We start from the raw sequence: 115343 nt of genomic DNA on the forward strand, positions 1-115343 counted from the left end.
CGCCGCAAATCTACAGAATGTCAGTTCAAGGCGAAGCCACTGCCGGCGCTGCCCAGCGCATTACTTTCAAAGGTAGTGAAAACACCAGCCCGCGCCTGAGTCCAGATGGCAAGCTACTCGCGTATATTTCGCGCGTAAACGGTGCCCTCAAGCTTCATGTACAAGAAATCAGCACGGGTGAGGCGATTGCGCTAACCGACACCGACTTCGATGAATCCCCTAGCTTCTCGGCTAACGGTAAATATATTCTATATGCAACTCGCGTAGAGCAGCGTGGCGTACTCGCCGCAGTCTCTACCGATGGCCGTACACGTCAAATCCTGTCGATTAAAGATGGAAATATACGCGAGCCCTCTTGGGGACCTTTTACGGAATAAAGGACACTACACCCATCCAGGCCAACTAAAACATAGCACGAAATATTTTTTGCTAGACCTTCAGGAGTTGAAAAAATGACGTCAAAGTTTCGCTTAGTTTTTGCCACCCTTCTCATCGGTACACTCGCTGCCTGCCAATCAGGCATAAAGCTCGCCCCCAATACGGGGAGTGAGAATAGCGCCAACGCACTTGGCACACCAGCAAATCCGGCGGACACTACGCTGACTGCGGTTGATCCGCTTAATGATCCAAACAACCCGCTTACAAAGCGTAGTGTTTATTTTGAATTTAATAGCTACATCGTGAATGGCGAATACCAATCATTCCTGCAGCAACAGGCACACTATCTTAAAAGCCACCCACAGCAATGTATTTTGATCCAAGGCAATACCGACGAACGCGGCACCAGCGAATATAACCTTGCCCTTGGCCAAAAACGCGCAGAAGCCGTACGTCGTACCTTATCTTTGATGGGCGTGGCAGAGACTCAAATGGAAGCCGTCAGCCTAGGCAAAGAAAAACCCCAAGCCACTGAACATAATGAAAGCTCCTGGGCACAAAATCGTCGCGCAGATCTCGTCTACCAACCCTAAATGTCAATCATGACCCGCCTATCTTCTTACTTTAATTGCACTAGGCTACGCAGCGTACTCATTACTATAGGAGTGAGTACGTTACTCCTAAGCGCAGTCGCACCCGCCCAGGCTGGTCTATTTGACGACGACGAAGCGCGCCGGGCTGTGCTCGATTTACGTACGCGCGCAGATAACCTGACTGACCAGTTAGCTGCCGCACAACGTACCCTCTTCAACCAAGCAAACCAACTCGAACAGCTGCAACAAGAAGTCGCCGCTCTGCGCGGCCAGAACGAAACGCTAGCCAACCAGTTGATTGATATACAAAGATCCAACAAAGACTTTTACACTGATCTCGACGGGCGTTTAAAAAAACTTGAGCCGCAGCAACAGCGACAAACTGCCAATAGCATGCCAGGCACCGTGCAACTCAGCGAGGCGGACGCCTTCAAAGCAGCGTTGGCGCAATTCCAAAAAGGTGACTTCGCTCGTGCTGCCAACGCCTTCAAAGGGTTCATCTGGAAATATCCAAAAAGCGCCTATCAACCTACTGCCCGCTACTGGCTCGGCAATACCTTTTATGCACTCCGTGATTACAAACGCTCAACTGAGATGCTGCAAAGCGTAGTGAAAGAGTATCCAACCCATCCGCGGGCGCCCGATGCTTTATTTTCAATTGCACAAAATCAACTCGAACAGGGACAAAAAAACATATCGCGCAAAACTCTAAGGCAAGTGATCGCACAATACGGCAGGAGCGAGGCCGCTAAGAATGCGCAAACCAAACTAGCGCAAATACATTAAATTAAATTTTGATTGACAGACTTTAGCATTCATCAATATAATCACGTCCTTCTTTGGGTCGTTAGCTCAGCTGGTAGAGCAGCGGACTTTTAATCCGTTGGTCGCAGGTTCGAACCCCGCACGGCCTACCAAGTACCATAAGGCTTACAGCAATGTAAGCCTTATCTATTTTGTTCCGCAATTTGGGGGTTGTTCCGCAATTCCTAATTATTTGGTCGGAGTAACCAACTTACTTCTGCGGTGCCGAACATACCGTTGAGTCATCTTTTCGTCGGCATGTCCGAGTTGATCTTTAGCCGCCGCCATACCCTCTTTTTCCTCTTTATCTGTCCCTGCTTTGGCTCGTAAATCGCGGAATTGGAAAGCCTCAATAGTAGAAACTAAATCATGCTGCCCTCGTTCTCGTGCAGCTTGCGCAGCTTTTTCACGTGCTTTGTCAAACCGAGAGCGCAACGCTAGAGCAGTCAATGCTTCCCCCTTTTCGTTGCATATCAGTGCCAGTGACCGTACTTTGCCCGGCTTTGCCGTTCTCTTAGTCAGCAGCCGACCAATCAATTGAGCCAATTGGCCTTCAATTGCAATACGCAGCCGCTTATTCGTTTTGTTTTGTTGTAACCTAATCGCTCCATCGCAAATATCAGTCCGTGCCAGTTTGAGCACATCTGCCCTTATTTCATGAGGCCGAAGGCCGACTTGTCTAGGCTCAAATTCCTTGATTTTGCTAGCCCTATCACCTAGCATAAATTTATGACCATCTTGGAAAGGAAAGTAATTATCTTATGTTGTTTATATTTTATTTTTTAGCGTTATAAATAATTAATGGTAATTAGCTAATAGCCATTCGTTAAAAACTCAGATTTTGGATTTGTTTTTCTAGTCTTTTAGTTTAAGGAGACAGTGATGGGTGCAGTGGAAAGCGTTCTTCGTGAAGTAGAGAAAGCGACGATAAGACCTCTAGGAGAAGTTGCACGTGGCGTTGAGAAAGTGACGATAAGGCCCTTAGGTGAAGTTGCACGTGGCGTAGAGAAGGTGACGATAAGGCCCTTAGGCGAGATCGCACGTGAATTAGAGAAATTGACAATAAGACCTCTGGGCGAGGTTGCGCGTAGCTTAGAGAAAGCAACGATAAGACCCCTAGGCGAGATTGCCCGTGATTTGGAGAGGCTGTTAATAAGGCCCGTAGGAGGTTTCGCAAGTAGAACCTTATTACTAATGGGGCGCTTGATAGATGTCGTTGATCAAGAATCGTCGGTAGTGTCCATCAAAGATATACAGGCTAAGAAAGAAAAGCTAGACAAAATGTCAGAAGACGCTTTGGAATTAGAAAGAGATATAAATGAAACAATAGCAGAAACGCCAGTAACTAAAGAAGATGATTTAAGGTGTTTAGGTGAGATGCACAAGGTAGTTATCGAGCTTCGACGCGGCATAACAGAGGCGCAAGATAATACAGAGCTTATGATGCAAAATGCTGAGCTTATGGGAGATAACTCAGAGCTTATTCAATATAACACCGAACTTGTCCAAAATAATGAAGAGCTTATCCAAGGCATGGAGGAAATGGAAGGACTTAGGCGTGAAAATCAAGAGCTAAGAGATCGCCTAAATTCTTTAGAGGCTGGATTTCGGAGTGCTATAGAAAATAATGGTAATGAATCAGATTATGTTCGTATTGATAGCAGTAGTGATGACGGCAGAAGTATTCCAAGAGGCTTTGCCTAAAAATATTTACCATTTTCTTTTAAAATAGCGATGCGACCAATTTCTGTTTTAATGTTATTATTTATTTCCACTTTCATTGGATGCGGTGGAGATAATCATGATAACAATATCACCACCATAAAACATCCCCTCAAACAAGAAACGAATAAAAGGGCTATAAAATCCATAAAAGAAATTATAAGAGATTTGGAAAAAGTTAATATGGATTCTTGGGGAGCTGCGAACGGTGGGAAAGACCATTTAGAAGAAATTGCGCTTGATGTAGAAAGATCATTTCCCCAACCTATTGGGGGGCTCATGAGTAGAACCATACTACTGGAAAGAAGTCTAATGATTATAGTTAAGTATGGTTTGGATATGGATGGCGGGCAAAATATTCTAAATAAAATTTCAAGCGATATATTTGAATTAAAATTGGAAGCAAATGATTTGTTGTTGGCAACTACGGAAACCGAGGAAGATAGGTTATTGGCTGTATACAAACTGAATGAAATAATCGATCTTCTTAAAGAGAGCGCGGAAGAAATTGATAGAAATAAAACAATATTTACTAGAAAAGAATCTGGCATTATTGAAAATAATACAGAGCTTTTCAAAAGAAAAGCGGAGCTTGCTATAAAAAATAGGGAGTTAAATTCTATTAATATATCACTTTGCAATAGCAATGCGGCACTTAAACAAGAACAAATAGAATTAAAAAGAAGAATTAAATATAAAGAGGAGTTATTAAGGGCGAAAAGATTATTGCATGAACTTATAACAAAATTTAGTTAATTATTTTTTGATGGGGTAACAGCAAGCCGAGCCATACACAGCTATATGCCCGCAATACGCGAGAAAAATTAAAAAGCCCTTCATGAGTTCCCCGAGAAGTTTGAATGCTATTCAACCTGCAGGGGTACTCCAAAGGGCTTTTTTAGCTTGAACCGAAAAGATGGATTTAGCTTGTTTTTTGCTGTTGCGCAGCTAAAAGCATCCTAAGCAAATCATTTACAAACTCCGCACGCTCCAAGCTACGTGTGCACAGTACTACCAGAAACTGCTGGTTATCAGTGAGCATGATCAAGCGTCATCACTTGGGACAAATGAGGGAAAATTCAGCTCGCCTATCGAGAGGCAGCAGTTTGCGATGTCGCCAGACAACGTGACGATACCCGGTGACATTTCACCCATCCACAAAGTGAGACTAACATGCTATGACCAAAACATGACCAAAGTACACGCGAAATGTTCAAAATAGATAAGAAAGTGCAGCGGTTTAAAGGAGGGCTATTGCTGCAAGTCATTGAATTTACTACACTTTCTTTTTCATCCATCTACAGAAAACAGGACTTTTAATCCGTTGGTCGCTGGTTCGAACCCAGCACGGCCTACCAAGTATCGTAAGGCTTACAGCAATGTAAGCCTTATCTATTTTGTTCTACAAAAGGTGGTTTGTTCTACAAAAATTTATTTTGTAGGCTTAACGAGCCCTCCTCGTTTTCGCACATAGTGCTCTGTCATCGCTACGCCACTATGCCCTAAGACAAGGGCAAACTAACCTCAAATACACGCCCTAGCCGACATTCCGCCACCTCCCCTTCAAAAAAACTTGAATTTCACTTTACATCATGTTGAGATAGCCATTTGATTTTTCAGAGGGCGGAATATGGGTCAAAGTGCACCAGCAATCATCACACATGTACTAGATCATCATGGCTTGGTTGCATCGAAATGCCAGGACTTGCAACTTGCTCAGCGGATAGATAAGCATTTGACTAGCCACCCTGGGCGAATTGTCAGCTATGGCACAGCCTGCGTTGCGATGATTCTGAATGGACTGGGATTTACGAACCGTCGACTGTATCTGACGCCACAGTTTTTTGAAAGCAAACCATTAGAAGCTTTATTAGGGTCTGGGATTGAGGCCAGGCATTTGAATGATGATGCGTTGGGAGACGCATTGGACGCGATAGCGCAGTATGGGCCGAGCAAGCTATTCGGGGAAGTGGCCTTTGAGATTGCACTGGAACATGACCTTCTTGATGAGTTGGTGCATGTGGATACGACGAGTTTTTCTGTGCATGGCAAATATGCAAGCGATGAGGGAGTTAGCGAACAAAGAGAGGACGCAGGCGAGGCGGTTGAAATTACTGTGACTCATGGGTACTCCAAAGACCATCGCCCTGATTTGAAACAAGTCGTGCTGTCATTGGCGGTGGCAGGCGGTTCAGGCATTCCGTTATGGATGATGCCTTGCGATGGCAACGCCTCAGACAAGACGGTGTTGCCAGAAACAATAGAACGCATCAATGCATTTCGCCAAGAAATTGATTGCACCCGTACGCTGCGTTGGGTGGCCGATTCGGCGCTTTACACAGCTGAAAACCTCAAAAAGATGGAGCACACCATTTGGGTATCACGTGTACCAGAAACAATCCTGGAAGCTCGGGAGTTAGTGAGCAAATCAACGCAAGAAATAGCTTGGAGTGAACAGGAAGACGGCTATCGACATGCATCATTCGATATGGATTATGCCGGCATCCAACAACGCTGGTTACTCGTCTTCTCAGAACAGGCATACCAACGCGAAGCACAGTCTCTCCAAAAGCGCCTGACCAAACAAGAACAAGCGCTGCAAAAACAAATGAAACAATTCAGCACCGAGCTGTTTGCGTGTGAAGCCGACGCGCATAAAACATTCAGGCGAGAACAGAAGTCGCACCCGCTATTCATCTTGGCCCCGACTGTTGCGCCAGTAGAAAAGTATGAGAAAGCAGGTCGTCCCAAGAAGGGAGAAACAAAACAATGTATGGGGTATCAAATCCAGGTTCAGATCCAGCGCAATGACGAAGCGATCCAGAAGCTACTGCAAACTAAAGGGCGTTTCATCCTGGCCACCAACGAGGGTGACAAGCAGGGTTACCCCGACAAGCGCATTCTCGCCGACTACAAAGCTCAGCAAACGGTTGAGAATGGCTTTCGGTTTTTGAAAAATCCTGACTTCCTAGCGGATACGCTCTTTTTAAAATCGCCACAGCGTATCGCTGCATTGATGATGGTGATGACCTTATGCCTCATGGTCTACAACCTCGCACAATTTCAAGTGCGTGCAAAGCTCGAGGCCTATGCTGACACCTTACCCAATCAACTGGGCAAACCCACCAGTACACCTACCTTGCGATGGATATTCCAGTTAATGGAAGGCGTTGCGTTGGTGCGTATCTTCGATCATCAACGCGCGTTAATCCATGAAGCCGTTTCCAACCTTAATGACGTCAGAATCAAGATTATCCGGTTGTTTGGCGATACCGCTTGTAAAATCTATCAGATTGAGGAAAGGGAGTAGCGGAATGTCGGCCCTAGCAATTGCGTTTAGAAAAATCAAGTTGATCGTAGGGAGTGAGTTGTGCGGCTTCTGCAAGTTGCTTTGTCGCGGCAACGTTAGAACCTTTGATAATGATGGCACAGTAGGAGTCAGAATCCGTTTCAAAATGCAGAAGTGCAAGTTCTCTTGCTGTCAGCCACTCCGACAATGCCAGAAATGCAGCAGGAACTGATTCGAATTCCATGCCTCATCCAACAGGCCATTTAACTTAGCTGATGCTTGTGCTAAATGGCCTGTAGCCCAGTACCTAGCCTTGAGTCAGTCCAGCCAGCGAAGAGCCTGAAGCTCTTCGTGCCCTCACTCTATATCTAAAATCTCTTCTTTATTTTGAGGCAACTGACTTTTCTGTAGTTGATTGAGTTTATCAGCCAAAGGACGACTAATTTCAGCAATGGCTTTAGGCTCACCCATTTCAGAGTGGTTACAGTTGATATTGTGAACTTTTATTTCTCCGCAAATGTAAGGTTTCCACATATCGGGGTGTAACGGAGCATACAAGCTATCCTTTATGGTTGCGTGGAAAAAGAGCATATCGCCGCTATAAATGCGCGGGGAAAAATTCTTGACAATTTTATTAGCGTTCACCGTGCAACGTTGAATTTTCTCCCATAAATACTCACTGGCGTTTGGTATCTTTTTATCGTCGTAGATCTCAAAAGTCTCCATATATGCCGCGCGCGAAGCTGTTAAATCTTGAGGCTTCTCCCATTCCTCACCAGAGAGTGATGGATAAGCATCCCATATAGCAAGCAATGCTACTCTTTCACCTTGTTGCTCAAGTTGAGTCGCCATAGAATGCGCCACCATTCCACCTAAAGACCATCCTAATAGAGAGTAAGGCCCACTCGGCTGAATCTGGCGAATTTGCTTAATATAGTCTGCCGCCATCTCATCTATTGTTTCCGCGAACCGTGACATGCCATCAAGACCGCGAGCTTGCAAACCGTAAATAGGTTGCTCCTCACCCAAATATTGGGATAAGCCGATATATTCCCAGCTTACTCCTACGCCAGAGTGGATGCAGAAAAGAGGAGAACGGCTACCCTTAGGTTGAAGAGGGAGCAAAACATCAAATGAGTTATTCAAGATTCCATCTTTATTATCCAAGACTCCGTCTGATCCAAGTAAACGTTGCGCTAGCCCTGCGATGGTAGGTGCCTCAAACGTAGTACGCAGAGTAATTTCAACGCCCAGCTTAGAGCGAATACGACCGGCCATCTGCATCGCAAGTAGCGAATGGCCGCCGAGCGCGAAGAAATTGTCGTGACGGCCGATGCGCTCGACGCCAAGCAGCTCAGACCAAATGGTGGCAAGCGTATATTCAAATTCACCTTGCGGCACCTCATACACTTGACGAGCTAAGGCCTCGGCATCTGGAGCAGGTAATGCTTTACGGTCGAGCTTGCCATTAGATGTAAGCGGGAATGCATCAAGACGCACGAAGGCAGCAGGCACCATATACTCAGGTAAGTTCGCCGCAAGGTGTGCGCGTAAAGACTGCACAGATTGTTCGTCCGGCTCCGCCACAACATAGGCAACAAGACGTTTGTCGTTCCCTTCACCCATTGCAAGCACCACCGCTTCCTGCACCAACGGATGTTCGGCCAAACACGCTTCGATCTCGCCTGGTTCAATCCGAAAGCCACGAATCTTAATTTGATGATCATTGCGGCCCAGGAACACTAAATTGCCATCAGGTAGGTAACGAACCAAATCGCCTGTTTTATACATCCTGGCATCCTCATACTCGCTGAACGGATCACGCAGAAAGCGCTCAGCAGTCAACTCAAGCTGATCCAGATAGCCACGCGCAACCCCCACGCCACCAATATAGAGCTCACCCACTGCCCCTAAAGGCACCGGCTGGCCGCGCGCATCCAGTACATAGAGCCGGGTATTCGCAATCGGCCGGCCAATTGACAGCACACCGTGGTCGAGAGCACTCGATGCGGCTGGCCAAACAGTGACCGCATGAGTCTCTGTGGGACCATAGGCATTAAAGACGGTACCTTGTCGGCTCAAGTTCTGAAGCAAAGTTGCGCTGGGCGCTTCCCCTGTCAGAACCATTGTCAGAGGCGTACTCAAGCTAGGCAAGATTTCCCCCCCCTGAAGTAGCGCAGGCGGTAAGATAACGTGAGTAATCGCCTGTCCCGCCAAATAATCCCACAACTTATCCCGGTCATGACGGATAGTCTCTGGTGGCAAATATAAGCTTGCGCCACAACTTAAAGCTACCAACATTTCCCAGATACTCACATCGAAACTAATCGAAGCAAACTGCAAAACCCGACTGGATGGATGAACACCAAAACTGGCAACCGACGCTTGAGCAAGATTCACGATGCTCCGATGCTCCATCGTCACACCTTTAGGCTTGCCAGTAGAACCAGAAGTGTAAAGTACATAGATCAAATGACGTGAGGTCAGTTCTGGAATATGAGGATTCGCCGTACTCAGCTTTGGCAACTCATTCGGATCGAGTACGATCAAGGGGGCAAGCGCTTCTTCACCTAGTGCAGTCCGACCAACCCTATCGGCGAGTAATATCTTCGGCGCAGCATGAGCAAGAATATGCGCGAGGCGTTCGCTCGGATACACCGGATCGAGTGGCACATAGACGCCACCGGCTTTGAGGGTTGCTAGCAAGCCAACCACGATCGCCGGTGAGCGTTCCGCACAGAGTGCGACGCGTGTATCAGGTTGCACTCCGCATTCGATGAGTTGATAAGCAAGACGATTAGCCTGCGCGTTGAGTTCGGCATAACTAAATTGCTGATCTCCGTACACGAGCGCTACGGATTCTGGTGTGCGCTCAACCTGCTCCTCAAATAATTGGTGAATGCACTGGTGTGCTGGATAAGACGTTTCTGTTGCATTCCATGTTTGCAGTAAAAGCTTTCGCTCTTCGACAGGAAGCACTTCCAGCTGGTGAACGGGTATCTTGGGCGTATACTCCAGCGCATTAACTAAACTCAACAGCGCCTCTTGCATGTAGCCGCATACCTGAGCTGGATCAAACGGCTGAGCCACCTGAGCAGTCAAACCAAGCTTCGTACTGAAATCTTCTATCGATAGCAAAAATGGATAGTTGGTGCGCTCTTCCCCATATAACCGTTCAACACCGGACATGGTCTGGTTCTCGTCCACCGACATCATATTGTGCCGATAGTTCAGCATTGCACTAAAAAGCGGCGTACCCGCTGGCACATTACTGCAGCGTTGCGCTAAAGCCAGTGACGCATGCTCATGCTCAAGCAAAGCAGCTAGCCGGGCGTGGACATGGCGCACACTTTCCTCAACACCTGTCTCATCCAAATCAATGCGCAACGGCAGTGTGTTGATGAACAGTCCCATTGCTTGATCCGCACCTTCCCCTCCCCGCATGCGGCCAAATAATACCGTACTGAACACGACCCGCTGCTGTCCGCTAGTCCGCGCCAACACTTGCGCCCACGCCAAATGACATAAACTCGCCAAGCTTACGTTTAGCCGCTTGGCTTGCATACGCAGGCGATTATTCAACTCTTGCGGCAACATGCGATGCGATTCTGTGACTTGGGAGCCATCGCGATGAACCTCGGTTAAGCCAAAGGGTAACGTCGGTTCATCCACCTCACCCAGCATTTCCCTAAAAAAGCGCTCATGCGCTTCCTGACTCACCCCTAAGCGCGCTTGCGCGACCAAATTACGGAATGGCTGAGCGGCAGGCAATGCATCGCTTTGATTTTCAACAAAAGCCCGCACTTCAGCATCCATCACGTCGCCAGTTGAATGATCGCTAATCAGATGGTGCGACGATTCGACCAGCAACCAGCGTCCATCGTCATCCTGGGCAATCGCAAAACGCAATAATGGCGCTTGCGTCAAATCCATCCGATATCGACGAGGATCAAAATGCTGCAGCAACTGCTGTGCAATGGGTCCATTCGCTGAATCCAAAGAAAGTGTTTCAATTGACAGCGGGGCATCACGCCAGACAACCTGAGCTGGTGTAGACAGCTGCTCCCAAACAAAAGCTGTGCGCAAAATATCATGGCGCTTCACTACCTGTTGCACCGCATCCAGGTAACGATCAAGCAAGGCTCGACTGGCAAACGCCAGCTGATCGAGGAGCAAGTAAGGGTCCCCTTCTGTTGCCATTAAATGGTGGAATAAAATCCCATCCTGCAAGGGAGACAGCGCATAAATATCTTGAATGTTGGACACGCCCCCTGGGGTTTGTTCAACAATACCGTCAATATCCGTTTGCGTCAGTTGAATCAATGGCAGTAGCTCTGGTTTAAGCGCTATCGTATCGCGAGTAATAAGATTAGGCGGGACGACAATTTCCTGATGCTGCCCTAAAGATTGAGCCAGTATACTTAGCGTAGGCTTATCAAATAAAGTGCGTACCGAAAGCGTTAAGCCGGCACGCCGCAAGCGCTCAATCATCTGCACCGCCAACAGCGAATGGCCACCGAGCGCGAAGAAGTTATCGTGGCGACTAATACGCTCGACATCGAGCAATTTAGTCCAGATTGCAGCAAGCATTTGCTCGACTTCTCCTTGCGGCACTTCGTACGTCTGGCGGGCTAGGGCCTCTACATCCGGGGCAGGCAATGCCTTGCGATCGAGTTTACCGTTGGGCATAAGCGGGAACGTCTCCAAGCGCACAAAAGCAGCCGGTACCATATACTCAGGTAAGGCAACTGCAATGTGTGTACGCAAAGACTGCACAAGGTGCTCATCCGGTTTGGCTACAACATAAGCCACGAGACGTTTGTTGCTTCCTTCGCCCAGCGCGGCTACTACCGCTTCACGCACCTGCGGATGCTCAGTTAGACGCGCTTCAATTTCGCCTAACTCAATACGAAACCCTCGAATCTTCACTTGATAGTCATTGCGACCCAAGAATTCCAAGTTGCCGTCCGGTAAATAACGAACCAAATCGCCTGTCCTATACATCCAGGCATCCGTTTGATCACTAAATGGATCAGATAAAAAACGTTCAGCCGTCAAATCAGGTCGGTTCAAGTAGCCGCGCGCGACCCCAGCACCACCGATATATAACTCTCCAGCGACACCTAATGGCGTAGGCTGCATCGATGAATCCAACACATACACGCGCGTATTCGTAATAGGTCGACCAATCGCGCGCCAGTCATTCCCATCCGCACTGACTTCACGGATCGTCGCGTTCACCGTTGTCTCAGTCGGGCCGTAGGTATTTAATAAGCGCGGTCGATGACCTGTATTGACAAACCACGCCTGATGCGCTGATGCGCTCAACGCGTCCCCACCAATCATCATTAAACGTATTTTCTGCGGGACAGGCGCCTTTTCCTGAGCCAGTTGCGCCCAGAATTGGGTAGGTAGCTCCATCACGCTAATCTGGTTGGCTTCGCACAGCCGCCAGAATTCTTGGGTATCCGCCAACCAGGCATCCGTGCGCAATACCAGCGTTGCGCCGCAAGTCAACGTAGCAAAGATATCTGAGACTGAAGTATCAAAGGAAAGCGAAGAGAATTGCAGTACTCGGTCTTGCGGGCTTAGGTCAGTTTGCTGAATCATCGTTATCGCTAAACTCACCACGCCCTGGTGTTGAATCATCACCCCTTTAGGTTTACCGGTAGACCCCGACGTATACATCACATAGGCTAAATGCTCCGCATTCAAACCCAATTTATGCGGGCTAGGATTATGGCTGCTCTTGTCTTTCCAGTGCGCCATATCCGCTCTTAAGTCCAGCACTGGAGCTTTCTCACCTAGACCTTGCGCAACTACAGTGTGCGGCGCACCAATGCTTAGCAAAGCCACTGGTACACTATCGTTCACCATATCTGCTAAACGTTCAGCAGGATACTTTGTGTCCAACGGTACATAAGCCCCGCCCGCTTTAAGGACAGCCAGCAGACCCATCACCATGTCTATGCTGGGCTGGATATACAGCGCTACGCGACTATCAGGTCGGACGCCAATATCTATTAAATGGTGAGCGAGGCGATTCGCTTGCGCATTCAACTCTGCATAGCTGATGGTCAAATTTTCATGAGCTAATGCAATAGCGTTGGGTGTACGCTCCACTTGCGCTTCAAACAACTGATGCAAACACTGATCTTTCGGATACGGTGCAGCCGTCGCATTCCACGTTTGAAGCAGTAATGCCTGCTCAGCATTAGGCACAATCTCCAATTGCCGTACCGGCATTTTCGGCGCGCGTTCCAATGTCTCGGCCAGGCTTTCCAACGCTTTTTGCATATAGCCACATAGCCGCTCAGGATTGAATGGCTGCGCAATCTGCGCCGTGAGTCCCAACGACTGACCATAGTCATCCACCGACAGCGACAACGAATAGCTGTCCCAGTCTTCTGCATGTAGTTCCTCAATACCAGGCATTAATTGCGTCGTGTCTGAGGGTACCGCGTTATACCGGTAATTGAGTAACGCGCTAAAGAGTGGCGTACCTGCTGGCACGCTACTGCAGCGTTGCGCTAAGGCGAGCGACGCATGCTCATGTTCGAGCAACGCAGCTAGCCGAGCATGGACATGGCGTACGCTCTCCTCTACTTCCGTCTCATCCAGGTCAATACGCATTGGCAGCGTATTGATGAACAGCCCCATTGCTTGGTCAACTCCCATTCCGCCTTGCATGCGACCAAAGAGTACCGTACCAAATACCACCTGCTGTTGCCCACTGGTTCGCGCCAGCACCTGCGCCCATGCCAAATGACATAAGCTCGCCAAGCTCACGTTCAGCCGCTTCGCTTGCATACGCAGACGATCATTCAGCTCCTGCGGCAACATGCGATACGACTCCGTAACCTGGGAGCCTTCGCGATGAACCTCGGCTAAGCCAAAGGGTAACGTCGGTTCATCCACCTCGCCCAGCATTTCCCTAAAAAAGCGCTCATGCGCTTCCTGGCTCACCCCTAAACGCACCTGCGCGATCAAATTGCGGAATGACTGAGCAGGAGGCAATGTGCTACCTTGACCTTTGAGCAAAGCCTGCACTTCAGCATTCAATATCCTCATAGATGAGTTATCATCGATCAGATGGTGGAGCAACTGGACAAGCAGCCAGCGCCCATCGTCATCTTGGGCAATCGCAAAACGTAGTAATGGCGCTTGCGTCAAATCCATCCGATACCGACGAGGATCAAAATACTGCAGTTGCTGCTGCGGAATAGGTCCATTCGCTGAATCCAAAGAAAGTTCTTCAATTGACAGCGGAGCATCGCGCCAAACAACCTGAGCGGGTGTAGATAACTGTTCCCAGATAAAAGCGGTGCGCAAAATATCATGGCGCTTCACTACCTGTTGAACTGCATCCAGATAACGATCAAGCAAGGCTCGACTGTCAAACGCCATTTGGGTAATAAGCAAGTAAGGGTCGCCTTCTGTTGCCATTAAATGGTGGAGTAAAATCCCATCCTGTAAGGGAGACAGCGCATAAATATCTTGGATGTTTGCAACTCCGCCTGGCGTCTGCTCAACAATATGATCAATGTCAGTTTGAGTTAGTTGAATCAATGCTAGCAGGTCTGGTGTGAGCTCCGTGGTATCAGGTGTAATCAAATTAGGCGGTACTGCGACTTCCTGATGTTGTCTCAAAGATCGTGCCAGAAAACTCAGCGTAGGTGTATCAAACAAAGCACGTACTGAGAGCGTTAAACCAACACGCCGCAAACGCTCAATCATTTGCACCGCCAACAGCGAATGGCCACCAAGCGCGAAGAAGTTGTCGTGGCGACTAATACGCTCGACACCGAGCAATTCAGTCCAGATTGCAGCAAGCATTTGCTCGATTTCTCCTTGCGGCACTTCGTACGTCTGGCGGGCTAGGGCTTCTACATCCGGTGCAGGCAATGCTTTGCGATCGAGTTTACCGTTGGGTGTAAGCGGGAACGCCTCCAGACGCACAAAAGCAGCCGGTACCATATACTCAGGTAATCTCGCTGCGAGATGGGTGCGCAACGCTTGCGCGAGATGCTCATCCGGCTTGGCCACCACATACGCGACAAGACGCTTATCGTTCCCTTCTTCCAGTGCAAGCACTGCTGCTTCGCGCACCTGCGGATGGTCAGCCAGGCGTGCTTCGATCTCACCAAGCTCAATACGAAAACCGCGGATTTTGACTTGGAAGTCGTTACGACCAAGAAATTCCAGATTGCCATCAGGCAAGTAGCGAGCTAAGTCACCCGTTCTATACAGACGTGCATTTTTATCTTTGCTAAATGGATCAGCAACAAAACGTTGAGCCGTAAGCTCAGGTCGATTCAGATATCCCCGCGCCACCCCCGCGCCACCAATATACAACTCCCCTACTGCGCCCAATGGCGCCAGCTGACGATTGGCATCGAGCAAATAAATTTTAAGATCTGGAATCCGCTTCCCAACCGGACTACCCACTTGATCACTATCTTTTTGCTGTAAGGGTCGGTAGGTTACATGCACGGTCGTTTCTGTAATGCCATACATATTCACCAACTGCGGGGAATGTTCAGCACGCGTGGCGTACCACATTTGCAAAACAGTAGGCTCAAGCGCCTCGCCTCCAAATATGACGTAACGTAAGCTGTCACTTAATTTACTTTGTGCTTGACAATCAATCAATGGTTTAAATGCACTAGGGGTCTGATTCAAGACCGTTACACCTTGTTCACATAGCAAGTGATAAAAATCCTGCGGTGAACGAGCGATGTGATGCGGCACGATAACGAGCTTGCCGCCATGACGCAAAGCGCCCCAAAGCTCCCAGACAGAAAAATCGAAAGCAAACGAATGGAATAAGCACCAGACATCGTGCTGGTTAAATTGATACCAGTCTGCAGTAGCATCGAATAGACGCGTAATTTGCGCGTGCTCCACCATCACCCCTTTAGGCAAACCTGTGGAGCCGGAGGTGTAAATAATATACGCAAGATGATGTGGGCTCAGCGTAGAGATCTTTGGATTCGTACTTGGCAATGGCGGTAAGCTATTGGGGTCAAGCACGGTAAGCGAAGCCAACTCTGATTCGCCTAAGGCAGCACGTCCTACCGTATCGGCTAGTAAAATAGCGGGGGCAGCATCTGTCAGAATATGTGTCAGGCGCTCGCTCGAATACGCCGGATCGAGCGGCACATAAGCACCACCGGCCTTCAAAATCGCCAACAGTCCCACCACCAATGCCGGTGAGCGGTCCATACAGATGGCTACACGTGTATCAGGCTGCACGCCCAATTTGATGAGCTGATGGGCAACGCGATTCGCCTGTGCGTTGAGTTCTGCGTAACTGAATTCTTGCTCTTCGTACACCAGCGCTATAGCCTCTGGCGTACGCTCAACTTGCGCTTCAAACAATTGGTGCATGCATTGATGTGCGGGATAAGGCGTTACTACCGAATTCCATGTCTGCAACAGAAGCTCCCGTTCGTCAACAGGGAGCACTTCTAGTTGGTGAACTGGCACCTTAGGCATACGTTCTAGCGCTTCAACTAGGCTTTGCAACGTCTGCTGCATATAGCCGCATATCTGAACCGGATCAAAGGGGTGCACCACTTGAGCAGTTAAACCAAGGTCGGCGATGGAATCATCCACCGACAGCACAAATGGATAGTTGGTGCGCTCTTCTTCATGCAGCCATTCAATGCCTGGAAAAATTTGATTCTTGTCCCTCTCTGCCGCATTGTGTCGATAGTTTAATAACGCACTAAAAAGGGGCGTACCTGCTGGCACACTACTGCAGCGTTGCGCTAAGGCAAGCGACGCATGTTCATGCTCGAGCAATGCAGCCAGCCGAGCGTGGACATGGCCTACGCTCTCCTCTACTTCCGTCTCATCCAAGTCAATACGCAGTGGCAGCGTATTGATGAACAGCCCCATTGCTTGGTCAGCCCCCATTCCACCTTGCATGCGACCAAAGAGTACCGTACCAAATACCACCTGCTGTTGCCCACTGGTTCGCGCCAGCACCTGCGCCCATGCCAAATGACATAAGCTCGCCAAGCTCACGTTCAGCCGCTTCGCTTGCGTACGCAGACGATCATTCAGATCCTGCGGCAACATGCGATACGATTCTGTGATTTGAGAGCCATCGCGATGAACCTCGGTTAAGCCAAAGGGTAACGTCGGTTCATCCACCTCGCTCAGCATTTCCCTAAAAAAGCGCTCATGCGCTTCCTGGCTCACCCCTAAACGCACCTGCGCAATCAGATTGCGGAATGACTGAGCAGGAGACAATGTGCTGCCTTGACCTTTGAGCCAAGCCTGCACTTCAGAACCCATTACTTCGAGAGTTGAATGATCGCCAATCAGATGGTGCATTAGTTGGACGAGTAACCAGCGCCCATCGTCATCCTGGGCAATCGCAAAACGCAATAATGGCGCTTGCGTCAAATCCATCCGATATCGACGAGGATCAAAATGCTGCAGCAACTGCTGTGCAATCGGTCCATTCGCTGAATCCAAAGAAAGTGTTTCAATTGACAGCGGGGCATCACGCCAGACAACCTGAGCTGGTGTAGACAGCTGCTCCCAAACAAAAGCTGTGCGCAAAATATCATGGCGCTTCACTACCTGTTGCACCGCATCCAGGTAACGATCAAGCAAGGCTCGACTGGCAAACGCCAGCTGATCGAGGAGTAAGTAAGGGTCCCCTTCTGTTGCCATTAAATGGTGGAATAAAATCCCATCTTGTAAGGGAGACAGCGCATAAATATCTTGAATGTTGGACACGCCCCCCGGGGTTTGTTCAACAATACCGTCAATATCCGTTTGCGTCAGTTGAATCAATGGCAGTAGCTCTGGTTTAAGCGCTATCGTATCGCGAGTAATAAGATTAGGCGGTACGACAATTTCCTGGTGCTGCCCTAAAGATTGAGCCAGTATACTTAGCGTAGGCTTATCAAATAAAGTGCGTACCGAAAGCGTTAAGCCGGCACGCCGCAAGCGCTCAATCATCTGCACCGCCAACAGCGAATGGCCACCGAGCGCGAAGAAGTTGTCGTGGCGACTAATACGCTCGACACCGAGCAATTCAGTCCAGATTGCAGCAAGTATTTGCTCGATTTCTCCTTGCGGCACTTCGTACGTCTGGCGGGCTAGGGCTTCTACATCCGGTGCAGGCAATGCTTTGCGATCGAGTTTACCGTTGGGCGTAAGCGGGAATGCCTCCAAACGCACAAAAGCAGCCGGTACCATATACTCAGGTAATCTCGCTGCGAGATGGGTGCGCAACGCTTGCGCGAGATGCTCATTCGGCTTGGCCACCACATATGCGACAAGACGCTTATCACTCCCTTCCCCCAGTGCAAGCACCGCTGCTTCGCGCACCTGCGGATGGTCAGCCAGGCGTGCTTCGATCTCACCAAGCTCAATACGAAAACCGCGGATTTTGACTTGGAAGTCGTTGCGACCAAGAAATTCCAGCTCGCCATCGGGCAAGTAGCGAGCTAAGTCGCCCGTTCTATACAGACGTGCATTTTTATCTTTGCTGAATGGATCAGCAACAAAACGTTCGGCCGAAAGCTTAGGTCGATTCAAATAACCTCGCGCCACACCCGCGCCACCAATGTATATCTCCCCTATTGCGCCCAATGGCACCGGCTGACGATTGGCATCGAGCAAATAAATTTTAAGATCTGGAATCCGCTTCCCAACTGGGCTACCTATTTGGTGGCTATCTTTTTGCTGCATCAGCCGGTAAGTCGCATGCACGGTCGTTTCTGTGGTGCCATACATATTCACCAATTGAGGAGAATGTTCAGCATGCACGGCATACCATGTTTGTAAAACAGCAGGCTCAAGCGCCTCCCCAGCAAATATGACATACCGTAAACGGTCACTTAATTTACTTTGTGCGTGACAATCAATCAATGGTTTAAATGCACTAGGGGTCTGATTCAAGACCGTTACACCTTGTTTACACAGCAAGTGATAAAAATCCTGCGGTGAACGAGCAATGTGATGCGGCACAATAACGAGCTTGCCGCCATGGCGCAACGCGCCCCAAAGCTCCCAGACAGAAACATCAAAAGCGAACGAATGGAATAAGCACCAGACATCGTGCTGGTTAAATTGATACCAGTCTGCAGTAGCATCGAATAGACGCGTAATTTGCGCGTGCTCCACCATCACCCCTTTAGGCAAACCTGTGGAGCCGGAGGTGTAAATAATGTACGCAAGATGATGTGGGCTCAGCGTAGAAATCTTTGGATTCGTGCTTGGCAATGGCGGCAAGCTATTGGGGTCAAGCACGGTAAGCGAAGTCAACTCCGATTCGCCTAAGGCAGCACGTCCTGCCGTATCGGCTAGTAAAATAGCGGGTGCAGCATCTGTCAGAATATGTGTCAGGCGCTCGCTCGAATACGCCGGATCGAGCGGCACATAAGCACCACCTGCCTTCAAGATCGCCAACAGTCCCACCACCAATGCCGGTGAGCGATCCATACAGATGGCTACACGTGTATCAGGCTGCACGCCCAATTTGATGAGCTGATGGGCAACGCGATTTGCCTGTGCGTTGAGTTCTGCGTAACTGAATTCTTGCTCTTCGTACACCAGCGCTATAGCCTCTGGCGTACGCTCAACTTGCTCTTCAAACAATTGGTGCATGCATTGATGTGCTGGATAAGGCGTTACTACCGAATTCCATGTCTGCAACAGAAGCTCCCGTTCGTCAACAGGGAGCACTTCCAGTTGGTGAACTGGCATCTTAGGCATACGTTCTAGCGCTTCAACTAGGCTTTGCAATGTCTGCTGCATATAGCCGCATATCTGCACCGGATCAAATGGGTGCACCACTTGAGCAGTTAAACCAAGGTCTGCGATGGAATCATCCACCGACAGCACAAATGGATAGTTGGTGCGCTCTTCTTCATGCAGCCATTCAATGCCTGGGAAAATTCGATTCTTGTCCCTCTCTGCCGTATTGTGTCGATAGTTTAATAACGCACTAAAAAGGGGCGTACCTGCTGGCACACTACTGCAGCGTTGTGCTAAGGCGAGCGACGCATGTTCATGTTCGAGTAAAGCGGCAAGCTGTGCGTGGGTATCACGTACACTGCTCTCAACATCCATTTGATCCAGGTCAATGCGCAACGGCAGCGTATTCATAAATAGCCCCAGTGCCCGATCCGCGCCACCTTGCATGCGGCCTAATAACACCGTACCGAATACCACCCGCTGTTGCCCACTGGTTCGCGCAAGCACCTGCGCCCAGGCTAAATGACATAAACTTGCCAAACCCACACTCAGTCGTTTAGCTTGGACACGCAGTCGATTATTCAGCTCCTGCGGCAGCATACGGCGGGATTCGGTAACTTGAGAACCATCACGATGAACGCCGCTCAGGCCAAAAGGCAATGTAGGCTCATCCACCTCAGCCAGCATCTCTGTAAAAAAGTGCTCATGCGCCTCTTGGCTCGCTCCTAAGCGCGCCTGCGCCACCAAGTCGCGGAATGGCTGGGGAGGAGACAAGGCATCTTTTTGCTCCTTCATCAAAGTCCGCACTTCAGCATTCATTATCTCGGTGGCAGTATGATCTCCAATCAGATGGTGCATTAGCTGAACCAGCAACCAGCGCCCGTCATCATTTTGGGCAATCGCAAAGCGCAATAATGGCGCTTGCGTCAAATCCATCCGATACCGACGAGGATCAAAATGCTGCAGCAACTGCTGCGCAATGGGCCCATTCGCTGAATCCAAAGAAAGTGTTTCAATTGATAGCGGTGCATCACGCCGGACAATCTGAGCGGGTGTAGACAGCTGCTCCCAAACAAAAGCTGTGCGCAAAACATCATGGCGCTCCACTACCTGTCGCACCGCATCCAGATAGCCATCAAGCAAGGTTCGACTATCAAACGCCAGTTGGTCAATGAGCAAATAAGGGTCGCCTTCTGTCACCGCTAAATGATGGAATAAAATCCCCTCCTGTAAGGGAGACAGTGCATAAATATCTTGGATGTTGGACACGCCACCTGGTGTCTTTTCAACAATCCGATCAATATCAGTCTGACTGAGATCAATCAGTGGCAGCATCTCTGGCGTGATTTTGATGGCATCAGCTGTAATTAGGTTCGGCGGCACCATGACTTCCTGGTGTTGCCCTAAAGATCGAGCTAGCGTGCTCAATGTATGAGTACCAAATAAAGCATGTGCTGAGAGCGTTGAGCCAAGATGCCGCAAGCGTTCGATCATTTGCACCGCCAACAGCGAATGGCCACCGAGTGCGAAGAAGTTGTCGTGGCGGCCGATACGTTCGACTCTAAGCAACTCACTCCAAATTGCAGCGAGTGTATGCTCGGTTTCACCTTGTGGCGCTTCGTACGCCTGATGAGCAAAGGCTTTTTCATCTGGAGCAGGCAACGCTTTGCGATTGAGCTTACCGTTGGGCGTAAGCGGGAACGCCTCCAAATGCACAAAAGCAGCCGGTACCATATACTCAGGTAATCTCGCTGCGAGATGGGTGCGCAACGCTTGCGCTAGATGCTCATCTGGCTCGGCCACCACATACGCGACAAGACGCTTATCGTTCCCTTCCCCCAGTGCAAGCACCGCTGCTTCGCGTACCTGCGGATGTTCAACCAGGCGCACTTCGATTTCACCAAGCTCAATACGAAAACCGCGGATTTTGACTTGGAAGTCGTTACGACCCAGAAATTCCAGATTGCCATCGGGCAAGTAGCGAGCTAAGTCGCCCGTTTTATACAAACGGGCATTTTTATCTTTGCTGAATGGATCTGCAATAAAACGTCTATCCGTAAGCTCAGGCTGATTTAAGTAACCCCGCGTAACACCCGCGCCACCAATGCATATTTCCCCTACTGCGCCCAATGGCACAGGCTGGCCGTACTTATTCAGCAGATAAAACTGGATGTTCGCAAGTGGCCGACCAATCGAGACAGCTTCGCCATTGAAATCACGTGGACAATGCCAAACGGTAGACCAGACCGTAGTCTCGGTTGGGCCATACACATTAAAAAGCATGCATTGGGGCGTAAGATTTTGCAATAACCTTGGGCTGGGCGCTTCGCCACCTAAAAGCAATTTCAGCGGTAAGCTTAAGTGAGGCAGACCATGTCCATCCTGCAACAAGGCAGGTGGCAAGCTGGCATGTGTGATCGCATTTTTTTCCAAATATTCCCATAATTTGTAGCGATCAAGCCTCACGTTATCAGGTGGTAGATATAGACTTGCGCCATAAGCTAAAGTCATAATTTCTGAAACGCTGACATCAAAACTAATCGAGACAAACTGTAATACTCGACTGGTTGGCTGAATGTCTAAATAAGCCTGCTGTGCCTGCATAAAATGGCTTACGCTCCGATGTTCGACCATCACTCCTTTAGGCGCACCAGTGGAACCGGAGGTATAGATCACATAGGCCAGATGACACGAGGTTAAGCCAGCAACGTAGGGGTTAGTGGCCGGGAACAGTGGTTCTTGACTTGGATCAAGTACAGTCTGCCCAGCCAGTGCAGCTTCCCCCAAGGCGGCGCGTCCAGTCGCATCGGCAAGAAACAGCGTAGGCGCCACATCGGCCAAGATATACGTGAGGCGTTCACTCGGATATGTCGGGTCCAGTGGTACATAGACACCGCCTGCCTTGAGGATAGCGAGTAAACCAATCAGTAATGCCGGTGAACGCTTCACACAGAGAGCAACCCGCACATCTGGTTGAACACCTAATTCGATGAGTTGATGGGCAAGGCGATTGGCCCGTGCATTCAGTTCTGCATAGCTAAATTTTTGATCTTCGTAAACAAGCACTATGGCTTCTGGCGTACGCGCAACTTGCGCTTCAAACAATTGGTGCATGCATTGGTGTGCTGGATAAGGCGTTGCTACCGAATTCCATGTCTGCAACAGAAGCTCTCGTTCGTCAACGGGGAGCACTTCCAGTTGGTGAACTGGCAGCTTAGGCTTATGCTCTAACGCTTCAACCAAACTTTGCAGCGCCTCTTGCATATAGCCACATACCCGAACCGACTCGATTGGTAGCGCCACCTGAGTAGTCAGACCAAGCCTCGTGCCAGAATCCTCTACTGATAGTGCAAATGGATAGTTGGTGCGCTCTTCTTTATGCAGCCATTCAATGCCTGGGAAAATTTGATTCTGGTCACTCTCTACCGCCTTGTGTCGATAGTTTAATAACGCACTAAAAAGGGGCGTACCTGCTGGCACACTGCTGCAGCGTTGCGCTAAGGCAAGCGGCGCATGTTCATGTTCGAGTAAAGCGGCAAGCTGTGCGTGGGTATCACGTACACTGCTCTCAACATCCATTTGATCCAGGTCAATGCGCAACGGCAGCGTATTCATAAACAGCCCCAGCGCCCGATCTGCGCCACCTTGCATGCGGCCTAATAACACCGTACCGAATACCACCTGCTGTTGCCCACTGGTTCGCGCAAGCACCTGCGCCCAGGCTAAATGACATAAACTTGCCAAACTCACACTCAGTCGTTTAGCTTGGACACGCAGTCGATTATTCAGCTCCTGCGGCAGCATACGGCGGGATTCGGTAACTTGAGAACCATCACGATGAACGCCGCTCAGGCCAAAAGGCAATGTAGGCTCATCCACCTCAGCCAGCATCTCTGTAAAAAAGCGCTCATGCGCCTCTTGGCTCGCTCCTAAGCGCGCCTGCGCCACCAAGTCGCGGAATGGCTGGGGAGGAGACAAGGCATCTTTTTGTTCCTTCATCAAAGTCCGCACTTCAGCATTCATTATCTCGATGGCAGTATGATCTCCAATCAGATGGTGCATTAGCTGAACCAGCAACCAGCGCCCGTCATCATTTTGGGCAATCGCAAAGCGCAATAATGGCGCTTGCGTCAAATCTATCCGATACTGACGAGGATCAAAATGCTGCAGCAACTGCTGTGCAATCGGTCCATTCGCTGAATTCAAAGAAAGGGTTTCAATTGACAGCGGTGCATCACGCCAGACAACCTGAGCGGGTGTAGACAGCTGCTCCCAAACAAAAGCTGTGCGCAAAATATCATGTCGCTTCACTACCTGTTGCACCGCATCCAGATAACCATCAAGCAAGGCTCGACTGTCAAACGCCAGTTGGTCAATGAGCAAATAAGGGTCGCCTTCTGTCACCGCTAAATGATGGAATAAAATCCCCTCCTGTAATGGAGACAGCGCATAAATATCTTGGATGTTGGACACGCCACTTGGTGTCTTTTCAATAATCCGATCAATATCAGTCTGACTGAGATCAATCAGTGGCAGCATCTCTGGCGTCAAAGTCGTGGTATCGGCCGTAATTAGATTTGGTGGAGTAGCGACTTCTCGATGCTGGCTTAGTGAGTGCGCTAAAGCTTTGAGCGTAGGGCTATCGGATTGGTAGGCTAGCAGCCGGTTTCGCCAGAACGTTTCGTGCAACGCCACCATCTCAAGTATTTCTCTGCTTTTAGGAGCTTGGCTGGTCATCTGCTCGGGTAGACATTTTCCGGGCTGAAGCTTAGCTTGAGAAGCTGGCGCCTTAGGATCTACTAAAGAGTTATCAAGAATCTCCAGTTCTTTGCATGAAGCTTCATTCGCATCATCCTGCTGCGCTTGAGTTTTATCCAGAGTTTGCTGATTTATAGGCAACTGACCAGTTACATTTCTAATGAACATTCTGACCTCCTTTTAAATAAGTTATTCTTCTAAAGCTCTTAACCCCTTACGCAGAGACTTTCGTTTCTTAAATATTCCTCCTGGGTAACGTCAATGCGATTGAGGATGCTGAGTAATCAGCGATCCTATTTAAAAAATTGAGCATAATGACGTCCCCGAACCTGTGCAGGATTCTGCGATTTATGATAGGGCAGAAAATAATCCCGTACAAGCATGTGTGTGAAGAATTGTGGGGAGCAAATGAATTGTAAGCATTTATCCACGCCACCGTTGACAAGTTATAAAAGAGGTTGTAGCGAGAGCAATTCGTCAATTCGACGGTGAGGCCAAGCGGGTAATTTTTCCAAAATGTCTTTGAGCTACACAGCGGGGTCAAGCCCATTGAGTTTTGCCATGGCAAACAAACTTTGAATCGTAGCAGCGCGCCGGCCAGCCCATTCAGAGCCTGTAAAAGGCCAATTCTTTCGGTTATGCTGATGTCAAGGGTTGGCCTGCATGGGTCCGCGAGGGGACGTGTGTATTACGACGGTTACCCCGGCAAATTCGCCGGATCATCGCACAAATAGGGTGGAAACTTTTGAACGCTGTTTCCTCTCCTAAACTGGAAAGTTTTGCACGCTGTTTAACAACCAAGGGCTAGTAACTGAAAATCAATCTCTTAGAGTTCAGTTGGATCATATGGAAGCTAGATTTATGGCTGCTTTGTTACGTGAAAATAATAATGACTGTTAGATTTAATTAATAATTGCAGCCATGTTTTTATAGAGATTTTTTATAATTTAATTTTTATATAAGTAGCGATGCGATCTATTATTCTTTCCACACCATTATGTATTTTTCCTTTTATGGGCTGTGGCGGAGATAATCCTATCCACGAAGAACAGGCGCTCATATCTTGAAAAAATAAAAATGCAACAAAGTCCTTAGCGGAGCTTGCAGATGAATTAAGCAAAGTGAAAGTAGAAGATTATGGCCGTGCTGTGCATGATAGAGCAGTAGAATTAAGAGAGATCGCATGTAATTTAGAAAAAATTATGCCAAAACCTACTGGGGAGCTAGCAAGTAGAACCTTATTGCTGATGGAACGTTTAACAAAAGTAATCCATTCTGAGTCAAGTGTAAAAAATAAGAGTTATATTTTAAATGATATTTCAAAAGAGACGAAGGAATTGAAAGAAGAAATGAGTGAGGATATAGAAGAAATTATAGAAAATTAGAAAGCAGCGAGGGGAAATTCAATTCGCCAACCGAGAGGCAGCAGTTTGCGATGTCGCCAGACAACTACGGTCACAGCCTTTTTATTCTTAACTAGTTTACCGTCCAACTTTCGGGGGTCAGTTCAAAAATGAGTCAACTTCAGGGTACCTTATCGAAGCAAGGTCAAACTAACCTCAAATACACGCCCTAGCAATTGCGTTTAGAAAAATCAAGTTGATCGTAGGGAGTGAGCTGTGCGGCTTCTGCAAGTTGCTTTGTCGCGGCAACGTCAGAACCTTTGATAATGATGGCACAATAGGAGTCAGAATCCGTTTCAAAATGCAGAAGTGCAAGTTCTCTTGCGGCCAGCCACTCCGACAATGCCTGAAATGCAGCAGGAACTGATTCGAATTCCATTTCGCAATCATGATCCCACTGCTCTTGGGCATTGAGGGTTGCCAGAATCTCAGAAACCTGCCATCCAATTTCTTCACTTGCCTTCCAGTCTAGTTGAATGATCAGCCACTGACCTCGTCGTTGGCCGTCGTCCCCTGACATAACTTCCTGTAGCGCCTCAAACGAGCTTTCTGTTTCGTATAGGGCGGTGCGGGCTACTTGCCATAGACGCCGAGCTTCCGTCTGGGATAAGGAAGCGGTCAAGAACTGGATGAACTTCTGAAGATTTTTTTCCAATTGTTCCAAATCAGGCCCACTTTCATTATCCAATAGTTCGGCAACATTTTCTTCAGGCACATCTGTATCAACAGGATCTGCATCCTTAGATTGGCTACCACTAAATATTTTTTTCAGAAATTTCAACATTTTGATCATTCTCCAGAATTTCCTAGTATTATTTTTATAAACATGCAAGGTGTCCCTATAATGCTAAAGAAATTTTCTATTTGTTCTTACACTAAAAATTGTCAGTGCATTTTTGCGCATCTGACCAAACCCTGATCGGCTTTAATCCATTCTGGCTATTTTCATCAAACGTTTCATTATGCTACCGCAGGAGCATTCTAATGAATAACACGATCAATCAAATCGACGAGCCGACATTACCTATCCAATACCCTTTCCCTTTGGGTAAAAATGGAACACCACCACTGGTTATCCATTGGGCACGCGAACATCGCCCTGTTTGTCCAATTCGTTTACCCAGCGGCAGGGACGCATGGATGCTCACCCGCAAAGATGATATAGAAAGAGTATTAAGTGATTCCAGCTTTTCACGAGACCTTACTTTTGCGGGAGCGCCACGCATGGCCGGTGAAGATATCACCAAAATCCCTGGCGGGCTTTTTAACCTTGATCCCCCTGATCATAGCCGAGTTCGCCAGGTACTCAAACGCTTTTATACACCAGCTGGTACTGAGCGGCATCGCCCTTTAGTGGAGCAACACGCCAAACGATTGCTCGATGCGATGGAGCAGGGACCCAAGCCGACTGATTTAGTGGAAGCTTATTTGGGGGCGCTACCATTGCAGGCAAGTGTGGACATCCTTCACATACCCGTTGAACACCAAAAAACTTACTTGCAATACTTCCAAGCTCAGACAGGTTTATCCACTGATCTTATGGCGACTCCAGAAGATATCAGCATTGCTACTGACAAAATTAAAGAATTTGCTGAGGCCATCATCGAAACTAGGCGCTTAACCGACAATTCTAACGTTGATGATTCGACTGGCGCTCTCATTAGTGCTCGAAAAGAGGGCGTGATTAGTGAAGCAGAATTAGTCGGCACCATCTGCTATCTGCTTATTACGGGCTCTGACTCACTGGTTGCTCCAATGAGCACCGGCACTTTGACTTTAATGCTAAACCGCGAGCAAGTACTTGAATGCCTCAAGAACCCTGCGCTGTGGCCCAAGGCAGTGGAAGAGGTGATACGCTATCACCACAATAGTGTGCTGGGTCTGCCTAGAGTTGCTTTAGAAGACATCACTATGCACGATGTAGTTATTCGTAAAAACGATGCTGTTTGTCTACCAATGCTCGGAGCCACATGGGACCCCAAACATTATCCGGAACCCCATAAATTTGACATTCACCGCACCACAAATGCTTCGATTACCTTCGGTCACGGCGTCCATTTCTGTTTAGGTGCTTCGTTAGCGCGGATGTTCTTGCAGGTTGCTTTTTCTGCGTTGTTTACGCGTTTTCCAGATTTGTCTCTTGCTATTCCAGAGCGAGAGATCCCGTGGGACGATGCGACGATGTTTATCAAGCCACGTAGTCTACCGGTCTCCTGGTAAATCAATGAAGAGCTAACAGGCAGCATTCCGCGAACAAGTGGGATGCAAATAATTTTGTTCAAGCCTGTAAAACAATAAAGAGAATCAAGATTTAGAGCAAACTTGGTTCCTGTTCGATTAACAGCTTTTCCCCGGTCGTTATCTAAACTAGCAAGCGACCTGCGTGCAAGGCTATCCTAAATAGGTTTTTTTATGTTGGTGACGTCTATGTTTACAGCTGATTATTTGCGCGCTCCGCTGCGACATCTGCTAGATATATTTTCACCAGATACGCCTTTAGAAATCAGCTATGGCGATGTTATACCTAAACTGGCCGCTTTAAAAACGGGTTTGCAAGCACTGCCAGATACCTTGATCGTCCTCGTTAGAATCAAAGATTTGGTTGCATCTATAGAAGAAGGGGCCGTATTACAAGTTAACCTTGATGCGTTTGCCAATATTCTCTATGAGGTTAAAAGCAATACTTTGCCCATCATCGTTGCGCTATGTCCTAGCTACTATGAAAGTCCTCTGCAACAAAGCAAAGCACTGCAAGCCGAGCAGAAGCTCGCCGATCAACTTAAAGAGCACTGTAGCGCATTCATCACTTTGGAGGATATTCAGCAGCATTACTTTACGCTAACAGATATCCAAGATCCCATTAACGAAATCCCTTATCACATACCGTATCAGCCACAATTTTATGTAGGACTGGCTTGCCTGCTGGCGAGACGCTATCATTTCATTAAAACCAAACCTCATAAAGTCATCGCGGTGGATTGCGACGATACCCTATGGACGGGTACGGCTGCTTCTGTCGGGATAGAGGGTATACGCTTTGAGTCTCATAACTTAGCCTTACAATCCCACCTAGTTGAACAATACAAGGCCGGTGTGCTCATCTGCTTGGTTAGTCAAAATGACCCTGAAATCATCTTTCAGGTGTTTGAAAATCGCCAAAAAGAAATGGTGCTCAACCGCTCCCACATTGCAGCGTACAAAATTAACTATGGGCTTAAATCCGATAATTTAGAGATGCTTGCTCAGGAATTTGAGAACATGGAGCTGGGCCGGTTTATCTTTATTGATGATTCTGCCCAAGAATGTGCGCAAATCAAATATGCACTGCCCATGGTTTCAGTTATCCAAATGCCGCAGCAGTTACCGGAATTCGAAAAATTATTCCAACATGTTTGGGCGCTGGACCGTGGCAAGGCGACTGAAGCAGATCAACAACGTACTCAGTTTTATCAAAATAATGCTATCAGAGATCAGTTACTGACTCAATCTAAGAGCCACCATCAAAGCTATTCGCAATTTATTCAAACACTTAACTTAAGCAGCGTCATTGAACCTGCAACGACGTCCAAACACTATGACAGAATTGCCCAATTAACGGAGAACTGCACCCAATTCAACTTGACGGGGCACGTCAAGATATCCGCAAGCAGCATTAAAACCTATTTGTCAAAACCTCTGGCTCGAGGTTGGATGATGGAGGTTGAAGATAAATTTGGCAAATATGGCCTCGTTTGCGCAGCGATAGGCCAGTTCGCCCAAAATATATTTATCTGTGAAGAATTTTTTGTAAGCTGTCGTGGTTTTAAGAAGGAGCTTGAATATAAATTTATCCAACATATTGCTCATGAGGTTTCATCTCGAGCGAATATTTTTCAGTTACCTTTCCAAGCCACAGAAAGGAATATTCCTGCAAAAAAATTTCTGGATATATTATTTGAAGCAGCAGGTATAGAGACAGATGAACAGAATTTCATTTTCAATGTACTCGCATTAACCAAAATTAATCCTGCCGCATTAACAGAGCAGGCGATTGCACAAACACACTCTGCTAAGGTAAATCATTCTATCAATGGATATAAGAAAGCAGACTATGCACAGCTGGCTGATTGGACATCTACGCTTGAACCTCTCTTAGACCAATATTTTATTGGCAAAGAAGTGCTGTCTGATATTTCAAAAATAGACCTCGAAGAAGGTATTCATTACCTCTGTAAAAAATTATTGTCATTGGATCAGATGAAACCTGAGGCGGCTTTGATTTTTCAGGGATTAAACTCCCTGAAAGCAACACAACTCGCTTACTTTTTATATCAGCAATACAAAATAAAGCTTGCTATATCCTTTTTGTTGAGCGAGCAGCTGACTGTGCAATCACTGGTTCAGACACTTAGGCGGCAAGCTAACATTAACTTATCAGATGTGGCTACAGTACCTGAAATAAGCGGGGCTATTATTCCTGCTTCTTTTCAGCAAAGAAGACTGTGGCTGAATGAGCAAAATCATGCAGAGCGCTCCTTTGATAACCACATGGTGATTCCTTTTGTAAGTTCACCTTTTAACATTGAACCTTTACAACAAGCCTGTCAAATTTTGCTCAATCGGCATGAAGTGTTTAGAACGGGGTTGAGTGCCTCTAGCCAACATATTGTATCGCAACATATCTTCCCCTCCGACCAGGTTAAATTGGATTTTGAGATATTGACTTTGGAAAAATCTGCTGATCTTGGCACGATTATTCGCAAAGTTGCACGCGAACCTTTCGCTCTTGAAATACCGCCTTTGATTCGTTTTAAAGTGCTTAAAACAGATTCGCATTATTACTTTGCAATCTGTGCTCACCATATTATTTTTGATGCGCTGTCCTTAAATATCATCGTTAATGAATTATCTGAATTTTTGCGTCCGTTTGCATGCCAGTCATCAGCAGCACTCGATCCCTCCCCTACCCAATACAGTCATTTGGTTGCTGAGCAGCAGCAAAAATATGGTGAAAGGTACCAAACAGAAGCATTAGACTACTGGCTCAAACAATTAGAGAACACAGAAGTTGCTCAATTTCCCCCTGATAACGCGCTGGAAACATCTCTCACCTCTTTAAGCGCGCGTCATGAATTTACTATACCGAAAGATCTGCATATCAAATTAGTTCATGCAGCCTGTACTATGGGAGTGACGGTCAACAGTTTGATGTTTTCTGCCTATAGCTTCTTAGTAGGAACGTACGCCAATCAAAATCATTTTGTTATTCTGACAGCCGCATCTGGCAGAGAAGAAGACCCTTCTTTTCAAAATACGGTAGGATTTTTTATTAATTTAATGCCTTTAGCCGTGCATCTGAAAGAAGACATGAGTTTCATTGAGTATGTTAAAACCAACCAAACTGCTCTTTTGAGAAGCTTGAAATATCAACAAATTCTCTTTGAGAAATTGCAGCAGCAGCTTCAGCAAAACGGCATCTCGTCTCCTCTGAAAAATCCTGCATTTATTTATCAAAACTACCCCATGGCCACTCTGACGCTGGGTGACGAGGTAGCAAGTTTAGTCCCGCCAATATCTTCTACTCTATATGACTTACGAGAAACCACTCGCTTTGGAGACTTCACCTTGTTTGTTCGGGAGACCCCCGACAGCCTTTTAGGCATGATTGAATATGCAAAGGCGAGTTACTCCACAAAACTGATTTCTCAAATTACACGGAATTTTCTCTATCTCTTGGAAGGGATTTGCCAAGAGCCCATGAAAAAAATCCACCATATGACTTGTATTTGCGAAAAACAAAAAAAATATTTATTTAACTTAAGGCAAATACCAAGTTCCAGTGACGATAATCGAGGCTTGATCGCCCTTTTTCGGGAACGGGTTATCAAACAAGGTGATCAGCCAGCAGTTTGTCATGGTGAACGTACATTGAGCTACTACGAGCTTAACCAACAATCTGACTCCTTGGCGCTCACTCTGCTAGAGCCATGTCCTTACACACAACTATAAACAGCCAAGTACAATAAACCTTTAAAAGAAAGAGATGACAGGCAGAGATGAGCTGGGCAGCGAAAGAATTTAAGACAGTAGATTTAGGTGACAAGCGGTTAAACAAGAGGCTGATGTTGCTTGCAGAGCGTCTTGGGGAAAAGCCGACGGCGAGTCTGCCTGGGGCATGTAAAGGGTGGGCGGAAACCCAGGGGGCGTATCGATTTTTATCTCAAGAGGATATAGGTTGGGAGTCTATTTTAGAGCCGCACTGGTCCTGTTCGCGTGCGCGCTTACAAGAGCAGCGTACCGTTTTGTGCATCCAAGACACCACGGAACTGAACTTCAACGGACAATCGATAGAAGGCTTGGGTCCCCTGTGTTACGAAGCGCAACGAGGTATGTACCTGCACCCGACGTATGCGGTATCGTTGGAGCGTGAACCGTTAGGCGTATTAGATGCGTGGATGTGGGCACGTGCATCCAAAGAAGACGTAGAGAATCGGTCTGGGATCAAGGAAAGTATACGCTGGATCGAAGGGTATAGCCGACTGGCAGAACTCTCAGCCGAGTTACCCGAGACACGTTTGGTGTATATGGCAGACCGTGAATCCGACATGCTAGAACTGATATGCAAAGCCTCCGAACTGGGGAATCCGGTGGATTGGTTAATTCGCTCGTGTCACAACCGGGTGCTACCAGATGGTGCTCGCCTGTGGGAGGCAGTCGGTGCGCAGGCAGCGGTAGGCGAATTGCATTTTATGATGCCCTCACGGCATGGCCAAAAGGCTCGAGCGGTACGTCAGCAAGTCAGAATGAAACGCGTTGTCCTTGATGATAGAAAGGGCTCCCCGTTAGAAGTGACCTGCGTAATAGCCCAAGAAGTGGAGGTACCGTCTGGCTGTAAGCCTGTGGAGTGGCGCTTGCTCACTAATCGCGTGGTACTTGATTTCGACGCAGCAGTGGAGTTGATTGACTGGTATCGGGCTCGCTGGGAGATTGAGATGTTCTTCCACGTTCTCAAAAACGGCTGTCGCGTCGAGGCGCTGCAACTAGGGGCTATCGAAAAGTTAGAGAGGGCGCTGGCGGTCTATATGGTGGTGGCTTGGCGAATCGCTCGCTTGATGAGACTAGGCCGTACTTGCCCTGATCTGGAAGCAGAACTGCTGTTTGAGCCAGAGGAATGGCAAGCCGCGTATCTTCTCATGAAAAAACCTGTGCCAAAAAAGACGCCTCGACTCAATGAAGTAGTGCGGCTTATTGCGATGTTGGGTGGATTCTTAGGCCGAAAAGGGGATGGCGAGCCCGGCGTAAAAACCATCTGGCAAGGATTACAGCAGGTTACTGCCTTTGCTCAGGGTCTACGCTGGGCGCGCCAAAACCAGATATTTTGAGTTGTGTATAAGGATATGTGCTAGAGCAAGGGATTCAAGAAAATGATTTGGTCGGCATCTATGCCGGCAGAAGTCTGGAATTTGTGGTTGCAATTCTGGCTATTCTTAAAGCGGGCGCAGCCTATGTGCCCATTCCATCGGATTATCCAACTGAACGTCAAAAATATATTATTGAGGATGCTAGGCTGCGCGTTTTACTCCACGACAAACCTGACCTAATCGCACCTGATTCTTTTAGAGTTACTTTGCTCAATATCCAGAAGGCTATTCACTTCCCTTCTTTGGACTGCACTTTTCCTGAAACAACAGCCAGTCACCTAGCCTACCTGATGTATACCTCTGGTTCGACTGGAGCGCCCAAAGGGATAGAAATTAGACAGCAAGGGATTATGCGTTTAGTTGTGGCGCCCAATTACATTGAATTTGGTCCTAAAGATAGCATCGCTTTTGCCTCCAACCCGGCGTTTGATGCAGCCACCTTTGAGATTTTTGGCGCACTTTTAAACGGGGCGCGTTTAGTCGTTTTCGACAAAAACGAAATATCGGATATGGATCGGTTGGAACAGAAGCTTATTGAGGAACGTATCACCATTCTATGGTTAACGGCTGGTTTATTTCACCATTACGCCAACAATCGACCTTCATTGTTTAGACAACTAAACTACTTATTAGCAGGCGGTGATGTACTCAATCCGAGAGCGATTGAAAGAATCTTTGATTGTTCGCAAGGCCGTCCAAAACATATCCTCAACGGCTATGGACCTACAGAAAATACGACCTTTACTACCGTGTACGAGATTACCGATAAACAAGCTCTTCAGAATAAATCATGGGTGCCGATAGGCAAACCCATTAACAATACAAGCTGCTATATCCTAGGTAAGTGGGGGCAACAGGTTCCTTTAGGGGCGAAAGGAGAATTGTATATCGGCGGTAAAGGTTTAGGCTGTTATCGTCATCCGGCGTTGCAAGTACAACGTTTTGTCACGGTCTCATCAGTGACCCCCGATCTGCTTTATAAAACGGAAGATATAGTCAGATATGATTTGGACGGTAATATAGTTTATTTAGGTCGTGCAGATGACCAAATCAAGATCTCGGGCAATCTTGTTGTTTTAAGCGAAATTGAACACCATCTTATCTCTCATGAAATGGTAAAAGAGGCCGTCGTATTGGCCAAACCTCAAGCAGATAATAATAAACAACTGATTGTTTTTTATCAGGCTAAAAAATCTGGAAAGCTACCTACTGCGGAGAGTTTGCGCTTTTATTTAAGTCAACGGCTACCTGCTTTTATGGTGCCAGCGTTTTACATTCTGCTTGATGCATTTCCTCTTAACCATAATGGAAAAGTAGACAAAAAGGCATTGCTGAAAAAAGAAATTTCCTCCCCAGCTGAAAATAAAGAAGTGGAAGTTCCTCTTACTTCTATGCAGAATCAAATTATTGCTGCCTGCCGTAGCGTTCATTCTAACATTCACTCTATTGAACTAAATCGTACTCTCGATTTTCAAGGCTTTCACTCTCTCGACCGTATGTCTCTACGAGCTATCATTCAGCAACAATTTCCGCAGTTTAATTTTCCGCCAGCTGCATTTAACGCCAGCGTAACACCACAAGATATAGTTGATTTGATATCCGAGAGCGCGCTTGGCTGTCCCCCACCCTACTCCCCACTCCGCAAACTAAAATCAGGGGATGAGGCTCATCCTCCGTTTGTGTTTATCCACCCAGCTAGTGGTTTTTTATTTCCTTATGAAAAATTAATCCAAGCATTGATCTCAAATCGTACCTGCTTTGGCATTGAAGACCCAGCCCTTTCAAATCATGGGAAAATTCAAAATAGCATTCAAAATATAGCGCGCACATATCTTGAATATATTCAAAAACAGATTAAAGATCCGATTATTTTAATAGGTTATTCATTTGGCGGTATGTTATCGCTGGAGATAGCATATCAAGCAGAAATGCAAGACACTAACAACATACGAGGCGTTTTGCTGCTAGATACTTGGATTGTTTCAAATCTAAAAAATGATGGTGTGCGAGAACAGATCAAGCAAGGTGTATTTGAACTTTATAAAGAGATTGAGCAAGAATTCCTGAAGCAGGAGCAGGTGAGTACAGACATATTGAAGCGCCTTGCACCTCGCTATAAGCAGTTACAAGAACTTGGCTTTGCCTTTAAGCCCAAGCCTTTGTCTAGAACCCCTGTGGTTTTATTCAAAGCTAGCGAATCAAAGAAGCTGTTTTCTGGCATGCACGATGAAAATAATTATTTATCCACGGTTGTACCCAAAACCTTATTAACCAAATACAGCGTACCCGGCGAGCATATGACATTGCTGGAGAATGAAGAAAGCATAGCCGCTATTGTGCGACTTATAGAAACATTAGAGATTTGAAGCTGACTGCTTTTCGCGGACACTTTTAAACTACCGAAAAGGAGTTCGTAATGCGTCAATCCAAAGCGCCGTATCCAGCGGCATTTCGTCAACAAATCAAGGATAAAGACAAACTCTATGCTCTGCATGCCCCGGAAGTGGAATGCAGAGCCAAGGGCAAGGCACGTAAGCCCTACGAATTCGGTGTAAAAGTGTCGATCACGACGACTCACCAGGAAGGGCTAGTGGTTGGTGCGCGCTCGATGCCAGGCAATCCTTACGACAGTCATACGCTGGCCGAAGCGCTAGAACAGGCAGCGATCCTGAGTGATGTGACTCCAGAGGTTGCCATCGTTGATCGCGGTTACAAAGGGATCGCAATCGAGGGTGTAAAATCTATCACTCTGGCATACGTCGGGGTATTACCCGTACGCTAAGCGCGATAATCAAGCGACGCAGTGCCATTGAGCCCACTATTGGTCATATGAAAGCGGATGGGAAACTTGATCGAAATTGGCTCAAAGGGGCGTTAGGTCATGTTATACACGCCTTAGATCAAATAGTACGCAAAACGATTTATTCAGGACCGACTTTTAAAATTCGGAAATTTTATTTTTAATGAAACAAGATTTATGTTTAGCCCAATTTCAAGTTCGATCAATGCGCATTATCCGGCAGCACAAAAATCCACCGAATCTGGTTTTCTCTCGCTTCCGCTGGAGGTTCGAGAACAAATAGAAAACCATCTGGTTTTTTCGAACCGGCAGAATTTGTTTAAAGCCTTAACGACAGTGACTCGTGATGGTGAACTGATAGATTCCCCCGCACTGAAATTACACTTAATCAAAGAGAGGATTCAAACTGAATATCAACGCTCTTTAATCCGCCCAGACGAAGAATTAAAACAATTTGCATTAGTTCAATTGCAAAAGCTTTCTGACTCAGCGCAACTCGATAAGGTAGTAGAGAAATTTAGACTTTTTGAGCTGGTATGCGTTGTTAACAACCCAAAAATATTTGCGCTTTTACGAGACAGCGTTCAGCAAGATGTCCAGCTAAAAGAAAAGTTATTGCACTGGGTAGAGCGATCTAAAGCAGAAGAGGTGCAGGCGATAGCGGCTAATGCACTGACGTTGCTGGTTAAAGCAGGCGTGCAATTCAATCATAAAGACCTCAAAGGAATCCGCGTGCCTGGCGCAGATTTAAGTTATGGGGTATTCGATTCAGCCCAATTACAGGAATCGGATTTGAGCGGAGTCAATTTTAGTGGAAGCTGGCTGCGTCAGGCGAATTTAAGCGCAGCCAAAATGGCAGGGGTACGGTTTGGCGAATGGCCTTATCTCCAAGAAAAGAGTTCAGTCAATTCCTGCGTGTATTCGCCGGATGGGAAGGCATGTGCAGTAGGCCTCGGAGACGGCACGATCAGCATCTACGACACTTCGAGCTGGGAGAAAATTTGCACCTTACACGGGCATACCGGCGACGTTAAGAGCGTGACGTATTCGCCTAGAGGTCATCAGATTGCCTCTGCCAGTGCCGACCGGACGGTGCGTCTGTGGGACACGCAAAGCTGGCAGCTCAGTCATACCTTAGCGGGACATACCGGTTGTGTTAATAGCGTGGCGTATTCGCCCAGCGGTGATCAGATTGCCGCGGGCAGTCATGACAAGACGGTGCGTCTGTGGGACGCGCACAGTGGAGAGGCCGGCCATATCTTAGAAGGGCATACCGAGCGTGTTAGTGGCGTGGCGTATTCGCCCAATGGAAATCAAATCGCCTCCTCGGGTAGCGTGGACAAGACGGTGCGTCTATGGGACGCGCACAGTGGGCAGCTCAGCTATACCTTAGGACATACCGGTTGGACTTCGAGCGTGGCGTATTCGCCCGACGGTGATCAGATTGCCTCGAGCGCTTCGGATAAGACGATACGTCTGTGGAACGCGCACAGCGGAGAGGCTGATCAGACCATACAAGAACATATCTCTTCTGCTATGAGCGTAGCGTATTCGCCGAGTGGTAAACAGATTGTTTCGGGCGGTTATGGCAACACGGTGCGGTTGTGGGACGCGCACAGCGGGGAGGCCGGTCGCACCTTACAAGGGCATACCAGCGTGGTTCGTAGCGTGGCGTATTCGCCGAGCGGTGAGCAGATTGCTTCGGGCGGTGCTGACAAAACGGTGCGGCTGTGGGACGCGTTTAGCTGGGAGGCTGCCCACACCATACAAGGGCATATCGACGCTGTTAGTAGCGTGGTGTATTCGCCAAGCGGTGATCAGATCGCTTCTGCTAGTCGCGACAAGACGGTGCGTCTGTGGGACGTGCACAGCGGCAAGGCTGGCCACACCTTACAAGGGCATACCGATACGGTTAGTAGCGTGGTGTATTCGCCCAGTGGCCAGCAGATTGCCTCGGGCAGTTTTGACCAAACGGTGTGTCTGTGGGACGCGCACAGCGGGCAGTTCAGTCACACCTTAGTGGGACATTTCGGTTGGGTTTCGAGCGTAGCGTATTCGCCGAGTGGTGATCAGATTGCTTCGGGCAGTTGGGACAAGACGGTGCGTCTGTGGGACGTGCACAGCGGGAAGCTCCGCCACACGTTACAAGGGCATATCGACGCTGTTAGTAGCGTGGTGTATTCGCCGAGCGGTGATCAGATCGTTTCTGCTAGTCGCGACAAGACGGTATGTCTGTGGGACGCCCACAGCGGGGAGGCTGGCCACATCTTAAAAGGACATACCGACTCGGTTATGAGCGTGGTGTATGCGCCAAGCGGTGATCAGATTGCCTCGGGCAGTTTGGACAAGACGGTGCGGCTTTGGGGTACGCACAGCGGTGAGGCTGGCCATATCTTAAAAGGGCATACCGATGGGGTTAGAAGCGTGATGTATTCACCGAGCGGTCTGCAGATCGCCTCGAGTGGCTGGGACGAGACGGTACGGCTGTGGGACGCGAGCTCGGGTCAGTGTTTAGCGGTGGTGCGAGGTTTTCAAGGAAGCATTAATAGCTTTGCCTGGAAAGAGATATTAAATAGCACCTATTTGGTTACCGGCTCTGACGATAAATCGGTTCGTGTCTGGCAGGTCATCGAAAACGAGGGGCGCTATCAAGTACGACTCTCTTGGAGTTCTACGCATGATAGACTGGTTTTGGCAGACACCACTGTTCAAGATGCGCAAGGCTTAAGTCAGTTGAATAAGAAACTGTTACAGCAGCGCGGAGCCGTGGGTGTACCGGGGCACTTCGCTTAGGTAAGCTCAGTCAACGTTAAGCGATCCACTATCCCCACCTGCCCCAATGCATAGCGAATGGCTTTGCCGATCAGCGATTTGGGCAAGACTTCCGCTTCATTTTTAACGAGCCATAGATAGAAGGCGTCCAATACCGGACGTCCTCTACCGGAGGTAAAGCTTACGCTCATTGAAGCATGTAGACGGTCCCAGTTGATCAAACCTGCTAACCGCACGAGTGGATGCTACATATTGATCAACTCACTCAGAAGTTGGCGGAATAAACCGCATTCCCTTATAGGTGCCTTCGGACCCATTTGTGCCTCGTTTAATTTTCAGGATTATTCAGGACCAACTCATTAATTCCTCCAGCTTGCGCGCCAGAATGCGACCGATTTCCGCGGTCGGTTCTGGCTGATTCATGTCTCCGTGTTTGCAGGGAATATCATAGACTGCGATACTCCCAAGCACATATGGATTCCACGCGTCGGTGGAGACGAGCGTATGGGATTCATCCTCCGCTATGGTTGCACGAAAGAAGAGCGCATTCCCGCTATAAGTGGATGGGGAAAATATCCTCCGAATACGCCTATGGTTTTGCATAACCTTAAAGGCGTTTTCCCATCGCCGCTCATCCATGGCCGAAAACATTTCATCCCCATAGCGAGAAGCAGCCTGAGCATCTATCGCATCTCGGTCGAGCTCCCGTTTATCGCTCAAGCGGCCAGGGTCCGGATCGCTATCCAACAAAGCCAGCAGCGCCACGCTTTCGCCCTGCTGTTCGAGTTGAGTGGCCATGCTGTGCGCCACATAGCCACCGAAGGACCATCCTAGCAAATGGTAAGGCCCATTAGGCTGGATACGGCGAATGTGCTCGATGTAGTCCGACGCCATCGCGTCGATTGTTTCCGCCAGTGGCGCGGTGCCATCGAACCCACGGTCTTGCAAACCATAGACGGGTTGATCGGCGCCTAAGTGCCTTGACAGACCGATATAACTCCAGCTCAAGCCGCCGCCGGGATGAATACAGAAAAGCGGTGGGCGAGTGCCCTTTGGTTGGAGAGGAAGCAGGACGGCAAAGGCATTTTCTTGTATGCCGTCCGGCATGAGCAAGCGCTGCGCCAACTCAGCGACGCTCGGCGCCTCGAACAAGGTCCGGATCGTGATGTCGATGTTCAGGCTCGCATAGATACGACTAATGAGCCGCATCGCAAGCAGTGAATGCCCGCCCAGGTCAAAGAAGTTGTCATGGCTATGCACCTTCTCCAATCCGAAGATCTCCGCCCACAATTCAGCCAGCGCCTTTTCCATCGGTGTTTGGGATGACGTCGAATCCCATGCTGACAATGCCTTGTGGTCAAGCTTGCCGTTGCGCATCAGCGGTAAGTTGTCTAGCAATGTCACGGCGGCTGGGACCATCGGCGCGGGTAATTGTGTTGCCACATACTGGCGCAGATCCATCGGCTCGATGCGTGCGCCATCTTCTGCATCAGGCTGATGAAGGACCGCATAGCCAATCAGTTGTTTGTGGCCCACGCTATCCTTGCGGGCGATGACCGCGGCCTGCGCCACGGCCGAATGGCGTTGCAGAGCGGCTTCCACTTCGCCAGGCTCAATGCGCCAACCATCGATTGTGACCTGCCGATCGGTGCGACCGATGAAGTCCAGCGTCCCTTCCGGCCGCCAACGCACAAGATCGCCCGTGCGGTACATACGCGCGCCCACCGGACCGAACGGATGAGCCACAAAGCGCTCGGCCGTCCATCCCGGGCGGTGGACATAGCCTCGGGTCACGCCGTCGCCCGAGAGATACAACTCACCGGGCACTCCGATGGGAACAGGCCTCAGCCCCGCGTCTAGAACGTAAGCCTGGACGTTGTCCAGCGGGGTGCTGATCGGTTTAGCGGCTGGTTTTGAGTTTGCTGTTTGCATTGCATAACAGGTCACGAAGGCGGTGGTCTCCGTCGACCCATTACCATGGATGAGATCCATCTCGGGACACGCGCCGAGCACCTGCTGCACGGCATCGGCGCAGAGGGCTTCGCCTGCCACCAACACTTGGCGCACCCTCCCGAGACAGCTCGGATCGCCTTCGGTCATCCGATGAAACAGTTCTGCGGTAAGCCAAAGCGCGCTGACCTGGTGGCGCTGGATTACGTCTTGTAAGGCCGATACGTCAAGCGCCTCCGGAGGGGCAATCATCACCTGCCCACCGGTGAGCAGCGGCTGCCACAGCTCATACATTGACGCATCGGAGGCCGGCGGCGAATGCAACAGTACGCACTCCCGTGTTCCCGCCAGGGGCCCGTGCAACGCTAAATTGAGCACATTGCGATGGGTGATGCCAACCCCCTTGGGCTGTCCGGTGGAGCCAGAGGCATACATCAGACAGGCCAACTGCTCAGGGGCGCAGGCCGTAGCCGGATTATGGCTCGGCTCGCGGGCCAACAAGGAGTCGGCATCGACGACAATGATCCGGGCATTATGCATTTTGCCGCGTGTTTGCAAGGTACAGTCTGTCAGCAAGAGCCGCGCGCGCGTCTCCCACAGTACGGCTTGTAAGCGGCTGTCCGGATCTGTGTCATTAAGCGGCACATAAGCGCCGCCGGCCTTGATCACGGCCAGGGTGGCCACGATCCGCTCGGGCGTGCGCGGCATGAGGATCGCAACCGGCGTCTCCGGTACGATACCTTGTCGAATCAGGCAATGCGCGAGTCGGTTGGCTTGCGCATTAAGTTCAGCATAGCTGAACGATTGATCCTCAAAGACCAGAGCGATGGCGTCGGGTGCTTGGGTCACTTGCGCTTCGAATAACGCGGACAATGTTGTCTCGGGTAGCGGACGCGCAGTAGTGTTCCAGTCGACCAATAACTGCTGCCGTTCTGTGGCATCGAGCCATTCGATGCGTCCGACGGGCTGGGCGGGATCTTGCGCCATGGCCTCGAAGAGGCGAATCAGGCACTGCGTCAGCCGCTCAACCGTCTCACGATCGAACAGGTCGGGGCGATAACCCAATTGGAATGACAACTGTGCGCCCGGGACGGCGGTCAGACTGAGCGGATAATGCGTCGCGACGCTGCCGCTGATGCCCATGATCCGTAGTTTACCCGCCACCTGCCGTGCACTGTGATCGACCGGGTAGTTTTCAAACACGACCAGCGTGTCGAACAGCTGACCGAGTCCAGTCACACGCTCGATATCGGCTAGATCGAGGTGCTGATGTTCAAGTAGGCAAATTTGCTGATCTTGGAGGCGCGCCAACACATCGGCGATAGGCTGCGCCGGGCTGCATTGGAAGCGTAACGGCGGGGTGTGAATCAACAGCCCCACCATGTGCTCGATACCCGGCAATTCGGGCGGACGCCCGGCCACGGTCACACCGAAGACCACATCGCCGCGCCCCGTTAGATGGCTCAGTAAGAGGCCCCAAGCGCCTTGCACCAAGATATTCAGGGTGAGGCGCTGCTTGCGAGCCTGCTGGTTTAGCGCGCGGGTAAGCGTTTCGGATAGCGTCCAAGCCAAGGTTTCTTGGGGCGTCGACGTGGTCAGCCGTGCGGATGCGAGACGGGTCGGTTCTTGAAGCCCTGCGAGCACCTCGCGCCAAGCGCGCTCAGCGGCCGCGTGATCGCTCGCCTTGAGCCAAGCCAGGTAGTCCCGGTATGGCGTCACGCGCGGCAGCGCGCGCCCATCACCGCCATTGGCATATAAGGCGAACAACTCTCGGATCAGCACCGGCATCGACCAGCCGTCTAGCAAGATATGATGACATATAAAAACCAATCGAGATTGGTTCGACGTCAGACGGACTAAGCTGAAACGCAACAACGGTGGCTGGGTAGGATTGAAGCGGCGTGAGCAGTCTTCCTGTAAAAAGCGCTGATAGGCTACTTCACGCGTGGCATTATCCAGTCCGCTGAGGTCGATCTCCTGCCAAGGCAGCGGGACGGTGCGTGGGATCACCTGGACTGGCTCGTTCAGCCCTTGGTGCACAAAGCTGGCGCGCAGATTGGCGTGGCGTTGCAGCAGCGCCTGTATCGCAGCTCGCAGGGCTTGACTGTCCAGCGTGCCCTCCAGATTAAAAATCACCGGCATCGCATAGGCAGCTGATCCCTGGTCAGCCTGGAGGGCATAAAAGAGTTGGCCCTTTTGCAGCGGAGAGAGCGGCAAAATTTCCTCGAGTTCGGGTTGCCTCGCTTCCAATTGCTCGATTTGGTCCTGGCTAAGGCTCACAAGCGGCACGTCCGAGGGCGTCAAGCCGCCCGCATAGGGCTGCTCAGCATAGGCGACCAAGGCTTCCAAGACCTGGAACCAGGTCTGTGCCAGATCTTGCATCTGCTCGACGGTAAAAAGCGCGCCTGCCCAAGACCAGTTGGCAATGAGCTCGGGCCCGTCGGGGCGATCCAGAGTGAGTACGTTCAATGAAATCGCGTGGGACAGCGGCATGGCCGGATCGTTGCCCCCACCCAACGTGCTGCTCTCAGGCGCCGGTCCCCAATCTTGCGCTTCGGGAGCGGCAAAGCGGCTCAGATAATTAAAGCTGATCTGTGGCGTCGGCAAATGCTTGAGGATCAGCGCGGTCTCGGCGTTCAAATGTCGCAATAGGCCATAGCCTAAGCCATGGTCCGGCAACGCGCGGAGTTGCTCCTTGGCGCGCTTCACCAACCGGCCCAGCGTGGGGCCGCCCTCCAAGGCCGCATCGAGATTTAATTTACCCAATTCGAACCGTATCGGGAAGAGACTCGTGAACCAGCCCACCGTACGCGACAGATCCAGGCTCGCGTCAAGAGGCTCGCGGCCATGCCCTTCCAGATCGATCAGGACATCGGGGTGATGATGCCCTTGGCGCTGCCGCCAGCAGGCCACCGCCAGCGCGAACGCGCTCAGCAGCACATCATTGACACGCCCGTGAAAGCGCGCCGGCACTGCGCCGAGTAACGGCGCGGTAAGCGTGGCTGGTAACGTCAAGCTCAGATGCTGCGCCGTCGCCATGGTGTCATGCGCGGGATCCAGTGGGCGCGCGGACAAAAGCGCATCGGCGCCATCCAGCATTCGCTCCCAAAATGGCAATTCGGCATACCGGGTTTCGCTCAGCGCCTCATGCGAGAGCCATTGCGCCCAACGGCGCAAGGAGGTGCCGGTGGGCTCGAGCGCGATAGGCTGTCCGGCCTGCGCGGCTTGCCAGGCACTGGCCAGATCGGACAATAGGATGCGCCAGGATACCCCATCGACTGCCAGGTGATGAATCGTCAGCAGCAATCGGCCAGGCGCGTCGCCCGCCTCGAACCAGACCGCTTGCAGCATCACGCCGGCTTGTGGGTCGAGCCGGGTCTCAGCAGTTTGCGCTTCCTGACTGATCCGTGCCTGGCGGACGGACTCACCCAACGCCGCGATCTCGACGCGGCGCAGGCAGGCGCTAGCGGATACCGCTCCGGCAGGCGGAATCTGCAGCCCCCAGCCGGCGTCTTGTGCGGACAATGGCAATAGCTGTAAGCGCAGCGCGTCGTGGTGATCGAGCAGCGCTTGCAAGGCGGTGCTCAGGTGATCGGCCTGAAGCGCGGCCGGCACTTGCAGTAGCATCGTTTGATTAAAGCGGCCGATGGGCCCGTTACGCTCAAGGAACCAACGAATGATCGGCGTGAGCGGCACCTCGCCGGTAGCGATATCGGCCACGGCAGGCCGTGTATCGTCCAACGGTTTGGCCACGATGGCGAGCGCGGCAACGCTTTGATGCTGGAAAACCTCGCGCGGGGTGATCGCCCATCCTGCCTTGCGAGCGCGGCTAACTAATTGGATCGAGAGAACGCTATCACCGCCCAGATCAAAGAAGCTGTCATCGACGCCCACGCGCGGCACGCCCAACACATCGGTAAACAACTCGGCAAGTGTCCGCTCCTGCGGCGTGCGCGGGGAGCGATAGCAGTGGTCTGAGATAAACTCGGGTGTGGGCAGTGCTCGGCGGTCGAGCTTGCCGTTGGGGGTTAACGGGAACGCATCCAGGCGCATGAACGCAGCCGGTACCATATACTCGGGCAAACGAGTGGCCACATGCGCACGCAGCGTGCTCGCCAGCGACTCGTCCGGTTTGGCCACGACATAGGCAATGAGGCGCTTGTCGCTGGCCTCGCCCAGCGCAAGCACCGCAGCGTCGCGTACCTGAGGGTGTCCAGCAAGACACGCTTCGATTTCGCCCAGCTCGATGCGAAAGCCCCTCAGCTTGACCTGATGGTCGTTACGGCCGATGAACTCCAAATTGCCATCGGGCCAATAACGCGCCAGATCGCCAGTCTTGTACATCCGTGCGCCATCCTTGTCCGAGAACGGATCGCGCACAAAGCGCTCGGCGGTAAGCTCGGGCCGGTTCAGGTAGCCGCGCGCGACGCCTGCGCCACCGATATACAGCTCGCCGACCGCGCCCAGCGGCACCGGCTGGCCGTAGGTATCCAGCAGATAAAGCCGCGTGTTCGCAATCGGCTGGCCAATCGGGATGATCTGACCGCTAAAATCCCGTGAACTACGCCATGCTGTCGCACAAACGCTCGCCTCCGTTGGGCCATACGCATTGAATACGATGTGTTGCTCGCTTAAGATTCGAATCAATGTCGCACTGGGTGCTTCGCCAGCCAGAATCAGCGTCAGGGGTATGCTAAGGTTGAACAGCCCTTCACCATTTTGAAGCAGTGCAGGCGGTAAGGTCGCGTGCGTAATCGCATGACTGGTCAAATAATTGCACAGTGCATGCTGATCACGACGGGCCGTGTCGGGCGGCAAAAACAAGGCCGCACCGCTGCTGAAGGTCATCACGATTTCAGAGACGCTCGCATCAAAACTGAACGAGGCAAACTGCAACACTCGGCTATCTGCACGAACCTCAAAACACGCGATCTGCGCCTGGGCAAGATTGACTACGTTGTGATGCTGGACCATCACGCCTTTGGGCGTGCCGGTCGAGCCGGACGTATAGATCACATACGCCAAATGGCGGGCCGTGAGGCCCGGCACCGACGGATTCGTGTCCGCCCGATCCAGCAGCGTGTTCGGATCAAGCACGGTGCGCCCGGCGAGCGCTGCATCACCGAGCGCGGCGCGGCCCGCCGCATCGGCCAACACGATATCGGGCGCGGCATCGGCTAGAATATGCGTGAGCCGCTCGCCCGGATACGCCGGGTCCAGCGGCACATAGGCGCCGCCCGCCTTCAGAGTCGCCAGTAGCCCCACCACCATCGCAGGACTCCGCTCCACACAGATCGCCACGCGCGCATCGGGCTGCACTCCCAACTCGATCAGCCGATGCGCCAGGCGATTGGCTTGTGCATTCAACTGTGCGTAGCTAAGCGTCTGATCCTCGTACACCAGCGCTGTCGCCTCGGGCGTGCGCGCCACCTGCGCTTCGAACAGCTGGTGGATGCATTGGTGCGCAGGATAATCCTGTTGCGTCGCGTTCCATGTCTGCAGCAGTAAGGTCCGCTCGGCCGACGCGAGCAGTTCAACGCAAGCCACCGGTTGCTGCACGTCGGCCGCCATCGCTTGCAGCATCGCCTGCAGATATCCTACGTGCCGTTCGATTGTCGCGCGCTCGAACAACGCCGTCGCATAGCTCAGACTGCCGACGATCTCCTCGCCCGCCTCATACAGGTTCAGATCAAGATCGAACTTGACCACGTCATATTCCAGCGCAAGCGGCAGCGCACTAAGACCGGGCAGGTTCCACGCTTCGGTCTCGTTGTTCTGCCACGCGAACATCACCTGAAACAACGGCGTATGCGCGAGATGGCGCGGCGGCTGCACGATTTCCACCACCTGCTCGAACGGCAGATCTTGATGCGCTTGCGCGTCCAATGTCGTGCGTCGCACCCGCTCGAGCAGGTGCGCCAAACGCGGCTCGCCTGACAGATCCAGGCGCAACGCCAGCGTGTTCACAAAGAAGCCGATCAACGGTTCGATCGCGGTGTGCCCCCGGTTCGCGCTTGGCGTGCCGATCACCAGATCGGGTTGGCCCGACAAGCGCGAGAGCATCGCGCTCCACGCCGCGAGTACCGTCATGAACAGTGTCGCGCCGTGCGTGTGGCTCAAACGCTTGAGCGCGCGCGTCGTGGATGCATCGATATAAATGGGCACCCGCGCGCCAGCAAACGATTGCTGCGCCGGGCGGGGATGGTCCGTGGGCAACTCGAGCAGCACTGGCGCGTCGGCCAGCGTCGTGCGCCAGTAGTCGCTTTGGGCCTCAAGCCGCTCGCCCGAGAGCCACTGCCGCTGCCAGGCCGCATAATCCGGATATTGGATCGCCAGCGGTGGCAGCGGATCGGCTTGGCCGTCACAGGCCGCGCGGTACAGCGCACCAAATTCGCGCACGAGCACCCCGGTCGACCAGCCATCCGAGACGATATGGTGCTGCGTGAGCAGCAATACGTGCGCATCGTCGGCCAGCTGGATCACGCTCGCGCGGACCAGCGGGCCATGCGTCAGATCGAACGGCGCGTGCGCTTCCTCGGCACAGAACGGCGCCAGTTGCGCATCGGCATCGCTCACTTTACGCCAATCGTGCCAATTCAGCGGCATGCCCACCTCGGCGGGCAGCAGCCGTACCTGCGGCTGGCCGTCCACGCTCAAAAAGACCGAGCGCAGCGCTTCGTGACGGGCCCATAGCGCATCCAGCGCCTGCTGCCACGCGCGCCGGTTCAAGGACCCCCGCACGCGCAGCGCGAACGGGATGTGATACGTGGCGCTCACGCCATCGAGCTGCGCGAGGAACCACAGCCGTTGCTGCGCGAACGACAGCGGCAGCGCCCCTTCGCGGGAGAGAGGTGAGATCGCGGGCAGCGCGGCGCTGTCTGGCGTGCTCTGCACGTTGAGCGCGGCGGCGAACCCGGCCAGCGTGGGCGCGGCGAATAGCGCCGCGAGCGGCAAGTCGGCACCGAGCGCAGCCACCCGGTTCATCAGTCGCACGGCGAGCAGCGAATGCCCGCCGAGCGCGAAAAAGCTGTCGTGCCGGCTGACCTGCTCGACGCCCAGTAGTTCAGACCAGATTGCCGCGAGCGCGGTCTCGAGCTCGCCTTGCGGCGCCTCGTATGCTTGATGCGCGAACGCATCGGCGTCTGGCGCCGGTAGCGCACGCCGGTCCAGCTTGCCGTTCGGCGTCAACGGCAACGCGTCGAGCTGCACGAACGCGGCCGGCACCATATACTCGGGCAAGGTTGCGGCGACATGTGCGCGCAGCGTGCTGGCCAGCGCATCATCCGGCTCAGCCACCACATAGGCGACCAGGCGCTTGTCGCTGCCGTCGCCCACCACCAGCACGACCGCGTCGCGCACTTGCGGGTGCTGCGCCAGACACGCCTCAATCTCGCCCAACTCGATACGAAAGCCCCTCAGCTTGACCTGATGGTCGTTACGGCCGATGAACTCCAAATTGCCATCGGGCTGATAACGCGCCAGGTCGCCCGTCTTGTATATCCGTGCGTCATCCTTGTCCGAGAACGGATCGCGCACAAAGCGCTCGGCCGTCAACTCGGGCCGGTTCAGGTAGCCGCGCGCGACGCCTGCGCCACCGATGTACAGCTCGCCGACCGCGCCCAGCGGCACCGGCTGACCGCAGGCATCCAGTAAATAAATTCGTGTGTTCGCAATCGGCCGGCCGATCGGCACAGTGTCTTCTGCGTAATCCGATGGGCAACTCCAGGCCGTCACGTCAATCGCGACTTCCGTCGGACCATACAGGTTATACAGCCGCGCACCCGGTAATAGCGTTTGGCAAAGCCGGACACTCGCACCGGATAGCGCTTCACCACTGCAGATCAACCGTTGCACAGACGTACAGTGCTGAATCCCTTTATGGTGCAAAAACGTGCCGAGCATGGACGGCACGAAATGAACAGTGGTAATGCGCTGCCGGATTACCAACGCCATTAAGGCCGCGGTATCTCGGTGCACATCCGGTGCGGCCACAACCAGGGTGGCACCATTGAGCAAAGTCCAGAAAAACTCCCAGACAGACACGTCAAAACCAAAGGACGTTTTCTGTAGCACGCGGTCGGCCGTCGTCAAGCCATAGGCTTGTTGCATCCAGACCAGACGATTGATCAGCGCCCGATGCTCACTTTGCACACCCTTCGGGGTACCGGTGGAGCCGGACGTGTAGATTACATACGCGAGATGGCGGGCCGTGAGACCCGGCACTGACGGATTCGTGTTCGCCCGCTCCGGCAGCGTGTTCGGATCGAGCACGGTGTGCTCGGTGAGCGCCGCATCACCGAGCGCGGCACGGCCCGCCGCATCGGCCAGCACAATGTCGGGCGCGGCATCGGCCAGTACCTGCGCGAGCCGCTCGCCCGAATACGCCGGGTCCAGCGGCACATAGGCGCCGCCCGCCTTTAAGATCGCCAGTAGCCCCACCACCATCGCGGGACTACGCTCCACACAGATCGCCACGCGCGCATCCGGCTGTACCCCCAACTCGATCAGCCGATGCGCGAGGCAATTGGCCTGTGCATTCAACTGTGCGTAGCTGAGCGTTTGATCCTCATACACCAGCGCCGTCGCCTCGGGCGTACGTGCCACCTGCGCTTCGAACAGCTGATGGATGCATTGGTGCGCAGGATAATCCTGTTGCGTTGCATTCCATGTCTGCAGCAGTAAGGTCCGCTCCGCGTTGGGCAACACCTCCAACTGCCGCACCGGCCGCTCGGGTGTCGCCTCGAGCGCCTCGGCCAGGCTTGCCAGCGCCTGCTGCATATAACCACACACCCGATCGGGATCCAGCGGCTCCACCACCTGCGCCGTCAGCCCCAGCGCCTGCCCGAAGTCCTCCACCGACAGCAGCAACGGATAATTGGTGCGTTCCTCTGCACTCAGTAGCTCGACGCCTGCTAGCCCGCCGCGCTCGCCCGAGGGCACATTGTGCCGGTAATTGAGCAGCGCACTAAACAGCGACGCGCCCGCCGGCACCCCGCTGCAGCGTTGCGCCAGCGCCAACGACGCATGCTCATGTTCGAGTAGCGCCGCCAGCCGCGCATGCGTGTCGCGCGCGCTGTGCTCAACGCTGCCGTCGAGCTCCACGCGCAGCGGCAGCGTATTGATAAACAGCCCCATCGCGCTGTCGGCGCCGTCACCCGCCTGCATCCGCCCGAACAGCACTGTGCCAAACACCACCCGCGGTTGACCGCTCGCGCACGCGAGCACCTGCGCCCACGCCAGATGACACAGGCTGGCCAAGCTCACACCCAGGCGTCTGGCCTGCGCACGGAGCCGATCGTTCAATGCCGGCGGCAACATCCGCTGCGCGTCGTGCACGTGCGCACCGTCGCGATGCACCTGCGCAAGACCAAACGGCAACGTGGGTTCGTCCACGTCCGCGAGCCACTCGGTGAAAAAACGCGCATGCTCGGCTTGACTCACGCCCAGGCGCGCTTGCGCGACCAGATGACGGAACGGCTGCGCTGCCGGCAGTGTCTCGCCCCGGCCTTCGATAAACGCCTGCACCTCAGTGTGCAGGACTTCCAGCGTTGAGTGATCGCCAATCAGATGGTGCAGCAGCTGGACGAGCAGCCAACGGCCATCGGCATCTTGCGCAAACGCAAAGCGCAGCAGCGGCGCCTGGGTCAAATTCAGACGAAAGTGGCGGGGATCGAAGCGCCGCGCCAATTGTTCGGCGATCGGCCCGTCGGCGGCTTCCAGCACGAGCTCGGTCACCGACAGCAGCGCGTGACGCCAGACCACCTGCGCGGGTGTCGACACCCCTTGCCACACAAATGCGGTGCGCAGAATGTCGTGCCGGTTGACGACCTGCTGGATGGCGCCCAGATACTGATCGAGCCGCGCCCGGCTATCAAAGGCCAGTTGGCCGATCAGCAAATACGGATCGCCTTCGCTTGCCAGCAGATGGTGAAACAGGATGCCGTCCTGCAACGGCGAGAGCGCATAGATATCCTGGAGATTCGCGATGCCACCCGGCACCAGCCCGACAATCCGGTCGATATCGGCCTGCGTCAGGTCAATCAGTGGCAACATCGATGGTGTGAGCGCGGTGCTCTCGGGCGTGATGACGCTGGGCGGCACCGTCACGTCGCGAGTCTGGCCCAGCGCTTGAGCCAGCGCGCTGAGCGTCGGGGTGTCAAACAGCGCACGCACGGACAAGCCGAGCCCCAGACGCCGCAAACGCTCGATGAGCCGCACCGCGAGCAGCGAATGGCCGCCGAGTGCGAAGAAGCTGTCGTGCCGGCTAACCTGCTCGACGCCAAGCAGCTCGGACCAGATCGCTGCGAGCGCGGTCTCGCACTCGCCTTGCGGCGCCTCGTATGCCTGATGCGCGAACGCATCGGCGTCCGGCGCTGGCAGCGCGCGCCGGTCCAGCTTGCCGTTCGGCGTCAACGGCCACGCGTCGAGTTGCACGAACGCGGCCGGCACCATATACTCGGGCAGGCCGGCTGCAACGTGCGCGCACAGCGTGCTCGCGAGTAGTTCATCGGGCTCGGCCACGACATAGGCAATGAGCCGCTTGTCGCTGGCCTCACCCAGTGCGAGCACAACGGCTTCGCGCACGGCCGGATGCGTGACGAGGCGCGCCTCAATCTCACCAGGCTCGATGCGAAAGCCCCTTAGCTTGATCTGATGGTCATTCCGGCCGGCGAACTCCAAATTGCCATCAGGCCGATAACGCGCCAGATCGCCCGTCTTGTACATCCGTGCGTCGTCCTTGTCCGAGAATGGATCGCGCACAAAGCGCTCGGCGGTGAGCTCGGGCCGGTTCAGGTAGCCACGCGCAACGCCTGCGCCACCGATGTACAGCTCGCCGACCGCACCCAATGGCACCGGCTGACCGTAGGCATCCAGCAAATAAACTTGTGTGTTGGCGATCGGTCGGCCGATCGGGATAATCTCACCACTAAAATGCCGTGAGCTACGCCATGCTGTCGCACAAACGCTCACCTCTGTTGGACCATAGGCATTGAATACGGTATGTTGTTCGCTTAAGGTTCGAATCAATGCCGTATTGGGCGCTTCGCCTCCCAGAATCAACGTCAGGGGCGTATCCAGAGTGAGCAAGCCTGTGCCATTTTGCAGCAATGCAGGCGGTAGGCTCGCGTGCGTAATTGCATTATTTGCCAAATACTCCCACAGTCCATGCTCATCCTGACGGGCTGTCTCGGGCGGCAGATATAAAGCCGCGCCGCTAGCCAAGGCCATAAAAATATCGGCGGAGCTTACATCGAAACTGAAAGAGACAAACTGCAAGACACGGCTAGCTGCGTGCACGCCGAAGCAACCGATTTGCGCTCGAGTCAGGTTCACAATACCGCGATGCTCAACCATCACGCCCTTGGGCGTGCCGGTAGAACCGGACGTATAGATCACATACGCGAGATGACGGACCGTGAGGCCCGGCACCGACGGATTCGTGTCTGCCCGATCCGGCAGCGCATTGGGATCCAGCACGGTGTGCCCGGCGAGCGCCGCATCACCTAGCGCGGCGCGGCCCGCCGCATCGGCCAGCACGATATCGGGCGCGGCATCGGCCAGAATATGCGCGAGCCGCTCGCCCGGATACGCCGGGTCCAGCGGCACATAGGCGCCGCCCGCCTTCAGAATCGCCAGTAGCCCCACCACCATCGCGGGACTACGCTCCACACAGATCGCCACTCGCGCATCGGGCTGCACCCCCAACTCGATCAGCCGATGCGCGAGGCGATTGGCCTGTGCATTCAACTGTGCGTAGCTGAGCGTTTGATCCTCATACACCAGCGCTGTCGCCTCAGGCGTGCGCGCCACCTGCGCTTCGAACAGCTGGTGCATGCATTGGTGCGTAGGATAATCCTGTTGCGTTGCGTTCCATGTCTGCAGCAGTAAGGTCCGCTCCGCGTTGGGCAACACCTCCAACTGCCGCACCGGCTGCTCGGGTGTTACCTCGAGCGCCTCGGCCAAGCTTGCCAGCGCCTGCTGCATATAACCACACACCCGATCGGGATCCAGCGACTCCACCACCTGCGCCGTCAGCCCCAGCGCCTGCCCGAAGTCCTCCACCGACAGCGTCAACGGATAATTGGTGCGTTCTTCGGCGTTGAGCAACTCGACGCCCGGTACCAGTAGTCTGTCACGCTCGCCTGAGCGCATTGCATTGTGCCGGTAATTGAGCAGTGCACTGAACAGCGGCGCGCCCGCCGGCACCCCGCTGCAGCGTTGCGCCAGCGCCAACGACGCATGCTCATGCTCGAGCAGCGCCGCCAGCCGCGCATGCGTGTCGCGCGCGCTGTGCTCAACGCTGCCGTCGAGCTCCACGCGCAGCGGCAGCGTATTGATAAACAGCCCCATCGCGCTGTCGGCGCCGTCACCCCCCTGCATCCGCCCGAACAGCACTGTGCCGAACACCACCCGCGGCTGACCGCTCGCGCACGCGAGCACCTGCGCCCATGCCAGATGACACAGGCTGGCCAGGCTCACGCCCAGGCGTCTGGCCTGCGCGCGCAGCCGATCGTTCAATGCCGGCGGCGACATCCGCTGCGCTTCGTGCACGTGCGCACCGTCGCGATGCACCTGCGCAAGACCAAACGGCAACGTGGGTTCGTCCACGTCCGCGAGCCACTCGGTGAAAAAACGCGCATGCTCGGCTTGACTCACGCCCAGGCGCGCTTGCGCGACCAGATGACGAAACGGCTGCGCTGCCGGCAGCGTCTCGCCCCGGCCTTCGATAAACGCCTGCACCTCGGTGTGCAGGACTTCCAGCGTCGAGCGATCGCCAATTAGATGGTGCAGCAGCTGGACGAGCAGCCAACGGCCATCGGCATCTTGCGCAAACGCAAAGCGCAGCAGCGGCGCCTGGGTCAAATCCAGGCGAAAGTGGCGGGGATCGAAGCGCCGCGCCAATTGTTCGGCGATCGGCCCGTCGGCGGCCTCCAGCACGAGCTCGGTCACCGACAGTTGCGCGTGACGCCAGACCACCTGCGCGGGTGTCGACACCCCTTCCCACACAAATGCGGTGCGCAGAATATCGTGCCGGTTGACGACCTGCTGGATGGCACCCAGATACTGATCGAGCCGCGCCCGGCTATCAAAGGCCAGTTGGCCGATCAGCAAATACGGATCGCCTTCGCTTGCCAGCAGATGGTGAAACAGGATGCCATCCTGCAATGGCGAGAGCGCATAGATATCTTGGAGATTCGCGATGCCACCCGGCACCTGCCCGACAATCCGGTCGATGTCGGCCTGCGTCAGGTCAATCAGTGGCAACATCGATGGCGTCAGCGCGGTGGTCTCGGGCGTAATGACGTTGGGCGGCACCGTCACGTCGCGAAACTGGCCCAGCGCTTGGGCCAACGCGCTGAGCGTCGGGGTGTCAAACAGCGCACGCACGGACAACCCTAGCCCCAGACGCCGCAAACGCTCGATGAGCCGTACGGCGAGCAGCGAATGGCCACCGAGTGCGAAAAAGCTGTCGTGCCGGCTAACCTGCTCGACGCCGAGCAGCTCGGACCAGATCGCCGCGAGCGCGGTCTCGCACTCGCCTTGCGGCGCCTCGTACGCTTGCTGCGCGAACGCATCGGCGTCCGGCGCCGGCAGCGCGCGCCGGTCCAGCTTGCCGTTCGGCGTCAACGGCCACGCGTCGAGCCGCACAAATGCGGCCGGCACCATGTACTCGGGCAGTGCTGCGGCCACATGCGCGCGCAGCGTGCTGGCCAGCGCGTCATCGGCGGGCGCCACCACATAGGCCACCAGACGTTTGTCGCCGTCGTCGCCCAGCGCAAACACGGCCGCGTCGCGCACCTGCGGGTGCTGCGCCAGACACGCTTCGATTTCGCCCAGTTCGATGCGAAAACCCCGGAGCTTGACCTGATGGTCGTTGCGGCCCAAGTACTCGAGATTGCCGTCCGCCAGCCAACGGCCTAGGTCACCCGTCTTGTACATTCGTTCCTGACTGTCGCCTTGAAACGGGTTAACCACGAAGCGTTCCGCCGTCAGTGCGGGATGGTTCAGATAGCCTCGAGCCACACCTGCACCGCCGATATGGATTTCTCCGACCACGCCTACTGGCACTGGCTGGCCGTGGCGGTCGAGAATGTAGATTTGGGTGTTCGCGATGGGCCGCCCAATGACTGCCTGTGGCGGTACTTGGTCCACACAGCCGTATTCATAGAACGTGACGTCGCCATTAACTTCCGACGATCCATAAAAATTTAGCAACCGAATGCTCGGCCATGTGGTGACAACCTGCCGTGCCAACTCGGGCGCTAGCCGCTCGCCACTGCATACGAGTATTCGTAGCATGTCGAGCTGATCCTTTTCCCCTTCCAAAAAAGCTTTGAGCAACGATGGCACGACGACCAAATGGGACACGCCAGTCTGCCTTAAACGTCGCGCGAATAAGGACGCGTCTTTAACCGTAGCATTGTCGAACGCAACCAACATGCCGCCAGCGAGCAACGCCCCAAGTACCTCGGTGACCGAGTCTACGAAGCCAATACTCGTCTTCAATGCAGTGACCGGCGCCTCTTTCACCACATTCAGGACAAACCACAGCAGGCGGTTAGTCAGTCCCCCGATGGTCGCGCTTACCCCCTTAGGCGTGCCGGTCGAGCCGGACGTATAGATCACATACGCCAAATGGCGGGCCGTGAGGCCCGGCACCGACGGATTCGTGTCCGCCCGCTCCGGTAACGCATTCGGATCGAGCACCGTGCGCCCGGCGAGCGCCACGTCGCCAAGCGCAGCACGGCCCGCCGCATCGGCCAGCACGATATCGGGCGCGGCATCGGCCAGAATATGCGTGAGCCGCTCGCCCGGATACGCCGGGTCCAACGGCACATAGGCGCCGCCCGCCTTCAGAGTCGCCAGTAGCCCCACCACCATCGCGGGACTACGCTCCACACAGACCGCCACTCGCGCATCGGGCTGCGCTCCCAACTCGATCAGCCGATGCGCCAGGCGATTGGCCTGTGCATTCAACTGTGCGTAGCTAAGCGTCTGATCCTCGTACACCAGCGCTGTCGCCTCGGGCGTGCGCGCCACCTGCGCTTCGAACAGCTGGTGGATGCATTGGTGCGCAGGATAATCCTGTTGCGTCGCGTTCCATGTCTGCAGCAGTAAGGTCCGCTCGGCCGGCGCGAGCAGTTCGACGCAAGCCACCGGTTGCTGCGCGTCGGCCGCCATCGCTTGCAGCATCGCCTGCAGATATCCCACGTGCCGTTCGATCGTCGCGCGCTCGAACAACGCCGTCGCATAGCTCAGACTGCCAACGATCTCCTCGCCCGCCTCATACAAGTTCAGATCAAGATCGAACTTGACCACGTCATATTCCAGCGCAAGCGGCAGCGCACTAAGACCGGGCAGGTCCCACGCTTCGGTCTCGTTGTTCTGCCACGCGAACATCACCTGAAACAGCGGTGTATGCGCGAGCTGGCGCGGCGGCTGCACGATTTCCACCACCTGCTCGAACGGCAGATCTTGATGCGCTTGCGCGTCCAATGTCGTGCGTCGCACCCGCTCGAGCAGGTGCGCCAGACGCGGCTCGCCTGACAGATCCAGGCGCAACGCCAGCGTGTTCACAAAGAAGCCGATCAACGGTTCGATCGCGGTGTGCCCCCGGTTCGCGCTTGGCGTGCCGATCACCAGATCGGGTTGGCCCGACAAGCGCGAGAGCACCGCGCTCCACGCCGCGAGTACCGTCATGAACAGTGTCGCGCCGTGCGTGTGGCTCAAACGCTTGAGCGCGCGCGTCGTGGACGCATCGATATAAATGGGCACCCGCGCGCCAGCAAACGATTGCTGCGCCGGGCGGGGATGGTCCGTGGGCAACTCGAGCAGCACTGGCGCGTCGGCCAGCGTCGTGCGCCAGTAGTCGCTTTGGGCCTCAAGCCGCTCGCCCGAGAGCCACTGCCGTTGCCAGGCCGCATAATCCGGATATTGGATCGCCAGCGGTGGCAGCGGATCGGCTTGGCCGTCACAGGCCGCGCGGTACAGCGCACCAAATTCGCGCACGAGCACCCCGGTCGACCAGCCATCCGAGACGATATGGTGCTGCGTGAGCAGCAGTACGTGCGCATCGTCGGCCAGCTGGATCACGCTTGCGCGGACCAGCGGGCCATGCGTCAGATCGAACGGCGCGTGCGCTTCCTCGGCACAGAACAGTGCCAGTTGCGCATCGGCATCACTCACTTTACGCCAATCGTGCCAGTTCAGCGGCATGCCCACCTCGGCGGGCAGCAGCCGTACCTGCGGCTGGCCGTCCACGCTCAAAAAGACCGAGCGCAGCGCTTCGTGACGGGCCCATAGCGCATCCAGCGCCTGCTGCCACGCGAGCCGGTTCAAGGGCCCCCGCACGCGCAGCGCGAACGGGATGTGATACGTGGCGCTCACGCCGTCGAACTGCGCGAGGAACCACAGCCGTTGCTGCGCGAACGACAGCGGCAGCGCCCCCTCGCGGGAGAGGGGTGAGATCGCGGGCAGCGCGGCGCTGTCTGGCGTGCGCTGCGCGTTGAGCGCGGCGGCGAACCCGGCCAGCGTGGGCGCGGCGAATAGCGCCGCGAGTGGCAAGTCGGCGCCGAGCGCGGCCACCCGGTTCATCAGTCGCACGGCGAGCAGCGAATGCCCGCCGAGCGCGAAGAAGCTGTCATGCCTGCTGACCTGCTCGACGCCCAGTAGTTCAGACCAGATTGCCGCGAGCGCGGTCTCGAGCTCGCCTTGCGGCGCCTCGTATGCTTGATGCGCGAACGCATCGGCGTCTGGCGCCGGTAGCGCACGCCGGTCCAGCTTGCCGTTCGGCGTCAACGGCAACGCGTCGAGCTGCACGAACGCGGCCGGCACCATATACTCGGGCAAGGTTGCGGCGACATGTGCGCGCAGCGTGCTGGCCAGCGCATCATCCGGCTCAGCCACCACATAGGCGACCAGGCGCTTGTCGCCGCCGTCGCCCACCGCCAGCACCACCGCGTCGCGCACTTGCGGGTGCTGCGCCAGACACGCCTCGATCTCACCCAGCTCGATACGAAAGCCCCTCAGCTTGACCTGATGGTCGTTACGGCCGATGAACTCCAAATTGCCATCGGGCTGATAACGCGCCAGATCGCCCGTCTTGTACATCCGTGCGTCATCCTTGTCCGAGAACGGATCGCGCACAAAGCGCTCGGCGGTCAACTCGGGCCGGTTCAGATAGCCGCGCGCGACGCCCGCGCCACCGACGTATAGTTCGCCCACCGCGCCCAATGGCACCGGCTGTCCGTATGCATCGAGCAAATAAACCTTCAAATCCGGAATCCGCACGCCCATCGGACTGCCAACTTGAGTGCTGTCCTGGGATCGAAGCGGCCGGTAGGTCACATGCACAGTCGTTTCTGTAATTCCATACATGTTTACCAATTGCGGAGTCTGCTCTGCGCGTGTCGCATACCACGTTTGCAAGATGGAAGGCTCCAACGCTTCTCCACCAAAAATCACATAGCGTAATTGATCCCGTAATGTGTTTTGCGCTTGGCTGGCGATAAATGTCTTGAACGCACTCGGGGTCTGATTCAATACGGTGACACCCTGTTCACAGACCAACCGGTGGAAGTCTTGTGGTGAACGAGCAATCTGATGGGGAACGATGATGAGCTTGCCACCATGACGCAATGCTCCCCAGATCTCCCAAACAGAGAAATCGAAAGCAAAGGAGTGAAACAGGCACCAGATATCATGCTGGTCAAAGTGATACCAAGATTGGGTCGCGTCAAACAGACGGACAACCTGTGCATGCTCGACCATCACGCCCTTGGGCGTGCCGGTCGAGCCAGATGTATAGATCACATACGCGAGATGACGGGCCGTCAGGCCCGGCACCGACGGATTCGTGTCCAGCCGATCCGGCAGCACAGTCGGGTCGAGTACGGTACGGGACACGAGCGCCACGTCACCGAGCGCGGCGCGGCCCGCCGCATCGGCCAGCACAATCTCGGGCGCGGCATCGGCCAGAATATGCGCGAGCCGCTCGCCCGAATACGCCGGGTCCAGCGGCACATAGGCGCCGCCCGCCTTCAGGATCGCCAGTAGCCCCACCACCATCGCCGGACTCCGCTCCACACAGATCGCCACGCGCGCATCGGGCTGTACCCCCGACTCGATCAGCCGATGCGCCAGGCGATTAGCCTGTGCATTCAACTGTGCGTAGCTGAGCGTTTGATCCTCATACACCAACGCCGTCGCCTCAGGCGCGCGCGCGACCTGCGCTTCGAACAACTGGTGGATGCATTGGTGCGCAGGATAATCCTGTTGCGTCGCATTCCATGTCTGCAGCAGTAAGGTCCGCTCCGCGTTGGGCAATACCTCCAACTGCCGCACCGGCCGCTCGGGTGTCGCCTCGAGCGCCTCGGCCAGGCTTGCCAGCGCCTGCTGCATATAACCACACACCCGAGCGGGATCCAGCGACTCCACCACCTGCGCCGTCAGCCCCAGCGCCTGCCCGAAGTCCTCCACCGACAGCAGCAACGGATAATTGGTGCGTTCCTCTGCACTCAGTAGCTCGACGCCTGCTAGCCCGCCGCGCTCGCCCGAGGGAACATTGTGCCGGTAATTGAGCAGCGCACTGAACAGCGGCGCGCCCGTCGGCACCCCGCTGCAGCGTTGCGCCAGCGCCAACGACGCATGCTCATGTTCGAGTAGCGCCGCCAGCCGCGCATGCGTGTCGCGCGCGCTGTGCTCAACGCTGCCGTCGAGCTCCACGCGCAGCGGCAGCGTATTGATAAACAGCCCCATCGCGCTGTCGGCGCCGTCACCCGCCTGCATCCGCCCGAACAGCACCGTGCCGAACACCACCCGCGGCTGACCGCTCGCGCACGCGAGCACCTGCGCCCACGCCAGATGACACAGGCTGGCCAGGCTCACACCCAGGCGTCTGGCCTGCGCGCGCAGCCGATCGTTCAATGCCGGCGGCAACATCCGCTGCGCTTCGTGCACGTGCGCGCCGTCGCGATGCACCTGCGTAAGACCGAACGGCAACGTGGGTTCGTCCACGTCCGCGAGCCACTCGGTGAAAAAACGCACATGCTCGGCTTGACTCACGCCCAGGCGCGCTTGCGCGACCAGATGACGGAACGGCTGCGCTGCCGGCAGTGTCTCGCCCCGGCCTTCGATGAACGCCTGCACCTCGGTGTGCAGGACTTCCAGCGCCGAATGATCGCTCACCAGATGGTGCAGCAGTTGGACGAGCAGCCAGCGGCCATCAGCGTCTTGCGCAATCACAAAGCGCAGCAGCGGCGCCTGGGTCAAATCCAGACGAAAGTGGCGGGGATCGAAGCGCCGCGCCAATTGTTCAGCGATCGGCCCATCGGCAGCCTCCAGCACAAGCTCGGTCACCGACAGCAGCGCATGACGCCAGACCACCTGCGCGGGTGTCGACACCCCTTGCCACACAAATGCGGTGCGCAGAATGTCGTGCCGGTTGATAACCTGCTGGACGGCGCCCAGATACTGATCGAGCCGCGCCCGGCTATCAAAGGCCAGTTGGCCGATCAGCAAATACGGATCGCCTTCGCTTGCCAGCAGATGGTGAAACAGGATGCCGTCCTGCAACGGCGAGAGCGCATAGATATCTTGGAGATTCGCGATGCCACCCGGCACCTGCCCGACAATCCGGTCGATGTCGGCCTGCGTCAGGTCAATCAGTGGCAACATCGATGGCGTCAGCGCGGTGGTCTCGGGCGTAATGACGTTGGGCGGCACCGTCACGTCGCGAAACTGGCCCAGCGCTTGGGCCAACGCGCTGAGCGTCGGGGTGTCAAACAGCGCACGCACGGACAACCCTAGCCCCAGACGCCGCAAACGCTCGATGAGCCGTACGGCGAGCAGCGAATGGCCACCGAGTGCGAAAAAGCTGTCGTGCCGGCTAACCTGCTCGACGCCGAGCAGCTCGGACCAGATCGCCGCGAGCGCGGTCTCGCACTCGCCTTGCGGCGCCTCGTACGCTTGCTGCGCGAACGCATCGGCGTCCGGCGCCGGCAGCGCGCGCCGGTCCAGCTTGCCGCTCGGCGTCAACGGCCACGCGTCGAGCCGCACGAACGCGGCCGGCACCATATACTCGGGCAGGCCGGCTGCAACGTGCGCGCGCAGCGTGCTCGCGAGTAGTTCATCGGGCTCGGCCACGACATAGGCAATGAGCCGCTTGTCGCTGGCCTCACCCAGTGCGAGCACAACGGCTTCGCGCACGGCCGGATGCGTGACGAGGCGCGCCTCAATCTCACCAGGCTCGATCCGAAAGCCACGGAGCTTGACCTGATGGTCGTTGCGGCCGAGGTACTCGAGATTGCCGTCGAGCCGGTAGCGGGCCAGATCTCCCGTCTTGTACATCCGCGCATCCTCGCAGTCGCAGAACGGATCGGGAACGAACCGCTCGACGGTCAGTTCCGGGCGATTCAGATAGCCACGCGCGACACCGGCCCCGCCAATGTACAGTTCACCCACCGCGCCCAATGGCACCGGCTGTCCGTGTGCGTCTAGCAGGTAAATCCGTGTGTTTGCGATTGGCCGGCCAATGGTGGGTAGCATTTGGGTCGGTTTCAGCTCAGCAAGCGTCGCATCCACCGTGCATTCGGTCAGACCGTAAACATTATAGACCGTCAAGTGTGGCGCATTGGCCAGTCCCTGCCAAGTAGGGGCAGCAATTGATTCGCCCCCAACGAGCAAGGTCAATGCGCGTGGGTGCTTGAGCAAATCCGCTGACAGCAACATCTCAAGCTGGAGCGGTGTGCAATCCAACACGTCGACGTTTGTAGCCGCGAGCCATTGGAGTAAAGCGGCACCATCGGCTCGTATAGGTTGCGGAATCGGCATGAGCGTGCACCCATTCAGCAGACTGAGCACGCTTTGCAACGATGCGTCAAATACAATACTGGCGTTCAAGCCCACCCTAGCATGCATTGGACAGCGAGCGAATACAGCATGCTGCAATGCGCTGTATAGATTAGCCAACGACTGGTGCTCGACCATCACGCCCTTCGGCATGCCGGTGGAGCCAGATGTATAGATCACATACGCGAGATGACGGGCCGTCAGGCCCGGCACCGACGGATTCGTGTCCAGCCGATCCGGCAGCACAGTCGGGTCGAGTACGGTACGGGACGCGAGCGCCACGTCACCGAGCGCGGCGCGGCCCGCCGCATCGGCCAGCACAATCTCGGGCGCGGCATCGGCCAAAATATGCGTGAGCCGCTCGCCCGGATATGCCGGGTCCAACGGCACATAGGCGCCGCCCGCCTTCAAGATCGCCAGTAGCCCCACCACCATCGCGGGACTACGCTCCACGCAGATCGCCACTCGCGCATCGGGCTGTACCCCCAACTCGATCAGCCGATGCGCCAGGCGATTGGCCTGTGCATTCAACTGTACATAGCTGAGTGTTTGATCCTCATGCACCAGCGCCGTCGCCTCGGGCGTGCGCGCCACCTGCGCTTCGAACAGCTGATGGATGCATTGGTGCGCAGGATAATCCTGCTGTGTCGTGTTCCACTCGACCAGCAGTCGATGCCGCTCCTCGGCATCCAGCAGCTCGACGCCGCCGATGGGCTGCGTAGCGTCGGCCGCAAGCGCTTCCAGAAACTGGACAAACCGGCGCTGATACGCAACCAGCTCCTCCATGGAGTAGCATGCGGGATTCGCATTAAAGTCAATCCGTACTTGACTGCAGTCCGGCAGCGGATACACCCCCAGCATCAGATCTTCGACCGGCCCATTAAGCAGATTATGGTTCGTTGACGCATGTTCGCCAAAAGACAGACCGTAGTCAAACGGCATCACGTTAACCCCAGTGCTGAACAGCAGTTGGCCTGGGGCCAGTCCAAGTTTGCGCCGCAGCGCTTCGCTCGGGTAGCGTTGATACCGGAAGCCGCGTCGGATCTCCTGCGCGGCCTGCTGCATCAAAGACGACAGGGTCATTTCCGGGTGCACCGTGAACCGAAGTGGCACAGCGTTCGCGAGGGTACCAGGAATGTGCCGGTCAGCGCCCAGGCGGGCGGTTACCGGAAAGCCCAATACCACGTCCTGTGCGCCGGTCATGCGATACAGATACGCGGCCAGCACGGCGGTCAGCAACTGGGCCAGCCGGCCTGCATCCGACGCGTAGTCCCCCACTGTTTGGGCCGCTAGATAAGTCGTCTGACGCAGCCGATGCTGTAATGCGGGCGCGCTGCGGCTTGCCAGTGTGGCTGGCTCGGGCCAAGCCGTGCAGCGCTTAAGCCAATATGCTTCGTCCCGTGCCCGTTGGGCAGATTTTTGGTAGCGCGCATCGCTTTCCAACAGCTGCTGTACCGAACCAAAAGCACACGGCGGCGGCTCAATCCCCGCACACATCGCGCTATACACTTGCGCGACGCGTTGCGCGATAAGTGCGCCGCCATATCCATCCACCATGATATGGTGACTGCGCTGATACGAAATAAATTGCTCGGGCGCGACTTTCAACAGTGCGTACTGAAAAAGCGGCCCGCGTAATATATCCACGGGTCGCTCATAATCGGCGCGCATCCAGGCTTCAGTGGCCGCCGGGGGGTTGGTTTGTGCGCTGAAATCAAGCAACGGCACGGATGCTTCCGGTGAGCCGATAGACTGCCGTAGACCTTCATCACTTTCGCCAAATTGCAAGCGCAGGCTGTCCGCCTCACCGATCACCTGCCGCACTGCCGCTTCATATAGAGCAGGCTCAACGGCACCTTCGATCACCGTGTATTGCGCAATGTTGTAGACAGGGCTGTCCGGATGCAGTTGCTGGGCAAGCCAGATCTCGGTTTGCGCGGCCGATAACGGATAAGTAATAAAAGACGTAACACAAGCAGACATCATCATCCTCCAATCCAGATTCTAGATAATAGAGCTTAAGACCGTCATCCCCTACCTTTCCCGAGTCCGTATCACTACTCCATGCGGGCAATGACAATATATCCCGCCTGTGTCGTCTAGGTTTGGGGGACACGTTTCGTCACCGCCCCACATCGTCTTGCCCCAAGGGTCGTGCCGCTAGTTCGCGTAACCGCTTTAATGCGCGATCAACAGATCAACCGATCAAAGACCGCATCCCATGTGCTCATGAGTGTCATCTCAATCGCAGACATGGGCAGACCCATTGTGCACGGCCAATAAGCCAGGGCGTGAAAAGAACTCTGCAAGCCGACAGCACCGGCCCGCGGGCTAAAAAAGACGGAAAAAGGGAAACGGATAATGTTCACCCGAGACGCTGGGTTTCATTTTTCTAGTGCTCCGTTCGTGATTTGCATGAAGCGTTGGTGTGCGAAGCTTTTATATCGTGCTTACCAACGCCACACGGTCCATTGTAAAAGTGAGTCGCGCGACTGTCAATTTTTGACGGCGAGGTCCGGGGCGATTGCGCTAGTGTGCTACAGCAACACAAATCATAAGTGAGAATCGGACGACATGAGGAGTGTGTAAGCTTTATAAAAGATGAAGAGCGGGTCTTGCAAATCTATTTAGAAAAGTATTAGGAATTTCATAGCAGTTCGCCTCCGGCAACCATGAGTCTCGCCTGGAAAGCGGCTGCCAGTGGCAACTATTTGGTGACAGGTTGTAGGGATGGGCCCGTTCTCCAGTGGAGGCGAAAAAAAGACGGGGAATATAAAGCGGCTCTGTGCTGGAGTTCAACGCATGACGTTCCGATAGTACCCGAGTCATATGCAAAAACCTTGCTTTTTTATCGTCTTTCGCATACAAAAGGGGAGTTGGTGCTTTTGACAGCGAATTAGATAGATCGCTTCCTTCTTCAGGGAGAGGGCCATTATCTGGCCATCGATAGATTGATTCAGGCTGAGATTTCCTACAGTTTTTTTCAAAAGCGCCCTAATCTGTACTAATCGCACCGTTGGCGACTCGATTTCGCTATTTTTCAACATGCCAACTTCTCTTGATACAGTCGATATTTCTAATTTAGCTGACACATTCAAGCAATCTTTGCCAGATAGCTTTCTATCACTTGGCCCTGATTTTTATACAAAGGTGCCAGCGACGCCTGTTCCTAATCCTTATCTCGTTGGCTTTTCAGCAGATGCAGCAGCGCTATTGGGCTTCGAAGCTCGCATTGCGCATGACCCCGCTTTTGTTGCCTGGTTCGCCGGCAACGCTCTGTCTGGGACATCTAAAAAAATGCCTTTCGCAACTGTGTATGCAGGCCATCAATTCGGTATCTGGGCGGGCCAACTTGGCGATGGCCGTGCGCTGAACCTTGGTGAAATTGAGCATGGTCAAAGCCATTATGAAGTTCAATTAAAAGGAACGGGACCTACGCCCTATTCCAGAATGGGCGATGGGCGCGCAGTGCTACGCTCTTCTATCCGTGAATTTTTATGTTCCGAGGCAATGCATTATCTTGGTGTGCCTACTACACGTGCATTGTGTGTCATCGGTTCAGATTTACCCGTGCGTCGTGAATGCGTTGAAACAGCCGCCATTACCACCCGCATTGCCCCAAGCTTTGTGCGCTTTGGCCATTTTGAGCATTTTTATGCACTTAACCGCCCTGATCTGATTGCACTGCTCGCCAAACATATCATTACGCGTCATTATCCTGATTGCGACAACACCGATACGCCTTATCTCGCCTTGCTTAAAGCAGTCACGTGGCGCACGGCAGATCTGATTGCGCACTGGCAGGCAATTGGCTTTTGCCATGGCGTGATGAACACCGATAATATGTCGATACTGGGTTTAACCATTGATTATGGCCCTTATGGTTTTATCGATAGCTTCAACTTTGACCATATCTGTAATCATTCAGATACAACAGGGCGCTATGCTTATCAAAAGCAGCCAGAAATCGCCTATTGGAACCTATTTTGCCTGGCACAAGCGTTGCTACCCATCATCAGCATAGAAATTCAGAGTGCCAGCGGCAAGCAAGATGCTCTCGAGGAAATAAGAGCTGTTCTTGGCGAGTTCAAGCCTCGCTTCATGCAGTCATTGCAAGCAAGGATGTGCGCCAAATTAGGCTTAGCGCGCCGGCATGATGGCGACGCTGGATTAATCGATCAGCTGCTTAAAATAATGCATGAGAACCGCGCAGACTTTACGTTGACCTTTCGCCGGCTTGCCCAAATTTGTCAACACGATACACGCGATGATGCAAGCGTAAGCTCTCTTTTTACTACTGATTGCGCAGCTTTTCATGCCTGGTTACAAACCTACCGTGCGCGCCTAGCATATGAAGGCCGCGATGATAGCCAACGTGCTAGCGCGATGAACTGCGTGAACCCTCAATATATTTTGCGTAATCATTTAGTCGAGCAGGCAATCGAGCTTGCTCAAGAAAAAGACTTCTCTGAAGTTGAGCGATTATTGAATGTGCTGCGTCGCCCCTTCAATGCCTTGCCAGAGTATGAGGCGTATGCACAGCTGCCTCCTGCTTGGGCAAGCTCGCTCCAAGTGAGTTGTTCGTCCTAAAGCGTCAAGAGGAGCAAAGTCTGAAAGTTACCCACAATTTGCACTAGCTGCCCCTTGTCAAACCTGGGCATTATTTGCAACAAAAACCCCGTCAACCCTTTTAAATACTTGTATTTTTTGTTAAGGCTTGATGACGTTGCACTATAACTGGCGGAGAGAGGGGGATTCACACATAACGTATTTATAAGGCTTTCCAGGGTTTATTAATTAAGATACCTACATTACAAAATGTACTGCGTTTGCTTCAATTATTAGTAGGAATATCTCTATCTTACTAGGATTCGAATCTGCCTCGCAACCACAAAATAATATCGGCATAAAGCTGTCGTTTGAAATCCTCAATCGACCATCCATAGATGAGAAAAACTTAGCCTTTACGAAATCATCTCAATGAGGCGAACAGGGTAATGTAGAACCCGCATCGAGGTACAAGGCGAGCCAGAATCTGGCCGCTATCCAAAGCGGAGCCACCATTCATAAATCCTAAAGGTAAAACCTTATGCCATGCGGCATATTGTGTAGTCAGACCTACAGCACATATTCTTCCATCCTTGAAAAAAGTAAAAATAATTTTCACAAGGAGAATGTAATGAACGCATTAACCACAGAAGAAATAGAAAACTTAGAACGATTCCGGCACGGCTTGTCTATTGAACTAGAGCAGGCTGCGGATATGATTAGGCACGGCCAAACGTTACCGCTTAATAAGCTTTTGCACGCTTCAATTAAAAATATAAAAAATATTCTTGCAGAAGCAAAAAAAGATGGTGTACAAATAACCTCTGAAGCGTGGATGATTATCTGCGCAGATGAAACCAAACGTGTATTTAAAAACAGATTATCCAATTATACCCATACGCTTTTTGAAGTAATTTAAAAATAAGATTTCAGTAGGATCACTTCGATATTTATTTATTGCGCCATCTGAAGTGACCATCAAGTTTTTACACATACCAGCCAAAATATTTGATGATCACTTCAAACTAATAGTTTTTTATTAAAAATTTAATTTAATATATTTTTTAATTTCCTATAATTTATTCTATATTCCCAGTTATTTCCTCTTTCAATTCTTCCGTCTTTTTTGAAATGTCATTTAAAATATAACTCTTATTTTCCACACTTGGATAAGAATGGATTACGTTTATTAAACGCTCCATCAGCAATAAGGTTCTACTTGCGATCCTCCCAGTTGGTTCTAGCATAATTTTTTCTAAGTTACGTGCGATCTCTCCTAAGTCTACTGCTCTATCATGCACAGCACGGCCATAATCTTCTACTTTCACTTTGCTTAATTCGTCTGCAAGCTCCGCTAAGGACTTTTTCGCATTTTTATTTTTTCCAGGCATGAGCGCCTGTTCTCCGTGGCTAGGATTATCACCACCACAGCCTATAAAAGGAAAAATACATAATAGTATGGAAAGAAAAATAGATCGCATCGTCATTTAAATAAAAATCTTACGAAATTATGCCTAGTAAAATAATTGCTGCAGTAATAGTCAGCGCCCCCCGTAGGCGAGTGGCTATTTGCGCAAACGGCATCAGTTCTAGTCGGTGTGCAGAAGTCAGAATCGCAATAATATCGCCAACGCCTCCCATGCCACTGTGGCAAGTATTAATAAGCGCACTTTCAATTGGATATAAACCGATCCATTTCCCTACGAAAAAACCGACTGTAGTAAGCGTAACGACTGTTACTAAGATTGTAACGATGTTGGCTAAGTTGAAAGCTGCCATTAAATCAGCCCAAGAAGTGGTAGTTACCCCAATGGCAAATAGCAAGGGATACGTCATCGCTTTAGAGAAGAAACTATAAACAGTGCGAGCACCATTTTCTAATTTGGGTGAGATCGCATAAATAAGTTTGACTAGCACAACAAGAAATAGCATGGCGACGGGCGCGGGTAAGCCAATCAGTTTATGGGCGACGATGCCTACGATATAGAAAGCGATCGCAACCATCCCCGCGGCTGCGATGTGCTCAACCTTGGCCGATGAGGTATTGATAGGCTCTGCTGGCATACCATCTTCAGCGTCGTATAAACGCCCTTGCCCGTTATATCGCGCATAACGCTTACCCAATTGATTAAGCAGGCTTGCGCAGATAATCGCCACCAAGTTTCCCAGCACGATAGCCGGTACGACTTGAGCGAATATCTGTTCTTGTGGAATAGTCAAAATCTCGCCATAAGCAAGGGTGAGAGGGATAGCGCCTTCACCAATGCCGCCCGCCATAATGGGGATAACGATATAAAAAAATGTGTAGTGTGCACTTAGCCCAAAGGCCATACCGGTCAGTGTTCCAACTATTGCCGCAATGGCAGAACCTACACCAAGGGGGATAAAAATCTTAACGATGCCAGTGATAAGGGCTTGGCGGTCCATGCTAAGAATACTGCCAACGATCACACAGGCAGTAAATAAATAGACAAACTTGGTTGTGTGCCAGAAATCGCTAATTGATCCGACTAATTCAGCCGGTAAAAATTTGTAATGAACTAGATAGGCGGGAAGGAAGATGCTCACGATAACAGGCCCGCCTATTTGCCTTAACCCTGAAATACGCGCTCCTATTTCGGCACAGGTAAAGCCACATGCGGCAAGTAGCGCGACCATGATTGAAATATCGCCGGAGACTTTTCCAAAGGCTAAAAGGATGCCCAAACAAATAAGAATAACACTATAAACCGGCAATGGAATAATGCCGATGCGCAGACTCATTATTTTCTGCCATTGAAGGCAACCAAACGGGAAGCGAAACATACCAGTTTTATGTCCCTGTAGAAAATATCGCCACCTTTTATTTGTCAAAACACTACTCTCAGCAGAAGAAATGCTCATTTTTTACGTCTCCTAGATTAGATCTATTCATCGCACACGTGCTACCGAAGACGCGCCCAAAAATTTTTAATCTTCCTAAAAAAGCAAAGACATTTTTCTATGGCGTTGTGTAGTCGAAGCACGAGCTATTGAGATCATGTTGTGTCGGAAACATTTTTATCTCCGAAAATGATTCCGATGCTAGTGTGATCGGTATAGAATATATAAAAAATAACAAGCGTAATTTTTATTGCTGCTGATCTAATGAGCAATTAAATGCGTTTTTAAAGTTGTGTGCTCCTAGATTAATTGAGATTTTCATTATTCTTAAAATACTTAAATCAATTTAATACGCAAAGTTTAATTTTCAATTAATCAATAGAGAAAAATTTGTTTCTTTTATACAACTGTATATTTAACCAGTTATTGGATTTTTTCTCTTCAGATTACACTGTCTAAAATTTATTAAGCAGCATTAAAAAACAAACAAGCAGCATTAGATTTTCGTTGCCAGCTCTATAATTCATTTGATGTTAAGCGAGTTACTTTTCAATGCGAGGTATTCTGTAAGGGGGAGAGGCAGTGATCATCAATCCAAAGGGGCTGTCTTACTTTCAAGCGGTTTATTCCCATAAAAAAATTCGCAAAGCCGCAGAGTATTTAGATTCGTACTCATCCGTGGTTACGCGGCAGATTCAGTTGTTAGAGGAAGAAATAGAATGCCAATTATTCGTGCGCCATCCTGGTGTCCGTGAAGTTATACCGACTCGAGGAGCGGAGGTGCTACTTGAATATTGCCGCCGAAGCCGTGAATTGCAGGAATTTTTAGAGAAAGAATTACAGGATGTGCGCAGCATGCGAGGAGGAAGTATTAACCTTGCTATACCCTCTACTTTTGTAGGCGCGCTTATGGGTGTATTAGAAGATTTTCGTTGTCAGTATCCGAATATCAATCTCCATATCGAAGAAATATTTGAATCCCCCAAAATAGTTCATCAAATCCTCGAAGATAGTTCCCATATAGGAATAGCCCACATCTGCCCCGAGGTTCCCGATATACAACGTCATGCGCATGTGTCTTTACCTTTACGCATGTTAGTTAGTAAAAATCATCCGTTAGCCGATAGGCATAAAGTGACTTTTTCAGAAGCGATGGGCTACCCGTTTACGCTGCCAGCCTCGGGGATGTTATTGCGGACAGTTGAATCGGTCGCACGTTCTGAAAAAATTATGCTCCCTTCCCCGGCGCTTGTGAGTAACTCAACGATAGCCCGCAAGAAATTTGTCTATACCAACCCAGGTACCGTATTTATGTCGACTTTCTCGGCACGCGAGGAAATTCAAGGAGGGGATTTAATTGCATTAGAAATAGACCATCCCGTTTTCAATTCTATCGATCTGTCTTTAATTACTAGACGCGGTAAGCCACTTTTTCCAGCTATGGAACACTTACTTAAATTGCTCCGCATAGGATTATCTGTTTTCAGGGAAACACCAGAAATTTATTCTGTTCCATCAACATCAGGGACGTAAATGGACGATCAAAATAAGCCTAACAATAACCGCCGCAACATGATTAAGGCAGTAGCGGCTGCGGGGATAACAGCAGCTTCCATTCCATTCATTATGACTTCTCGAAAAATTAATCAGAAACTCACCTCTCCAAAAAATCAGGAAATTGTTATCCGCACCTCGGGCGGGAAGAGTCACATCGCTTATACCAAAATACTTTTTGAACCTTTTACACAAGAAACCGGTATTAAAGTAACGGGCATTCCGTCAAATGTGGAACCTATCGCGGAAATTAAAACGATGGTCAAGACGGGGACATATCATTGGAACATGGCGTGTTTAGGTAGTAGAGCAGTGCCAATCCTTAGCCAGTTAGGCTACCTGGAACCGCATAAACTCGAGGATGATAATGTTGTAAAAACCATTATGCCGCAGGCTTTATCAACATGCGGTGTTGGGATGAACGTTTACTCTACAGTGCTTGCGTATCGGACGGATGTTTTTAAAGGACGCTCTATGCCGAGAACGTGGGGGGATTTTTGGAATGTGGAGAAATTTCCTGGCCTGCGCGGTCTACGTCAAATCCCGTTCGATACTATTGAAGAAGCGTTGATGGCTGATGGTGTGGCTCCGAGCGAAGTATATTCTTGCGTTGATGCAATTAACCGTGCATTTCGTAGCCTAGATAGAATCAAGTCACATGTCCCTATCTGGTGGCAAAATGCCCCGCAGGCTGAACATCTATTAAAAGCAGGGGAAGTACATTTGATCCCCGCTTTTTCCACTTCTGTCATATCCGCTATGGAAGCAGGCGCACCCGTTACATTCTCCTGGGATCAACACATTTACGCATATGACAATTGGACTATTTTAAAGGAAACGCCTAACGTTGATGCTTGCCGTCAATTTATCCAATTTGCTACGGCCCCAGAAAGGCAGGCGCGCCTTATCCCCTACGGGATTGCACCTACTCAACCTGCCGCGTTAGAACCAAGTATTTTGAAAAAAAAACAATATCGATCCCCAGCATGTAAAGCTACTTGCAACATATCCCGACAATTTAAAAAAAGGCTTGCTTAACGATGGTTTGTACTGGATGGATAAGCATAGCTCGGCCATCGAACGCTTTACTCAGTGGATGCTAGATTAATTCAACGCTTAACCTATTTGGGCTGTATTCATGGCCTCTGATGTTCCGCCGCGAGCATTGCTCGTATTTGGTTAAATGACTGACACAGAACAACATTCAAACTGGTTTACCAGTTCTGAATGGGGGTATTAATGATGTTGAAAGTAGTTAACGCGATATCGGCTCAACAGGTTCCCACCGCCTCCACTTCATCCAATGAGCAGAGGCACACCACAACGGATGCTCATACGGCGACGCATCCCCCCACTCTCGATATTGCCCCGCCCAATTCAGCAGGCATCTCGTATAACTCGTATCAAGAGTTCGATGTTACCTCCTCAAGCATAGTCCTAAATAATGGCCCTGCAGTGCGGATGATCTTAAATAAGACCATAGGGTACAGGCCATCCAAACTCGAGGGCATCGTAAAAATCGCAGGACAACGAGCCCAATTGGCCTTTTCCAATGCTAATGGCATTCATTTATGGGGATGCAATTTCCTCAATACCAGTCGCATTATATTTGCGGCGGGTGAGCCTATGGTAGGCAGCGACGGTAACCTTGATGCATTTCTCGTGAGCAAAAAAGGGCAAATTACTATCAACAGTGTCGCAAAGCTTAAGCAGTTTGATCAAATTGATCTCATCGCCTATTCCATCAAAATAGACGGAGAATTGCAGGCGAATACCATTAACATTAGCACTGGCAAGCATCAAGTTAATTATACGAAGTTAGGCGTCCCGGTGATTGCCACTCAACCAGCAGCGAGCATCCAGACTGGGCAAAATCTGTCCAAATTAAACCAGGTCAGCGCGGGGTGGCTGAAATTCACAAAGAATGCCAAATTACACGCGCGTGAACACCTAAGAATTAAAGCGGCTCTCTTATACAACTCGAGTCATCAGATTCAATCAGGCGGTGATTTCACACTTGAAGTTGATCGCTTAGACAATACCGGAACACTCCGTGCTCAGCGCGATATTTCGCTGGAGGCGAAAACCCTGACGAATCAAGCAAACGCCTTGATCGACGGGCGCATTCTGACGCTGAATACCCAAGAGCAGCTCAAAAACCAAGGGGTGATTCAAGGCAGCACGGTAGCCATCAGTGCGCAGAGCTTAATCAATGATGGTCTAGAAGATACAGAGGAACATCAAGCTGGGGCGATCATGGCACGCCGTCAGCTTACGATTGGAGCTCAGACTCTACACAATCAAGAACGTGGCTTAGTGCATAGCGATGGCGAATTGACGATAGGTGGTGCCCTCAATGCCCAGGGTAAAGCAAAAGGTTCAGCACAGAGCCTAACCAATGCTAAGTCTTCTACGATTGAGTCTAGAGAGAAGCTTTTGATTCACGCAAAACTTTTGGACAATCCAAATGGGCAAATCACAGCGAGTTCGGACCTTGTTCTGAGGAGTAACGAACTTAACAATATGTGGGGCCATATAGAAGTTAGCGAGGGTCAAAGCGTATTGAATCTGCAGGCAGACACGATTGACAATACGTCCGGTCGACTGCTTCATAATGGCACAGGACAGATTGAAATTGTGGCTCGCGCCTCGATGGTGAACGGCAATTCCCGAGGAATAAAAGGGCTGGGTTTGATCAGTGGCAAAGGCTCTGTTACCGTCACCGCTCCTCAAATATCAAATGATGAGGGTGGGACATTTTTTTCGGACCAATCGCTCAAAATAAAAGCGGCCATCGTTCTGGACAACCAAGGCGCATTGCACGGTAGGGAGCACGTCTGGATCGAGGCTGGAGGGATAAGCAACGGTATAAGTCAATGGCTTGAAGATCTTGAAGAGTCTGAAATAGCTGAAGGGCCTAAAAAGGCTCTATTGAGCGCATTGGCTAAATTAAGTCATGACCTATTCAGGTCGATACAAGAGTCTCTTCAGGCGAATCCGTTTAAAACCCCCGAGTATTTGATTACTGGCAATACGATTTCAATAAGCGTGCAGGATGGCTTGATCAATAAGAATGCCGTGATCTTCGCACAAAACAGCCTCGAGATCGGCGCTAAACAAGTTAAAAATCTCAAACATGGTGTGTTTTATAGCGGCGGTACCCTGACCATCGGCGGTGAACTTGATGCTCAGCTCAAAGTACGGGGTATTAGTGAGCATATCCTCAATCATGGATCGACGATTGATGCGGTAGGCGATCTCTCGATCCATGCAGAAGAGCTGGTCAATGAAAATTCACACTTTACGACTCAAGAACAAACCATCGCCGAATCTCCGGCTATCCAAGATGTTCAGCCGGTCGATACCGACTACCGCCATAATAGGTCTGAACTTGAATGGGAGCACGGCAGCGGAGACTCTTTCATTGTTCGCAGCACAGGTTTTAGATTTCATGCTTTTACCATCTACAACTATATCCAGAGGGTAACAAGGACTGTGGTTGCCCACAGCGAGCCCGGTAAAATTCAAGCCGGGGGTGCGATTCGATTGTCAGGGCAGGTGATCAACGATAAAAGCCAGATTGTAGTGGGGGGAACACTGAGCGATTTTGATGGCGCGCCAGCACAGATCGACAACCGTGATGCGATGGGCCAGCAGGTCACCGCCGATATCGGTACCGCGGAATGGTCAGACAGAGAATGGCGAGGCGGGTTTAAACGGTATTTTCAGCGCCATTGGTTTGGCCAAACCCCCTACCATATGAGCAAGGTAGAGCAGATCAATTTGAATGTAGCAAGCTATCAACAACAGACCGCGGTTACCCACCAAGAGCCCTCTACGGCATTGACGCTCAACACCTCTGCGCTAACGAGTATGAGCCCACTCTTAAATAGCGGCTTGCAGCAGTTTCAGCGGGATCCAAATCAACCCTATCTGATTCAAACCGATTCCCGTTTTACGCGCAATAGCGATACCGTTTCTAGCAATTTCTTGCTGAATTTACTCAATCTTGACCCCCAACGCGTACCCAAGCGCTTAGGGGATGGCTTTTATGAACAGCAACTGATTCGTGACCAGATTATCGGTTTGACGGGTCACTACTATCTATCCGGCTATCGAAACCCGATTACTGAATTCAAAGCTTTAATGCATAGAGGTGCAGACTGGGCCAAGCAACATAATCTGACGCTCGGCATAGAGCCCACGCCGCAGCAAATTGCCGCCTTAACCGCAAGTCCAGTCTGGATGGTGAATCAAAGCATCAAATTGCCCGATGGCTCAGAGCACACGGTCATGATGCCCAAACTCTATCTGGCTAAAAACGACGCCAACCCGGTCCCTCTGAGCGGCTCGCTGATTTCAGCCAACGCCATTGAACTACACAGCGACCGCCCATTTAAAAATGCCGGTACGATGATCAGCCGCGGTAAGGTGAATCTCAATGCGCGCAACATTGATAACCAGCGCGGCGCAATCGTCAGTTTGGACACCCTATCGATGCAGGCTAACAATGACATCGATAGCCGTGCTGGCCAGTTAATTGCCGTCAAAAAAATCATCCTAAAAGCCGGCCATGATATCCATCTCCAGAGCCAAACCCAAACGACTCATGCCGCCAGTGGTAGCCAGACGGCACTAGAGGGCATCACTCAGGTCCAAGCCGAGCAGTTAGAAGCGTATGCCGAATCGGACATTCATCTGGCAGCAACTCAAATCAAGGTGGATGAAAATGCTAGTTTAGAAGCCAAAGGTGATCTAACGTTAGGCACGGCCACGGTAGGCGCTCAGCACCAACTGAAATGGGATACGCGTAATTGGTTAAGCGTAAGCAAAAATACCGAAGTCGGCTCTCTCATTCAAACCGGTGGAGCACTTGAACTTAAAGCAGGCCGGGATATCCGTGCGGCTGGCGCTTATGTGAATGCTGGCAAAGGGCTTTCTGTCAAAGCGGATCGAGATATTAACGTGGCAGCAGCCCATGAAGAACTCGATTTTGCCGAATCTCACTATTCTGAATCCAGTGATTTATTCTCTTCCTCGAGTGAATTAACGCAAAGCAAACTGTATAGAAAACAAGCATTGGGCAGTACCCTCTCGGGCGAAACCGTCAAGATGGAGGCTGGGCATGATCTTAGTGTGACGGGCTCAAATATCATTGGCATGCGCGCTGTGGGTTTGTACGCTGACAATGACATCAACCTAAACGCTGCGCAGCAGATTGAGAAAGCCAGCCATTATTCAGTCAAAGAGCGCTCTGGCTTATTGGACAGCGGCAGTTTGGGTTTTACCATTGGCGAGCGCCAACAAAAAGATGAATTTGAAGGCGAAAGCACTCCGCATATAGGCACCGTTATTGGCAGTGTCTCAGGTTACATCCAAGCCATCGCGGGCCGCGAATATCACCAAAGCGGCAGCCAACTGGTAGCGCCTGAGGGTAATATCGAGGGGAAAGCACTCAAAGGCACCGTCGTTCCGGTCTATGAACAAGGCCGACGCTGGCAGCATAACGAATGGCATCAATCCGGCTTGACCGTCTCAGTCAGCGCACCAGTGATTGCTGCTGCGCAAACAGGCCAGCAAATGCTTCAAGCCAGCACGCAAGTGAGTGATCCACGCATGCACGTTTTAGCCGCTGGCGCTGGCGCGCTCGCGGCTAAAAATGCTTACGATGCAATCAAAGCCGATCCAAAAGCTGCTGGCGGCGTTACCGTCAGCGCTATGATAGGTGAAAGTCATCAGGAGTTTCAGCAAACCCAGTTGAGCACCACAGCGTTGGGTAGTGCGATCAAAGCTGGCGGCACTGTGCGCTTGGATATGAAGGGTTTAGGTGACGCGTCAACCCTCGCTGTCATCGGCTCTCAGATTGAAGCCAAGCACGATGTCGAGCTCAATATAGAAGGTCCACTGAGCGTTGAGGCAGCGACTAATACCTTTAGTCAGCACAGTACGCGCCATAACCAGAGTAGCGCAGTAGGAGTGGCAGCCACATTCGGTACCCATAGCTCAGTGGGGGCATCCGCCACACTCAGTCTTGGGCGTGGCCACACAGATGGCATTGAAGTCAGCCATACACCTGCTCAGATCAAAGCGGGTCGCACACTGATGTTAAACGCGCAAAGCGATGTCCACTTAAAAGGCGCTCAACTCTCTGGCCAGCAAGTCGAAGCCAAAATCGATGGGGATCTTGAGGTTGAAAGCGTGCAGAACACAAACAGCTATAACAGCCACTATCACAGTATCAGTGGCAGTGCCACGGTAGGACCCACTTCTGCGGTCAGCATTAACTTCTCGCAACAAAAGATAGACAGTACTTATCGGAGCGTAGCGGAGCAAACAGGCATACAAGCCGGTGACGGAGGTTTTCAAATTAAGGTTGAAGGCGATACGAAGCTGGTTGGCGGGGTGATCGCAAGTACAGATCAAGCGATCGCAGAAGGTAAGAATCAATTTGTCACGGCGACGCTGGTTGCCAATGATATAGCCAATCAGGCTAAGTACGATGCGCACAGCCTAAGCTTAGGCATAGGGTATAGCTCAGGTGGAAAAAACGTTGGCTCGAGCCAGTCTGGCGAAGCCATCACGCCTGCGCATAGCGGCAATCAGCTGGCGAGTCGGAAAGGGATCAGCCCCTCGATACCCATTGCAATGAGTGCTTCAGGCACCGCATCGTCTACGACAAAGAGCACCCTCAGTGGCGCTCAGATCGTGATTACGGATGAGACTCGACACAAGGCATTAACAGGACAAAGTTCAGAGGACACCCTCGCCAGCCTAAACCGTGATCCAGCGCTCAACCATTCGGCGCTCGCGCCCATTTTTAATCAAGCTGAGATTGAAGCGGGCTTTGAGATCGTGCAGGCCTTGGGCCGGGAAGTGAATACGTTCATTCAACATAGAGCCAAAGATGCGGATCGTAAAATTCAGCAAGCTAAAAATAAAGAGACGCTCGCCAATGAAAACGCGTTGATCCCTGAGGAGCGGCGGCAGCAGTTAAAGGAAGACGCAGCTGAGTTGCGTGTGCAAGCGAAAGCGTTAAATAATAAGTGGGGTCCAGGTGGCCTCAACCGGCGGGTATTGACTGCGTTAACAGCGGCAGCCTCTGGCAATGTAACGGGTACAACCGCACAGTTCGTGCAAAGCGGCGTGGTGAACTTAATCCAGCAGCAAGGCACAAGCTATATCGGTCAGTTGGTGCAAGCTAAGGCTCTAGAAGAAGGCAGTCCAGCGCATGCGACACTACATGCCTTAGTGGCAGCTGGCGGAGCAGTCGCGAGCAATCAAAGCATAAGTGCTAGCGCAATAGGAGGAGCCACGTCCAGTTTATTGACGAACTTATTCAAAACAGATTCTGATGCAACGCAACAAGAGCAAGAAGCGAAACGCAATCTATTGGCGGGTTTAGTCACGGGTATTGCTGCAGCCGTTGGCCAGGATCCATCCTCAGCGCTAACAAGCGCAAGTATAGCGATAGAAAACAACTGGCTGGCGAGCGAACAAAGGATCCAGAAGCAAAAGGAAGTGGATGCATGTGGCCAAGATACGATGTGTCGCCAGCAAAAAGAAGAAGCGTGGACAAATATATCTGAGACTCAAAATATAGAGACTCTGTTAGGTGTAGGGGCGGGTTTAACTGAAGCAGGTATGCACCTTGCTGAGGGCTTATTTGAGTTAATACAGGATCCAATCGCAGGATTGAAAGCGGTGAAAACCCTGATAACTGATAAAGAGCTATTGCAGCAATTGGGTGAAGTAGTCGTTAAAGGAATAAAAGAAAAGATTGCTCGAATAGAAAAGGCGGGAGAAGTAGGGGGAAGTACACTCACTCTACAAGCAGGCCAGGATATGGGGAATTTGCTTTTTGAAGCCGGTTCGACAATTATGGGTGCAGTGGGTGTAGTAAAAGTAGCTGGGGTGTTGGGCAAGGCTGGTTTTCATGTGGGTAAGAAAACACTAGGAGATTTTTCTAGTCCCTCGAAGTTTGAACACTTGGCGAAAGCGGGTGGCGCTTCTGTCGCTGATGGTAAGTTGCTGACGACGGTTAGCCAGCCAGCAAATGTTTCAAAAATAGAGGAAAAGTTACAGTATTTTTTTGGAAAAGCAACGGGAATAGAACACAACATTGAGCGCTCTCGAGATATGCTGCGCCAACTTGAAAGAATTGGGCTATCTGATACCCCTGCTGCTCGGCAATACCTATCTAAGTCTATTTTAGAGGCTTACGGTAACCCTCGAAGTTTTGTTCGCACCCTAGAAAATGGTCATGTGTTACGCGAGTCGCTGTTAATGGGGCCGAATGGTGCTGCGACGCTGGAAACAATTTGGGTAGGTAATCTTTTGTCTACAGGAAAAATAATTAAGTCTAAGGGTGGCCGGTACCACCACAAAATCACTCCAGGAAAATAATGATGATCTCTATTGCTGAGTCTTTTGATAATGTCAGTGACCTTGAGTACATACTCAAGGGTAAATATGAAAAATGGCTAATCTTGGGTTCCAATCATCCAGTAATTAATGAATGTTATTTGCTTGAATCTGATTCAAATGAACTGAATTTTGGGCTTGGTATAGCAGTTACAGGCACAGGCATAATGCCTAAAATATTGCTTGTTGAAAATTATCAAACTGTGTATATAGGCTTTGATTCTTACATAGCTGCAGTCTCTACTATTCGACCATCCTCAACAATTGAAAGCCGATTGTCTGAGCTAGATTGGATATTTTTTGATATGTTTCTACTGAAAAATGGAAATATCTGCGTTATTCATGAAATAGGTGCTCAAGTTTTTATGAGAGACTTGACTAAGGTATGGAGTTTTTCCAAAGACATTGTTTCAAATTGGGTTATTAGTGAGGAACAAGGAAGACTCTCACTGACCCAAATGGATACAGAGGAAATTATAAATCTTTCGATCTCGACGGGTGCTATTTTGGCAGCTTGATATTAAGCTCTCTACAATAAATTTTTTGGCAAGAGAATCTCCTGAGAGTTTGTATTCATCGTCAATGCTAGAATTTTTTTCACGGGAAACTTCTTATAGAGAGCTTAGGCCACCAAAATTATCCAGGCGATTTGCTACGGCCCAATGACCCATCTACTCATCCTGAGCAAGTAAAGCAACCAGATAGCGATTTAACTGCTAGAGAAGAACATGAATGCCCTTAATCCAAGCCCGACTTAACTACTGGATACCCTGCCTGAAGCGCTTGGGTATCCGCTATCGACGCCCTTACAATATGTGGCATTCTTACGCCACGATGATGCTTATGGCTGGAATGACTCCCGCTTTTTGCGCTCGACAGCTTGGACACAGTATTGAAATGTTTTTGCACACCTACGCAAAGTGGCTAGACGGTGCACAAAACGACTTAGAAATGGCGCGGTTTGAATCGAGCCTTGGAGAGAATTTGCCCAAAATTTGTCCCAAAAAAAGCAGCTTAGGCTTCTACGCTACTGAAATATAAGGGAATTTTTGGCGGAGAGAGGGGGATTCGAACCCCCGATAGGCTATTAACCTATACACGCTTTCCAGGCGGGCGACTTAAACCACTCATCCATCTCTCCGGAAGCCGAGTATTATAGCAAAGATAAAGGCCAAAAAGCCGCTACAGATTTGTCCGCGATGATATTTATCTATGATAGATCCACAGCAAAATTCAATCGGCAATTATCAGAGGTACAATAACGCTTTCAGCTATGATGTTATTCTTCCTAGCTCTCATCTATTCGTTTCTTGCTCATTTTTACCCATGTCTGCTAAAGACCACTCGCCTAAGCTTCCCCAGAAGCCATCGCTAAAACCCTTGCCCGCGCTGATTTTTTTCAGTCGCTGGTTACAGGTCCCGTTGTATCTCGGGCTGATTGTGGCGCAAGGCGTTTACGTGTATCTCTTTTTGGTTGAGGTCTGGCACCTGCTTAGCCATACGCGCACTCTTAATGAGACCGCCGTTATGCTTGCCGTACTCAGCTTGATCGATGTCGTCATGATCTCAAATTTATTAATTATGGTGATCATTGGCGGCTACGAGACTTTTGTGTCTAAGCTCGGGCTTGAAAACCATCCGGATGAACCGGAATGGCTCGATCACGTTAATGCTGGTGTCTTAAAGGTGAAACTATCGATGGCGTTGATTAGCATTTCGTCAATTCATCTGCTTAAAACTTTTATTGATGCAGGCCAGCGCGACACACATATTGTTATGGCCCAAATCCTCATCCACCTTTCTTTCTTACTTTCAGCCGGGGTGATGGCTTGGGTGGATAGACTCATGTCACGCCCTCATTCGGATGTATCTCCGTCAAACGGCAGCCACCCACTTAAATAAAGGAGTCTCACTATGCAAGGTGATAAAAAAGTCATCGACTATCTGAATTCTCAGCTCAAAAATGAATTAACCGCAATCAATCAGTATTTTTTGCATGCCAGAATGTACAAACATTGGGGTTTAGATAAGCTGGGACAGCATGAATATCAAGAGTCGATTGGCGAAATGAAACATGCCGATCTACTCATCGAACGTATTTTCATGCTTGATGGACTGCCTAATTTGCAGGATCTGCACAAATTATTAATCGGCGAGGACACGCAAGAAATTTTACAGTGCGATTTGAAACTTGAATACATCTCTCAGACAACGTGTAAAGAGGCGATTGTTTACTGCGAATCCGTACGGGATTTTGCGTCGCGTGAGATTTTTGTGACGATCCTGAACGATACCGAGGAACATATCGACTGGCTCGAAACTCAACTTGAGCTGATCGGTAAGCTTGGTCTGCAAAACTATCTGCAAATTAGCATCAACCCAGCGGCAGGTTAACTCGTCAATCGCAGCGCGCATGGCAAGCGCGCTGCGATTAGCCTCTTTGCTTTTTGCCCAAAGCAAGACACTCTAACTTATGATGGAATCAGTCTCTAGCCGTGCCCGTGCACCCATTGGGGTATTTGATTCAGGGGTCGGCGGCTTGTCGGTGTTACGCGCAATTCATGCGGCACTACCAACGGAATCTTTGATTTATTGTGCCGACTCCTATCATGCCCCTTATGGTGGGCGTGATAGCGCATTCATTGTAGAGCGCACACTTGCCATCAGTGCTTGGCTCATTCAACAAGGGGTCAAGGCACTCGTCGTCGCCTGTAATACGGCAACGGCACAGGCCAACCACCTACTGCACCAGCAGTTCAGTATTCCAATCATCGGAGTCGAACCCGGCATTAAACCTGCCGCACAATATTCGAACTCACGAGTAGCTGGCGTGCTCGCGACGGCGAGTACCTTGCGCAGCGAAAAATTCCAGCGCTTAATCACGGCCTATGCGGCTGATTGCCGTTTTATCTGCCAAGCTGGCTCTGGACTGGTTGAGGCGATTGAGCGTGGCGATACAGATTCAACTGAAGTGATGGCTCTACTTAAAGCCTATCTCATGCCCATGCTCGCCGCTGGCGCCGATACGTTGGTGCTTGGCTCAACCCATTTCCCCTTTCTTGAGACAGCCATCCGGCAGATTGCTGGCGACCAGCTCAGGTTGGTCGAAACAGGTGACGCAATTGCCCGGCAACTCGCTCGACGGCTAGCGGCACAGCAGTTGTGCGCACCGGCTGATGCGCCAGCAACGCTGCGTTTGTGTTCGACTGCGAATGGCGCCCATTTACAGACTCTCGCCAGCCAATTCCTGAAAACTGACCAAATAGCTGAATACGTTATCATTCCTTCGGGCCCACTCAATGCTGCAAAGGTAGGGCGCTGAACCGCCCTGCTCTCCACTCTTGGGCTATAGAGGGCGGGTGCTAAGCCCTATACATTGCTCTTTTTTAACACTATAAAAATCGGCTTTCGATTTAGCTAAAAATCGAGCATTTGTATTTGACCGTGACAGTCACTTGCAAATTATTAAAACCTGAATGATAATGATTACTATTACGGATGCCTATTGTATCCGTACCCATCTGTTTCTATTGGGGCGATATCATGATCATCTGCGTGTGCAAGTCCGTTTCAGACCGCTCAATCCACTCCGCCATCCATGCGGGCGCGAATTCCCTAGAAGCATTGCAGTTTGAGTGCGGGGTGGCATTATGTTGCGGTAAATGCGAAAATGCTGTCTTTGATATTTTGGCCACCCACAATAGTGCAGGTGATACGGCTATACCGATCAGTTTTCATGAACGTGCAGCAGCATAAATTGAGAACATTATGGAACTGTGGATTGGCATGGCAACCGCGCTCTGTATCTCTTGGCTGATTTTCCATAAATGATACGCTCTGAAAGCGTGAACAGATAATCACTCGTGCAGGATTTGCTTGGTCAATTTGCGTCTCACTGCCGCCCTCTTCTGTGTTGTACTCGCCCTCCATATGGGGGTATTTCTCTTCTTCCTAAACACAGCTGGCCCGACACCCTCTCAATTAGTATTAGCGAGCACAATGGTAGTCGAATTACTCAGCCCCACGCCTATGCCAGTCATGCGGCTTGCCAAAGCCGCTGCAGCAACACGCGCAACCGCCAAACCAACGCAACCACCTGTCACGCCTAGTGCCAGCCCCCCGGTTGCTGAAACACGCTCGCCAGCCGCTTTGACTACGCGCACAACCGACCAAGGCGCGCCCCAAAGCATCTCTCAGCCTAACTGCTTGATTAACCCGCCAGCGTATCCCCCTCTATCTAGGCAACGCGAAGAAACCGGCACTGTATTAATTAGCATTATTATTGATACTCGTGGCAAAATTGAAAACGCCGTCATCAAGCAAAGCAGCCGCTTTAAACGCCTTGACCAGGCTGCCCGTGAGGCGGCCCTAGGTAGTTTATGCCGCCCCTGGCTCGAAAACGGCCAGCCGATACGTACAACGAGCGATATCCCCTTTATCTTTAAGTTCGAGGGTTAGTCTCTCAATATCTTGCTTGTCCCAAGTTGGGCAAGCATCCAATCCTAAAAGGAATCCGATGGAACACTATGGTTTAGCCCACATATGGAATCAGGGCGATCTGGTCACACAAGCGCTCATCTTAACGCTGGTTCTCATGTCCGCACTTTCGTGGACTGTGATCATTGCCAAAATCTGGCAACTCATTTGTTTGCGGCAGCTGACAAAAAATGCGGAGCAGACATTCTGGCATGCAGATAATATTGAGCACGGCGTCAAAAAACTAGGTAAACGAGCCGGCAATCCATTTCTTGCACTAGTGCTAGCAGGCCAAGAAGCTGCCAGCCACCATCAACAAAACCAGCCCTCCCTCCATCATCGTATGGATATTAGCGATTGGATCACGCGCTGCTTAAAAAACACTCTAGACGAAAGCCTGATACGCATGCAAAGCGGTCTTGCGCTGCTAGCGTCAATTGGTTCAACTGCGCCTTTTGTTGGCCTGTTTGGCACAGTATGGGGTATTTATCATGCGTTATTGGCCATTAGCGAGAACGGGCAAGCCTCAATCAATCAAGTTGCGGGACCCGTCGGTGAAGCGTTGATCATGACCGCCTTCGGCCTTTTTGTCGCTATTCCAGCAACGCTTGCTTACAATGCATTCACGCGCAGCAATAAAAGGATTGTGAGTAAACTCAATCGTTTCTGCCATGGCCTACATGCTTATTTTGTCACTGGCGCGCGTCTGCGCTCAAATAGACGCAGCGAGTTAAAAGCCGCTACCGCTAAAAGCGTGTCTTAGCCCTCTTATTACCCAGCATAAAGTACTTTTTTAGCAAAGCTTTTCAAGCTTAAACACCATAGACAAGAATGGCCGACAATCCTTTTATCAACGATAACGAAGATACACTGATGAGCGAAATTAACATGACGCCATTGGTTGACGTGATGCTTGTCTTATTGATTATTTTTCTGGTTACGCTACCGGTGATGCACCATGCTATCAAGCTCGATTTGCCACATGCCAGCAGCCAAACAACAGAGATTAAGCCCACGCAGATTAAATTAACGTTACAAGCGGATGGCACCATGCTTTTGGATCAACAAGCCGTCGATGACGCTACGCTACGGGCACACTTTTTAACCGCCGCAAAAGTCGAGCCGCAGCCAGAAGTTCATTTGTATGCGGATCGTGCTGTACGCTATGAACATATTGCTCATGTTATGTCAGCCGCGCAGTCAAGTGGTTTGGCAAAAATTGGCTTTATTACGCAACCGGAAGTGAGCCACTGATTATATGTGAGTTCTAGCCCACATCTCTCCCTTGGGCTGGGCGCACATTCATCTCGGACTCCTTCGACTCGCGCTCCTCGTCGGCAGCGACCACAGCAGGGCCCCCAGCACTGGGCTCCAAGTCAAGGCCATGCGACCACCCAGGCACATTGATGTAGTAGCGCACCGCTTTGCCGACGCCGTGGCTCCACAGTTGCCCACCCGCGACCATCTCCGAAAGGTCGCGTGTCGCCGTGGCCTTTGAGACGCCGGTCATCTTCATGTACTTGTCGACGTTCAAGCCGCCCAAGAAGCCACCGTCCCCGTCATCGAGCAGGCGCTGCAGCAGCTTGCGCTGCCGCTCATGAAGTCCACCGCCCTCGTGCTTCTCCCAAAAACGCCTCTTCTCGATTGCCTGGTCAATAGTGTGGCTCGCGGCATGACAGGCGGCCGTACATTGGCGCGCAAACCATTGCACCCACGCCGTGACATCGATGTCGCCACGCTGAGCTTGGTTAAGGGTATCGTAGTACGCCGAGCGCGAGGTTAGTAGCTGGCGCGAAAGGCTATAGAGGCGCACCGTTTGTCGCAAATGCTGCGCCATGGCCATGTCAGCGATGGCCCTCCCAATGCGGCCGTTACCGTCCTCAAACGGGTGGATGCTCTCGAACCACAGGTGCGCGATGGCGGCACGGGCGAAGCCTTCGATCTTCTTGCTGCCCGCCGGCACCGCCCAGGCCTGCGAAGGTGATGTCTCAGCAAACCACGTGAGGAAGCGCTGCATTTGCGCCGGCACGTCCTTGGATGGCGGCGCCTCGTAATGCACCACTTCACGGCCGAGCGGACCGCTCACGATCTGCATCGGGTCGTCATGATCGCGATAGCGACCGACGACGATGCGGTGAATGCCGGACGTGCCACCAGGAAACAGTGCCGATTGCCACCGGCACAAGCGATCCTCATCGAGAGGCATGTCAAACTCTGCCGTGGCATCGCTAATAACCTCAACAAGGCCATCAACATGGCGGTTGGAGGGTCCCGACGTTGAGAGCCCGAGTCGCCGCATCACGGATGACCGGACCACATTGAGCGACAAACGCTCTCCTTCTATGGCAGCGGTGGCCAGCACCTCATCCGATAGAGCATCCAGTGCAACTTGACTGGTACTTCCAAGGCCGATGGCCGTAGCCTTGCCTTCGACCACACCGTGTATCCGGTAGGCCTGCGCCAAGTCAGATGCGGTCATCTGCGCGTCGTAGGCGAGATCAGGCCATTCAGCCCGACGCCAGATCCAGGTGGATTTCGTGTTCATGAGCCGCAATCTACCATATTCGGCTCATATTGTGAGCCGCTTCCCCGGAATTGCGGCTCACGCAATCACCTGCAAACAACGGCATTGCATTCAACTCCAATCAGGAGAGTGTTTCATTGGGGTCCCTTTGATTTCGAGAGTGACCCAAACTGGGGGCTGACGTAATCAACTGATTTTTTGATTGTCGAGTGTGGTCCGGCTTTTCTGACGGCTGTTGGACGCTTTCAAAGCGCTTGCTTCCGCGGGCTCAGCCGTCAGCCCCCAGTTTGGGTCACTCTCTCTGGCCAGTTCCTCGCTATTTATCACTAAGGTGGAAACCCTGGCCGATCAATTAGAACAATGGGCAACGGATGAAAGAGGAGGGAGTGAATGAACGGGCCACTGGTATAGTACGTGTTGAAGCCGCAGAATATATCGTGTACCTCATATTCTGCGGTTCCAGTTTACAACTCCATTTAAGGCCGGCCCTTTCAGGGTGTTGCACACAGGAAGGTTTTTGAGCAGCAATTGCAGTTTAATTTATGATGTTTATTATTGAAATTGATTTATTTTTCACCTAATTTAGATGAGATTTCATTCAAGGCCTCTCAAATTCATACTGCAATTGCTTTAGTCCTCATTCTTTTTTGGATATTTCTCAAACACCCGGAAAGGGCTGCCATTTAAGGCAATGCTTTACGCGTCTTTACGTTACATATCGACAATCGACGTGAGATTTACCGATAAGCGGCTTAGGGTCAGTTTGATGACGATTAAATTACTTATCTTATTAATTGCAAAAAGTAATTTTCTCCATTAATTTAGAAATTTTAAATCGTATATGCAAGAGAAAAAATTAACTTCGAGTAAAATTAGTTTAGCGCCTTTGGTTATTGAGCAACTTTATAAGCAAGCTGCAAGTTATATCGATAACGCTCGCCAAACTGTTTATCGTGTCATCGATACACAAATGGTCAGCGCTTACTGGTGTATTGGCCGTGATATTGTGCAAGCAGAGCAAAATGGGCATGCGCGTGCTGAATATGGGAGCAATTTGTTGTCTGCACTTTCAGAGAAGCTTACAAAGAAATATGGCCGTGGATTCAGTATTTCTACTTTACGAGATACCCGCCAATTTTACTTGATTTATTTTGATCACATGCCAATTCACCACGCACTGCGTGGTGAATCAGAAAAGCAATTGAATTCTAGGCTGGGGTGGATCCATTACCGTGCGTTGATGAGATTGGATCGGCCTGAAGCACGGCAGTTTTATGAAATTGAAGCCGAAAAAAATCATTGGTCAGGTCGAGAACTTGAAAGGCAGATTGCGAGCTTATTGTTTGATCGGCTGGCTAGAAGCAAAGATAGAGATGGCATAATGAGACTAGCCTGTAAAGGTCAAGAAATTACTAAACCAGAAGATACTATAAAAGAGCCTATGGTTCTTGAATTTCTTAATCTACCAGAATCACATCGATTAGTTGAATCAGAACTCGAAGAAGCTTTAATAAATAATCTACAGCATTTTTTATTAGAATTAGGTAAAGGTTTTGCATTTGTAGCAAGGCAAAAGCGGCTCTCGCTGGATGGCGATCATTTTTATACAGATCTTGTCTTCTATCATGTCATTTTAAAATGTTACGTTATCATTGATCTTAAAATTAGAAAGCTATCACATGCTGATTTAGGCCAGATGCTGCTATATGTTAATTATTTTGACCGAGAAATAATTGAAAAAGACGATAACCCGACGATCGGACTGATACTCTGTACCGATAAAAGTGACGCAATGGTTCAATATACGCTTGGTGATAAGACTAAACAAATTTTTGCCAGTAAATACCAATTTCATTTGCCGACGGAAGAAGAGCTAGAAGCAGAGCTCAGACGAGAAATAAAAGAGATAAAGCAAAAATTAGATGGGTAGCGATTGTTCGAAAACCTTGGATCACAAAAAGAATGTCATCGCGCCTTCCCCAAGGCTGCTCGTTACTGCAGAAGTGATAGAAGAGAGTGATCCAAACTGGGGGCTGACGGCCGAGCCCGTGGAAGCAAGCGCTTTGAAAGCGTCCAACGGCCGTCAGAAAAGCCGAACCACACTCGACAATCAAAAAATCAGTTGATTACGTCAGCCCCCAGAATGAAACACTCTCTTTGATTCCGAGCCGACTCAGAATTCGGATTGCAAAGTACGCTAGTGCGTCGGGAGGCCAGCAAAGTGAGTAAGGGTGGGTAGGACTAACACTTTCGATGTAACGCGTAAAACCTTCTACAAGCGTTTTGTGTTCGTCACACCTTCTGAGGTACGTGTTTGCCAGCTAAAATCTCCGCTTCGACTTTAGCGGCCCATGCTTGGGCCTGCGCTTTCGTATCAATTTTTAAGGAAAACGCAAAGAATATTCGTTTTTGTTCTTATATGTCAAAAAGCTTGATGGTGCCCAAGAGAGGACTCGAACCTCCACGGAGTTACCCGCTAGTACCTGAAACTAGTGCGTCTACCAATTCCGCCACCTGGGCCATGCTTAGCTTCCAGCAAGGGCGCTATTATAGCCAATTATTTTGCATTTCGCCTAGCATATTGTGCTTACTTTATCACTCAACGGGCCAATATTACGCCCTGATAAAAAGCTTGTTACCGACTAAACGGCAAGAGCATTTCAATTTTATGCCCAAGGGCGGGTTAAAATACGCGGTTTCCGGCAGAATCCGCTTAAGTAGTCTTTTGATCGCCCGTCATCTATGTCAAATAAAAAAACTTCGTGCTTTGAACTACGCAATAGCTCCTTTGATACGCTACTTTTTACTGTTAAAACAGCTGATCTTGAGGTTTTACACCAAGCATTAAAACGCCGCTTCGAAGTCGCGCCAGAGTTTTTTGCGAATGATATTGTGGTGATCGATGTACGCCCTCTGCATACTGGCGAAACGATAGACATTGATGCTCTGGCTGCGATGTTGCGTAAAGTACGCATGTATCCCGTTGGCATTGCGGCTCATGAGGCACAACGTACCTGGGCGCAACGCAGTGGTCTGCCGTTCGTTGAAGTAGGCGTTGAGCGGATTGCGCCACAACCCGCGGCGCCTGTCACCAGCCCTGTAGCACCACCGCCAATACCCAAGATAGAGGCGCACATTGAAGACTATAAATCAGCACTGGTCATCGACAAACCGCTCCGCTCCGGCCAGCAAGTCTATGCAAAAGGGGATTTGATTGTGCTTGGTGTCGTGAGCTATGGTGCTGAAGTCATTGCCGAGGGTCATATTCATATTTATGCCCCGCTGCGTGGACGAGCGCTCGCTGGCGCACAGGGTAATCTCAATGCGCGTATTTTTTGTACCTGCCTTGAGCCTGAGTTACTTTCAATTGCGGGTATTTATCGTACAACCGAAACACCCCTACCGGCGCATGTGCAAGGCAAACCTGTGCAAGTCAGCCTCTTAAATGAAAAATTAGTGATCGAACCCCTCAAATTAACTTAATAAATTGATTTAATCCAGGTAACATAATCATTTTTTAAATTACTTTGATTTTTAAATAAATTGATGTACCCAAGGACTTAGCCAGATGGCGAAAATTATTGTAATTACTTCAGGCAAAGGCGGCGTGGGCAAGACAACCACCAGCGCAAGTTTTGCCGCAGGTCTAGCTTTGCACGGTCACAAAACAGCGGTGATTGATTTTGATGTTGGTTTACGCAACCTTGATTTAATCATGGGCTGTGAGCGACGCGTCGTCTATGATTTAATTAATGTGATTCAAGGCGAAGCTAAACTTAACCAAGCTTTGATCAAAGATAAGAAATGCAGTAATCTTTTTATTATGCCTGCGTCGCAAACACGGGACAAAGATGCATTGACCCTAGAAGGGGTTGGCAAAGTCATCCAAGAGCTGGTGGATATGGGCTTTACCTATATCGTTTGCGATTCACCTGCCGGGATTGAGTCAGGCGCGCTGATGGCGATGTATTATGCAGATGAGGCGGTGATTGTGACTAACCCAGAAGTCTCATCGGTGCGGGATTCAGATCGTATTCTTGGTATTTTAGCTTCAAAAACGAAACGCGCAATTGAAGGCCAAGAGCCGATTAAAGAACATCTGTTAATTACCCGCTACAATCCAAAGCGTGTCAATGAAGGTGAAATGTTATCTATCACAGATATCCAAGAAATCTTACGGATTGAATTGATCGGTGTGGTACCCGAGTCAGACGCCGTATTGCATGCGTCAAATCAAGGCCTGCCGGCAATTCACTTAGACACCACCGATGTCGCTGAAGCCTATAAAGATGTGATCTCGCGCTTTCTTGGTGAAACCAAACCGATGCGGTTTACTGAGTATCAAAAACCCGGCTTACTACAACGCCTTTTCGGCAATAAATAAGGTAAGGATATGTCAATACTTTCTTTTTTGCTTGGCGAGAATAAAAAAACTGCAACGCTTGCCAAAGAGCGCCTGCAATTGATTATTGCGCACGAACGCACAAACAATACCCCCGCCAATTATCTGCCAGCGCTACAGCGTGAACTGCTTGCGGTGATTTCAAAGTATGTGAAAATCGCTCACGAGGACATCAAAGTTAAGCTTGAACAACAAGATAATCTAGAGGTCCTGGAAGTCAAAATCGAAATCCCGCAAACCTAAGACACCAGCATTTCCTTGGATTAAAGGAAGTGCTGGCCCAGCCACCAAGCTAGCGCCGCCATGGTGGCGGAAGCTGGAATGGTCAAGATCCAAGCCCAAACAATATTGCCAGCAACCCCCCAACGCACAGCAGCCAGCTTCTGTGTCGCGCCAACGCCAACGATAGCACCGGTAATGGTATGCGTGGTTGACACAGGAATGCCTAGCCAAGAAGCTAAAAAGAGCGACACCGCTCCGCCAAATTCAGCGCAAAAGCCGCCAACTGGTTTTAATTTGGTAATTTTTTGCCCCATTGTCCGCACGATCCGCCAGCCGCCAAACAGCGTACCCAGGCCAATCGCCAAATAGCAGGCGGCAATCACCCATATTGGGGGGGCATCGATAGTCGCTGAAGTATAGCCCGTTGCCAGCAAGAGCATCCAGATAATGCCGATGGTCTTTTGCGCATCATTACCACCATGCCCAAGGCTATATAGGCCCGCCGAGATTAATTGATAACGCCGGAAACGCCGATCAACCTTGCTAGGTGTCGTGCGCAAGTAAAGCCAAGAAACCCCCAGCATCAACAGCGACCCTAAAAAGAAGCCGAGCAGCGGTGAAATAAAAATAAAAGCGATGGTTTTACATAAACCGTCGATATTTAACGAGCCAGGACCCGCTTTAGCTAACGCTGAGCCGACCAACCCGCCAATCAGGGCATGCGATGAGCTGGACGGAATACCATAATACCAAGTGATAATATTCCAGCCGATGGCACCTATTAGCGCACCAAAGACAACATAATGGTCAATAATCGATGGATCGATCGTGCCACGGCCGACCGTTGACGCCACCTTTAGATGAAAAATAAAATACGCAATGACATTAAATGAAGCGGCAAATATAACTGCATGATGCGGCTTAAGGACGCCCGTAGAAACGACGGTGGCAATCGAATTGGCCGCGTCGTGAAAGCCATTCATGAAGTCGAAGATTAATGCAATCGCCACTAAAAAGATGACGGCCCATAATCCCAAGTGAATCGATGACATTAAGGTTTCCTGAAATAAGCCGGTGCTAAGCGTTTTCTAGCACGATGCCTTCGATAATGTTGGCAACATCTTCACATTTATCGGTGACTTCCTCTAGCAACTCGAGAATCGCTTTGTGCTTGATCAACGACTTAACGTCGTCTTCTTCTCGAAATAGCTTAGAAATGGCTGAGCGCAATAAGCCGTCAGCCTCAGTTTCTAAGCGGTCAATGGTGGTGCAAATGGTTAAAATTGCGCTCGCGCTTTTCATGTCTTTGAGTAAAGCAACCGCTTGCGCCACTTGTTCGCAACCGCTTGCGCAAATCTGGGCCAGCTGGCCTGCCTCAGGCGTCAGAGACTGTACATCGTAGAGCCAGACTGCCGTCGCGACATCCTCCATTAAATCAAGGATGTCATCCATGGTCGTGATGAGTTTGTGGATTTCATCACGGTCAAATGGCGTAATGAAGGTCTTATGCAATAGGTCAATGGTTTCGTGCGTCAGTTTATCGGCCTGATTTTCTTTGAGCTGCACATTTTTTTTGTGAATTTCAGCTTCATCCAGCTTACTCACCAAAAGCACTAGATCATGGCTGGCGTCTACCAGGCATTTTGCATGCGCATTAAAAATTTCAAAGAACTTACCCTCTTTGGGCATAAAGCGACTGAACATGTCAATCCTTGAACAATGGTCTATTGGCTATTGATGCGAGAGCCATGCAAATATACAGCGGCTCTAACTTATAAAGTGCGCTATTGTACCTGTGCCAGCCGATTTATCGTGCATAGCAACAAATTATTTAGCTAACGGTATGGGGACGATGTGATTAGTCGTTATACATTTGCTGGCCCGCGAAGTTGTCGAATTTTGTATATTGACCCAGAAAGGTCAGCCTTACCACACCGATTGGCCCATTACGCTGCTTACCGATAATAATTTCGGCCGTGCCTTTATCTTGGCTATCAGGGTTATAAACTTCATCACGGTAGATAAAGAAAATAACATCGGCATCTTGTTCAATTGCGCCGGATTCACGCAGATCAGACATCACCGGGCGCTTATTGGGCCGCTGTTCAAGTCCGCGGTTAAGCTGCGAGAGGGCGATGACCGGCACATTAAGTTCTTTGGCCAAGCTCTTCAGCGAGCGTGAAATTTCGGAAATTTCAGTGGCGCGATTCTCACCGGAAGAAGCCGATGACATCAACTGTAAATAATCGATAATAATTAAACCTAGCTGTCCGCATTGACGTGACAGACGCCGCGCACGAGCGCGTAATTCAAGCGGATTCAGTGCGCTTTGCTCATCAACAAAAATCTGCGCATCACTCATTTTTTGCATCGCATGAGTCAGTTTCGGCCAGTCTTCATCCGACAGCTTGCCGGTGCGTAGCCGATGCGCATCAAGCCGCCCAACTGAGCCCAACATCCGCATCGCCAGTTGCGTGCCAGGCATTTCCATTGAAAATACGGCAATCGGCAAGCCATATTCAACCGCAACATATTCGCCGATATTCATGGCCAACGAGGTCTTACCCATGGACGGGCGCCCCGCAATGATGACTAGCTCGCCCCCATGTAAGCCAGAAGTCATTCGATCAAGGTCAACAAAACCGGTGGGTGTACCCGTAACATCGGTTGAATTTTCTTGATGGTATAGCGTATCGATACGCTCAACCACTTGCGACAGCAAAGGTTTAATTTCAATAAACCCTTGCACGCCACGCGCGCCTTCTTCGGCAATCGCAAATACTTTTGATTCAGCCTCGTCGAGCAGCTGGCGCACCTCTTTGCCTTGCGGATTAAAGGCATCACCTGAAATCTCATCAGCCACGGTCACCAGTTTACGCAGCACCGCGCGATCCCGCACGATTTCTGCGTAGCGACGGATATTAGCAGCGCTAGGCGTATTTTGGGCCAGAGCATTCAAATAGGCCAGCCCGCCTACTTCTTCCGCCTTACCGGATGAAGTCAGTGACTCAAACACCGTAATCACATCGGCTGGACGCACCGCCGTAATCAATTTAACGATATGCTGGAAAATCAGCCGGTGGTCATAGCGATAAAAATTGCTTTCTTGTAAAAAGTCGGCAATTCTGTCCCATGCGCTATTGTCGAGCAAAAGCCCGCCCAATACCGATTGTTCGGCCTCGATTGAATGAGGTGGGACTTTGAGAGCAGTGAGCTGCGGATCTGTATTAACGATATTCATGGCGCTTGAGATGAGCGTCTATTATAAGTAATTCAGACCATCCCACCTAATTTTTAAATACTTTTTTTATAATGTAAAAAAAACGGAAGCCAGTTGACCCAGCTTCCGTTTTTTTATCTTAGCGCCACTGCGCGGATTGGCTTACCGTTTAAACGTGCTCGCCAAGGACCGATACAGTAACCGTCACTAGAACATCCGTATGGAGTGAAACCTGCACCGTATGATCCCCGACCGTTTTGAGCGGTCCTTCGGGCAAGCGTAGCTGAACTTTTTCAATGTCAAAGCCCTGCGCTTTCAGTACATTAGCGATATCGTTGTTAGTGACAGAGCCAAACAAACGCCCATCCACGCCCGACTTTTGCGAGATTTGCACGGTCGAACCGGCAAGCTTTTCGCCTATCTGTTGCGCCGCCAGCAATTTTTCCGCAGCCGCTTTTTCAAGCTCAGCACGGCGTGTTTCAAACTCTTGTATGGCCTCGTCTGTCGCGCGGCGTGCTTTTTTTTGCGGCAGCAAAAAATTACGCGCATATCCTTTAGCGACTTTAACGATGTCTCCAAGATTGCCAAGCTTGTTGACTTTTTCCAATAAAATGACTTGCATTTTCATTTTGGCTTGCATGTGTAAGCTCCTTATATACTTTGCTAGATCAGGCGTTATGCAAATCAGTGTAAGGCAGCAACGCTAGAAAGCGTGCGCGCTTAATCGCCTGATCAAGTTGGCGCTGATAACGGGCTTGAGTGCCGGTCAAGCGAGCAGGCGTGATTTTGCCGTTTTCGCCAATAAAGTCCTTGAGTACTTCAAGATCTTTGTAATCGATTTTTTCCACTCCTGCCACCGTAAAGCGGCAGAACTTCTTACGCTTAAAAAGCGGGTTCTGTTGTGGACGGCGCTCAAATTTCTTCTTGCCAGTGAAACGTGCCATGTTAAATCCTTTGAATATCCTGCAATTCTGTAATATGAAATATCAATGTGCGAGCCTGACGGCGGCGCAGCGCCAAAAAGCCTGTGAAACGGAAGACTTGTCCCAGTGCGCAAGCGGCAATCGCACCGCTTACTTCACCTGCGCCAACGGCTGATATTGTTAAATCAACCTGGCGTGGCGTCCCCGCTTCACTCACTTGCGAACAATGCTGTAAAAGGCAATTCACCATCGGCACACCGGCCGGGGTATAGCGTACTGCCTCACGCTCAATCACAGATGCCTCAAGCACCAGCTGGTTCACTACTGAGTCCCTGCCTTACCGCACAGCCTCAACTGATATTTACGCTTCTTGTGCAACTTCTGCGGACGGTGCCGGTGCGGAAGAATGAGCTGTCTTCTTAGCCTCTTCGCGTTGCACTTCTTTCATCATTGGCGAAGGGGCCGTTTCAGCTTTCTTCGTTTTGATGGTCAAATGGCGCAGCACAGCATCGTTAAATTTAAATGCATGTTCCAGTTCAGCCAAGGTTTCGCCATCACATTCGATATTCATGCAAATGTAATGCGCTTTAGCGAGCTTGTTGATCATGTAAGCCAATTGACGCCGCCCCCAATCTTCAAGACGGTGGATCTGGCCGCCGCGAGCGGTAATCGTAGCCTTGTAGCGCTCGATCATAGCGGGGACTTGCTCGCTTTGATCAGGATGTACAATAAAAATAATTTCGTAATGTCGCATAGACATGCTTCCTTGTGGTTAATAGCCGCCCAGATAGAAAACCGGTGCGGCAAGGTAAAACCGAGCATTCTAGCCGGAAATCGCTCGTTGAGCAAATTTCCCTATTCAGGCCAGGCGCTAACAGCGCTCGCCCAAACTTGAGCTAAAATTTAATGAATTCCCTGGCTGTTTAAATACTCTTCGTAGCTACCGTGATAATCATGAATTGTCCCATCGCTACGCACTTCAATAATCCGGGTGGCTAGACCGCTGACAAACTCACGGTCATGCGAGACAAACACCAGCGTGCCGGCAAACCGCTCAAGTGCAATTTGGAGCGATTCAATCGATTCCATATCCATATGATTGGTTGGCTCGTCCATCAAGAGCACATTGTGTTTGCCAAGCATCAGGCTGCCCCAAATCAAGCGGCCCTTTTCTCCTCCGGAGAGCACGGTGACCGATTTTTTGACATCATCCCCAGAAAAAAGCAAACGGCCCAGCGTACTACGGATCACTTGATCGTCATCCCCTTCTTGCCCATAGCGCGACAGCCAGTCGGTGAGCGTCACCGGCGTCGGAAAGGCCGCCGATGCATCTTGCGGCATATAGCCTATATTCGCATGTTCAGCCCATTTAATGGTGCCCGCATCCAACTCTAAATCACCTAGCAAGGCGCGCAGCAAAGTCGTCTTACCGGCACCGTTTTCACCAATGATGGCAATTTTTTCGCCGGCTTGTACCGTAATATTAAAGCGCTCAAAAATCGTGCGCTCGTAAACTTTTCTCATCCCTTCGCCCGTTACCGCAAGGTTATGCAGTTTCTTATCGAACTCAAAACGAATAAACGGATTTTGCCGGGATGATGGCTTAATATCTTCGACCTTAATTTTCTCGATCTGCTTCATACGGCTGGTGGCTTGCCGTGCTTTCGATTTGTTCGCTGCAAAACGGCGCACAAAATCTTGCAACTCACCCACTCGCTCTTTCGCTTTTGCATTGGCCGCCAACTGCCGCTCACGGGCTTGCGTGGAAGCGAGCATATAGTCATCATAAGTGCCAGGATAGACTTTGAGCATGCCATAATCCATATCAGCCAGATGAGTGCAAACGGCATTTAAGAAATGGCGGTCATGCGAGATAATAACCATGGTTGAATTACGTTGATTCAAGGTATCTTCAAGCCAGCGAATCGTATTAATGTCAAGGTTGTTGGTCGGCTCATCAAGCAGCAAGACATCTGGATTTGAGAACAGTGCTTGCGCCAGTAGTACGCGCAGCTTCCAGCCTGGCGCCACAGCGCTCATCGGGCCTTCATGCTGGTCTACTGGAATGCCTACGCCAAGCAGCAGCTCACCGGCGCGCGCGCTGGCGGTGTAGCCATCATATTCGGCAAACTTAGCTTCCAGTTCAGCCGCGCGCATGTAATCATCATCGCTCGCCTCGGGATTAGCGTAAATCTCATCGCGCTCGGTCAAAGCTTGCCACATTTGCACATGACCCATCATCACGACATCGAGTACCCGCATCGACTCATAGCCAAACTGATCTTGCTTAAGTTTACCGAGCCGGGTGTTGGCGTCTAAGATAACATTGCCAGCTGAAGGCTCAAGATCGCCACCTAAGATTTTCATGAAGGTGGATTTGCCGCAACCGTTGGCGCCAATCAAACCATAACGATTGCCTTCGCCGAATTTAACGGAAATGTTTTCAAATAGGGGCTTCGCCCCGAACTGCATGGTGATATTAGCGGTCGACAGCACTGTACATGCCTTTTGTTAAAGAAAGTGCCTATTCTAACAGCCAACAGATATACGGAAAACCGCTTTCACAATAGATTGCCGACGCGCTGGCCGATTTGCGGCCAGGCTCGTTTCATGTAATAAAACATCGACCATAAGGTCAGCGCCGAAGCCAAATAGATCAACCACATACCCCAACTCTGAGTATCGATAACAATTTGATAGGCTGGCTCAGACCCCCACCCTATATTGAGCGGGCCATAAAACAATAGCATTGGAATCGCGATCATTTGGCACGCCGTTTTAACTTTGCCAAGCGAATTCACCGCAATGTGCTTTGATGCGCCGATCTGCGCCATCCATTCGCGCAGCGCGGAAATCGTAATTTCACGGCCAACAATCACCAGCGCAATCGCCGCGTTAAGCCGTGATAGCTGGACTAATACCAACAACGCAGCAGTCACCATCAACTTATCTGCAACCGGATCGAGAAACGCGCCAAAGGCAGAGGTTTGATTTAGTTTGCGAGCCAAAAAGCCGTCAAACCAGTCTGTAAGCGCCGCCAACACAAAAATCGTCGCCGCCACCAAATCTTTATCTCTAGGCGCCAGCATATGATCCGGTAAATAGAAAACCCCGACAATCAACGGAATGAGCACAATACGCAGCCAAGTTAGGCAAAGCGGTACATTAAATAGCATAAGACGCCTGCGGCAATGAAGAATAAAGTGGGATTGTGCCGGCTTGTAGCGCGCGGGACAAGTGTAATTGTATCGAGATACAGTTATGAGCAGGATCTAATATCTGGCTAACCTCCAAATACCCATTACTTTAATCGCGGCATTTCAATGCAACTGCCGGTAAATCTGCTCCGCCAGCGCGCGCGAAAGCCCCTCAACACTCGCCAACTCATCAATACTTGCATCACTCACTCCACGCATACTACCAAAGCGCGCGAGCAAGCGCTGACGGCGTTTCGCACCCACCCCTTCAAGCGTTTCAAGCTGCGAGCTTTGGCGCGTCTTCGCGCGTTTAGCGCGCATACCCGTGATCGCAAAACGGTGTGCTTCATCACGAATCTGCGCAATCAACATCAACGCAGCACTGTCTTTACCCAAGGCAACAGGAGAACGGCCATCAGCAAAAACCAGTGTTTCAAGCCCAACCTTGCGCCCTTCTCCTTTCGCCACGCCCACTAAAATCCCAATATCGAGCCCAAGTTCAACTAACACTTGGCGCGCCACTTCGATTTGCCCTTTACCGCCATCAACTAATATCAGATCGGGCAAGATACTGACCGGTGCTGATTGGGCGACCTCGTCATGGCTTGCAGTTGCATCTTGGGCCGCCGCCAATTCGTCACGCGCCCGGGCCGCTTGTGTCATGCGTTTCTCATAGCGGCGCGTCAATACTTGACGCATCGCCGCATAGTCGTCACCCGGCGTAATATCGGTAATGTTATAGCGTCGATATTGGGCAGACTGCATCTTATGCTGACAATAAACCACGCAAGAAGCCTGTGTCGCTTCGCCCATGGTATGGCTAATATCAAAGCATTCGATACGGAGTGCCGCTAAGTCTTCGCATTCGGGTAAAAGCGTTTGCGCGAGGGCGCGCGTACGCGCTTGTTGCGAACCTTGTTCTGCTAAAAGCTGGGCCAGCGCCAAGCGAGCATTGTGTTCCGCCATTGACAGCCAGATCCGCTTTTGGCTACGAGGTTGATAGACCACGCTCACCCGGTAACCGGCCTGTTGCGCAAAGAGGTCTATCAACTGACGGCTGACGTTCCCACCTCCGACGATTAAAGTAGGCGGCATTGTATGGTTTAAATAATACTGCCCAATAAACGCTTCGAGTATTTCTCTGGCGTAGGCGGCCGAAGTTGACTCAGCACCGGCCAGTTCGCTGTCAGCTGGCGGCATGTCCGCATCAGCCGCCGGTAAATCCAGCAACGCTAATGCGTTCTCAGTATGCGCAGGAAAATAAGCTTTGTCGCCCAAATGCCGGCCGCCGCGCACCATCGCGAGATTGACGCAAACACGCCCACCCTGTATCGCGATGGCCAGAATATCAGCGTTATTATCACTATCCGTCTCAACCGCCTGTTGCTGTAGCACACCCGCCAACGCACTAATTTGGTTACGCACCGCAGCCGCTTGTTCAAATTTGAGCTCAACAGCGAAATCATGCATTTTTTGCTCGAGTTCGCCCATGATCTCGCTTTGCTGACCCTGTAAAAAGCGCACTGCGTTTTGCGTATTGCGCCCATACTCGGCTTCACTAATTGCGCCTACGCAAGGCGCTGTGCACCGGCCAATTTGGTGTAATAAACAGGGGCGCGTGCGATTGCTAAAGACGGAATCTTCACAGGTACGCAACTGAAACACGCGCTGCAAAATCTGCATACTTTCGCGCACCGCACCGGCATTAGGGAATGGCCCAAAATATTGATGCTTTTTATCGATTGCACCGCGGTAATAGACCATACGCGGATAACGATGTCCGCTTAGCTTTAGATAAGGATAGGATTTGTCGTCGCGAAATAAAATGTTGTAACGTGGTGCGAGTGCTTTAATTAAGTTGTTTTCAAGCAGCAAGGCTTCGGCTTCAGAACGCGTCACGGTTGTCTCAAGACGCGCGATGCGCGCTACCATCAACTCAATGCGTGGCGACCGGCGTGCTTTAGTAAAATAGCTTGATACGCGTTTTTTAAGGTCGCGCGCTTTGCCAACATAGAGAACTTCACCTTGTGCATCGTAATAGCGATAAACACCGGGTAGATGCGGTAATTGCGCAAGTTGTTCAGTAAAATCAAAAATTGGAGCAATCGACATTTGATAAAATGAAAATGTTTATTTCAATAATTATAAATATAATCTTGTAGTTTATTACATACGGTTTTTTTCACAGTCATAATTCAACCAAAAGGCTTTACAGGCCTTAACATCTAGAATATAAAAACTCTAAATAAACCATTAGAAAAACTTATGAAAGTATTTCACCTAACAGTGCTATACTCAAAAATTACCTCGCGTCTAAAGCATGTAAGCCATCTTGTGTCAAAACAATAAGTTTTTCTAAATTATTTAATCAGATATAAAAAGATCAATGTTATGAAATTTATGAAACTTACCAGTATTATTGCATTGCAAGCACTCACCGCATGCGGTGGTGGCAGTGACGTAGAAGGTACTGGAACACCTTCACTCGCAACATCGACGCAGCGTCCTCATAGCGAGCAACAAACACAAGATGTAACTGAGCAGATGAATTCTACTCCTGTGGCGTCTCTTTATACTGAACAACAAGTAGATCATGTGAATGGGCAAGATGAACAGCAGGTGTGGAACTGTTACGTTAATAGGGTAAAACATACAGTCACTCAAAATGTGATGGATAGATTTAAAGACACAACATTACTTCTTACCTATCCGACCAATACTACTAAACAGCTTGCTTCTGCACTTGCCATAGGCCCTGATGCTGGACAGCAAACAAATCTTAGAGATGTCCAAGATAAACAGAGCCTACTTGAGCAGCAAGACACTCCCCTCACTCCTAGTAAAATTTACCGTGAACCAATCACACCTCCTGATGAGGGGCAACCAACCAAGCATACGGACATCCAATATATACAAGACTTTTATCCTGAACCAATCACTCCTCCTGGTGAGGGGCAACAAACTAAGCATACGGGCAACCAGCATAAATGGGGGGGAGGCGAAAGCACAGGTAATCAGGCTGTTATTTCAACGCCTCCCCGTACACCTAGCTTTTCTGATCAGAGCTATTCCTTGGATATAGACAGCGAAGAGCCACAAGATCTAGATCAACAACAAGATTCTCGTATCTACACGAATAATAATATAACTACAATCAATACAGACAATGCCTATGACACAAAAGCTCCTATAGAAAGAAAAATTTCTGACAATCTGGACAAAGCGACCATTATTGTAACGCGTGAGCAAAAGCCACCACAAATATCTGTACAAGAATTATTTTATGGAGAATCTAACCACCCCAATTTCCAAGATGCAGAAATTTTATTCCTCTTCGACGCTAATAACCATATTGCAGCCATATTGGGAAAAGATGATGAAAATAATTGGTATGGAATATCAAATTATTTTTCAGAAAAAATAATTAAACTACAAGTAGATCATAAAAATTGGCTAGGCCAGAATATTGTAAATAAGAAAGAAACAAAAATTATTTACTTTACTCAAAGTCAACTTGACCGCATAGAACCCATTACAATGGACGAACTCACCGAGAGTTTAGAATCCCTTCCTGCACAAGCCGATCTATCTATCATGGATGCTTTTGATCAACTTCCTTCTGGTTCTATTTTCGTTGAACAATCCAGTACTGAAGATGAAGCCAAATGGGTAAGATCATTTATAGAAAATATATTTTTCTCTAACAATTTTCTGACTAATGATCGCGTTGATAATCTAATAAAAACCGTCATACAATCTCGTGCAAAAAGACAAATTAGTGATGACACCGAATCATTTATTAAGGAGGCACTCAGCTCCATAAAAAATTGCGCTCCTAATGATGAATATTACAAAGCAATGGTAAATAATAGAAGAACCATCTTATACAAAAGCTTTGACATGATAAAGAAGAAGGATAAAAATACACTTAAAATCAATCCAATCATTTATCATGAAATAGTTAGTTTTTATGGAAACCCTTATCTATCCTATAGCCCTGAAAAGGAAGGTTCATTTATTGAAGTAGCGAGTAACAATAAAATAAAGAGAGCCATTACAAATGATGAGGATTTTGTAATTATTAACAAATAACACAGTGTAGAAATTATTTTCTGCCAATATTTAATTGTTAAAATATTATTTATGACAAACAAGCATATTGAGTGAGATAATGAGCGTTTGTATAGGGCATTGCCCTCTCTACTCATCAACCCATGCCAAGCTGCGACATCTTCTGCACCGTCATCGATAATTTCGGTGACATCGGTACAAGCTGGCGCCTAGCGCGCCAGCTTGCAGCCGAACACGGCTGGCACGTGCGATTATGGGTTGATAAGCTTGAAGCTTTTGCCCATTTATGTCCCACCATCGACCCTCATGCCTACAAACAACAGGTTGGCGATATCATCGTCGAACAATGGTCAACGGACAGCGATATAAAGATCAATATCGAAGCTGCCGACATTGTGATCGAGGCATTCGGCTGCAATCCGCCACCGGCTTACATTGCCGCTATGGCTAAACGTGCGGCCTATCAGCACGCCCCCGTTTGGATTAATCTTGAATATTTAAGCAACGAATCATGGGTTGCAGATTTCCATTTAAAATCCTCGCTCCATCCCCGTTACCCGTTACTTAAAACGTTCTTCTTTCCTGGTCTCATTGCAGGCTCAGGGGGCGTCTTGCAAGAGCGCACTCTATTGGCCTCACAACGGGCTTTTTTGTCAGCGCCTAACGCACGTATTGCACACTGTGCTTCGCTGGGAATACCTCCTGCGGCGGCTCAAGCTACGCTAATTTCACTTTTTTCTTATGAAAATGCAAATTTGGAGGCATTACTGAGTGCCTGGTGCAATAGCGCTACTCCGATCACCTGTATTGTGCCGGCAGGGATTATCTCAGCCGCCGTTGCATGCTTTTTCGGTATGCCAAAGCTGACAGCAGGCATGGTAGCCGCACGCGGGCATTTAACTGTATACGGGATTCCTTTTGTTGAACAAGATCGCTATGACCTTCTACTTTGGATCTGCGATCTTAATTTTGTGCGCGGCGAAGATTCATTTGTGCGCGCCCAATTGGCGCAAAAGCCCTTTGTATGGCAAATCTACCCGCAGCCAGATAATGCACATTACGTTAAACTTGAGGCAACCCTTGCGGCCTATGCGTTCGCTCTGCCAGACGAGGCGCGCCTAGCACTGAGTAGCTTCTGGCGGAAGTGGAATAACACTTCTGCCGCGCCTTTAGCGCTTGACTGGAATCATTTCTGGCAACCTCGCAACAGATTCGCAAACCATGCAATTAACTGGGCGCAAACACTTGCCAAACTGGGCGACCTCGCCGGTAACCTAGCGCAATTTTGCGAATCTCAGTTAAAATAGGCAGATTACTTTTTACAACTCATAAATATATATAACGTATCTTGCCTGGCCGCGCTTTTTGCGCGCCACGGTGATATGTGATTTATTTGCACAGGACCTTTATGAAACTCGCCCAAGAACTCCGCGCCGGCAATGTTGTGATGATCGGCACCGATCCAATGGTGGTACAAAAAGCTGAATACAATAAATCCGGCCGGAGTTCAGCTGTGGTCAAAATGAAATTGAGCAACTTGCTGACAGGCGCAGGCATGGAGTCTGTTTATAAAGCAGACGATAAATTTGAAGATATTGTACTTGACCGCAAGGAAGTGACGTATTCGTATTTTGCTGATCCGATGTATGTTTTTATGGATGCTGACTATAATCAATATGAGGTCGAGCAAGTCAACTTAGGCGATGCGTTGCATTACCTTGAGGCAGAGATGAATTGCGATGTGGTTTTCTATAATGGCAAAGCGCTGTCAGTGATACTGCCGACGATCTTAGTGCGCGAAATTGTCTATACTGAACCTGCAATTAAAGGCGATACGTCATCGGGTAAGGTTATGAAAAATGCCAAGCTGTCCACAGGTATGGAGCTTCAAGTGCCACTTTTCTGTAGTATTGGAGATAAAATTGAAATAGACACGCGCACACATGAGTATCGTAGCCGTGCCTAAGGGTGTTTTATTTTTCTAAAAGCAAACTAAACGTTAGGGGTTCATATGAAAAAGCAATTTGTTTTCTTGTTTTACGCCTTATTAACCGCTACGACTTTATTTAGCTTTACAGGAAAAAGTATTGCCGCCGATCCTACCCCGATTGCGCTGCCGAAGGATTTGCCCGCCGATTTGAAACTGCCCGATAACGAAATTGTCTTTTTGAAATTACATGCCGAAGGAATGCAAAACTATATCTGCCGAGAAGGCCAGGGGTGGATTTTCACTGAGCCGGTCGCTACTTTATATGATGATAAAAAAGTAGCCGTCGGCCGTCATTCTATAGGCCCAAGCTGGGTCAGCACCGTGGATGACAGCTGGGCGATTGGCCAGGCAGTCAAATCCTTCGAGCCGAAGAATAAAAATAATATTCCTTGGCGTTTGTTCACGGCCAAAGATCATCGCGGAACCGGCGTTTTTTCAGATGTAACCAGCATCTTGCAAGTTAAAACGCAGGGTGGCAAGGTCCCCCCTTCTAAGCCATGCAGCACAGTGGCTCATTTCAATAGAACATTTCCTGCGCAATACAAAGCAACCTATTATTTTTCAAAGCGCAAGCTCGACTAATAATGCTTTTGCCGCAAGATATTGCGGATGTTGTTCAAGTTCATGCCAAGGTATTGGCTCGCCACGAGCGGCAAGGCGCTTAATCCGGCTCGCTGAGGTGGCAGAAGGCGTGTAGCGCAATTCAGCCAGGACGCGCTCCGCCTCCTGCGGCAGGTTGCAAACAAGCACCATATCGCAACCTGCATCCAGTGCGACTTGGGCGCTTTCGACAAAGTTGCCGATTGTCCGCGCGCCTTCCATGGATAAATCATCGCTCAAAATAGCGCCGGTAAAACCGAGTTGTTCACGTAATATGTTTTGTAGCCAGATTTTTGAGAAGCCGGCAGGCCGCGCATCGACTGCCGGGTAAACAATATGCGCCGGCATGACAGCCGCCAGCGACACGTCTAACCAACGGTAAGGCTGCGCATCTTGCAAGAGAACGTCAAGTGTGCGGGTATCCACTGCCATTGCATAATGTGAATCGGCCTCAACAAAGCCGTGACCCGGAAAATGTTTGCCACAATTTGCCAGGCCTGCAAGCGCCAGGCCATGGCTTAAGCTTTTGGCGAGTAAGGTGATGACGCGCGGATCGTGATGAAAAGCGCGATTGCCAATCACCTTCGACTGCCCATAATCGAGATCCAGGATCGGCGTGAAGCTGAAATCAATATGACTTGCACGCAACTCTAAAGCCAATATATAGCCGACCGCAGTCGCCGCGCGGGTAGCGAGTAATACGTCTTGCTCCCATAGTTGGCCCAAACCGCGCATTGCCGGTAAGTGCGTAAAGCCATCGGTTTTGAAACGTTGGACTCGCCCGCCTTCATGGTCAACCGTGATCAGTAAATCATTACGCACCTCGCGAATCTGCTCAGTCAATGCGAGCAACTGCGCTCGACTTTGAAAATTGCGGGCAAATAGGATAATGCCCCCGGTTAACGGATGTACGAGCCGGCGGATTTCTTCTTCAGTCAGCTCAGTACCCGCAACGTCCAACATCACCGGCCCGAGCGTATTAGCAGATAGATTAGGCATTGGTTTTATCCTGTTCGGCAACCACGAAGGCGAGCGCATAATCGCGCTCGTCGCTTAGGGTTACATGGGCATGAATGCGCTGTGTAGTCAGCCAATCAGCCAGCGCCCCAAGTGCCACCACAACCGGCCGGCCACTGGGTTCATTTAGGGTTTGCAGCGCACGCCAGGTCATCGGCCAATGCATGCCAAGTCCGATGGCTTTTGAGAAGGCTTCTTTAGCTGCAAAGCGTGTGGCCAAAAAAGCCAAGCCGCGCGCGGCAGAACGTGCGGCGCGGGCATGATATTTTGCCAGCTCATCGGGACCGAGTACTTTGTCTGCAAAACGGCCGCCAGTGCGCTCCATCACACCTGCGACTCGGTCTATACTAATCATGTCAGTACCAATCCCATAGATCATCTCTACACTCCCGGAAAAGATGTTGATGCAGCGAGCCGAGCAGCCACCATCAGTGCTTTCATTTCACGTACGGCGTTTTCCCAGCCAACAAATAACGCATGGGCCACAATCGCATGGCCAATATTCAGTTCTGTGATGTCTTGCAGAGCGGCGATCGGCTGCACATTTGAATAATGTAGACCGTGTCCAGCATTGACTTTGAGTCCCAACGATGCGCCCAGTTCCGCAGCGCGCGCAATGCGCTCGAGTTCTTGTTGGCGTTCCGCCTCGTTGCATGCTGAAGCATAGCGGCCGGTATGCAATTCAATGACCGGCGCCAGCGCTTCACGCGCGGCGTGGATTTGGGCTGGATCGGGATCAATAAAAAGTGAAACGCGTATTCCTGCGCCCGCGAGCTGGCTACAGGTAGTTTTGACTTGGTTTAACTGACCGGCCACCTCAAGACCGCCTTCGGTGGTTAACTCTTGTCGTTTTTCTGGCACCAAGCATACGTCTTGTGGCCGTACGGTGCACGCAATCGCCAGCATTTCTGGCGTCAGAGCGCACTCGAGATTCATTCTGGTGTGCAGCAATGGACGTAAGGCATGCACGTCCGCGTCGCGAATATGACGACGATCTTCGCGCAAGTGGAGGGTAATGGCATCTGCGCCTGCCGCTTCAGCGGCTAACGCTGCCTGCAACGGATCAGGATAGGCGACACCACGCGCATTGCGTAACGTTGCAACATGATCAATATTGACCCCGAGGTCAAGATTGCCCGCAGGTGGCGACAAAAAACTCATAAAGTATGTAAATCAATTAGGATTTGGCGCGTATTGAGCACGACTCCGCCGAGGTGGTGATGCAGCAAAAAACGCATCAATTGCTTACTCTGGATAAGGGTTAAGGCGCGTTCATATTCGTCACGCTCCATATCGATTAAGGTTTGTCCGGCAATCAGCGGCCAATGCGAAGGCTCCATGCCCTTTGCCGCACGCACGCCATGCTCTGGATCAAAGACATAAATCCCGTCTGCCGACACCGGCTTACGGGTATGGGCAATATAGTCAAAAGCACTGGCGTGGCCCGTTTCGCGCAACAGGATACGCTCAAAAGAACGCAGTGCTTGTACTGGCGGCGCGCCAGCGCCAAGCCGGGTCAGCGTCAAGACGTAATGGTCGAAAAGCCGTTCACACGGGTCTTCACGCGCACAGAATTTAAGCAGGAGTTCATTCGCATAAAAACCACATAGCAAGGCGTGGCCGGTTAACGGCGGCATCCCTCCAACCCATTCAGCGCCAGTGAGCGTGCGCAACTCGGATTTGCCGGCCCAGGCTAGAGATAAAGGTTGAAATGTTTGCAACACGCCGCGCAGAGCCGAATAGGGACGTTTCGCGCCTTTAGCAACCAGTGCCAGCCGGCCGTAATCACGGCTAAAGATATCGAGTACTAGGCTCGTTTCGCGATGGGGGTAGCTATGCAGGACAAAACCGGGTTGCTCCACAACCCGGCGTTCAGGGCGCATTGCAGCGCGCCCAGCAGGCTTACTTGAAATAGTACGTGTTAGCGTTGCCGGCAGGATTTCATCGACCTGTAATTCATTCATACCCATATGATTTTAGGCCCGCTGCATTGTCTGCCCAACCGCTTTTGACTTTAATCCAGACTTCGAGATAGACCGGTGCATCAAAGCATTTTTCAATATCCATCCGGGCTTCACTGCTGATCCGTTTTAGTTTTTCTCCTTTGTGTCCGATCAGCATTGCCTTATGGCTATCGCGCTCAACTAAGATGGTCGCAAAAATGCGCCGCAAGCGGCCTTCTTGCTCAAATTTTTCAATCACCACCGTGCTGGTGTAAGGCAGCTCGTCGCCGGTCCAGCGAAAGACTTTTTCTCGCAAAATTTCAGCTGCCAGAAAGCGCTCGCTACGGTCGGTGAGATCATCTTCACCGTAAATGGGCTCACCTTGCGGCAAATAGGGTCGCAAGATGGTGAGTAATCTATCCAGATCGTCAGCACGCTTAGCGGATAGAGGCACGATCTCGCAAAAATTACGTAATGCCCCCATTTTTTGCAGGAATGGGAAGAGCGTAGCTTTGTCCGTGATCCGGTCAAGCTTATTGGTAATCAGTAGCGCCGGAGCGGAAGGCGGAATCATCTCAAGCACTTTTTGGTCTTCGGCGCCAAAGTGACCGGCCTCAACGACAAAAAGTATAAGATCAACCGAACTCATGGTGGCGGTCACGGTACGATTCAATGACCGGTTGAGCATACCGCCGTGTTGAGTCTGAAAACCTGGTGTATCGACAAAAATATATTGCGCCTCAGGCAGGGTCCGAATTCCCGTAATTCGATGACGGGTCGTTTGAGCCTTGCGCGAGGTGATGCTAATTTTGTGACCCACCAGGGCATTCAGTAGAGTTGATTTGCCTACATTGGGCCGACCGATAATCGCAATCGTGCCACAACGGAAATCAGCGGAAACATTCATGATTACTTCTCAAGTTGAATAACAGCTTTGTTTTTTGTTTTTGCGGGTGCGCTTGGTTTTGGCTTGCGCGCATGATTGGCGCGCTTCGATTTAGCTGGCAATGCGGCAGGCAAAGCTTGAATTGCTTCCAACGCGCATTTGGCAGCAGCTTGTTCAGCAGCACGACGGCTTGCGCCAAAACCAAATTCTTTAATTTCATATATAGGCACAGCGCACTCAACCTCAAATTGCTGGCTATGGGCGGCGCCATGGGTCGCCACCACGGTATAGTGTGGCAACGGGATTTGGCAGCTTTGCAAGCACTCTTGCAATAAGGTTTTTGCATCTTTACCCAGCGTACCCGGGTCAATATGCTCAAGGATCGGCAGATAGAGACCTTCAATCACCGCTTGCGCGGCTTCAAAGCCTCCATCCAAATAGATAGCGCCTAAAATAGCCTCAAGCGTATCGGCCAAAATTGACGGCCGCCGGCTGCCGCCGCTTTTTATTTCTCCCTCACCCAAGCGTAACGATTCGGCAAGATTGAGCGATTGTGCGATTTCATAGAGCGATTGTTGCTTCACTAAGTTTGCGCGCACCCGCGACAGATCACCCTCGTTTAATGCCGAGAAGCGTTTAAATAGCAGCGCCGCTACGGTGCAATTCAAAATCGAATCGCCGAGAAACTCCAGCCGCTCGTTATGGCTCGCGCTATGGCTACGGTGGGTCATTGCCTGCCGCAAGTATTCTCTATTACGGAATACATAGTGCAACCGGCTTTCTAATGAGGATAAAGGCATAGCGCTAAGTATAACGCGTAACGCATAGGCTCCGCTAAAACACGTCGCGACCAGTTTTTAGATTAGGAACTAAGCGCTACGCAAATAGGCCGATCACACAATTAACTAAAACGGCCGATGCGTTTGAAATGACCCAAATTAAGCCAAATAAAGAAAGCTCTGCCTACTAGGTTACGGTCCGGCACAAATCCCCAAAAACGACTATCTGCACTATTGTCTCGATTGTCGCCCATCACAAAATAGTGACCCGGCGGCACTTTGCAGACAACGCCATCACTACTATACGTGCAGTTATCCCGAAATGGAAAGTCATCTGCGCCAATGATAAACGACGGTGCACCGGGGCTATTTAGAATTTCGTTGGTTTTGTTGCCAACGGTTTGCTGGTATTGCTTAGCATAACCTACTCGTTCTTCGTCAAAATAATCCGACAGCGGGCTTTGTGGCACGGCCTGGCCGTTGATGGCCAAATGCTTGCCTAGATACGCGACCGTATCACCCGGCAGTCCGATCACCCGTTTGATGTAATCGATGGATTCATCTTTCGGGTAACGAAACACCACGACATCACCACGCTCTGGATTGCGGTTGGCGATCACTTTTTTATTCAACACCGGCAAACGAATACCGTAATCAAATTTATTCACCAGAATAAAGTCGCCCGCTAACAACGTAGGCAACATTGAGCTCGACGGAATCTTAAACGGCTCAACGAGAAAGGAGCGGAGTAAAAATACTAACAAAATGACCGGAAAAAAGTTAGCTGAATACTCAAGCCACCATGGCTGCTGCAAGGCTTCTTTACTCAGCCGCGCCCGTGTGGCAAGCATGCTATCCGTGACTGCGTCAAATTGCTCGAGCTGGCGGTCATATTCACCAAGTATCCGTTTAGCCTCGTTGCGGCGGCGCGACAGGAAGATCAGTTTCTCAGCCAGCCAAGCTAGCCCCGTGACCAGCACTAAAGTAAAAAGAATCAGCGCAAAATTCATGAAAAATCCACTCTTATAGATACTTTATTTATCTGATACACGAAGAATAGCAAGAAAAGCTTCTTGCGGAATTTCAACGCTACCGACTTGCTTCATTCGCTTTTTACCTTCTTTTTGCTTCTCTAGCAATTTCTTTTTGCGGGAAATATCGCCACCATAGCATTTTGCCAGCACATTTTTGCGCAGCGCTTTAATATTCTCGCGCGCGATAATATTAGAGCTAATGGCCGCTTGAATCGCCACGTCATACATCTGACGCGGAATAATTTCGCGCATTTTTGCGGCGACTTGCCGGCCGCGAAACATGCTTTGAGAACGGTGCACGATGATCGACAAAGCATCGACTTTCTCGCCGTTGATCAGCATGTCCACTTTCACCACGTCTGCGGGGCGATATTCTTTGAATTCATAATCCATTGAAGCATAGCCGCGCGAGACAGATTTGAGCTGGTCGAAAAAATCCAAGACGATTTCAGCCATTGGCATTTCATAAACCAACTGAACTTGACGGCCACGATAGACCATATCGAGTTGCACACCACGCTTTTGCGTGCACAGCGTGATGACCGAGCCGACATATTCTTGCGGCATATAGAGATTGACGGTGACGATGGGCTCGCGGATTTCTTCAATTTTTGAGGACTCAGGCAGTTTAGCTGGATTCTCAACAATCGCCAGTAAGCCGTTATTCTGCCTGACCTCATAGACCACCGTCGGGGCCGTGGTGATCAAATCCATATTGAATTCGCGCTCTAGCCGCTCTTGCACAATTTCCATATGGAGCAAGCCGAGAAAGCCACATCTAAAACCAAAGCCAAGTGCCTGAGAAACTTCAGGCTCATACTGCAAGGATGCGTCGTTGAGCTTGAGCTTTTCAAGTGATTCACGCAACGCTTCATACTGGTTGGCTTCAACCGGATATAAACCGGCAAAAACCTGTGGTTTAACTTCCTTAAAGCCAGCTAACGGTGTCAGCGCAGGTTTATTCGCATGACTGACCGTATCCCCTACTTTAGCTACGGTGAGCGTTTTAATGCCGGCAATAATGAAACCCACTTGCCCAGCGGATAAAGATTCTCTAGCTTGCGCTTTAGGCGTGAACACACCAATTTGTTCAACCGGAAATTGAGCACCGCAGGCCATTAATACAATCCGGTCTTTCGGCCGTAAAGTGCCATTCACAATACGCACCAGGATGACCACCCCGACATAATTGTCAAACCAAGAGTCGATAATCAGCGCCTGCAAGGGCGCTTGGGGGTCCCCTACTGGCGGCGGCACTTTGCTAATCAACGCCTCCAGCACATCGATGACACCTTCACCCGTTTTGGCGCTACAGCGCACCGCATCGGTCGCATCAATGCCAATCACCTCTTCAATTTCTGCAATTGCATTGGCGCAATTGGCCGCAGGCAAATCAATCTTATTGAGCACTGGCACGACTTCGACCCCAAGCTCAATTGCGGTATAGCAATTCGCCACTGTCTGCGCTTCTACCCCTTGACTTGCATCCACCACCAATAAGGCGCCTTCACAGGCCGATAGCGAACGGCTGACTTCATATGAAAAATCAACGTGCCCTGGGGTATCGATTAGATTCAGGTTATATATTTGGCCATCCCGCGCGCGATACGTCAGTGCCGCAGTTTGCGCTTTAATAGTAATGCCGCGCTCGCGCTCAAGCGCCATTGAATCGAGTACCTGCGCTTCCATTTCACGCGAGGAAAGACCCCCACACAACTGGATAATACGGTCAGCCAGGGTAGATTTGCCGTGATCAATATGGGCGATGACGGAGAAATTACGAATATGGTCCATGTAGCTTATTTCGCCCGTGGTCGTAACGGGACAAATTGTGTGTTTTCACCACGGTGTATCAAAATTGCTACCATTTTTTTAGAATCCAGTGTACGTACTACGCTATCGAACTGCTGCGCATTCATGATATCTGCATCGCCAATCCGCAGCACAATATCGCCTCTTCGGATGCCGGCCTGTGCTGCCGGGCCTTGCACCGCGTCAACGCGCACGCCATAGCCTAGCTTGAGGGCCTTCAATTGTGCCTCGGCCAAGCTACTGACAGTGAGGCCGATTGAGTTTGCCGTATGCATGCGTGGGTCTGCTTTAGGCAGCATCGCGCGGGCGGGTCTATCAGCTTGCATTTCTACAATCGTGACGCCTAGATCGCGTTTTTTGCCTTTACGCCATAATGTCATCGGCACGCGTGCGCCGGGTTTTGTGCTACCGACTAGACGAGGCAAATCGCTTGCCTCATCAATGGTTTTACCATTGAAGCTTAGGATAATGTCGCCGGCTTGCACGCCCGCCTTGTCAGCCGGCCCGCCCACTTCAACGCCGCTGACAAATGCGCCTTGCGCACGAGGCAGGCCCAACGAATGAGCGACATCTTTAGTTACTTGACCAATCGCCACCGCGATACGTCCGCGAGCCACTTTACCCGTTACCTTAAGTTGCTCAGCAACCCGGGTGGCCTCATCAATTGGAATCGCGAACGAAATCCCCATAAAGCCACCAGTACGGCTGTAAATTTGCGAATTGATCCCAATCACTTCGCCGCGCAGATTCATCAACGGGCCGCCTGAGTTACCTGGATTTACGGCCACATCCGTTTGAATAAAAGGCAAATAGTCGCCGGTATTGCGCCCTTTTGCGCTCACGATCCCCGCCGTCAACGTATTATCAAAACCAAATGGCGAGCCAATGGCGACGACCCACTCGCCAACGCGCAGTGTATTTGAATCCCCTAGTGTCACTACAGGCAGATCTTTGGCATCGATTTTCAGCAAGGCGACGTCGGTGCGCTTATCGGCACCGACAAGCTTAGCTTTAAATTCACGCTTATCAAGCAATGTCACATAAATAGTGTCCGCGTCATAAACGACATGCGCATTCGTCATGACGTAACCGTCCGCTGAGATCACAAACCCTGAACCCACGCCATGGTTACGTTCAATCCCTGAGTCCGGCGCGCCATCCTCCTCCGGCGCGTCTTGCTCAGAACGCGGCGCGGGTCGCTGCTGTGGCAGCGGGAAACCAAAAAAACGCTGGAAAAACTCCAACATTTCATTACTATTCATTCCTGGCGGCAATTCGATGCTGCTATTGCTAAACGGGATACGCCCAGTGGTGCGTATATTCACCACCGCCGGCCCTACTTTATCGATCAGTCCGGTAAAATCCGGCAAGCTGACGACCGGCGCAGAGGCCAGAGGTGGATTTGCCACAGCCGAGGTAAACGGCAAAAAAACAGCCGCCATCACTACCCATAACGGGCTAAATAAGCGCAACAAATTGCGTGTCGAAAAATTGCTCATGGTAAATAAGCCGCGGGTTCAAAAGGCAGCTGTAAGTTTACCGTATTAATGCATCCTGCGTGAGCTTACCAGCGTTTATTTTGCGGCGTATCGAGTAACCGGCGTAATTTAGCAGCGGTCGCTTTACAGTCATTTATGAATGCTGTTACAAGCGTTACAAAGGTTACAATTGATGGTTACAATTTTTGCTGAGTTGCCGGCAGCGCACGACTAACTCGCGCAGCATAGGAGAAGGTAAGGCATCGGCCAGGATGAGTATTTTACGGCTGCGGCCATCGCTCGCGCGCACGGTGATGCTTAACATCAGGCCACCCCAATAGGCCATATCCGATATTTGCGAGCAACGCATGCGTCTGCCCACACGATGCCAGGTGGTGATTCCCTGCGTGTTAATTTCTAGCCTAAAAGCTTGCTGCGCATCGACACGGTAAGCCATATAGCTGAGGACAAGCAGCACGACACCGGCGGCTAATAGGGCGCCAAGAACACTGATACGCGGTGTAGCAACACGCCACACCGCGTAAGTACAGCACAAGATAAAGGCTAGTGTTAGCCACCTTAGAACAGTAGAGGGTTTGAGTTCAAACTGAATCGGTGCCTGCATCATTCAGTCTGACCCTAACCATTACTGTGTTTTAGCTTGGACTGCTTAGATCCGCTTAAAAACTAGGGAGCCATTGGTGCCCCCAAATCCAAACGAATTCGACAGCGCAATGTCTATTTTCATCTCGCGCGCGACGTTGGCACAGATATCTAAATCGCACTGCGGGTCTTGATTAAAAACATTGATTGTCGGTGGCGCGATCTGATGCTTAAGTGCGAGCACCGTAAAGACGGCTTCAATACCCCCTGCGGCACCGAGCAAATGACCGGTCATGGATTTGGTCGAACTGACCACGACTTTTTTTGCATGGTCAGTCAAGGCGCGTTTAATGGCAATCGTTTCGCTTAGATCACCGAGCGGCGTTGAAGTGCCATGCGCATTAATATAATCGATTTGGCCAACGTTAATTTCAGCATTTTTCAGGGCATTGAGCATACAACGATATGCGCCATCGCCATCTGAGCAGGGTGCCGTCATATGGTAAGCATCTGCACTACGACCATAGCCGATCATTTCGCAGTAAATCTTCGCGCCGCGCGCTTTGGCATGTTCATATTCTTCGAGGACCAGCACACCCGCCCCTTCGCCCAGCACAAAACCATCGCGATCTTGATCCCAAGGACGGCTGGCCGTGGCTGGATCGTCATTGCGTTGTGACAGAGCACGCGCAGCAGCAAAACCACCCACCCCAAGCGGCGAAACCGTGGCTTCAGCACCACCCGCGATCATCACATCGACATCGCCATATTCGATCATACGCATGGCTTCACCGATCGAATGCGTACCTGTGGTACAGGCGGTAGAGATCGCCAGGTTAGGGCCTTTCAGGCCGAAGTGAATCGATAAATGCCCGGAGATCATATTGATAATCGAGGCGGGCACAAAAAATGGCGAAATCCGGCGCGGGCCACGATTGATTAATTCGGTTTGCGTTTGCTCAATCGACGGCAAACCGCCGATGCCTGAGCCAACAATCACGCCGATACGCTCGGCATTAGCCTGGTTGACTTCAAGACCGCTGTCTTGCATGGCTTGGATACCGGCGGCTAGCCCGTAATGGATAAAGGTATCCATATGACGCGCTTCTTTACTCGAAATATAGCGCTCAATTTCGAAGCCTTTCACCTCACCGGCAAATCGAGTCGATAGATTAGAGGCATCGAATTTGGTCACAGTAGCAATACCGGACTGACCCGCCACTAAATTAGCCCAGCCTGCGGCAACTGTATTACCGACCGGCGAGATATGTCCTAGACCTGTTACAACAATACGGCGACTCACGTTACCCTCTTTCATCACATAACAACAAAAAAGCCA

At 51.1% G+C, this 115343-nt stretch carries 62 protein-coding genes, 3 tRNA genes and 5 pseudogenes (1 of these 70 only partly in view); 37 read left to right on the forward strand and 33 right to left on the reverse strand.

All coding sequences use genetic code 11. The features are described from left to right. The 4 genes from tolB to KMZ15_RS06585 form a co-directional block, all read left to right on the forward strand. Positions 1-377: the 3' end of a Tol-Pal system beta propeller repeat protein TolB gene (gene tolB / locus KMZ15_RS06570; RefSeq protein ID WP_223691854.1), read on the forward strand. 919 nt of this gene lie to the left of the window's left edge; only the last 377 of its 1296 coding nucleotides appear in the window; its start codon lies off the left edge, out of view; its stop codon occupies positions 375-377. A gap of 75 nt (positions 378-452) precedes the next feature. Beyond that, a complete protein-coding gene (gene pal, locus KMZ15_RS06575; protein ID WP_223691856.1) occupies positions 453-971 on the forward strand; it encodes a peptidoglycan-associated lipoprotein Pal in 519 nt (172 codons plus the stop codon). Between the two features lie 9 nt (positions 972-980). Beyond that, positions 981-1757: a tol-pal system protein YbgF gene (gene ybgF, locus KMZ15_RS06580; RefSeq protein ID WP_223691857.1), complete on the forward strand. Its 777-nt coding sequence runs from the start codon at positions 981-983 to the stop codon at positions 1755-1757. A 55-nt stretch (positions 1758-1812) separates the two neighbouring features. Beyond that, a tRNA-Lys gene (locus KMZ15_RS06585) sits at positions 1813-1888 on the forward strand. A 76-nt stretch (positions 1889-1964) separates the two neighbouring features. On the opposite strand, the gene KMZ15_RS06590 is transcribed toward KMZ15_RS06585, so the two are convergent. Further along, a complete protein-coding gene (locus KMZ15_RS06590; RefSeq protein WP_258134743.1) occupies positions 1965-2417 on the reverse strand; it encodes a tyrosine-type recombinase/integrase in 453 nt (150 codons plus the stop codon). A 240-nt stretch (positions 2418-2657) separates the two neighbouring features. Here KMZ15_RS06590 and KMZ15_RS06595 point away from each other — a divergent pair, with 240 nt between their 5' ends. The 3 genes from KMZ15_RS06595 (at position 2658) to KMZ15_RS06605 (ending at position 6807) form a co-directional block, all read left to right on the forward strand. Next, entirely contained in the window at positions 2658-3479 is an 822-nt protein-coding gene (locus KMZ15_RS06595; protein WP_223691862.1) for a hypothetical protein, read from the forward strand. A gap of 30 nt (positions 3480-3509) precedes the next feature. Further along, the gene (locus tag KMZ15_RS06600; RefSeq protein ID WP_223691864.1) at positions 3510-4253 is read left to right on the forward strand and encodes a hypothetical protein; all 744 of its coding nucleotides are present in this window, start codon (positions 3510-3512) and stop codon (positions 4251-4253) included. Positions 4254-5127: 874 nt separating this feature from the next. Beyond that, entirely contained in the window at positions 5128-6807 is a 1680-nt protein-coding gene (locus KMZ15_RS06605; protein ID WP_223691866.1) for an IS1634 family transposase, read from the forward strand. Between the two features lie 13 nt (positions 6808-6820). Here KMZ15_RS06605 and KMZ15_RS06610 read toward each other — a convergent pair whose 3' ends face one another. The 3 genes and pseudogenes from KMZ15_RS06610 to KMZ15_RS06620 all read right to left on the reverse strand — a co-directional run. After that, positions 6821-7030 carry a hypothetical protein gene (locus KMZ15_RS06610; RefSeq protein WP_223691868.1) on the reverse strand — a complete coding sequence of 70 codons (210 nt, stop codon included), beginning with the start codon at positions 7028-7030 and terminating at the stop codon, positions 6821-6823. 113 nt (positions 7031-7143) lie between these two features. Next, positions 7144-24435, reverse strand: a complete 17292-nt coding sequence (locus KMZ15_RS06615; RefSeq protein ID WP_223691870.1) for a non-ribosomal peptide synthetase — start codon at positions 24433-24435, stop codon at positions 7144-7146. Positions 24436-24713: 278 nt separating this feature from the next. Beyond that, positions 24714-24902 (reverse strand): annotated as a pseudogene (locus tag KMZ15_RS06620) (transposase domain-containing protein); the annotation flags it as partial. A gap of 486 nt (positions 24903-25388) precedes the next feature. On the opposite strand from KMZ15_RS06620, the gene KMZ15_RS06625 reads away from it, so the two are divergent. Continuing rightward, entirely contained in the window at positions 25389-25652 is a 264-nt protein-coding gene (locus tag KMZ15_RS06625; protein ID WP_223691872.1) for a hypothetical protein, read from the forward strand. A 187-nt stretch (positions 25653-25839) separates the two neighbouring features. Here the strand turns inward: KMZ15_RS06625 and KMZ15_RS06630 are convergent, their stop codons facing one another. Then, on the reverse strand, positions 25840-26454 hold the full coding sequence (locus tag KMZ15_RS06630; RefSeq protein ID WP_258134744.1) for a hypothetical protein: 615 nt from the start codon (positions 26452-26454) through the stop codon (positions 25840-25842). A 200-nt stretch (positions 26455-26654) separates the two neighbouring features. Between KMZ15_RS06630 and KMZ15_RS06635 the strand changes: the two genes are divergently transcribed. The 6 genes and pseudogenes from KMZ15_RS06635 (at position 26655) to KMZ15_RS06660 (ending at position 38663) form a co-directional block, all read left to right on the forward strand. Then, positions 26655-27890, forward strand: coding sequence for a cytochrome P450 (locus KMZ15_RS06635; protein WP_223691876.1), 1236 nt, complete (start codon positions 26655-26657; stop codon positions 27888-27890). Positions 27891-28097: 207 nt separating this feature from the next. Beyond that, positions 28098-31658, forward strand: coding sequence for an HAD-IIIC family phosphatase (locus tag KMZ15_RS06640; protein WP_223691878.1), 3561 nt, complete (start codon positions 28098-28100; stop codon positions 31656-31658). A gap of 47 nt (positions 31659-31705) precedes the next feature. Continuing rightward, complete coding sequence (locus tag KMZ15_RS06645) at positions 31706-33031, forward strand: IS4 family transposase (RefSeq protein ID WP_223691058.1); 1326 nt, start codon at positions 31706-31708, stop codon at positions 33029-33031. 17 nt (positions 33032-33048) lie between these two features. Then, on the forward strand, positions 33049-35436 hold the full coding sequence (locus tag KMZ15_RS06650; protein ID WP_223691880.1) for an amino acid adenylation domain-containing protein: 2388 nt from the start codon (positions 33049-33051) through the stop codon (positions 35434-35436). Between the two features lie 89 nt (positions 35437-35525). Continuing rightward, positions 35526-35965, forward strand: a pseudogene (locus KMZ15_RS06655) (transposase); the annotation flags it as partial. Between the two features lie 82 nt (positions 35966-36047). Beyond that, complete coding sequence (locus KMZ15_RS06660; RefSeq protein WP_223691883.1) at positions 36048-38663, forward strand: pentapeptide repeat-containing protein; 2616 nt, start codon at positions 36048-36050, stop codon at positions 38661-38663. Positions 38664-38797: 134 nt separating this feature from the next. Here the strand turns inward: KMZ15_RS06660 and KMZ15_RS06665 are convergent. Beyond that, positions 38798-38959: pseudogene (locus KMZ15_RS06665) on the reverse strand (IS5/IS1182 family transposase); the annotation flags it as partial. 28 nt (positions 38960-38987) lie between these two features. After that, positions 38988-63428 carry a non-ribosomal peptide synthetase gene (locus KMZ15_RS06670; protein ID WP_258134778.1) on the reverse strand — a complete coding sequence of 8147 codons (24441 nt, stop codon included), beginning with the start codon at positions 63426-63428 and terminating at the stop codon, positions 38988-38990. A 1059-nt stretch (positions 63429-64487) separates the two neighbouring features. Between KMZ15_RS06670 and KMZ15_RS06675 the strand changes: the two genes are divergently transcribed. Next, on the forward strand, positions 64488-66032 hold the full coding sequence (locus KMZ15_RS06675; RefSeq protein WP_223691885.1) for a YdiU family protein: 1545 nt from the start codon (positions 64488-64490) through the stop codon (positions 66030-66032). Positions 66033-66621: 589 nt separating this feature from the next. Then, positions 66622-66909 carry a hypothetical protein gene (locus KMZ15_RS06680; protein ID WP_223691886.1) on the forward strand — a complete coding sequence of 96 codons (288 nt, stop codon included), beginning with the start codon at positions 66622-66624 and terminating at the stop codon, positions 66907-66909. A 160-nt stretch (positions 66910-67069) separates the two neighbouring features. On the opposite strand, the gene KMZ15_RS06685 is transcribed toward KMZ15_RS06680, so the two are convergent. Beyond that, a complete protein-coding gene (locus tag KMZ15_RS06685; RefSeq protein WP_223691888.1) occupies positions 67070-67471 on the reverse strand; it encodes a hypothetical protein in 402 nt (133 codons plus the stop codon). Between the two features lie 19 nt (positions 67472-67490). After that, positions 67491-68873: a 2-hydroxycarboxylate transporter family protein gene (locus KMZ15_RS06690; RefSeq protein WP_223691890.1), complete on the reverse strand. Its 1383-nt coding sequence runs from the start codon at positions 68871-68873 to the stop codon at positions 67491-67493. Between the two features lie 561 nt (positions 68874-69434). On the opposite strand from KMZ15_RS06690, the gene KMZ15_RS06695 reads away from it, so the two are divergent. From KMZ15_RS06695 to KMZ15_RS06715, 5 genes and pseudogenes are all read left to right on the forward strand, one after another. Beyond that, complete coding sequence (locus KMZ15_RS06695; RefSeq protein WP_223691892.1) at positions 69435-70385, forward strand: LysR family transcriptional regulator; 951 nt, start codon at positions 69435-69437, stop codon at positions 70383-70385. Next, positions 70386-71444 carry an ABC transporter substrate-binding protein gene (locus tag KMZ15_RS06700; RefSeq protein ID WP_223691894.1) on the forward strand — a complete coding sequence of 353 codons (1059 nt, stop codon included), beginning with the start codon at positions 70386-70388 and terminating at the stop codon, positions 71442-71444. It abuts the gene before it with no gap. Between the two features lie 201 nt (positions 71445-71645). Then, complete coding sequence (locus tag KMZ15_RS06705; protein WP_223691897.1) at positions 71646-78809, forward strand: hemagglutinin repeat-containing protein; 7164 nt, start codon at positions 71646-71648, stop codon at positions 78807-78809. Next, entirely contained in the window at positions 78809-79345 is a 537-nt protein-coding gene (locus tag KMZ15_RS06710) for a hypothetical protein (protein ID WP_223691899.1), read from the forward strand. Before KMZ15_RS06705 ends, KMZ15_RS06710 begins: the two co-directional genes overlap by 1 nt. Before the next feature lie 238 nt (positions 79346-79583). Continuing rightward, a pseudogene (locus KMZ15_RS06715) lies at positions 79584-79868 on the forward strand (integrase); the annotation flags it as partial. Between the two features lie 9 nt (positions 79869-79877). On the opposite strand, the gene KMZ15_RS06720 reads toward KMZ15_RS06715, so the two are convergent. Further along, positions 79878-79968, reverse strand: a tRNA-Ser gene (locus KMZ15_RS06720). A 185-nt stretch (positions 79969-80153) separates the two neighbouring features. On the opposite strand from KMZ15_RS06720, the gene KMZ15_RS06725 reads away from it, so the two are divergent. The 7 genes from KMZ15_RS06725 to KMZ15_RS06755 all read left to right on the forward strand — a co-directional run bounded on the left by KMZ15_RS06725 (position 80154) and on the right by KMZ15_RS06755 (position 84557). Then, on the forward strand, positions 80154-80729 hold the full coding sequence (locus KMZ15_RS06725; protein ID WP_223691902.1) for a TIGR00645 family protein: 576 nt from the start codon (positions 80154-80156) through the stop codon (positions 80727-80729). A 12-nt stretch (positions 80730-80741) separates the two neighbouring features. Further along, entirely contained in the window at positions 80742-81221 is a 480-nt protein-coding gene (gene bfr, locus KMZ15_RS06730) for a bacterioferritin (RefSeq protein ID WP_223691904.1), read from the forward strand. 79 nt (positions 81222-81300) lie between these two features. Continuing rightward, on the forward strand, positions 81301-82149 hold the full coding sequence (gene murI, locus KMZ15_RS06735) for a glutamate racemase (protein ID WP_223691906.1): 849 nt from the start codon (positions 81301-81303) through the stop codon (positions 82147-82149). Between the two features lie 221 nt (positions 82150-82370). Then, positions 82371-82583, forward strand: a complete 213-nt coding sequence (locus KMZ15_RS06740) for a (2Fe-2S)-binding protein (RefSeq protein ID WP_308710644.1) — start codon at positions 82371-82373, stop codon at positions 82581-82583. A 243-nt stretch (positions 82584-82826) separates the two neighbouring features. Further along, entirely contained in the window at positions 82827-83285 is a 459-nt protein-coding gene (locus KMZ15_RS06745; protein ID WP_223691908.1) for an energy transducer TonB, read from the forward strand. 58 nt (positions 83286-83343) lie between these two features. After that, a complete protein-coding gene (locus tag KMZ15_RS06750) occupies positions 83344-84066 on the forward strand; it encodes a MotA/TolQ/ExbB proton channel family protein (protein ID WP_223691911.1) in 723 nt (240 codons plus the stop codon). A 68-nt stretch (positions 84067-84134) separates the two neighbouring features. Further along, positions 84135-84557, forward strand: a complete 423-nt coding sequence (locus tag KMZ15_RS06755; RefSeq protein ID WP_223691912.1) for a biopolymer transporter ExbD — start codon at positions 84135-84137, stop codon at positions 84555-84557. Between the two features lie 13 nt (positions 84558-84570). Here the strand turns inward: KMZ15_RS06755 and KMZ15_RS06760 are convergent, their stop codons facing one another. Next, the gene (locus KMZ15_RS06760; RefSeq protein ID WP_223691913.1) at positions 84571-85848 is read right to left on the reverse strand and encodes a Fic family protein; all 1278 of its coding nucleotides are present in this window, start codon (positions 85846-85848) and stop codon (positions 84571-84573) included. Positions 85849-86668: 820 nt separating this feature from the next. Between KMZ15_RS06760 and KMZ15_RS06765 the strand changes: the two genes are divergently transcribed. Together KMZ15_RS06765 and KMZ15_RS06770 are read left to right on the forward strand one after the other, a co-directional pair. After that, the gene (locus KMZ15_RS06765; protein WP_223691917.1) at positions 86669-87757 is read left to right on the forward strand and encodes a YhcG family protein; all 1089 of its coding nucleotides are present in this window, start codon (positions 86669-86671) and stop codon (positions 87755-87757) included. After that, on the forward strand, positions 87750-87953 hold the full coding sequence (locus tag KMZ15_RS06770) for a hypothetical protein (RefSeq protein ID WP_223691920.1): 204 nt from the start codon (positions 87750-87752) through the stop codon (positions 87951-87953). Before KMZ15_RS06765 ends, KMZ15_RS06770 begins: the two co-directional genes overlap by 8 nt. Before the next feature lie 309 nt (positions 87954-88262). Here KMZ15_RS06770 and KMZ15_RS06775 read toward each other — a convergent pair. Continuing rightward, a tRNA-Leu gene (locus tag KMZ15_RS06775) sits at positions 88263-88347 on the reverse strand. Positions 88348-88569: 222 nt separating this feature from the next. Here KMZ15_RS06775 and minC point away from each other — a divergent pair. The 3 genes from minC to minE all read left to right on the forward strand — a co-directional run bounded on the left by minC (position 88570) and on the right by minE (position 90472). Continuing rightward, complete coding sequence (gene minC, locus KMZ15_RS06780; RefSeq protein ID WP_223691922.1) at positions 88570-89310, forward strand: septum site-determining protein MinC; 741 nt, start codon at positions 88570-88572, stop codon at positions 89308-89310. 85 nt (positions 89311-89395) lie between these two features. Further along, positions 89396-90211, forward strand: coding sequence for a septum site-determining protein MinD (gene minD, locus KMZ15_RS06785; RefSeq protein WP_223691924.1), 816 nt, complete (start codon positions 89396-89398; stop codon positions 90209-90211). 9 nt (positions 90212-90220) lie between these two features. Next, on the forward strand, positions 90221-90472 hold the full coding sequence (gene minE / locus KMZ15_RS06790; RefSeq protein ID WP_223691926.1) for a cell division topological specificity factor MinE: 252 nt from the start codon (positions 90221-90223) through the stop codon (positions 90470-90472). Between the two features lie 20 nt (positions 90473-90492). Here the strand turns inward: minE and KMZ15_RS06795 are convergent, their stop codons facing one another. The 10 genes from KMZ15_RS06795 to uvrC form a co-directional block, all read right to left on the reverse strand. Next, positions 90493-91503: an inorganic phosphate transporter gene (locus KMZ15_RS06795; protein WP_223691928.1), complete on the reverse strand. Its 1011-nt coding sequence runs from the start codon at positions 91501-91503 to the stop codon at positions 90493-90495. Positions 91504-91528: 25 nt separating this feature from the next. Next, complete coding sequence (locus tag KMZ15_RS06800; RefSeq protein ID WP_223691930.1) at positions 91529-92155, reverse strand: DUF47 domain-containing protein; 627 nt, start codon at positions 92153-92155, stop codon at positions 91529-91531. A gap of 154 nt (positions 92156-92309) precedes the next feature. Then, positions 92310-93692 carry a replicative DNA helicase gene (locus KMZ15_RS06805; protein ID WP_223691932.1) on the reverse strand — a complete coding sequence of 461 codons (1383 nt, stop codon included), beginning with the start codon at positions 93690-93692 and terminating at the stop codon, positions 92310-92312. A gap of 148 nt (positions 93693-93840) precedes the next feature. Continuing rightward, a complete protein-coding gene (rplI, locus tag KMZ15_RS06810) occupies positions 93841-94293 on the reverse strand; it encodes a 50S ribosomal protein L9 (RefSeq protein WP_223694765.1) in 453 nt (150 codons plus the stop codon). Positions 94294-94339: 46 nt separating this feature from the next. After that, entirely contained in the window at positions 94340-94615 is a 276-nt protein-coding gene (rpsR, locus tag KMZ15_RS06815) for a 30S ribosomal protein S18 (RefSeq protein ID WP_223691934.1), read from the reverse strand. Position 94616: 1 nt separating this feature from the next. Beyond that, on the reverse strand, positions 94617-94916 hold the full coding sequence (priB, locus tag KMZ15_RS06820; protein WP_223691942.1) for a primosomal replication protein N: 300 nt from the start codon (positions 94914-94916) through the stop codon (positions 94617-94619). A 39-nt stretch (positions 94917-94955) separates the two neighbouring features. Further along, positions 94956-95348: a 30S ribosomal protein S6 gene (gene rpsF, locus KMZ15_RS06825; RefSeq protein WP_223691944.1), complete on the reverse strand. Its 393-nt coding sequence runs from the start codon at positions 95346-95348 to the stop codon at positions 94956-94958. Positions 95349-95497: 149 nt separating this feature from the next. Further along, on the reverse strand, positions 95498-97090 hold the full coding sequence (locus tag KMZ15_RS06830) for an ABC-F family ATPase (protein WP_223691946.1): 1593 nt from the start codon (positions 97088-97090) through the stop codon (positions 95498-95500). A gap of 65 nt (positions 97091-97155) precedes the next feature. Then, positions 97156-97770, reverse strand: coding sequence for a CDP-diacylglycerol--glycerol-3-phosphate 3-phosphatidyltransferase (gene pgsA, locus KMZ15_RS06835; protein WP_223691949.1), 615 nt, complete (start codon positions 97768-97770; stop codon positions 97156-97158). A gap of 144 nt (positions 97771-97914) precedes the next feature. Continuing rightward, positions 97915-99903, reverse strand: a complete 1989-nt coding sequence (gene uvrC / locus KMZ15_RS06840) for an excinuclease ABC subunit UvrC (RefSeq protein WP_223691952.1) — start codon at positions 99901-99903, stop codon at positions 97915-97917. A gap of 279 nt (positions 99904-100182) precedes the next feature. Here uvrC and KMZ15_RS06845 point away from each other — a divergent pair, with 279 nt between their 5' ends. From KMZ15_RS06845 to KMZ15_RS06860, 4 genes are all read left to right on the forward strand, one after another. After that, positions 100183-101883, forward strand: a complete 1701-nt coding sequence (locus tag KMZ15_RS06845) for a hypothetical protein (protein ID WP_223691954.1) — start codon at positions 100183-100185, stop codon at positions 101881-101883. A gap of 122 nt (positions 101884-102005) precedes the next feature. Next, complete coding sequence (earP, locus tag KMZ15_RS06850; protein ID WP_223691963.1) at positions 102006-103169, forward strand: elongation factor P maturation arginine rhamnosyltransferase EarP; 1164 nt, start codon at positions 102006-102008, stop codon at positions 103167-103169. 101 nt (positions 103170-103270) lie between these two features. Next, complete coding sequence (gene efp / locus KMZ15_RS06855; protein WP_223691966.1) at positions 103271-103828, forward strand: elongation factor P; 558 nt, start codon at positions 103271-103273, stop codon at positions 103826-103828. Between the two features lie 45 nt (positions 103829-103873). Then, the gene (locus tag KMZ15_RS06860; protein ID WP_223691967.1) at positions 103874-104434 is read left to right on the forward strand and encodes a DUF3455 domain-containing protein; all 561 of its coding nucleotides are present in this window, start codon (positions 103874-103876) and stop codon (positions 104432-104434) included. Here KMZ15_RS06860 and nagZ read toward each other — a convergent pair. The 11 genes and pseudogenes from nagZ to fabF all read right to left on the reverse strand — a co-directional run bounded on the left by nagZ (position 104414) and on the right by fabF (position 115322). Next, a complete protein-coding gene (nagZ, locus tag KMZ15_RS06865; protein WP_223691968.1) occupies positions 104414-105451 on the reverse strand; it encodes a beta-N-acetylhexosaminidase in 1038 nt (345 codons plus the stop codon). The genes KMZ15_RS06860 and nagZ overlap by 21 nt on opposite strands. Further along, on the reverse strand, positions 105444-105848 hold the full coding sequence (acpS, locus tag KMZ15_RS06870; protein ID WP_223691969.1) for a holo-ACP synthase: 405 nt from the start codon (positions 105846-105848) through the stop codon (positions 105444-105446). The genes nagZ and acpS overlap by 8 nt, the downstream gene beginning before the upstream one ends. Before the next feature lie 2 nt (positions 105849-105850). Continuing rightward, on the reverse strand, positions 105851-106630 hold the full coding sequence (gene pdxJ / locus KMZ15_RS06875) for a pyridoxine 5'-phosphate synthase (protein WP_223691970.1): 780 nt from the start codon (positions 106628-106630) through the stop codon (positions 105851-105853). After that, entirely contained in the window at positions 106627-107433 is an 807-nt protein-coding gene (recO, locus tag KMZ15_RS06880) for a DNA repair protein RecO (RefSeq protein WP_308710174.1), read from the reverse strand. Before recO ends, pdxJ begins: the two co-directional genes overlap by 4 nt. Further along, complete coding sequence (era, locus tag KMZ15_RS06885; RefSeq protein WP_223691972.1) at positions 107426-108319, reverse strand: GTPase Era; 894 nt, start codon at positions 108317-108319, stop codon at positions 107426-107428. Before era ends, recO begins: the two co-directional genes overlap by 8 nt. Positions 108320-108384: 65 nt before the next feature. Continuing rightward, positions 108385-109098, reverse strand: a pseudogene (gene rnc, locus KMZ15_RS06890) (ribonuclease III); the annotation flags it as partial. Between the two features lie 101 nt (positions 109099-109199). After that, on the reverse strand, positions 109200-110087 hold the full coding sequence (gene lepB, locus KMZ15_RS06895) for a signal peptidase I (protein WP_223691975.1): 888 nt from the start codon (positions 110085-110087) through the stop codon (positions 109200-109202). 24 nt (positions 110088-110111) lie between these two features. Beyond that, positions 110112-111905 carry a translation elongation factor 4 gene (gene lepA, locus KMZ15_RS06900; protein WP_223691978.1) on the reverse strand — a complete coding sequence of 598 codons (1794 nt, stop codon included), beginning with the start codon at positions 111903-111905 and terminating at the stop codon, positions 110112-110114. 5 nt (positions 111906-111910) lie between these two features. Then, positions 111911-113365 carry a DegQ family serine endoprotease gene (locus tag KMZ15_RS06905; protein ID WP_223694767.1) on the reverse strand — a complete coding sequence of 485 codons (1455 nt, stop codon included), beginning with the start codon at positions 113363-113365 and terminating at the stop codon, positions 111911-111913. A gap of 220 nt (positions 113366-113585) precedes the next feature. Continuing rightward, positions 113586-114029, reverse strand: coding sequence for a protein YgfX (locus tag KMZ15_RS06910; protein ID WP_223691980.1), 444 nt, complete (start codon positions 114027-114029; stop codon positions 113586-113588). 42 nt (positions 114030-114071) lie between these two features. Continuing rightward, positions 114072-115322, reverse strand: a complete 1251-nt coding sequence (gene fabF / locus KMZ15_RS06915; RefSeq protein WP_223691982.1) for a beta-ketoacyl-ACP synthase II — start codon at positions 115320-115322, stop codon at positions 114072-114074. Positions 115323-115343: the final 21 nt, after the last annotated feature.

It is taken from the genome of Mycoavidus sp. HKI (genome assembly GCF_020023735.2).
Lineage (GTDB): Bacteria > Pseudomonadota > Gammaproteobacteria > Burkholderiales > Burkholderiaceae > Mycoavidus.

What these genes read in the sequence shown, in the direction of transcription:
- KMZ15_RS06725 (WP_223691902.1), top strand. Translation starts at nt 80,154, where the DNA reads ATGTCTGCTAAAGACCACTCGCCTAAGCTTCCCCAGAAGCCATCGCTA.
- nagZ (WP_223691968.1), bottom strand. Translation starts at nt 105,451, where the DNA reads ATGCCTAATCTATCTGCTAATACGCTCGGGCCGGTGATGTTGGACGTT.
- minE (WP_223691926.1), top strand. Translation starts at nt 90,221, where the DNA reads ATGTCAATACTTTCTTTTTTGCTTGGCGAGAATAAAAAAACTGCAACG.
- KMZ15_RS06845 (WP_223691954.1), top strand. Translation starts at nt 100,183, where the DNA reads ATGAAATTTATGAAACTTACCAGTATTATTGCATTGCAAGCACTCACC.
- KMZ15_RS06595 (WP_223691862.1), top strand. Translation starts at nt 2,658, where the DNA reads ATGGGTGCAGTGGAAAGCGTTCTTCGTGAAGTAGAGAAAGCGACGATA.
- KMZ15_RS06765 (WP_223691917.1), top strand. Translation starts at nt 86,669, where the DNA reads ATGCAAGAGAAAAAATTAACTTCGAGTAAAATTAGTTTAGCGCCTTTG.
- murI (WP_223691906.1), top strand. Translation starts at nt 81,301, where the DNA reads ATGATGGAATCAGTCTCTAGCCGTGCCCGTGCACCCATTGGGGTATTT.
- KMZ15_RS06670 (WP_258134778.1), bottom strand. Translation starts at nt 63,428, where the DNA reads ATGATGTCTGCTTGTGTTACGTCTTTTATTACTTATCCGTTATCGGCC.
- KMZ15_RS06645 (WP_223691058.1), top strand. Translation starts at nt 31,706, where the DNA reads ATGAGCTGGGCAGCGAAAGAATTTAAGACAGTAGATTTAGGTGACAAG.
- lepA (WP_223691978.1), bottom strand. Translation starts at nt 111,905, where the DNA reads ATGGACCATATTCGTAATTTCTCCGTCATCGCCCATATTGATCACGGC.
- KMZ15_RS06660 (WP_223691883.1), top strand. Translation starts at nt 36,048, where the DNA reads ATGTTTAGCCCAATTTCAAGTTCGATCAATGCGCATTATCCGGCAGCA.
- KMZ15_RS06755 (WP_223691912.1), top strand. Translation starts at nt 84,135, where the DNA reads ATGGCCGACAATCCTTTTATCAACGATAACGAAGATACACTGATGAGC.
- pdxJ (WP_223691970.1), bottom strand. Translation starts at nt 106,630, where the DNA reads ATGAGTTTTTTGTCGCCACCTGCGGGCAATCTTGACCTCGGGGTCAAT.
- efp (WP_223691966.1), top strand. Translation starts at nt 103,271, where the DNA reads ATGAAACTCGCCCAAGAACTCCGCGCCGGCAATGTTGTGATGATCGGC.
- KMZ15_RS06675 (WP_223691885.1), top strand. Translation starts at nt 64,488, where the DNA reads ATGCCAACTTCTCTTGATACAGTCGATATTTCTAATTTAGCTGACACA.
- KMZ15_RS06740 (WP_308710644.1), top strand. Translation starts at nt 82,371, where the DNA reads ATGATCATCTGCGTGTGCAAGTCCGTTTCAGACCGCTCAATCCACTCC.
- recO (WP_308710174.1), bottom strand. Translation starts at nt 107,433, where the DNA reads ATGAATGAATTACAGGTCGATGAAATCCTGCCGGCAACGCTAACACGT.
- KMZ15_RS06600 (WP_223691864.1), top strand. Translation starts at nt 3,510, where the DNA reads ATGCGACCAATTTCTGTTTTAATGTTATTATTTATTTCCACTTTCATT.
- KMZ15_RS06750 (WP_223691911.1), top strand. Translation starts at nt 83,344, where the DNA reads ATGGAACACTATGGTTTAGCCCACATATGGAATCAGGGCGATCTGGTC.
- pal (WP_223691856.1), top strand. Translation starts at nt 453, where the DNA reads ATGACGTCAAAGTTTCGCTTAGTTTTTGCCACCCTTCTCATCGGTACA.
- KMZ15_RS06910 (WP_223691980.1), bottom strand. Translation starts at nt 114,029, where the DNA reads ATGATGCAGGCACCGATTCAGTTTGAACTCAAACCCTCTACTGTTCTA.
- minD (WP_223691924.1), top strand. Translation starts at nt 89,396, where the DNA reads ATGGCGAAAATTATTGTAATTACTTCAGGCAAAGGCGGCGTGGGCAAG.
- KMZ15_RS06710 (WP_223691899.1), top strand. Translation starts at nt 78,809, where the DNA reads ATGATGATCTCTATTGCTGAGTCTTTTGATAATGTCAGTGACCTTGAG.
- uvrC (WP_223691952.1), bottom strand. Translation starts at nt 99,903, where the DNA reads ATGTCGATTGCTCCAATTTTTGATTTTACTGAACAACTTGCGCAATTA.
- KMZ15_RS06795 (WP_223691928.1), bottom strand. Translation starts at nt 91,503, where the DNA reads ATGTCATCGATTCACTTGGGATTATGGGCCGTCATCTTTTTAGTGGCG.
- era (WP_223691972.1), bottom strand. Translation starts at nt 108,319, where the DNA reads ATGAATGTTTCCGCTGATTTCCGTTGTGGCACGATTGCGATTATCGGT.
- KMZ15_RS06685 (WP_223691888.1), bottom strand. Translation starts at nt 67,471, where the DNA reads ATGCGATCTATTTTTCTTTCCATACTATTATGTATTTTTCCTTTTATA.
- KMZ15_RS06860 (WP_223691967.1), top strand. Translation starts at nt 103,874, where the DNA reads ATGAAAAAGCAATTTGTTTTCTTGTTTTACGCCTTATTAACCGCTACG.
- rpsR (WP_223691934.1), bottom strand. Translation starts at nt 94,615, where the DNA reads ATGGCACGTTTCACTGGCAAGAAGAAATTTGAGCGCCGTCCACAACAG.
- pgsA (WP_223691949.1), bottom strand. Translation starts at nt 97,770, where the DNA reads ATGCTATTTAATGTACCGCTTTGCCTAACTTGGCTGCGTATTGTGCTC.
- bfr (WP_223691904.1), top strand. Translation starts at nt 80,742, where the DNA reads ATGCAAGGTGATAAAAAAGTCATCGACTATCTGAATTCTCAGCTCAAA.
- rpsF (WP_223691944.1), bottom strand. Translation starts at nt 95,348, where the DNA reads ATGCGACATTACGAAATTATTTTTATTGTACATCCTGATCAAAGCGAG.
- earP (WP_223691963.1), top strand. Translation starts at nt 102,006, where the DNA reads ATGCCAAGCTGCGACATCTTCTGCACCGTCATCGATAATTTCGGTGAC.
- KMZ15_RS06615 (WP_223691870.1), bottom strand. Translation starts at nt 24,435, where the DNA reads ATGTTCATTAGAAATGTAACTGGTCAGTTGCCTATAAATCAGCAAACT.
- KMZ15_RS06705 (WP_223691897.1), top strand. Translation starts at nt 71,646, where the DNA reads ATGATGTTGAAAGTAGTTAACGCGATATCGGCTCAACAGGTTCCCACC.
- KMZ15_RS06700 (WP_223691894.1), top strand. Translation starts at nt 70,386, where the DNA reads ATGGACGATCAAAATAAGCCTAACAATAACCGCCGCAACATGATTAAG.
- KMZ15_RS06610 (WP_223691868.1), bottom strand. Translation starts at nt 7,030, where the DNA reads ATGGAATTCGAATCAGTTCCTGCTGCATTTCTGGCATTGTCGGAGTGG.
- rplI (WP_223694765.1), bottom strand. Translation starts at nt 94,293, where the DNA reads ATGCAAGTCATTTTATTGGAAAAAGTCAACAAGCTTGGCAATCTTGGA.
- KMZ15_RS06640 (WP_223691878.1), top strand. Translation starts at nt 28,098, where the DNA reads ATGTTTACAGCTGATTATTTGCGCGCTCCGCTGCGACATCTGCTAGAT.
- KMZ15_RS06605 (WP_223691866.1), top strand. Translation starts at nt 5,128, where the DNA reads ATGGGTCAAAGTGCACCAGCAATCATCACACATGTACTAGATCATCAT.
- KMZ15_RS06635 (WP_223691876.1), top strand. Translation starts at nt 26,655, where the DNA reads ATGAATAACACGATCAATCAAATCGACGAGCCGACATTACCTATCCAA.
- KMZ15_RS06905 (WP_223694767.1), bottom strand. Translation starts at nt 113,365, where the DNA reads ATGGCGGCTGTTTTTTTGCCGTTTACCTCGGCTGTGGCAAATCCACCT.
- acpS (WP_223691969.1), bottom strand. Translation starts at nt 105,848, where the DNA reads ATGATCTATGGGATTGGTACTGACATGATTAGTATAGACCGAGTCGCA.
- KMZ15_RS06770 (WP_223691920.1), top strand. Translation starts at nt 87,750, where the DNA reads ATGGGTAGCGATTGTTCGAAAACCTTGGATCACAAAAAGAATGTCATC.
- KMZ15_RS06800 (WP_223691930.1), bottom strand. Translation starts at nt 92,155, where the DNA reads ATGTTCAGTCGCTTTATGCCCAAAGAGGGTAAGTTCTTTGAAATTTTT.
- ybgF (WP_223691857.1), top strand. Translation starts at nt 981, where the DNA reads ATGACCCGCCTATCTTCTTACTTTAATTGCACTAGGCTACGCAGCGTA.
- KMZ15_RS06760 (WP_223691913.1), bottom strand. Translation starts at nt 85,848, where the DNA reads ATGAACACGAAATCCACCTGGATCTGGCGTCGGGCTGAATGGCCTGAT.
- fabF (WP_223691982.1), bottom strand. Translation starts at nt 115,322, where the DNA reads ATGAAAGAGGGTAACGTGAGTCGCCGTATTGTTGTAACAGGTCTAGGA.
- KMZ15_RS06745 (WP_223691908.1), top strand. Translation starts at nt 82,827, where the DNA reads ATGGTAGTCGAATTACTCAGCCCCACGCCTATGCCAGTCATGCGGCTT.
- KMZ15_RS06680 (WP_223691886.1), top strand. Translation starts at nt 66,622, where the DNA reads ATGAACGCATTAACCACAGAAGAAATAGAAAACTTAGAACGATTCCGG.
- KMZ15_RS06805 (WP_223691932.1), bottom strand. Translation starts at nt 93,692, where the DNA reads ATGAATATCGTTAATACAGATCCGCAGCTCACTGCTCTCAAAGTCCCA.
- lepB (WP_223691975.1), bottom strand. Translation starts at nt 110,087, where the DNA reads ATGAATTTTGCGCTGATTCTTTTTACTTTAGTGCTGGTCACGGGGCTA.
- minC (WP_223691922.1), top strand. Translation starts at nt 88,570, where the DNA reads ATGTCAAATAAAAAAACTTCGTGCTTTGAACTACGCAATAGCTCCTTT.
- KMZ15_RS06630 (WP_258134744.1), bottom strand. Translation starts at nt 26,454, where the DNA reads ATGTTGAAATTTCTGAAAAAAATATTTAGTGGTAGCCAATCTAAGGAT.
- KMZ15_RS06690 (WP_223691890.1), bottom strand. Translation starts at nt 68,873, where the DNA reads ATGAGCATTTCTTCTGCTGAGAGTAGTGTTTTGACAAATAAAAGGTGG.